We start from the raw sequence: 111,778 nt of genomic DNA on the forward strand, positions 1-111,778 counted from the left end.
CCGCGACGGCGCCTGAGCCCTCGCCTGACCGCAGAATTCTCCCACCCGGATCGTCGCCAGGGCGACGATCCGGGTGGTCGAATTCAGGGTGGTGGCGCCGGTAGGGTGAGGGCGTGGCAGACGCGTCCGAGGGGCCCGAGCACGAGCTGCTCCTGCTGCTGGAGGACCGTGACCGGATCGCCCGAGACCTGCACGACCTGGTCATCCAGCGGCTCTTCGCCCTCGGCCTGGGCCTGCAGTCCACCGCGCGTCGCTCGGACGACACCGCGGTGCGAGCGGCCCTGGAGGACGCGGCCCAGGAGCTGGACCAGACCATCCGCGACATCCGGGCCACCATCTTCGAGCTGCGGCACCAGCCGGGCCGCACCTCGTTCCGGGCCGACCTGCGCGCGCTCGCCGAGTCCTACGCGCCGACCCTCGGGTATGCCCCCACGGTGCGGCTGCACGGGCCCCTGGACTCGGTCGGCGACGACGACCTGCACACCCAGACCCTCATGGTGGTGCGCGAGGCGCTCTCCAACGTCGCTCGGCACGCCCGGGCGACCGCGGTGCAGGTGACGGCGGAGGCCCGGTCGGGCGTGCTGTCGCTCAGCGTGCGTGACGACGGCGTCGGGATCGAGCCCGACGCCGTCGAGAGCGGCCTGGCCAACGTCCGGGCCCGGGCCGCCGAGCGCGGCGGCGCGGTCACGCTGCGCCGCACCACTCCGCACGGAACCTGCCTGCACTGGCAGGTGCCGCTGCCCGGGTGACCCGGGCGGCGGCACCTGCGGTGAAGGTGGCTGCTCCCGTCAGCGCAGCACCTCGGGGGCGACCCGGCGCCACATCTCGCCGAGACCCAGGTAGCTCCACGCGGCGGGGATCGTCGCGATGACCAGCATGACGAGGGCCCCGGTGAGGTGGTCGTCCAGGAACGGGTTGGTCGTCGTGGGGATCGCCGCACCGTACATGAACAGGTACATGAGCGCGCCGCAGAGGGCTCCGACGCGGGCGCCCATCCCCGTCATGAGGGTGAGGCCGATGCCGAGCAGACCCAGCATGAAGAGCCAGTCGATGAAGACGTTGCCGGCCATGCCCTGGTAGAAGCCCGCCAGCGGACCCTCGACACCGGACAGGTAGCCCGTGGTCGGGCTGCCGCCGGAGATCCAGGCGCGGTCCGAGGGGGTGGCGTAGCCCAGGCCGAAGGTCTTGTCGAGGAAGGCCCAGAGGAAGTAGAAACCGAAGGCCAGGCGCATCAGACCGAGCATGAACCCGCCGAGGCGGGGCAGCCTGGTCTCCTGCGCCGTGCTGGCGACCGGCGCGGTGTCGTGGACGGGAACGGCAGTCATCGAAAGCGTCTCCTTCGAGAGGTGCTCGGTTTTTCGGACACCTTCAGGATGGCAAACTACGACGCCGCGTGGTAGAGCCACGAGTCCCGGATCAGGAGGGACCTTGGTCCCGCCCGCCCCGGTCGTCGAGCAGGCGCGCCCCGAGCACCGCGGCCTGGGTGCGCCGCTCCAGCCCCAGCTTGGCCAGCACCGAGGAGACGTAGTTCTTCACCGTCTTCTCCGCCAGCGACATCGCCTGGCCGATCTGCCGGTTGGTCATGCCCTCGGCGATGTGGAGCAGGATGCGGCGCTCCTGGTCGGTGAGTCGGCCCAGCGCGCTCACCCGTGCCTCACCCTCGCGGACGCGCTGCATGACGCGGCTCACGAGGGAGGGGTCCAGCAGCGAGCGCCCTGCAGCCACCGCACGGATCCCGTCGACCAGGTCGGTGCCGGTGATCTGCTTGAGGACGTAGCCGTCCGCCCCGGCCATGATGGCGGCGAAGAGCGCCTGGTCGTCGTCGTAGCTGGTGAGGATGAGGGCACGGATGGCGGGATCGGTGGCCCGGATCTCACGGCACACCTCGATGCCCGACCCGTCCGGGAGGCGCCCGTCGAGCACCGCCACGTGCGGTCGGATGCGCAGGATCTGCTCCACCGCGGACGCGGCCGACCCGCTCTCGCCGACGACCCTGATGTCCGGCTCGGCCGAGAGCAGGTCGCGCAGTCCTCGACGCACCAGCTCGTGGTCGTCCAGCAGGTAGACGTCGATGCAGGTCGGTGGCGACGGCTCTGCCGACCCCTGCGCGTCGCCCGCCTCCGTCATCGCCGACACTCAGGCGGAACGCTGGGCGACCTCGTCGACCAGCGCCCGCAGGGCGTCGACCGCCGCCGACGGGGTCAGGTCGTCCAGCAGCGCCCGCGCCTCGTCGGCCACTCGCGCCGTGTGCTCCCGCGCCTGGCGCATGGCCGGGTGGGCGCGGAGCAGGTCCAGCGCCTCCTCGAGCTCGTCCGGGTCCTCGAGCGGCCCGTCCGTCAGCGCCATCAGGCGGGCGTCGGCCGGGTCGTGGCTGGCCCGGGCGTAGAGCACGGGCAGGGTCGTCTTGCCCTCCCGGAGGTCGGCCCCGGGCGTCTTCCCGGACTCCAGGGCCTCCGAGGCCACGTCGAGCAGGTCGTCCGCGAGCTGGAAGACGATCCCGAGCTTCTCGCCGTAGGCGGTCAGCGTGCGCACGGTCGCCTCGTCGCAGTCACCGAACATGGCGCCATAGCGCGCCGCCGTGCCGATGAGCGACCCGGTCTTGTCGGCCAGGATGGACAGGTAGGCCTCGACCGCCTCCCCGCGGGGCAGCTCGGCCTGGCGGTCGTCCCTGATCTGCCCCGCGCAGAGCCGCACAAAGGTGTCCGCCTGGATCTTCACCGCCTCGGCGCCCAGCCCGGCCACCACCGACGAGGCGGTGCCGAAGAGCAGGTCGCCCACAAGGATCGCGGTCGAGTTGCCGTAGCGCGCGTTGGCGCTGGGCGCCCCCCGGCGCAGCTGCGCCTCGTCCATCACGTCGTCGTGGTAGAGCGAGGCCTGGTGGGTCAGCTCGACGCCGACGGCGGCGTCGACCACCCGCGCGTCCCAGCCGGTGCCCACCTCGCTGGTGAGCAGGGTCAGCAACGGGCGGAAGCGCTTGCCGCCGGCCCGCGTCAGGTGCAGGTTGGCCTCGGCGATGAACGGGTCCTCGTGGTCGACGACCTCCTCCAGGCGCGCCTCGACCTGCGTCATACCCGCCCCCACGCGGGCGGTGAGCTGCTCGTCGGCACCGGGGATGGTCGTGGCGCTCACCGCAGGAAGGCCGCTGTGCTCTGCGCCAGGTCGAGCACCGGTGACGGCATGACGCCGAGGGCGAGGGTGACGGCGACACCCACGAGGATCGCGGCCGAGGTCATCCACGACGGGCGGGCGACCAGGGTGTCGGCGGTGGAGTCACCGAGCCACATCAGGACGACCAGCTTGAAGTAGATGTAGGCCGTCACGGCACTGGCGAGGACGCCGATCACCGCCAGCCAGGCCCATCCCTGGCTGACCGCGGCCGAGAACACCGCGAACTTGCCGGTGAAGCCCGAGGTCAGCGGGATCCCCGCGAAGGCCATGAGCAGGAAGGTGAAGCACGCGGCCACCCACGGCGAGCGCCGGCCCAGGCCGGACCACTGGTCGACCATGGTGGCCTCGGTGCCCGAGGAGCGGACCAGGGCGACGATGGCGAAGGCGGGGATCGTCATGAAGCCGTAGGTCGCGAGGTAGAAGACGGTGCTGGAGATCCCGGCGACGTCCAGCGCGACGACACCGGTGAGGATGAACCCGGCGTGCGCGATCGAGGAGTAGGCCAGGATCCGCTTGACGTCGGTCTGCACGATCGCGAGCAGGGCACCCACGACCATCGACAGCGCGGCGACGACCGCGATGACCGGCTGCCACTCCAGCCGCGCGCCCTCGACCGCGACGTAGAGGACCCGCAGCATCGCCCCGAAGGCCGCCACCTTGGTGCAGGCCGCCATGAAACCGGTCACCGGGGTGGGAGCGCCCTGGTAGACGTCCGGGGTCCAGGCGTGGAAGGGCACGGCGCCGACCTTGAAGAGCAGCCCGACCGCAACGAGCAGCACGCCCGGCACGAGCAGGCCGTCCATCCCGACGTTGGTGCCGATCGCCGCGGCGATGTCGCCGAAGCGCATCGATCCGGCGTAGCCGTAGAGCAGGACCGCGCCGAAGAGGTAGAAGGCCGAGGAGAAGCTCCCGAGCAGGAAGTACTTCAGCGACGCCTCCTGCGACAGCAGCCGCCGACGCCGGGCCAGGCCGCACAGGATGTAGAGCGGCAGCGACAGGATCTCCAGCGCCACGAAGAGCAGCAGCAGGTCGTTGGCGGCGACGAAGAGCATCATGCCGCCGACCGAGAACAGCGTGAGCGGGTAGACCTCGGTCGTCGTGGCGCCGACCTTGGCCGCCAGGGTCTCCTCCGCCGAACCGGGCGTGGAGACGCCGGACTGGGTGAAGGCGTCCGGCTGCTGGCCGCCGAAGCGCTCGCTCATGACGAGCAGCCCGAGGATGGACAACAGCAGCACCAGCCCCTGGAGGACCAGCGCCACGCCGTCGAGAGCGAGGGTGCCGGCACCGGTGACGCCCTGGTTGTCCTGCCCGAGCAGCACGAGCGCGAGCAACGCCAGCGCCAGGGTGGCCACCGAGAGGGGCACCTGCACGGCATACCGGGTGCGGCGGGAGGCGAAACCCTCCACCGTGACGCCGACCAGACCACCGACGAAGACGATGATCATCGGCAGCAGGGCCGTGTAGTTGAGGTCCGGCGCGACGAACATGGAGCCACCCATCAGTGGTCACTCCCTTCGGTCGAGTGGTCAGCGGTGGTGTCAACCACGGGGGCGGGGTCGGCGACACCGACCGACTGCATGGTCTGCTCCACGGCGGGCTCCAGCAGGTCGAGGACCGGCTTGGGATAGAACCCGAGGACGAGGAAGGCGGCGATGAGCGGCGCGACCACCCACTTCTCCCGCCCGGTCATGTCGGCGATGCCCTCGACCTCGGGGCCCTCGGGCTTCGGCCCGGTGGCGACCTTCTGGTACATCACCAGGATGTAGACCGCGGCGAGGATCACGCCGATCGCGGAGATGACCGCCAGCCAGGGGTGGCGACCGAACGTCCCGACGATGACGAGGAACTCGCTCACGAAGCTGTTGAGGCCCGGCAGCGCCAGCCCGGACAGGCCCGCCACGAGCAGCGACCCGGCCACCAGCGGGGTGACCCGCTGCCAGCCGCCGAAGTCCCGCAGGTCGCGCGAGCCCCGGCGGGCGATGAACATCCCGGCGACGAGGAACAACCCGGCGGTGGTGAATCCGTGGTTGACCATGTAGAGGGTCGCGCCGGTCTGGCTGACCGTGGTGAAGGCGAAGATCCCCAGCACGATGAAGCCGAAGTGGCTGATCGAGGTGTAGGAGATGAGCCGGAGCATGTCGGTCTGCCCGATCGCCAGGAAGGCTCCGACGAAGAGCGAGATGAGGGCCAGCGCCAGGATGGCGGGGGTGGCCCACTGGCTCGCCTCGGGGAAGAGGGTCAGGCAGAACCGGATCATGCCGTAGGTGCCGACCTTGTCGAGCACGCCGACCAGAAGCACCGACGTGGCGGGCCGGGCCTGCTCGGCGGCGAGCGGCAGCCAGGTGTGCACCGGCCACATCGGGGCCTTGATCGCGAAGGCGATGAAGAAGCCGAGGAAGAGCCAGCGGCCCGCCTCCACCGACAGGTCCGTGCCCGCCAGGTTGGTGAGCAGGAAGCCGTCGGTGCCGCGGGGACCGGCGAGGTAGACGCCGATGACCGCCACGAGCATGATCAGCCCGCCGGCCAGGGAGTAGAGCAGGAAGGTGGTGGCCGCCTTCGCCCGGCGGGTGCCGCCGAAGACCCCGATGAGGAAGTACACCGGGATGAGCATGGCCTCGAAGAAGACGTAGAAGAGGAAGACGTCGATGGCGGCGAAGACGCCGACCATCATCGAGGCGAGGGCCAGCATGAGCGCGAAGTAGGCGTTCTGCCGGCGTCCCACGGCGGGCACGTCGTCCCACGCGGCGACGATGCAGATCGGCACCAGGACCAGGCCGAGCAGGATCATCGACAGCGAGATGCCGTCGACGCCGAGGGCGTAGGAGACGCCGAACTGCGGGATCCAGGAGTAGACCTCGGTGAGCTGGTACGGCTCGGCCGCGGTGCCGCCGCCGAGCTGGTACTGCGTCGCTGCTCCGATGCCCACCGCGAGGGTCAGCAGGGCGGTGCCGAGCGCGACCGGGCGCACCAGGCCGCTCTCCTTGGGCAGCAGGGACACCACGAGCGCGCCGACCAGCGGCAGCACGAGGAGGGTGGTCAACCAGGGAAAACTCATCACATCACCCACACGGCACCGAGGATGGCGACGACGCCCAGGAGCATCGTCAGGGCATACGAGCGGACGAAGCCGTTCTGGGCGCGCCGCAGCAGACCGGACACCCCGGTCAGGGTCGAGGTCGTGCCGCCGGTGACGGCACCCTCGACCAGGGTCTTGTCACCGTCGACCATCGTGTCGACCAGGGCCATCGTCGGCCCGGTGACGAGCGCGTCGTTGACGTCGTCCTGGAAGAGGTCGCGGCGCGCGGCCGTCGTGAGCAGACCGGCCTCGGGCGCGGTCTGCGGCACGTCCGCGCGCGGGCCGTACTGCATCCAGGCAAGACCGACACCCGCGAGCATGAGCACGAAGACCAGGATCTGGATCCCGAGCAGCGGGATGAGTGGCTCACCGTGCTCGGCGTGGCCGAAGACCGGCTCCAGCCAGTCGGTGATGATCCCGGTCGGGTAGAGCACCGCACCGAGGACGAGCGAGCCCAGCGCCAGCACCATCATCGGCACGGTCATCACCAGGGGCGACTCGTGCGGGTGGTCGTCCTCGTGCCAGCGGGCCTTGCCGAAGAAGGTCATGAAGAACAGCCGGGACATGTAGTAGGCGGTGATCCCCGCGCCGATCAGCGCCACGCCGCCGAAGACCCAGCCGCGCCAGCCGGGCTCGGCCAGGGCGGTCTCGATGATGTGGTCCTTGGAGTACCACCCGGCCGTGAACGGGAAGCCGATGATGGCCAGCCAGCCCGCCGCGAAGGTGAGGAAGGTGATCTTGATGTCGGTGCGCAGCGCGCCGAAGCGGCGCATGTCGACCCGGTTGTTCATGGCGTGCATGACCGAGCCGGCACCGAGGAACATGTTGGCCTTGAAGAAGCCGTGCGTCACGAGGTGGAAGATCGCGTAGAGATAACCCACCGGCCCCAGACCGACGGCCAGCATCATGTAGCCGATCTGGCTCATCGTGGAGGCGGCGAGGGCCTTCTTGATGTCGTCCTTGGCGCAGCCGACGATCGCACCGTAGAGCAGCGTGATCGCGCCGACGACGGCGACCACCAACCGCGCGTCCGGGGTGAGGTCGTAGATCGCCTGGCTCCGCGCGATGAGGTAGACGCCCGCCGTGACCATGGTGGCCGCGTGGATAAGGGCGGACACCGGCGTGGGGCCGGCCATCGCGTCGCCGAGCCAGCTCTGCAGCGGGAACTGCGCCGACTTGCCGCAGGCGCCGAGCAGCAGGGCCAGGCCGATGAGGGTCAGCGTGAGGTCGCTGGCTCCCGCGGCGTTGCCGTGGACGGTCGCGAAGTCGAGCGCCCCGAAGGTGGCGAGCATGAGCGCCATCGCGGTGATGAGCCCGACGTCACCGACACGGTTGACCACGAAGGCCTTGTTGGCGGCGGAGGCATACTCCGGGTTCCAGTTCCAGAAGCCGATGAGCAGGTATGACGCCAGGCCCACGCCCTCCCAGCCGACGAAGAGCAGCAGGTAGGAGTCGGCGAGCACCAGGATGAGCATCGCCGCCACGAAGAGGTTGAGGTAGGCGAAGAACCGGCGCTTGTCCGGGTCGTGGCTCATGTAGCCCAGGGAGTAGACGTGGATCAGGCTGCCGACGAAGGTGATGAGCATGACGAAGGCCAGCGACAGCGGGTCCAGCAGCAGACCGGCGGAGAGCGACAGGTCGCCGACGCTCACCCAGTCCCAGAGCGGGACGGACAGGGCCCGCTCCTCGGCGGGCATCCCGGCCAGCTGGACGATGATCGCGACACCGACGGCGAAGCTGCCCCAGGACAGCGCGGTGGCCAGGGCCGGCCCGAAGCTGTCGGTGCGGCGGCCGCCGAGCAGCAGCAGGGCTGCGCCGACGAGCGGCAGGGCGACGAGCAGCCAGCCGACCCCGGCGATGCCGCCGGCCTCGGTGGCGCGCACGGCGCTGGGGTCGGCGAGCGCCAGACTGGCCGAAGCCAGCCCGTGACTCAGGTCGAGCACAGACACGAGGGGCGCTCCTTTACAGCTTCAGCAGGTTGGCGTCGTCGACCGAGGCCGACCGACGCGCACGGAAGATGGACATGATGATCGCCAGCCCGACCACGACCTCGGCCGCCGCCACGACCATGACGAACAGGGCGTAGACCTGACCGTCGAGGGAGCCGTGGATCCGGGCGAAGGTGATGAGCGCCAGGTTGCAGGCGTTGAGCATGAGCTCGATGCCCATGAAGACGATGATCGTGTTGCGCCGGGTCAGCACCGTGATGGCGCCGATCGCGAAGAGCACCACCGACAGGTAGATGTAGGCCTCGAGCCCCATCACCGCTCACCCCTCTCGTCGTCGTGGTCGACGCTCGACTCCTGGTCCGAACCCCGCCCGGGCGCGTGGGCGTCCACGGCGGCATTGGTGCCGGTCGGGAGATCCGTGCCGACGCCCGCGCCCTGGTCGGCGGCAGGCTCGCCCGAGGCGGTCCCGCCCTGGAGGCGGTACTCTGCCGGGTTGGTCACCTGACCGCGGGCGACCAGGACGCGCGGGACCGAGTCCTCGACCGGAGTGCCGTCGGGCGCCAGCGCCGGGGTGTCCGCCGCGTTGTGCCGGGCGTAGACACCGGGGTTCGGCTTGCCGGCCAGCCACTGACCGGAGCGCAGCCTCTCGTCCGACAGCTCCCGCTGGGTGCGGCGCGGCACGAGCCGCTCCCGGTGCGCCAGCACCATGGCACCCATGACCGCGATGACCAGCAGCGCACCCAGGGTCTCGAAGGTGAGGACCTGGCGCTCGAAGATCTCCCGCGCCAGGGCCGTGACGCTGCCCTCGGCCTGCGCCGCCTCGAGCCCGACCGCCGTCGGCCAGGACACTCGCGTCAGGCCGTAGACCGCGGCGGCGACGAAGAGCGCGCCCAGACCGAAGGCCCACAGCCGCTGTCCGCGCAGCGTCTCCACCGTCGAGTCCGAGGCGTCGACGCCGACGAGCATGACGACGAACAGGAAGAGCATCATCACCGCGCCGGAGTAGACGAAGACCTGGATGATGCCGACGAATTCGGCCCGCTGGACGATGTAGATGATGCCCAGGCTGATCATGGTCGTCGCCATCGCCATGGCCGCGTGCACGGCCTTGCGCGCGAAGAGCAGCCCGAGGGCGCCGAGCACGCACAGGGCGGACAGCAGCCAGAAGAGCCCCACCTCCATGCCGTTGATGGCGTCGCCGGTCACGAGCTCACCTCCGTCGCGCCCCGGTCGGCGGCCTCGTCGCGCTCGGCGACGTGGTCACGCTGGTTGCCCGTCGGGCCGGTGACCTGCCCGCGGTAGTAGTCGCGCTCCTCCATGCCCTCGGCCATGGGGAACGGCGGCGCCAGCATGTCGGGGCGCAGCGGGGCGAGCAGCTGGTGCTTCTCGTAGATGAGCGGAGCGCGCTCGGAGTCGGCGAGCTCGTACTCGTTGGTCATGGTCAGCGCCCGGGTCGGGCAGGCCTCGATGCACAGGCCGCAGAAGATGCAGCGCAGGTAGTTGATCTGGTAGACGCGGCCGTAGCGCTCGCCGGGGCTGAAGCGAGCCTCGTCGGTGTTGTCGGCACCCTCGACGTAGATCGCGTCGGCCGGGCAGGCCCAGGCGCACAGCTCGCAGCCCACGCACTTCTCCAGCCCGTCCGGGTGGCGGTTGAGCTGGTGCCGTCCATGGAAGCGCTTAGCCGTGGGCCGCTTCTCCTCGGGATACTCCTGCGTCGGCACCTTGCGGAACATCGTCCCGAAGGTCACGCCGAAGCCAGCGACGGGCGCGAAGAACTGCGCCAGCAGCCCGGGCTCGGACCGCTCGGGAGCAGCCTGCGTGCGGCCCTCGGGGGCCGGTGCCTGCGGGGTCTCCCGGCGGACCGGCTCGCCGCCCGAGGCGCTGGTCGAGGTCGGGTCGGTCTGGTCAGCCACGGTGCTCCTCCGGGTCGTGGTCGTCGGTGCTGCTCGTGCTCGTCGTCGACACTGTCACCGGGTCGGCGCGCTCTACCGCCGGGCGGGACTCGACCAGGCGCTGGCCGGGCAGCGGCGGCACGGGGTAGCCGTCGGCGAACGGATCGACCTCCTCGGGGATCTCGCGCTCGAGCTCCTTGGCCGCGGCCCGATGCTGGGCATACCGGTCCCAGAGCAGGATGCCGGCCAGGACGAAGAGGCCGATGAGGCCGAGCGTGATCACGGTGACCCAGCGGCCCTCACCGAAGTAGCCCTCCTGGGCGGAGCGGATGAGCATGACCGCGATGACCCAGACGAGCGAGAGCGGGATGAGGATCTTCCACCCGAGCGCCATGAACTGGTCGTAGCGCACGCGGGGCAGGGAGCCACGCACCCAGACGTAGAAGAAGATGAAGCCCCACATCTTGAGGGTGAACCACAGCAGGCCCCACCAGCCGGAGTCGAGCGCCCCGTCGAAGACCGTGTTGAGCGGCCATGGCGCGTGCCAGCCGCCCAGGAAGAGCGTGGTCGCCAGCGCGGACACGGTGAACATGTTGATGTACTCACCGAGGAAGAACATGCCGAACTTCATCGAGGAGTACTCGGTGTGGAAGCCACCACCGAGCTCCCCCTCGCCCTCGGCGAGGTCGAACGGCAGCCGGTTGGTCTCGCCGATCATCGTGATGACGTAGACGACGAAGCTGAAGAAGAGCGGCACGACATACCACAGCGGGATGCCGAGCACCGTGGTCTGCTGCTGGGCCTCCACGATCTGGCTGGTCGACATCGAGCCGGCGTAGAGGAAGACCGCGACCAGCGACAGGCCCATCGCGATCTCGTAGGAGATGACCTGCGCGGTAGAGCGCAGGCCACCGAGCAGCGGATAGGTCGAGCCCGAGGACCAGCCGGCGAGCACGAAGCCGTAGGCCGAGACGCCGGCGACGGCCAGCACGAGCAGCACGGCGACCGGGGTGTCGGTCAGCTGCAGCGGCGTCGTGTGGCCGAACATCCGCACGTCACCACCCATGGGGATGATGGCGAAGGAGACGAAGGCCAGCGAGGCGACGATGAGCGGCGCGGCGTAGAACATCAGCTTGTCCGCGCCCTTGGGCGTGACGTCTTCCTTGAAGAACAGCTTGATGCCGTCGGCCGCGGTCTGCAGCAGGCCGAGCGGGCCGAACCGGTTGGGGCCCGGCCGCTGCTGCATCTGACCGATGACGCGTCGTTCGAACCAGATGACGACGACGACCGAGAGCATGACGTAGACGAACAGCAGCGCGGCCTTGATCAGCGACAGCCACCAGGGGGTGTCGCTGAAGTCCGCCGCGGGGAGGTCCTCCACGAGCAGGGGCGTGCTCGCGACGATCTGGGGGTAGGCCGTCAGGAGGGTCATGCCTCACCTCGCTGGGTGTCGCCGGAGGGACGGGTGGACGAGCCGGCCGGACCGGCGGAGAGACGGACCACCGCGCCGGCGTCGACGCCGAGCGTGGCCCGCACCGGCGCACCGACCGAGTTGGTGGGCACCCACACGACCGCGTCGTGCATGGGGGTCATCTGCACCGGCAGCTCCAGCGCGCCCCGATCGGTCGCGATCGTCAGCAGCTCGCCGTCGCCCAGGCCGAGACCGGCGGCCGTCGCGGCCGATACCCGGGCCACCGGTGCCGGGGCGGTGCCGGCGAGGAACGGTTCACCGTCCTGGAGCCGACCTGCGTCGAGCAGGTGGTGCCAGGTGGCCAGGACCGCCTCGCCGTCGCCGGGCGAGCCCGGCGCGGCCGGCGTGACCTGCGGAGCGCCCGGCCGCGGGCCGGTCCACTCCTCCAGGCCGGACAGGTCGCGGCGGACCTGGGTGAGCGTCTCGGTGCCGAGGGCCACCCCCATCGCGGCCGCGAGCCGGTCGAGGATGACGTGGTCGGAGCTGGCCTGGCTGTCGATCGCCCGGTCGAAGGGACGCAGGCGACCCTCCCAGGTGACGTAGGCGCCGGCCTTCTCCTGCTGCGGCGCCACCGGCAGGATGACGTCGGCGAACTCGTGCACCCCGCTCTCGCGGACCTCCAGCGAGACCACGAAGGCACGCTCCAGGGCCTGCCGGGCCAGCTCCGGATCCGGCAGGTCGTCGATCTCGACCCCGCCGACGACCAGCCCGGCCAGCTCCCCGGAGGCGGCGGCCCGCAGCATCTGCGTGGCGTCGCGCCCTGGCGTCGTCGGCAGCAACGCTGCGTCGGCGCCCCAGAGGGCGGCGATCTCGTCACGGGCGTCGGCATCGGTGACGGGGCGGCCACCGGGCAGCAGGTTGGGCAGGGTGCCGACGTCGATCGCGCCGCGCTCACCGGCCCGCCGGGGCACCCACGCGAGGGCGGCACCGGTCGCTTCCGCTAGCGCCAGGGCCGCGGACAGCGCGCCGGGGACGCCGGCCAGGCGCTCCCCGACGAGGATGACCGAGGACTCGCCCAGGGCGTCTGACGCGGTCCGGTAGGAGCTGCCGGCCACGGGTTCGGCAGCGCCGTCGAGCGGCTCTCCCGGCCCCTCGGTGCGACGCTCGGTCAAGGCGTGCAGCACCTCGGCCTCGGTGCCCGGGGCCGCCGCCACCAGGGTGCCGCCGAGCTTCTCCAGCCCCCTCGTCTCGAAGGGCGCCACCGAGAAGACCTGGGTCGCGCTCTTGCGGGTCGCCTTGCGCAGCCGCAGGAAGACGATCGGGCTCTCCTCCTCCGGCTCGAGGCCGACGAGCAGGACCGAGGGCGCGCTTTCGAGCTCGGCGTAGCTCACCTCGCGGCGACCTGCGACCGCAGCCGCCAGGAAGTCGCTCTCCTCAGCGCTGAGCGGACGGGCCCGGTGGTCCACGTCGTGGCTGCCGAAGGCGGTACGCGCCAGCTTGGCGTAGGCGTAGGCGTCCTCGACACCGACCCGGCCGCCGGGGAGGACCCCGACACCGCCAGTCTCACGGGCCGCCAGGAGCCCGGCTGCTGCGGCGGCGTAGGCGTCGCGCCAGGAGGTGACGGCATACTCCCCGTCGGCGCCTCGCACCACCGGGTCGTGCAACCGGTCGGGCAGCGTGGCGTAGGTGAACGCCCAGCGCCCCTTGTCGCAGTTCCACTCCTCGTTGACCTCCGGGTCGCGCAGCGCCATCCGGCGCAGCACGGTGCCCCGCCGGTGGTCGGTGCGGATCGAGCAGCCGGACGCGCAGTGCTCGCACACGCTCTCGGTGGAGACGAGGTCGAACGGCCGGGAGCGGAAGCGGTAGGCCGCGCCGGTCAGCGCCCCCACCGGGCAGATCTGCACGGTGTTGCCCGAGAAGTAGCTCTGGAACGGCTTCTCCTCGTAGATGCCGACCTGCTGCAGCGCTCCCCGCTCGATCAGCGCGATGAAGGGGTCCCCGGCGATCTGGTCGGAGAACCGGGTGCAGCGGGCGCACAGCACGCACCGCTCCCGGTCGAGCAACACCTGGCTGGAGATGTTGACCGGCTTGGGGAAGGTCCGCTTGACGTCCTCGAAACGTGAGGTCGGTCGACCGTCGGACATGGCCTGGTTCTGGAGCGGGCACTCCCCGCCCTTGTCGCAGACGGGGCAGTCGAGGGGGTGGTTGACCAGGAGCAGCTCCATGACCCCGGTCTGCGCCTTGTCGGCGACCTGCGAGGTGTGCTGCGTCTTGACCACCATGCCGGGCGAGACCGCGATCGTGCACGAGGCCTGCGGCTTGGGCATGGGCTTGAGGTTGCCCTCGCGGTCCGGGGTCGCCACGTCGACCAGGCACTGCCGACAAGCGCCGACCGGCTCCAGCAGCGGGTGGTCGCAGAACCGCGGGATGTGCACGCCGACCTGCTCGGCGGCGCGGATGACCAGGGTCCCCTCAGGCACCGAGACGGGGACGTCGTCGATCGTGACGTCCACCGTCTTCACCTCGGGCTCGACCTCGGGGCTCGCGTCGGTGTCAAGACTCATGCCGGCTGGCTCTCCTTCGCGAAGAGGGTGTTGCGCTCGGGCGGGAAGAGCTCGTGCCAGGGGGTGTGCATGCCCTGCTCGAACTCCTCGCGGAAGTACTTGATGCCCGAGGTCACCGGGCTCGTCGCTCCGTCACCCAGGGCGCAGAAGCTGCGGCCCAGGATGTTGTCGCAGATGTCGTCGAGCTTCTCGATGTCGCCCTCGCGGCCCTGACCGGCCTCGAGCCGCGCCAGGATCTGCTTGAGCCAGAACGTACCCTCGCGGCACGGGGTGCACTTGCCGCACGACTCGTGGGCGTAGAAGTCGATCCAGCGGGAGACGGCCCGCACGACCGAGACGTCCTCGTCGAAGATCTGCAGCGCGCGGGTGCCCAGCATCGACCCCTCGGCCGCGACCGACTCGAAGTCGAGCGGGACGTCGAGGTGCTCGTCGGTGAAGATCGGGGTCGACGACCCACCGGGGGTCCAGAACTTCAGCTTCTTGCCGCCGCGCATGCCGCCGGCCATCTCGATGAGCTCGCGCAGCGTGATCCCCAGCGGCGCTTCATACTGCCCGGGGCGCTCGACGTGGCCGGAGAGGCTGAACAGACCGAAACCCTGCGACTTCTCGGTGCCCATCCCGGAGAACCAGTCGGCCCCGTGCAGGACGATCGGCGGGACGCTGGCGATCGACTCGACGTTGTTGACGACCGTGGGGCGGGCGTAGAGGCCAGCGACCGCGGGGAAGGGCGGCTTGAGCCGCGGCTGACCGCGACGCCCCTCGAGGGAGTCCAGCAGCGCGGTCTCCTCGCCGCAGATGTAGGCGCCCGCACCCGCGTGCACCGTGATGTCGAGATCGAAGCCCGAGCCGAGGATGTCCTTGCCGAGGTAGCCGGCCTCGTAGGCCTCCTCCACGGCGCGCAGCAGCCGCCGGTAGACGTGGACGACCTCGCCACGCAGGTAGATGAAGGCGTGGTGGCAACCGATCGCGAACGAGGTGATGATCATCCCCTCGATGAGGAAGTGCGGCGCCGCCATCATGAGCGGGGTGTCCTTGCAGGTGCCCGGCTCGGACTCGTCGGCGTTGACGACGAGATAGCGGGGGCCACCGTCCGGTGGGGGGAGGAACCCCCACTTCATCCCGGTCGGGAAGCCGGCGCCACCACGGCCCCGCAGACCGGAGTCCTTGGCGGCGGAGACCAGGTCGGCGGGATCCATCTGCAGCGCGGCACGGAGGCCGTCGTAGCCCTCGTGCTGCTCGTAGGTCTCCAGCGTCCAGGACCGCTCGGCGTCCCAGAACGCCGACAGGATCGGGGTCAGCTGCGTGCTCACGAGTCCTCTCCCTCCGTCGTGGTGTCTCCGTCGACGTCCTTGACGCCCTCGGAGGTGGGTACCTCGTCGGCCTCGTTGGCGCCGGTGTTGACCGAGTCGTGCGCGCCGGCCGCCTGGCCACCGCTGGCCCCGGCCTCGGTCGCCTCGGTGTCGGTCTCGGGCTCGGGCCGCGGGGCGGTCCAACCCCGCTCCTTGGCGAGCAGGGTGCCGCGCAACGAGGGCTCTCCCGCTCCCGGCCCCTCGTCGGCGAGGCCGTCGGGGAAGCCGGCGAGGACGCGCGACACCTGCTTGAAGGTGCAGACGCGGGAGGGGCCGCGGGTCGGGGTGACCGGCTCACCGGCGCGCAGCCGGTCGGTCAACTCCTTGGTGCTCTCCGGGGTCTGGTCGTCGAAGAACTCCCAGTTGACCATGACCACGGGGGCGTAGTCGCAGGCCGCGTTGCACTCGACCCGCTCCAGCGTGATCTTGCCGTCCGCGGTCGTCTCGTCGTGCCCGACGCCGAGGTGCTCGCTGACCTCGTCGAAGATCTGGTCGCCGCCCATGATCGCGCAGAGCGTGTTGGTGCAGACACCGACGGTGTAGTCACCGTTGGGGTGCCGCTTGTACTGCGTGTAGAAGGTGGCCACGCCGCTGACCTCGGCGGTGGTGAGGTCGAGCAGCTCGGCGCACAGCTGCACCCCGCGACCGGTGATGTAGCCGTCGACGGACTGCACGAGGTGCAGCATCGGCAGCAGGGCCGACCGCTTCTGCGGGTAGCGGGCGATGATGACCTCGCTGTCGGCGACGAGCTGGGCCAGGACCTCGTCGGTGTAGGGCTCGTCGGAGGCGTGCAGGGGCGTGTGGTGGTGCAGGGGCCCGTGCGAGCTGTGCCCCGGCACCTCGTGGTGCACGCGCCGCTGGGTGGCCTCCTCCAGCTGGCTGCGCATGTCCTCAGGAGTCATCGGTCCACGCCTCCCATCACGGGGTCGATCGAGGCGACCGCGACGATCACGTCCGCGACGAGACCGCCCTCGGACAGCGTCGAGGCGGCCTGCAGGTTGTTGAAGCTCGGGTCCCGGAAGTGCACGCGGTAGGGCCGCGTGCCCCCGTCGGAGACCGCGTGCACGCCGAGCTCGCCCTTGGGCGACTCGACCGCGGCGTAGACCTGCCCCGGCGGGACCCGGAAGCCCTCGGTGACCAGCTTGAAGTGGTGGATCAGGGCCTCCATCGACTCGCCCATGATCTCCCGGATGTGGTCCAGGCTGTTGCCCTGGCCGTCGGCGCCCACGGACATCTGGGCAGGCCAGGCGATCTTCTTGTCCGCGACCATGACGGGCTCGCCCTGGGTCGCGCGCAGCCGGGTGATCGCCTGGTCGGCGATGCGCAGCGACTGCCAGATCTCGTCGAGCCTGATCCGGACGCGGCTGTAGGCGTCCATGTCACGGCGGGTGATGACCTCGAAGTCGTAGTTCTCGTATCCGCAGTAGGGCTGGGACTTGCGCAGGTCGTGCGGCAGCCCGGTCGAGCGCAGCAGCGGACCGGTGATCCCCAGCGCCATGCAGCTGGCCAGCGAGAGGTAGCCGACGCCGACGGTGCGGCCCTTGAAGACCGGGCTCTCCAGCAGCAGACTCTCGAGCTCGCCGATGCCCCGGCGCAGCTGCGGGAGCTCCTCCTCCAGCTCGTCGAGGTGCTCGGGCAGGACGTCCTGGGCCACGCCGCCCGGGCGGACGTAGGCGTTGTTCATCCGCAGCCCGCTGACCGCCTCGAAGAAGCGTAGGATCCGCTCCCGCTCGCGGAAGCCGATCGTCATGACGGTGGTGGCGCCGAGCTCCATCCCTCCGGTCGCCAGGGCGATGAGGTGGGAGCCGATCCGGTTGAGCTCCATCATGAGCACCCGGATGTCGCTGGCCCGCGACGGGATGTCATCGGTGATGCCGAGCAGCTTCTCCACCGCGAGGCAGTAGGCCGTCTCGTTGAAGATCGGCGTGAGGTAGTCCATCCGGGTGCAGAAGGTGGTGCCCTGCACCCAGGTGCGGAACTCCATGTTCTTCTCGATGCCGGTGTGGAGGTAACCGATGCCGGCCCGGGCCTCCCGGACGGTCTCGCCGTCGAGCTCGAGGATGAGCCGGAGCACCCCGTGCGTCGACGGGTGCTGCGGGCCCATGTTGACCACGATGCGCTCGGCGCCGAGGGTCGCGACGTCCTTGGCGATCTCGTCCCAGTCGCCGCCACCGGCGGTGTAGACCGCGCCGCCGTCGACCGAGTCGGCCGTCGGGCCGCCGTCGGCGTAGAGGTCGGTCGGGGTGCTGTCGAGGTAGTCCGCGCCCGCCTCGTTGTGGGGGCGCCCGTGGGTCTCGTCGTGCGTGGTCGCCATCAGGAGTAGCTCCTCCGCTGGTCGGGTGCCGGGATGGTGGCCCCCTTGTACTCGACCGGGATGCCGCCGAGCGGGTAGTCCTTGCGCTGCGGGTGGCCGGGCCAGTCGTCCGGCATGAGGATCCGGGTGAGGCCGGGGTGGCCCTCGAAGACGATCCCGAACATGTCCCAGGTTTCGCGCTCGTGCCAGTCGTTGGCCGGATAGACCGAGACGATCGACGGGATGCGCGGGTCGTCGTCGGGGCAGCTCACGTCGAGTCGCACCCGGCGCACACCGTGGGTCAGGGACTGGAAGTGGTATGCCGCGTGCAGCTCGGCGCCGGTCTGCTCGGGCCAGTGCACCCCGGAGACGCCGGTGCAGATCTCGAAGCGCAGCCGGGCGTCGTCGCGCAGCGGGCGCACCAGGGCCAGCAGGTGATCACGGTGCACGTGGAGGGTCAGCTCGCCCCGGTCGACGACGACGCGCTCGACCCCGGCCGCGAAGGCCTCCGGCGCCGCCGCCTCGAGAGCGTCGACGACCTCGTCGAAGTAGGAGCCGTACGGGCGCTGCGCCGCACCGGGGAAGAGCACCGGCACGTCGAGGCCGCCGTAGCCGGAGGTGTCGCCCCCGAGCGAGGCGCCGAACATCCCGCGCTTGCGCGCGACCTGCACCGGCTCCCCCGGGTCGGCCTGGGCCGCCGGCACCGAGCCGCCACCGGTCTCGTGCGCACGCGTCGTGTCGACCTTCTGGTCCTCCTGGCGCTCGGGCGCGCTACGGCGGTCCTCGGTCGTCTCCTGCGCCACCGGCTCCTTGTCCGGCGTCTCCGGTCCGGTGCTGCTCACGCCAGCAACCCCTTCATCTCGCTCCGGGGCATCTCCTGCATCGCCGCGGCCTCGGCGGCGCGGGCGGCCTCCTCGCGGTTGACGGAGAACTTGAACTCGCGGATCTGCTTGTGCAGCTCGAGGACCGCGTTGAGCAGCATCTCGGGGCGCGGCGGACAGCCGGGCAGATAGACGTCGACGGGGACGATGTGGTCAACGCCCTGCACGATCGCGTAGTTGTTGAACATGCCGCCCGAGCTGGCGCAGACACCCATCGAGATGACCCACTTCGGGTTGGGCATCTGGTCGTAGACCTGGCGCACGACCGGCGCCATCTTCTGCGACACCCGACCGGCGACGATCATGAGGTCAGCCTGCCTCGGAGTGGCGGCGAAGCGCTCCATACCGAACCGGGCGATGTCGTAGTCCGGGGTGCCGACCGCCATCATTTCGATGGCGCAGCACGCCAGGCCGAAGGTGGCGGGCCACACGGAGTACTGCCGCAGCTGACCGGCCAGACCTTCGACCGTCGTCAGCATGATCCCGCCGGGAATCTTGTCCTCAAGTCCCATCGCTACTCACCACACTCTTTCCAGATCAGTCCCACTCCAGGCCGCCCCGGCTCCATTCGTACACGAAGGGCACCGAGACCACGGCGAGGAAGAGCAGCATCGCCAGGACGGAGAAGAGCCCCACCTGGTCGAAGGCCACCGCAAAGGGATAGAGGAACAGCACCTCGACGTCGAAGACGATGAAGAGCATCGCCGTGAGGTAGTACTTGACCGGCACCCGGCCGCCCTCGTGCGCCTGGGGCGTGGGCTGGATGCCGCACTCATAGGCCTCGGCCTTGGCCCGGTTGTAGGTGTTGCGACCCAGCAGCCCACCGCCGAAGACGGATCCGAAGGCGAAGAGGAGGCCGAAGAAGAGGAAGAAGACGACCGGCAGATACGGGTGGTAGTCCATCAGTGCCAGCACTCCTTTCGTGACGGGCCCGGCGTCGGGCTCGCCAGGGTCGCGCGCAACCCAATCCTAGGGTGAACAGTCTCGATCATGCCGCAGGGGTCATCCTGCTGAGCGCGTTGATCACGCGGTCGTCCAGTCCGCCCCCGCGTTCCTGCGGGAGGTTGGCCATGATCTTGAGCAACAGCCGCATCAACGATCGTCGCGGAAGACCGTACTTCACCGCCAGCCGCATGACCTCAGGCTTGCCGATGAGCGTGGCGAAATGCCGACCCAGCGTGTAGTAGCCGCCCAGGGCGTCCTTCATCGCCGTCGTGTAGGAGCGCAGGACGGCCTCCCGCTCCCCCGGCGTCGCGCGGGCCAACGCCGCGGCGATGACCTCGGCGGCGTGCCGGCCGGCCTCCATGGACTCGGCGATGCCCTCGCCGTTGAACGGGTTGACCATGCCGCCGGCGTCACCCACGAGCAGCAGTCCCCGGTCGTAGAGCGGCTGCCGGTTGAAGCACATGGGCAGGGCGGCGCCCCGGATCGGGCCCTGCTGGGTCTCCTCGGAGAAGCCCCACCCCTCCGGCATCGTCGCGATCCACCGGCGCATGACGTCACGGTAATCGAAGGTGCCGAACGCGTCAGAGGTATCGAGGATGCCCAGCCCGACGTTGGAGGTGCCGTCGCCGACGGGGAAGATCCAGCCGTAGCCCGGCATGAGCACGTCGCGCTCACCGTCGTCGCCCTTCGCCCACAGCTCAAGCCAGGACTCGAGATAGGCGTCGTCGTGGCGCGGGCTCTCGTAGTAGGCGCGGACGGCGACCCCCATCGGCCGGTCGTCGCGCTTGGGCCGGTCCATCGCCAGGGAAAGCCGGCTGGAGTTGCCGTCGGCGGCCACGACGACCTGGGCGCGGTACTCACGGACCTGGCCGGTCGCGCGGCCGTCGTCGCCCATGACCTTGGCGCGGACGCCGCAGATGTGCCCGCGACCATCGAGGACCGGCTCCTGCACGTTGGTGCGCTCGAGCAGCCGGGCGCCGCGCGCCTGGGCGTGCCGCGCGAGGATCTCGTCGAGGTCGTTCCGGGTGCGCACCAGGCCGTAGGGCGGGTAGGTCTCGTTGCCCGGCCAGTCCAGCTCCAGCCGCATGCCGCCGCCGAGGATGCGCAGCCCGCGGGTGCGGTGCCAGCCGTCGGCCTCGTCGATCGACACGCCGAGCTGGATCAGCTCGCGCACCGCCCGGGGCGTGAGTCCGTCTCCGCAGATCTTGTCGCGGGGGAAGGTGCCCTTCTCCAGGAGCAGGACGTCCAGGCCGTGTCCGGCGAGGTAGGCGGCGGTAGCGGACCCTCCCGGCCCGGCTCCGACGACGATGACGTCGGCGGTCTCGACCTGCTCACTCACGTGTCTTCGCGCCTCGCTTGTGACAACTTTCACGAACTCCTCAGAGTCTAGGCCGGACACCCTGGCGGGCCAGCGCAGGGATGCCTCAGAGGGATTACGGGAGGCATCGATGTGCTAAACCACGGGCGACGTCGGTGGGGGTGAGGGCAACCATTCGCGACGCTCGGTGGGGGCAGGGGCAATCATTCGCGACGCCCGGTGGGGGTGGGGGGCGGTGGGGATGGGGGCGGGGGGTCAGGGGCGGCGGCGTTCCAGGACGTCGCCGAGGAGAAGGGGGTGGTCGCGGCGCTGCGCGAGGTCGCCCTGCTGGGCGAGGAAGAGCTCGGCGCAGGCGAGGGCGTCGGTGACGGCGGAGTGGGCGCGGTAGCGGGGCAGTCGATAGGCACGGCGGCAGGCGGCCAGCCGCAGCCGGCCGGCGGGGACCTCCTCGGGGCGCAGCCGCAGCAGCCGCCGCGCCATCTCGAGCGTGTCGACGACCGGCCACGTCACGGTCGTGCCGTAGTGCTCGCGGCAGGCCGCGTCGAGGAAGTCGGTCTCGATCCGGGCGAAGTGGGCGAGGAGCACGCGACGGTGGCCGCCGTGCGCGCCGGCGAGCGCCTCCAGCACATGCGGCAGCACCTCGGCCAGCGGCGGGGCGGCACGGAGCGCGTCGTCGGTCAGGCCGTGCAGCACCGCGGACTCCCCCACCTCGCCGCGGGGCCGGACCAGGTGCTGCCCCGCCCCGGACAGGTCGATCTCGTCGCCCCGCACCGGTACCCACCCCACGGCGAGCACCTCGTGCCGCCGCGGGTCGAGGCCGGTGGTCTCCAGGTCGAGCGCCAGCAGCTCCACCTCCGCCAGGGGCGTGTCGTCCGGTGCCACGGGCGCCGCAGCGAGGTCGGCGAGCGGCCCGGGCGGCGGCGGCCCGTCCGGCCCGGCCCGGCGTGCGCCCCGGCGCAGGAGGTCGCCCAGCCCCATCAGCGCACCTGCGGGAGGCGGGCGGCCAGCCCCTGCTGGGCGGTGCGCACGATCTGGAAGGCGTCGCGCAGGTGGCGGCGTTCGAGGCTGCCGAGGCCGCGCGGGTCGAGATGGTTGTCGGGCCGCTCGCCATCGCGCACCTGGGCGGCCTGGTGCCGGAGGCGCAGGTAGGACAGCAGCTCCAGCGCGTCGGCGAGGTCGGTGGCGCTCTCCGCCGGCAGCACGCCCCGCTCGGCGGCCGCCGCGAGCCGAGCCCCGGTCGACAGGGCGGTCGACCCCGCGCGCAGCGCCTGCACCCGCGCCAGCTGCACGATCGCCGCGATGCCTCGCTTGAGGTCGAGCGTGTCCCGGTGCTCCCCCTGGTCCTCCAGGACGAACCCGCGGAAGAACCCGATGGGCGGGCGCATCCGGGCCGACTGCGCGGTGAGGTAGGCCAGCAGCAGGTCGGAGCGCCCGCCCAGGGGGACCACCTCCTCCCGCAGCGTCCGGACGAGGTCGCCGTCGCCGTGCACGGCCCTCATGTCGTAGAAGATCGCCGCCCACAGGACCGCCTCCGGCTGCGGCTCACGGGTCCACCGCCCGAACTGCGCGCGCCAGTCGGACGCGCGCATCCGCCAGCGCGGGTTGCTCGCCATGACGTCGCCGTCGCACCGGGGGAAGCCGCATACCTCGAGCCCGTCGGTGACGAACCCGGCCAGTGCCGCCCACCACGGATCGTCGGGGTCGGCGTCGTCGGCGAGGACCAGGGCGTGGTCCTGGTCGCCGCCGAGGCCCTGCTCCTCCCGCGCGGCCGACCCCAGCGCGGCCCAGGCGTAGGGCGCGGGCGGGGGGCCGAGCTCGGCCTCGGCGAGGGCGATGAGCCGGGCGGTGAGGGCGTCCGTGAGGGCGGTGACGACCCGGCCGATGTCCGCGGCGGTCGCATCCTCGGCCACGAGCTGCTCGACGACCTGGGGTATGCGGCGGGCCTGGGCGGCCAGCCCGTCGACGTCCTCCTGCCGTTGAACGTCGGCGACGAGGTAGACGGGGTTGGAGCGCTCCAGCCGGACGAGGTCGGTGGTCGTCACCAGCCCGAGGACCGCCCCGGACGCGTCCACCACGGGAAGGTGGTGGATGTTGCGGCCGGTCATCTCCAGCATCGCCTCCAGGGCCAGCGCCTCGGCACCGACGGTGACCGGCCGCGTCGTCATGACCGTGTGGACCGGGTGGCCCGGGTCCACCCCGGCGGCCAGCACCCGGCGGCGCAGGTCGCGATCGGTGACGATGCCGGCGAGCCCGCCCTCAGCCATGACGAGCAGCGAGGAGACGCCGGCCTCCGTCATGATCCGCGCCGCCTCGGCCACCGGCGTCTCCGGGTCGGCGGTCACGGGCTCGCCCCGCAGGAGGTCGCGCACCGCGGTCTTGAGGACGGCCGAGCCGCGGGTCGGGGTCTGCAGCTGCCGGAGGGCGGCGCGGATCCGCCCGTGGTGCGCCGCGGCGAAGTGGACCCCCACCACCGGGTGCGCCGCGGCCAGCGCGTCGAACTCCTCCCGCGGCAGCGTCAGCAGCAGCGTGTCCTCCCGGGCAGTGGCGTCATACCGGCTGGGCGCATGCTCGACGACGCCGGACAGGCCGAAGCCGCTGCCGGCGCCCACGCGGTCCACGAGCTGGCCGTCGTCGGTGATGTCGACGGCCCCCGCCCGCACGACGTAGAGGCGGTCGTCGCGGTGTCCCGCGCGCAGCACGGTGGAGCCGCGCCGGACGTAGCGGACCGTGCACCGCGAGGGCAGTCGGTCCAGCACCTCCGGCGGCAGGTCCGCGAAGGGCGGGTGCGCCGCGAGGAAGTCGCGGATCTCCGCCAGCTCGACGTCCATCCCCTACTTCTACACCGGGGCGAGGGCATCCGCACGCGTGCAGGCGTGACCAGCGCCCCTCAGGGGCGCGACGCCAGGATCAGGCGATCGGGCCCGGCGTGGAGGGGGCGACCGCGTGGTGCAGCGCCACGACGCCGCCGGTGAGGTTGCGCCACCGCACCTGGGTCCACCCGGCGGCCCGCACCTGCTCGGCCAGCTCCCGCTGCGCCGGCCAGGCGCGGATGGACTCGGCGAGGTAGACGTAGGACTCGGGGTTGGAGCTGACCCGGCGGGCGATCTGCGGCAGCGCCCGCATGAGGTAGTTGCGGTAGAACGTAGAGAAGACCGGCACCACCGGCTGGCTGAACTCGCACACGACGAGACGACCACCGGGTCGGACCACCCGGAGGAACTCCCGCAGGGCGGCGTCCACGTCACTCACGTTGCGCAACCCGAAGCTCATCGTGACGACGTCGAAGGACCCGTCGGCGAAGGGGAGCGCCATCGCGTCTGCCGCGGTGAAGGGAAGGTCCGGGCGACGCCGACGGCCCTCCCCCAGCATCCCCGTGGAGAAGTCCGCGGGCACGACGTCGATGCCGCGATCGGCATACGGCTCGCTCGAGGTGCCCGTGCCCGCGGCGATGTCGAGGACGCGCTCCCCCGGGCGCGCGTCGACCGACGCGACCACGGCGCGACGCCAGAGGTGGTCCATCCCCCCGGACAGCACGGTGTTGGTCAGGTCGTAGCGGCGAGCCACGCCGTCGAACATCTCGGCGACCTCGCGTGGCTGCTTGTCGAGCTGGGCGCGCGTCGGGTTCATGCCAGCCATCCTCGCACCACGCCCTACAGTGGACGGCTGTGGCTCCACCCCCTGTGCTCCCCCGACTGCGCGCCCGGACCGTCGCGGTCGACGCCCCCGGCGACCTGCTGACCCGCGTGCCGGACGAGGTCGACCCGCGCGAGGCGGTGGCCTGGCTGCGTGAGGGCGACGGCCTGGTCGGCTGGGGCCGGGTCGCCCACCTGGAGTGCACGGGGCCGGAGCGTTTCGCCACGGCCGAGCAGTGGTGGACCTCCCTCCACGCGGTGGCTGAGGTCGAGGACGAGGTGCGCCTACCCGGCACGGGCCTGGTCGCCTTCGGGTCGTTCGCGTTCTCGCCGGGGTCGGCGGACGCCAGCGTGCTCACCGTGCCCCGGGTGGTCATCGGCCGCCGGGACGGCCTCGCCTGGGTGACGACCGTGGTGCGGGACGACGAGCCCTGGCCCACCGCCCACCCGGCCGAGCTGCTGGGTCGCAGCAACCCGGATCTCGCGGTCCTGGACCCGGTCGTCGAGAGCGACGGCTCCATCCCCGCCGCGCAGTGGCCCGAGGTGATCGCGGCGGCGGTCTCCCGGATCGCCGAGGGCGAGGTGGACAAGGTCGTCCTCGCCCGCGACGTCGCCGTGCGCCACCGCGACGGGCAGGCGGTGCGCCTCGCCCCGGTGCTGGAGCGCCTGGAGAAGCGGTATGCCGCCACCTGGACCTTCGCGGTCGACGGCCTGGTCGGCGCCACGCCGGAGATGTTGGTCCGGCTGCAGGGCGGGCGCGCCCGGTCGCGGGTGCTGGCGGGCACGATCCGCCGGCCGAACGGCATACCCGTGGCGCGGGCCGGGGACCCGGCGCTGGCCGCGGCGGGTGCCGACCACCCCGCCGACCCGCGGCTGCGACTCGTGAGCAGCGCCAAGGACCTGGACGAGCACGCCTTCGCCGTGCGCTCGGTCGCCGAGGCGCTCGCGCCGCACTGCTCGGAGATGATGGTGCCGGAGGCGCCCTACGTCCTGGAGCTGCCCGACGTCTACCACCTCGCCAGCGACATCAGCGGCATGATGCGCAGCGGGGCGACCTCGCTGCGGCTGGCGGCGGCGCTGCACCCGTCGGCGGCCGTGTGCGGCACCCCGACCGAGCCGGCGGCCCGGCTCATCGACGAGCTCGAGGGGATGGACCGTGGCCGGTATGCCGGACCCGTCGGCTGGATGGACGCCTCCGGCGACGGCGACTGGGGCATCGCGCTGCGCTGCGGTGAGCTCTCCGACGACCGGCACTCGATGCGACTCTTCGCCGGCGGTGGGATCGTCGCCGCCTCCGACCCGCAGGCCGAGCTCGCTGAGACCGAGGTCAAGCTCACCGCGATGCGGCACGCCCTGGGCCTGGGCTGACGCGCCACGTTCTGGACATAGCTTTTGGGGGAACGGGCCCCAGAATCCTCTGTCCAGAACGAACGGCCCCCTTTCGTACATGAGCAGTCGAAGGGTCCTCGATACAGGGCGCAGGCCGCTGCGTGAGGGCCCTTCGACTGCTCATCCGGCGAGACCACGCGCGTCAGCCCGCTGCGCGCGGGGGGTTCCGCGTCTCCGACCCACCCGACGCCCTCGGCGGTCGCGACGGCTCCGGGCGCCGCGGGGACCTCGGCGGCCTCGGCGGACTCGGGGGCGTCGGCGGACCCGATGGCCTCGGCGGACCCGACGACCCCGACAGCCTCTTCGGACTCGGGCACGAAGCGGGCCGCACCCCATACCCCTGCTGCGGCCGCCAGCAGCGCGAGCACCGGCAGCTGCACCAGGCCGATGCCCCACCAGGCGGCCAGGGCACCAGCTCCGGCACCGAGCACCGCGCCGCCGGAGAAGGCGGCGTGGAAGAAGGGCATGAGCGAGCGGGCCCGCACCTGCTCGACGTGCGTGCCCTGGATGTTCATGGCGACGTCCCAGACGCCGATGTTCATGCCTGTCACGAGCAGCGCCACCAGCAGCAGCGGCACGAAGGGGACGACGGACACCGCGGCCCAGCCGAGGCAGCCCAGCAGCACCGACACGAGGACGACGCTCCGACTGCCGAACCGGTCCACCAGCCGCCCGGTGAACGGCATCGCCAGGAGCGAGCCGAGCCCTATACCCATGAGCGCCAGCCCCAGCTGCGCCTTGTCGGCGCCGAGGTGGTCACGGACCGCGGGCACGCGCGCGAGCGCCTGTCCCATGACGAAGCCGGCGCTGGCGAAGACCACCAGCACCGCCGTGACCGATCCGCGCGGGTCCCGACTCACGACATACCCCCTCCGACATGGAAATTCGACCATGGTTCTTCGCGCCATGGCAGAAGAAGCAGTGGTCGAAAACGTCTCGCCCCACCGGCGTAGGGCTTGCCACACTGTGCCCATGACGACGCCAGCCACGAGCGCCCCCGCACCGCTGATCGACCTGGGCCGCGACGACCTCCCCCGGATCGAGGCACTGCTCGAGAAGGTGTGGTTCTCGGTCACCCCCGGGGCGACGCTCGACCACCTCGCCGACGAGCTGGATCTCGCGCACGCCCGAGCCGTCGAGCGCGCCGGTGACCCGTTGCCCGGCGAGGCACCGGACGCCGACCGCCCACTCAGCGGCGTCTACAGCGCCTTCGAGATGGCGGTCACGGTGCCAGGAGCCGCGGGCTCGCTGACGCGGGTCCCGATGGACGGCCTGACCTTCGTCAGCGTCGACCCTGACGCCCGGCGTCGCGGCGTGCTGCGCCGGATGATGAGCGACCACCTGCACCGCCTCCACGACCGGGGCGAGGTGGCGGTCGCCGGCCTGCACGCGTCGGAGAACGCGATCTACGGCCGCTTCGGCTACGGCTGCGCCAGCGTCGACACCCAGCTCACCCTCGGGCGCGGCACCGAGCTGCGTGCCGCGCCCGAGGTCGTCGCATCGGCGGACGAGGTCAGCACGCACGTGGTCCGGGTCGACACCGACGAGGCGCGGGCCACGCTGCACGCTGCGCACCTGGCCTGCGCCGAGGTCACGCTGGGCACGGTGACCCGGCCGGACGCGCTCGCCCCCACCTGGTACGCCTTCCGCGACCACCCGAAGGCCCGCGGCAGCAAGGAGCCGAGGCGGCTCATGCTCGCGCGGCGCGGTGAGGAGATCACGGGGTATGCCGTCTTCCGGCGGGACAGCAAGTGGGACGACGCGACTCCTGCCGGCGAGGTCGGCGTGGCTGAGCTGGCGACCCGCGACCACGGCACGCTGCTGGCGCTGGCCCGGCGGCTGGTCGACCTCGACCTGACGACGAAGACGACCTTCTGGGACCGCCCGGTGGACGATCCCCTCGCCTGGTGGACCGGCAGCCCGCGGTCCGCGGGGATGAAGGTCTTCGACTCGCTCTGGATCCGGCCGGTCGACCTGCCGCGGGCGCTGACCGACCGGGGGTATGCCGAGGGCGCGCCGCTGGATCTCGTGGTCGAGGTCGCGGACGAGCTGTGCCCGTGGAACGCCGGTCGGTGGAGGGTCCAGATCGACGCCGACGGCGCCGCGCAGGTGAACAGCAGCGACCGGGACGCGGACCTCGCGACGCCCGTGGCGGCGCTGGGCGCGGCCTACCTCGGCGGCCGAACGCTGCTCGCCCAGGTGCCGACGCTCGGCGTGCGCGAGATCACGCCGGGCGCGGTGCGGGCGCTCTCTCGCGCGATGCGCGCCGACACCGAGCCGATGCCGGCGATCGGCTTCTGAGCGCGCCGGCCTAGGACTCGGCGGCCTGCTGGGTGACGGCGGTGTGCTGCTGGGCCAGCTTGCGCAGCGCGGACAGCACCGGGTCGACCAGGACGGTTCCGACGACCACCTGGCGCACAGCCGAGACGGGGTCGGCCGGCACCGAGGCCACGTCGACGGCGGCGATCTGCTCGGCGGCGTCGGCGTAGAGGTCCATCCGGCTCTCGTCGAGACCGATCCCGGCCTCCCCGCACGCCTGCCACGCCCGCTCCAGCGGAGCGACCGCGGGGTCGTCGGGGGCGACCTGCCACCCGCGGTCGCGGAGCCAGCGCTGGGCCCGGGAGCCACGCTGGTCAGCCGCGACGTCGGAGGGGCCCGCCCCGGAACCGTCGGCGCCACCCGAGGCGACCGACGAGTCAGAGGCGCGCGGGCGGCATACCGGATCATCGGGCGAGCCTGAGGCCTCCGGAGCGGCGCCGAACAGCGCCTGCTGCGCCACCGCGAGCACCCCCAGTCGCTCGACGTCGGGGCTCTCCATCGTCGCCAGCACCCGCCCGACCGTGGCGAGGTCGAGGCCGCCCACCTCCATGAGCGCCCGCACGAGGCGGACCCGCTCGGCATGGCTGTCGTCGTAGTCGGACTGCGTGCGCGACCGCGCCCACCCCGGATGGAGCACACCCTCGCGTAGGTAGAACTTCAACGTCGGCACGCTCACGCCGGTCGCCGCCGCGAGCTCGGAGATCCGCATGACCCCACCCCTTGCCTTGGATAGTGCAACTATCTATATTGGACAGTGGAACTATCCAATAGTACCGGAGGGGACTCCGCTGCAGTCACGCACCCACGCCTACGACGCCGAGGACGGGCTCGTCGTCTTCCACATCGGCATCACCATCGCCAAGCCGCTACGCATCGACCAGTGGGGGCCGGTGGTCCGGGCGATGCCGCGGATGATCGCGGAGCTGGAGCGCAACCGGGACGAGGCGGCCCGTGGCGAGGCCGAGGACCTCGGCTTCCTGGGCAGTAGCTACCTGGTCGGGGGCAAGGGGCCCTGGCTCGTGCAGTACTGGCGCTCGGTCGACCAGCTCTACGCCTACGCCTCCGACCGGACCCGCGAGCACTTCCCGGCGTGGCGCGCGTTCACCGGAGCGGCGAGCAGGGCCCCGGGAGCGGTCGGCATCTGGCACGAGACGTATGTCGTGCCCGCCGGGGGGATCGAGACGCTCTACGGCAACGGGGCGCGGGTCGGGCTGGGGGCCGTCGCCGGAACGGTGCCGGTCGGGCGGCGGGGCCGCCGCGCGAAGGAGCGGCTGGCGGGGTCGTTGACGCCCTGAGGGGGTCGTCAGTGCGCCGAGGTGGCGGCGCGGCTCTCACTCCGACCACAGCTGCGCGTCTGCCTGCGACACAGGCGTGGGCGGAGGAACGCCTGTGTCACGAGGAGACGCGCAAGGCCGCGAGGTCGTCGCGCACCCGGCGGTGACCGCTCCGGTCGAGCGGCACCTCCACGACGCGGATGCCGGGCGAGAGGGCGCCCTCGCCCTCGGGCCGTGCCGGTGCCGCGGGTGCCGCCAGGGTGTCGGCCAGGTGCGCGAGCGACGTCACCCGCCGGTGCGCCACCCGGTATGCCGTGCACAGCGCCGCGAGGTCGGTGCGGTGCGGCGTGCCGAAGACGCGCTCCGCGGTGGCGGCTTTCTCCTCGGAGGTCGTCCGGGAGGGATGGCCGTACTCCAGCGTCGAGAAGATCCCGCCGCCGTCGTCGTTGACGACGACGATCGTGAGGTCGGGTCGGGGCTCCTCCGGGCCGATGACCAGGCCGCCCGCGTCGTGCAGGAAGGTCAGGTCGCCCATGAGCGCCACGGTGCGGCCGGACTGCTGCGCGAGCGCGGCGCCGACCGCGGTCGAGACGGTCCCGTCGATGCCGGCCAGCCCGCGGTTGGCGACGACCCGGGCGGGGGCCTGCGAGCCGTCCAGGGCCAGGGCCAGGTCGCGCGGCACGGTGGAGGACCCGAGGACCAGCTGGTCGCCCGGTGCGAGAGCCGCCGCCACGGTCGCGGCCACGCCGGGGCCGGTCATCCGGGACGGGTCCGGACCTGCGTCCGGCGCGGCCACCTGCCGCGCGCGCTCGGACAGCCCGGTGCTGGCGCCCGCGTCCAGTCCGGCCGCCTGCCGCACCCCCGCGGACAGGCCGTCCCCCGCGCTCACCCACGCCCCCACCCAGGCGGCGGCGCCGGGCGCCGGTGCTGGTGGCGCGGCGAGGACGGCCACCGGGTGGACGCGCGAGACGACGTGCGAGGGATCGGTCCACCGGTGGGTCGCCGAGACCTGTTCGACCCGCATCCCCGGGAGCCGCAGCAGAGCACCGAGCTCGCGGAAGAGCGTCAGCCGTCCTACCACGACCACCCGCTCCGGCAGCAGCGCGTCGGACCCGCCACGCGCCACCGCTCCGGCCACCAGCGGCCCGTGCGGCACCAGTGACGCCCTGGTCGCCAGCAGCCCGAAGGGCTCGGCCACGACCGGCCAGCCGGCGCCCTCCGCCCACGCGAGCGCCCGGCGGGTCAGCTCCGGGTAGGGCAGGTCACCCAGCAGGACGAGGGTGCGCTCCCCCGCCTCGACACCCGGCGCGGTCCGCTGGGTGCCCGCAGGTCCGCCGTCCACCGGTCGCCGTCCGTCTGCGTCGTCGTGCTCGCCGCCCTCGGCGCCGCCCGCGGACCCCACGACGGTCCAGGGGACGCCGCCTGAGCGCCCTGCCAGCACCTCCGGCAGGCCGTCGGCCTCCGGCGCGCCCGCACCGTCAGCCGCGGGTACCCCCGCACCGGGCGGTTCCGGCGCCAACGGGTCCCGCAAGGACACGTTGAGGTGCACCGGCCCGCCGTCCGCCCACGTCACCGGACCACCGCTGGCGCCCGCCGCCGCCCCCACCGCACCGTGCCCGGTCGCGGCGAGCGCGCGGCATACCGTCGAGCGCCAGTGGGCAGCGGAGGCAGCGGTGACGGACTCCGGCGCCGGGAGGTCGCACTCCCAGCGCACGACGCCCGCGAAGATCCCCGGCTGCACCGTGGTCTGGTTGGCCCCCGTGCCGCGCAGCTCGGCCGGGCGGTCGGCCGACAGCACGACGAGGGGTATGCCGCTGTGGTGCGCCTCGAGCACGGCCGGGTGCAGGTTCGCGACCGCCGTGCCGGACGTCGTGACCACCGGCACCGGACGCCCGCCGACCCGCGCGAGACCGAGCGCGAGGAAGCCGGCCGAGCGCTCGTCGATCCGCACGTGGAGCCGCAGCCGCCCGGCGCGGTCGGCCGCCTCCAACGCATACGCGAAGGGCGCCGAGCGGGAGCCGGGGGCGAGGACGGCCTCGCGCACACCGCCGCGCACGAGCTCGTCGACGACGACGGTGGCGAGAGCGGTGGACGGGTGCACGCCACGATGGTGCCACGCCCCGGCCCGACGCCCGCTCCCCTCCGATGCACGGCACTGCCCGGATCGCGCCTAGAGTGAGGTTTCATGGCCTCGAACTTCGACATCGAGCTCAAGGACGCCGTCGCGCCGCTGGTCCTCGCGCTCGACGTGGGGTCCACCGCCAGCCGGGGCATGATCTATGACGCCGCCGGACGCCCGGTCGGCAAGCGCGCCAAGACGCCGCACAGCTTCACCGTCGCCGCGGACGGCACCTCCGAGATCGACCCCGAGCAGGTGGTCACCGAGGTCAAGGGGCTCATCGACGAGCTGCTCGGCTCGCTGAAGAAGGAGCAGATCGCCGGGGTCGCGCTCGACACCTTCGCCTCCAGCCTCGTCGTCGTCGACGCCGACGGTGCGCCGCTGACCCCCTGCTTCACGTATGCCGACGGTCGCTGCTCGAGGCAGGTCACCGAGCTGCGCGAGGAGCTGTCGGAGGAGAACCTCCAGCAGCGCACCGGGACCCGGGTGCACTCGAGCTACTGGCCGGCACGGCTGCGCTGGCTGGCTGCGGAGCGCCCCGACGTGGTCAAGCAGGCCGCGACCTACCTGTCCCTCGGCGACTACGTGATGGGCCGGCTCACCGGCACCTTCGCGACCGGGACGTCGACCGCCTCGTGGACCGGCCTGATCGACCGGCACACGGCCGAGTGGTATCCCGAGCTGGTCGAGATCAGCGGCATCGGTATGGACCAGCTGCCGCCGATCCACCACCTCGACGAGCCGGTGCCGGTGGCCGAGAAGGAGGCCGCGAAGATCGCGAAGAAGTGGCCGGCCCTCGCGGAGGCCAGCTGGTTCGCGCCCATCACCGACGGGTTGGCCGCCAACGTCGGCCTCGGCGCCCACGACGAGACCGCGATCGGCGCCTCGTGCGCCACCTCCGGCGCGCTGCGGGTGCTCGTGCGGGAGATGCCCGAGACGCTGCCGCCGGGCCTGTGGTGCTACCGCGTCTCCCACGATCGAGCGCTGCTCGGCGGGGCGCTCAACGACGTGGGCCGGGCGCTGGCCTGGGCCGACGTCACGCTGGCCGTGGACCAGGTGGGGCCGGAGGCGCTCTCGGACGCGCTCACCGCGGAGCCGCACGAGACCACGCCCCTGGTGCTGCCCTTCTTCAGCGGCGAGCGCAGCACCGGCTGGGCCGCCGACGCCCGCGCCGTGGTGACAGGCGTGACCGCCGCCTCGGCGCCGGCCGAGGTCTACCGCGGGGTCGTGGAGGGCATCGCGCTGTCCTACGCCCGGATCGCCAGCCAGCTGCGCGAGGTGGCCCCGCAGCCGGAGAAGCTCTACGCCGGAGGCGGCATCGCCGCCGACCGGCCCGAGCTCATGCAGATCATGGCCGATGCCATGCGCACCCCGGTCACCCCGGTGACGATCAAGCGCTCCACGCTGCACGGCACCGCCCTGCTGGCCCTGGAGACGCTCGCCCCCGACGTGCGGCGGGCCAAGCCGGATCGCGGCCCCACGCTGACGCCGGACTACGCCCGGCGCCCGTACTACACCGAGCGCTTCGGGCGCTTCCAGCAGGTCTACGAGGCACTCTTTGGCTGAGGCCACGGCCCGGTCGCTGGCCGACGACCTGCGCGGGCGCGACGACGCGGCGCTCGCCGCGCTGCTGCGGGCCCGCCCCGACCTGGCCCGCCCCGCTCCCGCCGACCTGAGCGCCCTCGCCGCCCGGGCCACCACCCGGGCCAGCGTGCAGCGCGCCCTGGACTCGCTCGACCTGGCTCACCTGCAGGCCCTGGAGGCGCTCGTCGTGGCCGCACCGGCGGGCGACCAGCAGGTGGCCACCCTGCTCGGATGCTCCGACGACACCGCGGCGCTGCTGCTGGACGACCTGCACGACCTCGCGCTCGCCTGGCGCTCGCCGGAGGGTATGCGGCCCGCGCGCGCGGTGGCCGAGGTCGTCGGCTCCCCCGGTGGGCTGGGGCCCGAAGGCGCCGACGTGCCGGAGGGCACGGACCTGGGTAGGGCCCTCTCGGGCCTGGAGGATCGGCACCGCAGCCTGCTCGACGCGCTCACGTGGGGGCCTGCCCGCGGCGCGGTGGCGAGCCCGACGGGCGGCGCCGGTGGCTCTGCGGTCGGTCGCGCCGCCGAGGAGCTCGTCGCGGCCGGGTTGCTGCTGCGTGAGGACGAGGCGCACGTGGTCCTCCCCCGTCAGGTGGCGCTGGAGCTGCGCGGTGGTCGGCTGCATCGCCAGAGCGCGGTCGAGCCGCCCGAGATCGAGCATGCCGACGTGGACCAGGAGGTGGTCGACGCGGCGGCCGGCGGACGGGCGGGCGACCTGCTCGTGCTCGTGACCGAGGTCGTCGACACCTGGGGCGTCCGCCCGCCCCGCGTGCTGCGGGCCGGTGGCCTCGCTGCCCGCGACCTCACCCGGCTCGCGGCACACCTGGAGACCGGCGAGGAGGAGACCGCCTGGCTGCTCGAGGTCGCCCACGCGGCCGGGCTGCTGGCCGTCGACGACGGCGGGCACCGGGCCGACGCCCAGCCGGTCTGGGCGCCGACGACCACGGCCGACGCCTGGCTGGAGGACGACGCCGGCGCCCGGTGGGCGGTGCTCGCCACCGCGTGGTGGGGGATGTCCGCGGCCCCCGCCCTCGTGGGTTCGACCGAGCAGGGTCGCGTCAACGCGCTGTCGACCGCGACGTCATACCCCCTGGGGCGGCAGCGGCGCCACGACACGCTGCGTGCGCTGGCCAGCCTGACCCCCGGCGCCGCCGCGACGGCCGAGGCGCTGGGCGGGCTACTGCGCTGGCGCCACCCGCTGCGAGCGGCGCGCGCGCAGGGAGACCACGGCGTGGGCGCACCCACCGCGCTGCGGGAGGCCGAGTGGGCCGGCGTGACCGGCCGCGGCGCGCTGTCCACACCCGGCCGGGCCGTGGTCGAGGACCGGGAGCACGCCGAGGGAGTCGGGACGCCAGCGACGCTCATGGAGCCGCTGGTGCCACCGGCGGTGGACCACGTGCTGCTGCAGGCCGACCTCACCGCGATCGCCCCGGGGCGGCTCGACGGCGCCGCGCGCAGCCTCATGCGCCTGGTCAGCGATGTCGAGTCACGCGGCGGGGCGACCGTGCACCGCTTCTCCGAGGAGAGCGTGCGGCGGGCGCTGGACCTGGGCTGGACGGCCGACCGGGTGCTGGAGGAGCTGGCGGCGGTCTCGCGGACGGGTGTGCCGCAGCCGCTGGACTACCTCGTGCGCGACGTCTCGCGACGTCACGGCCTGGCGCGCGTGGGGGCGTGCGCGGCCTATCTGCGCTGCGACGATGCGGCGCTGCTGGACCGGATCGAGCGGGATCGGGCGCTCGGCATGCTGCAGTGGCGCCGGATCGCACCGACCGTCCTGGTCACGCCGGTGCCCGCGCCGACGGTGCTGGACCTGCTGCGCGAGGAGCAGTACGGCCCGGTCGCCGACGGCGGCGACGGCGGCCTGGAGCTCGCGACCGCGAGCCAGCGTCGCGCGCCGCGGCCCAGCTCACCCCCGGTCCGCGTCAGCGGGGTGGACGAGGTGGTGGCCGCCCAGGTCGTCGCGGTCATGCGCCGCGGCGACGGCGGGCGCCCGGCGGACGGCCAGGGAGAGGGCCTGACCGACCCGGTCGTCATCAGCGCGGCCGTGCGCGAGGCGGCGGCCGACGGGCAGGCGCTCTGGATCGGGTATGCCGACGACGCCGGTGGCGTCGCCACCCACCTGTTGCACCCGCTGGCGGTCGAGGGTGGGCGGGTCCGCGCGACCGTCGGTGACGCCGACCTCGCTCGGACCTTCCTGCTGCACCGGATCACCCGGGTGCGGCCGGCGGACTGACCGGCCGATTCCCTGCCGCTGCTCCCCGAATTCGACCACGGGTTGTCGCGCCAGGGCACAACAAGCCATGGTCGAATTCTGGGACGGCGACCTGAGGAGGCAGTCCTCAGAAGACGCGCACGCGGTCCTCCGGCGCGAGCCAGAGGGCGTCGCCCTTCTCCGTGCCGAAGGCCTCGTGGAAGGCGTCGACGTTGCGCACCGTGTTGGCCCGCAGGTCGGCCGGGGCGTGCGGGTCGATCGACAGCAGCCGCCGGGCCTCCTCCTCGCGGGCGACCGTGCGCCATACCGAGCTCCAGCCGAGGAAGAAGCGCTGCTCGCCGGTCCAGCCGTCCAGCTCGGGCGCCTCCCCGCCGGTGGCGATGGCGTAGGCGAGGTGCGCCAGCTCGAGCCCGCACAGGTCGCCGATGTTCTCGCCGACCGTGAGCCCGCCGTTGACCGTGGCCTCCTCGCCGGGGATGTCGCGCGGCGACAGCGTGTCGAACTGCGCGATGAGCTGCTGGCTGCGCGCGTCGAAGGCCTCCCGGTCGGCCTCGGTCCACCAGTCGGTGAGCGAGCCGTCACCGGCGTAGCGGCTGCCCTGGTCGTCGAAGCCGTGCCCGATCTCGTGCGCGATGACCGCGCCGATGCCGCCGTAGTTGACCGCGTCGTCCGCCTCGACGTCGAAGAACGGCGGCTGCAGGATCGCGGCCGGGAAGACGATCTCGTTGAGCATCGGGTGGTAGTAGGCGTTGACCGTCTGCGGCGTCATGAGCCACTCGTCCCGGTCGATGGGGCCGCCGATCTTACCCAGCTCGCGGTCGGTCTCGAAGGCCGCGCCGCGCCGCACGTTGCCGACGAGGTCCTCCGGATCCAACTGGTATGCCGTGTAGTCGCGGAAGGTGGGCGGGTGCCCGATCTTGGGGCGGAAGGCCTCGAGCTTGTCCAGCGCGCGCTCGCGCGTCTGCTCGCCCATCCACTCCAGCTCGCCGATGCGGCGGCGGAAGGCCTCGGTGACGTGGCCGACCAGCTCGGTCATCCGCTCGCGCGCCGCCGGCGGGAAGTGCGCCTCGACGTAGAGCTGGCCGGCGGCCTCCCCCAGCAGGCCCTCGACCAGGCCGACGCCGCGCTTCCACCGCGGCTTGTTGGCGGGCGTGCCGGACAGCGCCGTGCCGTGGAAGGCGAAGTGCGCGGCGACGAGGTCGGCGCCGAGGTAGGGCGCCAGCCCGTCGAGCAGCCGCACCGTCAGCCAGGCCTGCCAGTCGGCGAGCGGCACCTCGGTCAGCGCTGCAGCGACGGCGGTGAGCACCTCCGGCTGACGCGCGACGACGGCGTCGAGGGCCCCCTCGGGCACGCCCAGCCCTTCCACCCAGGCGTCCCAGTCCCAGCCCGGCGTGCGCTCGGCGAGCTCGGCCCGGGTGAGGCGGGTGTAGGACTTCACGGCGTCGCGGGCCGCGACGCGGTCCCAGTGGGCGGCGGCGATCCGCTCCTCCAGCGCGTAGACCCGCTCGACCGCGTCGTCCCCGAGCACCTCGTCGAGACCGGCATCGGCGAGCGCGGGCGCGGCGAGCTCCAGCAGCCGGCCGAGGTAGCTGCGGTAGGCCTCCCGGACCGCCTCGTGCTCGTCGGCGGTGTAGTAGGCCTCGTCGGGCAGGCCGATGGCGCCCTGGTGGAGGTAGACGATGTAGCTGTCGGGGTCACCGGCGTCGGCGGTGACGAAGGCGTGCACCAGGCCCTCCACACCCTCGCGCTGCAGGCGGCCGGAGAGCCGGGTCAGCTCGCCCACCCCGCTCACCGCAGCGATGTCCGCGAGCGGCTCGGCGAGCGGGGACAGGCCCAACTGCTCGACCCGCCCCTCGTCCATGAAGCTGGCGTAGAGCGCGCCGACCTTGCCCGCCGGGGTGTCGAGGGCGGGCTGCTTCTCGGCCGCCCGCTCGATGAGCTCGCGGACGGCGTCCTCGGCGTTCTCCCGGAGCATGTCGAAGGAGCCGTAGCGCGAGCGGTCCTCCGGGATCTGCGCGGTGGCGAGCCACCCTCCGTTGACGTGCTCGAAGAGGTCGTCCTGGGGGCGGACGTCGGGGTTCATCGTCGCCCGGTCGATGCCGGAGCTGCGCGGTGCATGCATGCGCCCTACGGTATGCGGCGCCTCACCGGGCCCTCATCCTCCCCCGGGACGATCGCGCGGCGGGCGCTCCCCCGGGGGCGAGGGGCACGGCATACCGCCGCGGTCAGGGCAGTTCCCCCAGGACGCGAAGGGCGACGCGCACGGGCAGGCCGAGCAGTCGCCCGGCGTCGACGAGCAGCGACAGCCCGTCGAGGGCGTCCCCGATCCCGCCGAGAACGTCGCCGGCGTCGGTGCGGGTGCGCCGGGCGTCGCGGCTCAGCGTGGTCGGGAAGTAGTGCTCGTCGCGGCGCAGCTGGGCCTCGACCGCCGCCGCCCGCTCCACCAGCGCCGGCACGTCCTCGTCGGGGAAGAGCCGCGGGAGGAGGTTGAGCTCGTAGGTCAGGGCGACGAGCAGCGCGGTAGGCCGATCCGCCAGCCGGTCCTCGCGCAGCACCCTGAGCAGCCGGTCGCGCACGCTTCCCTCCCGGGAGGCGGGACCGGGCAGGTGGCGGCCCCGCCGGACCCTCCCGCGCCGCAGGGCCCCCTGGTCGCGCAGCCGGGACAGGACCTCGCGGACCTCCCGGCGAGGCGGCCGCCGCAGCTGCTGCGGACGCTGCCCCACGACCGCTGCGGCCACCCGCTCCAGCAGCGGGTCGCCACCCGTCGTGGCCGGCAGGTCTGACGACAGCTCGCCGCTCTCCTCCAGGGCGAGTCGGCGACGACCCAGGAGCTCGACGACCAACGCGATCCGCACCCCGCGCCGCACCGCAGCCGGGTGCACCAGCCAGTCCCCCGTGTCGTCGTCGAGGAGCAGCAGGGCCAGTTCCTCCGCGAGCAGCATCCCGTCATCCTAGGAAGTCCGGCGGGGTCGGGCGCGGCAAGCTGCACGTCGACCTCCGTGAGGTGGCCGAGCCTCGTGAGGCGTCGGCCCGCGCCGACACCCGCCGCACCGGCTAGCGATGGGCTCCAGCGTTGCCGCGAACGCTCTGGCAAGCCAGGCCCAGCGTGCGCCCGACTCGCACCGGACGTGACGAACGCGCGTCCGGTGCGGGGGCGACTGGCACCGGACGTCACGGCATACCTGAAGAGTCCCGACGACGCGCCGCACGGAAGCGGCTGCAGCGTTCACGTGAACGCTCCGGCCGATCGGGTCGGGCGCGCCACCGGCTGCAGCGTTCGCGTGAGCGCTCTGGCCGCTCGGGTCGGGCGCAACCCGCGGCCAGGTCTCAGCTGCCGGCGAGCGCGCGCACGACCCGCGAGGGCGCGGGGCGGCCGAGCTGCTCGGCCATCCAGGTGCTGGTCTCGACGAGCGCGTCGAGGTCGGCGCCGTGCTCGATGCCGAGGCCGTCCAGCGCCCAGACGAGGTCCTCGGTCGCGAGGTTGCCGGTCGCCGACCTGGCGTAGGGGCAGCCGCCCAGACCACCGGTCGAGGCATCGACGACGCGGACCCCGCCCCGGATCGCCGTCATGGTGTTGGCGAGCGCCTGGCCATAGGTGTCGTGGAAGTGCACGGCGGTCTGGTCGGCGCCGATCCCCGCGTCGTCGAGGGCGCCGAGCAGCCGGGCGACGTGGCCCGGCGTGCCGACCCCGATCGTGTCTCCGAGGGAGAGCTGGTCGCAGCCGAGATCCATGAGCCGCAGGCAGACGTCGACGACCTGCTCGACCGGGACCGGGCCCTCCCACGGGTCGCCGAAGCACATCGAGACGTAGGCCCGCACCCAGGCGTTGCCGTCGAGCGCCCGCTTCACGACGGGGGCGAACATCTCGACCGACTCGGCGACGGAGCGGTTGAGGTTCTTCTGCGCGAAGGTCTCGGTGGCGCTGCCGAAGATCGCGATCGAGGTCACCCCGCGCTCCAGCGCACGGTCCAGGCCGCGCTCGTTGGGCACGAGCACGGGCCGCTTCTCCCCCAGACCTTCGGGCCCAAGCAGCTCCAGCAGCTCCTCGGCGTCGCCGAGCTGCGGCACCCATGTCTGCGGCACGAAGCTGGTGAGCTCGACCGTGCTCATCCCCGCGGTGAGCAGCCGCCGCACGAACTCCGCCTTCACCTCGACGGGCACGACGGTTTTCTCGTTCTGCAGCCCGTCGCGCGGGCCGACCTCGTAGATCGTGACCCGATCGGGCAAGCCCGGAGCTGGCTCGACCATCGGCAGAGATCGCGGCTGCGGATCCGTCATAGGCTCACTGTCTCAGATGCCGTCGCGGCAGCCGGGCCTCACGATCGCGTGAGACGGAAGACTGGAGGCGTGACGGTGCACATCCTCGGCCACCCGGACTCGACCCGCGTCGAGCGCCGCCCCACGGCCTATCGCTGCGACATGCTGGGCTACGGCGGCTCGATGACCGACCGGGGCGACGTCTCGCTGGACACCCAGGGGCGTGTCCTCGCGGCTCTCCTCGAGCACTAGCGTGAGGAGTGGGTATACCGCACATCCAGCTCGACGCACCCGAGGCGCGGGAGCGCGTCGTACGCGCCTGGCTCGGCGCGCAGGGACGGAATGCGGGGCGGGCGGCATACCGTTAAGACCACGATGAATGGCCCGCTGATCGTCCAGTCCGACAAGACCCTGCTGCTCGAGGTCGACCACGAGAACGCCGAGGCGGCGCGGCGCGACATCGCGCCCTTCGCCGAGCTCGAGCGCGCCCCCGAGCACGTCCACACCTACCGCGTCACCCCGCTCGGCCTGTGGAACGCCCGCGCCGCCGGGCACGACGCCGAGCAGGTGGTGCACGCCCTCATCGAGCACAGCCGCTTCCCCGTGCCGCAGTCGCTGCTCGTCGACGTCGCCGAGACGATGGCGCGGTATGGCCGGCTCACCCTCACCAAGGAGGTCGTCGGCTCCGGCGAGGGGTCCGACGAGCCGCGTCTCGTGCTGCGCACTACCGACCGGGCGGTGCTCGCAGAAGTGTTGCGGCACAGAAAGATCAAGCCGCTTGTCGGCGACCGGATCGACGACGACACCGTGCTCGTCCACCCGTCCGAGCGCGGCCACCTCAAGCAGGAGCTGCTCAAGGTCGGCTGGCCCGCCGAGGACCTCGCGGGCTACGTCGACGGCGAGGCGCACCCGATCGAGCTGGACACGAGCGACTGGAGCCTGCGGCCCTACCAGCAGCAGGCGGTCGACGGGTTCTGGGACGGCGGCTCGGGTGTGGTCGTGCTCCCCTGCGGCGCGGGCAAGACCCTCGTCGGTGCGGGCGCGATGGCGAAGTCGGCGACGACCACCCTCATCCTCGTCACCAACACGGTGAGCGCGCGGCAGTGGCGTGAGGAGCTGCTGCGGCGGACCTCGCTGACCGAGGACGAGATCGGGGAGTACTCCGGGTCGCGCAAGGAGATCCGCCCCGTGACGATCGCGACCTACCAGGTGCTGACCCTCAAGCGGAAGGGTGTCTTCCCGCACCTGGACCTGCTGGACGCGCGCGACTGGGGGCTCATCGTCTACGACGAGGTGCACCTGCTCCCCGCGCCGATCTTCCGGATGACCGCCGACCTGCAGGCGCGGCGCCGGCTCGGGCTGACCGCCACTTTGGTGCGCGAGGACGGGCGCGAGTCCGACGTCTTCTCGCTCATCGGGCCCAAGCGGTATGACGCGCCGTGGAAGGACATCGAGGCGCAGGGCTACATCGCGCCCGCCGACTGCGTCGAGGTGCGGGTGACGATGTCGGAGTCGATGCGGATGGCGTATGCCGTCGCGGAGCCGGACGAGCGCTACCGGTTCGCGGCGTGCGCCCCGGCGAAGGACGCCGTGGTCGACGAGCTGGTGCGACGGCATACCGGAGCCCCGACGCTGGTCATCGGGCAGTATCTGGACCAGCTCGAGCAGCTCGCCGGGCGGCTGGACGCGCCGCTCATCACCGGCGAGACGACGGTGCCGCAGCGCCAGGAGCTCTTCCGGCAGTTTCGCGAAGGTGAGATCAGCCTGCTCGTGGTGAGCAAGGTGGCGAACTTCTCGATCGACCTGCCCGAGGCGAGCGTGGCGATCCAGGTGTCGGGGACCTTCGGGTCGCGGCAGGAGGAGGCGCAGCGGCTCGGCCGGGTGCTACGGCCCAAGGGCGACGGGCGGACCGCGCACTTCTACACGATCGTCGCGCGGGACACGGTGGACGCGGAGTTCGCCGCTCACCGCCAGCGCTTCCTCGCCGAGCAGGGGTATGCCTACCGGATCGTGGACGCCGACGACTTGGCCGGGTTCTGCGAGACGTCGGACTGACCAACGTCGATCACAACGTCGGCATCTTCGATCAACTGTTCGTCATGAGTAGCCACGACAACAGTGGCACCACGTTCGGACTGAAGCCTCAGTAACTCGTGCACCATCAGCCGGTTCTCCTGATCCAGCGAAGCGGTCGGCTCGTCAGCGAAGACAACAGCGGACTCCTTGGCTATCGCCCTGGCCAGACTTACTCGCTGCTTCTCTCCCCCACTCAGCGCGGCCACTCGCTCGGTTTCGCGACCCTCCAGTCCCACGCGCCCCAAGGCACGGCACGCTCGCTGCGCCCGGTCGCGGCGCGGATACCCCAACAGAGCGATTTCAACGTTCGCCTGGACGGTGTCCTCGTGAATGAGGCCATAGTCCTGGAACACGAAGGTGGCCGAATCTCGCCAGAAGCGGAGTCTGCGCCGTGATGACCACCCCCCGGCGTCCTCACCATCCACCAGCATCGTGCCGGTCGAGGGACGCAACAGGAGGCCCATCACGTGCAAAGCGGTCGTCTTGCCGCTTCCGCTTGGCCCGGCGAGCGCAAGGATCTCACCTGGGCTTGCCAGGATCGAGACCTCTCGCAGTGCGACGTGCCCTCCGACGGACATGGCAACGGAGTCTGCAGACAGTTTCATGACGTCCCTTCCTAGCTGGATGCTCGCGTGAGAACGGAGATGACCTGGGCCTGCGCTGCCGCACGATGAGCCGCGGCAGACACCATGCCTGCAATGAAGGGCAGTAGCGACGCGGTGACCAGAACAACCGGTGTGTGGTCCTGGAACAGCAGCAGTATGGCGCTCGCCGCGAGGGCGATCCCCACGTCAACAATGATGGGGGTTCGGAGTAGGGCAAGCCACGGCCGTCCGGCTGTCCGGTTCACCGTGAGCCTGGTCGCGCGAACGGCCCAGTAGACACGCGCACCCAGCGAGGCGGCGACAAGCCACGCCGTGACGAGCATCCCAACCGCAACGGTGCGAAGGAGAGCCGCGCGCTCTGCCTGCTGTGCTTGTAGCAGTGCGACATCAGCAACGCGTTCGATCGACAACAATGAACTTCCCAATCCCTCATCAGCGATATGCGTCGCCAACGAACCGGCGTCTTCGAAGAGGATGTTGCCCGTAGACATTGCCGAGAGGACAAACGCTGGCTTCATCACCTCGACGTCGGGCACGACGAGAACTAGTGGGCGCTCCAGATTGCTGAACTCCTGGGCACCTGCGCCGCCCAAGAAGCGGGAATCAGCTTCGGCCGTCTGCATCGTGGGCAATGGTCGCTCGGACCAGAGATCCCAGGATGCTTGCAACTGTGAGCGAGTGACGTCACTGACACCCTCAAGAGCGGACACGTCACCTTCGAGATTCATAAGTTCAAGGTAGGTCTGGTCCACGATCACCAGACCATCGAAGTTGTCGCCTCGCCAGAAACCGTGATCCTCTTCGAAGAGCACGTAACTGAGGGCCGAATCCTCGGCCGGAGTTCTGGCAATTACCTCACCTGCGGCGTGCTCAAGCTTCTGGGTTTCCATAGATAATCCGCCCAGCCTCGTCACGACGTGGGACGACAGCGGCTCCCAGGTCTCTAGGCCGCGCGCCTGTTGCCGCTGCACGTGGACCGAGACCACCAGTGCAGGCAGTGCAAGAGCGACCGTCACAATGGTCAAGGATCGGAGGACGTCCGCTGCCCTTTTGTGCCCTCGCCGCGGGACACTGCGTTCGGCCAGGTGCTGGGCCCGGGGAAGGTTGAGCAGTGTGCTCAGCGACGCTGATAAGACCCCCCCAACTACTGTCAACGGCCAGTTGGAAGTCCCCGGTTTTGGCCAGGTGGAAGTCCCCACCCTCTGCGGGTTGATCAGGGGGTGGGCAGCTCACCTCCTCGGCGTGCGTGTGCTTGGCGCATGCGGTAGGACTGGCCGTTGGTGAGCACGGTGGTGGCGTGGTGCAGGAGGCGGTCGAGCATGGACACTGCGGTGGTGTGCTCGGGCAGGAACCGTCCCCAGTCCTCGAAGGAGTGGTGGGAGGCGATGCCGAGGGATCGGCGTTCGTAGGCGGCGGCGATGAACCGGAACAGCAGCTGGGCGCCGGTGTCGTCCAGGGGCGCGAAGCCGATCTCGTCGACGAGGACGACGTCGTTGCGTAGCAGGGTCTCGATGGTCTTGCCGACGGTGTTGTCGGCCAGGCCGCGGTAGAGCGTCTCGACCAGGTCGGCCGCGGTCAGGTACCGCACCCGGTGGCCGGCGAGGACGGCGGCGTGACCCAGGGCGATGAGGGTGTGCGACTTCCCTGTGCCGGCGGGCCCGATGAGCGTGACGTTCTCCCTGGCCCGGACCCACTCCAGGGACGTCAGGTACGCCCAGGTCGGGGCCGGGATCGAGGAGGCGGCCAGGTCGAAGTCCTCGATCGTCTTGAGCACCGGGAACGCCGCGGCCTTGAGGCGTGCTCGCTCGTTGGAGGCGTCCCGGGCGGCGATCTCGGCCTCGACCAGTGCCCGTAGCACTTCCTCGGGCGACCACCGTTGGGTCTTGGCCGTGACGAGCAGCTCGGGGGCGAGCTGTCGCATCGCGGCCAGCTTGAGCCGGCGCAGCCCCGCGGTCAGGTCCGCATCCAGCACCGGCACGGTTGAGGCGCTCACGAGGACACCGCCTTCGGTGCCGGGGCGTACTCGGCCAGCGACCGTCCCGCAGTCGTGGGCAGGTCGAGGACGAGAGCGTCCCCGGCCGGGCGCGGGGTCGGGAGCCCGGTGCCGGCGGCCAGGATCGAGCGGACGTCGGCCGCTTTCCACCGCCCGAACGCGGTCGCTCGCTCGAGCGCGGCGACCATCGTGGCCTCGCCGTGGGCGGCGGTCAGGGTGTTGAGCTCGGCCAGCTCGGGACCCAGGCGGGTGTGCCCGGCCCCGGCGGCACCGGCGATGAACGCCTGCGCGGCCGGGCCGAGCGCGCAGAACTCTTTCTCCGCCGCGGACCGCGGGCGGATCGCCCGCACCGGTGCCGCGGGGCGGGCACCGCCGTAGTGCTCGTCCAGGACCGAGGCATCACCGGGCGCCACGAGGGGGTGCTCGGCGTGGACCTCACCGGTGCCGGGGTCCAGGACGAGCACCCGGGTGCCATCGACGAGCACGCCCACCTGGGTGCCGATCAGCGCGGTCGGAACCGAGTACCGGGCCGAGCTGAGGCGGATCGTGGACAGCTTGTCGACCTTGCGGGTGACCGGCGCCGGGCCGATGACCGGGCGCAGCGAGGGCAGCTCGGTGAGCAGGTCGACCTCGGTGGCCAACCGGTCGGACGGGACCGCGCAGGTCTCGGAATGGACCGCGGCGTTGACCTCCTGGCACCATGCCGCTGCCCGCTCGTTCGCGGCACCGAGGTCGGCCAGGACCCGCGCGGCGCCGGCGGCCAGGCCACCGGCGCCGGCGTGCTCGAGCAGCAGCGGCAGGGCCAGGTCGTCCTTGCCGTACCGGACCAGGTTCTCCACGATGCCCTTGGACTCCGGGTCGGCCGCCTCGCAGAAGTCGGGCCGGAACCGGTAGTGCGTGGCGAAGCGGACGTACTCAGCCGTGGGGACGACCCGGTTGGCGACCACGCCACCCTTCAGGCAGCCCATCCGGTCGGCGAGCACCACTCTTGGTGTGCCGCCGAGGACCTCGAAGCACTCGGCCAGCATGGCCATCGTCGTGGCCGCCTTCTCGTCGGCGGCGAGGCGGACGAACCGGAACCGCGACCAGGCCAGCACCGCGGCGAAGACGTGCACGCCGCCGATCACGCCCCAGTCGATGACCAGGTGCTCACCCGGGGACCACGACGCCGGCCGGTGCCGGCGTCCGTGCTCGCTGCGGTACCGCGTCTTCTCCTGGGCGACGAGGCGGCGGAAGTTGCGCGCCGAGCCCGTGAACCCCGCCGCGCGGGCCCTGGGCAGCAGCCGCTTGGCACTGATCCGGCCCCGGGTGTCTTTCACGTCCCCGGCCACGAGCGCGCGCACGGCCTCGTAGTTCGCCGGCCGCGGCGCCCTGACCGGGCGGCCCTGACCGGCGGTGTGACGTTCCACGACCCGCTTGACGGTCTTGTGCGTGGTGCCGCAGATGTCGGCGGCCCCGCGGTAGGTGCCCACCTTCTGGTAGGCGGTGATGATGTCCAACTCTTCCCTCATGTTCTTCAATGGAGCTCCCTGGGCGGTGCGGTGACTGGCTAGACACCGCCACCGTTCACCGTCCAGGGGCTCAGCTCATGGACGACACGAGCAGAGGGTGGGGACTCCTACTTGGCCACCAGCGGGGACCTCACGTGGCCACCAGTGGGGACTTTGCCACGGCCATGGACACAACTACCAGCGCCCCTACCAACGTCGATGAGATGACGAGGTAGCCAGGCAGGTGCTCTGGTCCGCGCCGCACGAGCAGGAGTGCCCAGGCGCAGACCGAGACCAGCAGACCGGCCGGCGCTGCAAGACGCAGGAAGGCACGTCCCTCGTAGAGGACCACACGGGTCAGCGGCTCACCGTGAAGGACCAACAGCGCCCTGCGGCGGGCGCGACTCGCGGACCAGGCCGCAACGGTAAGAACCAGGAGTAGCAAGCCCGCTAAGCTGGCCGGACCCGCCCCGGTGTCGAGCAGCACGGTCGCCCATACCGTGGGGGTTGAGACGCTATAGCTGGTGGCTGCCACGCCGATGCCGCCGAGGGCATCCTCAACCTCCGAGAGATCCGCATCGCTCGCCCCGACCAGGTAGATCTTCCCCGCCATGGAACTGCTGCCCAGGTCTGTCAGTGGGACTAGATCCCCCCGGAGGCGTCCGTCATACCAAGAGAATGCCCTGCGCTCTTCAGGTGCCTCCGGTCCAGCTACGAACAGGTCCCTAGCTCTGGCCGGCGACTCCGCCCCCACAACGGGCTTGACGATGAACAGGCCGCGGTCCGCGGCCACCCTCTCCAGAGTCGCAACAAACTCGCGCTTGGCAGGTGGCGGATCACCAACATCCACGCTGATGCTGACAGTCGCCCCCAGGGGTCGCAACTGCTCGTCAATGGCCATGAAAGTCGCTGCCACGTAGCATAGAAGTGCTGCTACAGCAGCAACGGCCGCTATCACGAGTTTGTTCACGATCTCCCTCTCCGACCGGCACGGTGCGGGCGACCCTTTTTCGCCCGCACCGCGCACCCCGCTCAGTTGGTGTTGCTGAACCAGCAGAGCCAGTAATAGTAACTCCTATTCCAGCTCCACCAGAGGCCCGCCTCCGAGAAATTACCTGCAGCCGTCTGGATGCTCCTGCTCTCGGCACCATTCGGGTCTGTGACAGTAGACCCGTGACACTGCGACGGATGGTTGTACCGAGACACGGCTTTCTGCCAACTGTAACCGCAACATAGCCCCCCCGGGGGGAACGGCACAACCATGTGCCTCAGAGTTGACGCAACCACGACAAAGCGTCCAGGTCCTTGTTCCGCAACACCCAGATTACTCCCAGTATATTCTCAGCCAACATGACCACTGTGTTCACCATGAGTGCCACTGCGACCGAACCGGAGGCCACCCTGCTGGTGGTCGAGGACGAGACCAACATCCGGGAGCTGCTCACCACGAGCCTGCGCTTCGCCGGCTTCGCAGTGCACGCCGCCCCGGACGGCCGTAGCGCACTGCAGCTCTCCGGGGAGCACGACTTCGACCTCGCCGTCCTGGACATCATGCTCCCGGACATGGACGGCTTCACCGTCACCCGCACCCTGCGCGACCGGGGCCTGGACCTGCCGATCGTCTTCCTCACCGCCAAGGACGCCCTCGACGACAAGATCAAGGGCCTGACGGTCGGTGGCGACGACTACGTCACCAAGCCGTTCAGCCTCGAAGAGGTCGTCGCCCGCATCCGCGCCGTCCTGCGCCGCACCCGGGTCGTCGAGGACGAGGACGACCACCTGCTGCGGGTCGCCGACCTCGAGCTCGACGAGGACAGCCACGAGGTGCGCCGCGGGGGCAAGGTCATCGAGGTCTCCCCCACCGAGTTCAAGCTGCTGCGCTATCTCATGCTCAACCCCGGCCGGGTCCTGTCCAAGAGCCAGATCCTCGACCACGTCTGGGACTACGACTTCCGCGGCGAGATGAACATCGTGGAGTCCTACATCTCCTACCTGCGCCGCAAGATCGACGTCGTCGGCGAGCCGCTCATCCACACCAAGCGCGGCGTCGGCTACGTCCTGCGCGCACCGCGCTGACCCGACCCTTCGCCCTCTCCCTCGTGATCGACCAGCTCCGCCGGGCGGCCTACCACAAGCTCCACCAGCTCTCCCTGACCCGACGCCTGGTGACGGTGCTCGTGCTGCTCATGCTCGCGGCATACCTGCTCACCACATCAGTGACGATCACCATGCTGCGCGGCTATCTGGTGGACCGGGTCGACGCCGACCTGCGCGCCTACATCGACCCGGTCGCCGAGCAGTTCTCCGAGCAGCTGATCGAGGACCCGGACGCCGACCTGTGGCTGGCGCCCAACTCCTACATCAACTACATCCTCGTCACGCCGCTCGACCCGAGGGCGCGGCCGGTCGACATCACCGCCCGCGACATGACGGACTCTCCGGCCCTCGTCCGGGTGGACCTCGACGACGACCGTCTCGGCACCCCCTTCACCATCGGCAGCGCCGAGGGCGCGGGGAGCTGGCGAATCCTGGCCAAGCCGTTGCGCAACGACCAGGGCCTGATCACCGGCACCTTCGCGCTCGCCGTGCCGCTCGACGGCGTCGAGAGCACCACCCGGCAGCTCGCCTTCCTCACCATCGTCATCGGCCTGGTCACCATGCTCGTCGTGGGGATCCTCGGCTGGTTCGCGGTGCGCCGCGCCTTCCGCCCGCTGACCCGGATCGAGGACACCGCGGCCGCCATCGCCGCCGGCGACCTCACCCGACGCCTGCCGCCGCACGGCGCCCAGGACGAGGTCGGGTCGCTCTCGGAGTCGCTCAACCAGATGCTCGCCCGCATCGAGCACTCCTTCGCGGTGCGCGAGGCGTCCGAGCAGCGGATGCGCGACTTCGTCGCGGACGCCTCGCACGAGCTGCGCACGCCGCTCGCCACCGTCAAGGGGTATGCCGAGCTCCACCGGTTCGGCGCGATGACCGATCCCGACGACGTCTCGGGGGCGATGCGCCGCATCGAGGACGAGGCGACCCGGATGACCCGGCTGGTCGAGGACCTGCTCACCCTCACCCGGTGGGACTCCCAGCCCGAGATGTCGCCCACCCGGGTCGACCTCACGGTGCTGGCCTCGGACGTCGTGCAGGACGCGAGCGTGCGCGCCCCGGACCGGTCGGTCGAGCTGGTGCCCTGGGACGGCTCGGACGGTGGCGCCCCGGTCGTCGTCGGTGAGGACGGTGCGCTGCGCCAGGTGCTCACCAACCTCGTGGCCAACGCGCTGGCGCACACCCCGCCGGCCACGCCGGTCGAGGTGGCGCTGGGCCGGCGCGGCGACACGGTCGTGGTCAAGGTGCGCGACCACGGCACCGGGCTCGACCCCGACGTGGCCGAGCGGGTCTTCGAGCGCTTCTACCGCGCCGACAAGTCGCGCAGCCGGGCCTCGGGCGGCACCGGCCTGGGCCTGGCCATCGTCGCCGCCATCGTCGGACGGCACCAGGGCACGGTGCGGCACGCCACGACGCCGGGCGGCGGCGCGACCTTCCGGGTCGAGCTCCCCGCCGCACGTCCAGGAAACTCATAGCCAGGACCCAGGCTGCACCGACCTGGGCCTGGTGTCCTAGGACCATGACGACGCCGCACCACGACCCCGACCGCGACCCCGCTGCCCCTGACCCCGGCCGCGCCGACCTCGACGGGTATGCGGCCGGCCCCGACACGTGGGCGGCCGACCCGGACGCGGGGGCGGCCGACCCGGACGCGGGGGCGGCCGACCCGGACGCCACCGGCCCGATCCACGACGACCGGACCACCCGGTTGCATCGAGGCCAGCCGGACCAGCCCGAGGCGGTCTCCACGCCCTCAGCCGCCGGTGCCACGGCACCGGGGGGCGACACGGCATACGGCACCGGCGACACCGCACCGCCGGACGACACGGCATACGGCGCCGCTGATCTCGGCGATGCCAGGGGACCGCAGCGGCCCGAGCGGCCGCGTCGGCGGGTGGGCGACATCGCGGTGGCCAGCGTGCTGTCGGCGCTGCTGGCCGCGGGCGGCACCTACGCGGCCTTCGAGCTGACCCACGACCAGGCGACGGCCGGGACCGAGGACACCGCAGCCGGGGATTCCGCGTCCGACGAGGCGTCCGCCGACGCGTCGGGCGACGTCGAGGGCACCCCGGTGTCGCTGCAGGGCGAGCAGGACTGGGCCTCGGTCGCCGAGGCGGTGGGCCCGAGCACGGTCTCCATCGCGGTCGCGGCGATGGGCGGCGAGGGCTCCGGATCGGGCGTGGTGTGGGACAGCGAAGGGCACATCGTCACCAACGCGCACGTCGTCGAGGGCGCCGATCAGGTGCAGGTCACGCTGCCGGACGGGCGCTCCTACGAGGCGAGCGTCGTCGGGTCGGACGTCTCCAGCGACCTCGCGGTGCTCCAGCTCAGCACGGTCCCGGAGGACCTGACGCCGATCGCGGTCGGCGACGACTCCGCGCTGGGCGTCGGTGACCCCGTCATGGCCGTCGGCAACCCGCTGGGCCTGTCCGGCACGGTCACCACCGGCATCGTCAGCGCCCTGGACCGCCCGGTCACGACCCAGAGCAGCTCGACGACCCCGGGTGCCCAGGCCTCCGCCGTCGTCACCAACGCCATCCAGACCTCGGCCGCCATCAACCCGGGCAACTCCGGCGGCGCGCTGGTCAACGCCGCCGGCGAGCTCGTGGGCATCAACTCCTCGATCGCCTCGCTCTCCTCGGGCATGGGCGGTCAGAGCGGCTCGATCGGCATCGGCTTCGCCATCCCGTCGAGCAAGGTCGAGCTCATCGCCGACCAGCTCATCGAGTCGGGCACCGCGACGCACGCCTTCCTCGGCGTGGGCCTCGACGACGCCCAGGCCGAGGTCGAGGGCGCGGTGCGCTCCGGCGCGACGATCACCCAGGTGGAGGCCGACTCCCCCGCCGAGGCCGCCGGCCTGCAGGCGGGCGACCTCATCGTCAGCATCGACGGCGAGCCGGTCTCGAGCGCGACGGCCCTCGTCGGCCAGGTCCGCGAGCGCGGCGCCGGCGACGAGGCGGTCATCGGCTACATCCGCGGCGGCGAGGAGACCGAGGTCACGGTCACCCTGACTACCCGCCCGGACGAGCTGGGCTGAGGGGTCCTGACCGGACCGTCGGTCCTGACCTCAGGGCCGCATCCCCCGCGTGCGGCCGACCTGAGCAAAGAAGTCTGCGGTGCGCAGGGCATATACCCCTGGTGCACGGCGGGCGTCTTGGCTCAGGTTGGTTGGGGTGGATCGGCCAGGTGGTTGAGGCGGATCGGTCAGCGGGCCCGGGCGACGCGGCCCTCGTCCCAGACCGGCTCGTCGCTCTCCCGCACCGTCCCGTCGGCACCGAAGACGACGAACCGGTCGAAGGAGTCGGCGAACCACCGGTCGTGCGTCACCGCGACGACCGTGCCGTCGAAGGCCTCCAGCCCGGCCTGGAGCGCCTCGGCGGAGTGCAGGTCGAGGTTGTCGGTCGGCTCGTCGAGCAGCAGCAGCGTCGCGCCGGAGAGCTCCAGCAGCAGGATCTGCAGCCGGGCCTGCTGCCCGCCGGAGAGCGACTCGAAGGTCTGCTCCCCCGCCCGCGCCAGCTCGTAGCGGTCCAGCGCCCGCGCGGCCTCCTCCTGCGGCATACCGCGGCGGTGCTCGTCGCCCCGGTGCAGGATCTCCAGCAGCGTCCGCCCGACCAGCGCCGGGTGGTCGTGCGTCTGCGCGAACCACCCCGGCCGCACGCGGGCACCGAGCCGCGCGATCCCGGTATGCCGCACCTCGCCCGGCACCATGCCGCCGACCGGGCGGTGCTCGGGCTCGGGGTCGGAGCCCCCGCGCGCGAGGAGCCGCAGGAAGTGGGACTTGCCCGAGCCGTTGGAGCCGAGCACGGCCACCCGGTCGCCGAACCAGACCTCGAGGTCGACCGGGCGCATGAGCCCGGTCAGCTCCAATCGCTCGCAGATCACGGCGCGCTTGGCGGTGCGGCCGCCGCGCAGCCGCATCCGCACCCGCTGCCCGTGGGCCACGGCCTCGGGCGGCCCGGCCTCCTCGAAGCGGCGCAGCCGGGTCTGGGCGGCGTGGTACTGGCTGGCCATGTCGGAGTTGTAGGCGGCCTTGGCCTTGTAGCGCAGCATGAGGGCGCGCAGCTTGGCGTGCTCCTCGTCCCAGCGGCGCCGCGCCTCCTCCAGCCCGGCGTTGCGCTCCTCGCGCGCCTGATGCCAGGTCGCGAAGCTGCCCGGGTGGACCCACAGGATGCTGCCTGCGGAGCCCGGCTCCAGCGTGGCCACCCGGGTGGCGACCTGGGCCAGCAGCTCGCGGTCGTGGCTCACGAGCAGCACCGTCTTGGCGCTCGCCCGCAGCTGCTCCTCGAGCCAGCGCTTGGCCGGCACGTCGAGGTAGTTGTCCGGCTCGTCAAGCAGGAGTACCTCATCCGGTCCGCGCAGCAACGCCTCCAGCGCCAGCCGTTTCTGCTCACCCCCGGACAGGGTCTCGGTGCTGCGCCACTGGGCGCGCTCGAACGGCATACCGAGCGCCGCCACCGTGCAGACGTCCCACAGCGTCTCCTGGTCGTAGCCGCCGACGTCGGCCCAGTCGGCGAGCGCCTGGGCGTAGGCCAGCTGGGACGGCTCGTCGTCGACGGTCATGATCGCCAGCTCGGCGCGCTCCAGCGCCTCGGCGGCGGTCCGGATCCGCGGGGGCGCGACGGAGACGAGCAGGTCGCGCACCGTCGGCGGCTCCTGCCCGGCCGCGACGTCCCGGCCCATGGTGCCGATGAACTGCGGCATCACCCCCAGTCCGCCGGCGCGCGAGATCGACCCCTCGTGCGGGCGCAGCTCGCCGGCCACCATCCGCACCAGCGTCGTCTTGCCGCTCCCGTTGGGCCCCACCAGCGCCACCCGGGCACCCTCGCCCACCCGCAGCCCGATGTCGCGCAGCAGCGGCCGCCCGTCGGGAAGGGTGAAGCCGACACCGGAGACGTCGACGTGGCCCATGCCTCCTAGTGTCGCGGGCCAGTGCGCCGAAGCCCAAGCGTATTTCGGTCCACCGACAGACCTCGGTCATGCGGCATTGATACCTTGACCCCGGACGCCCCGGACGCCCGTCCCTGGCGTCCACCCGACGGCAAGGAGTCCCCGTGAAGATCGCTGTGCTCGGCGGTGACGGCTTCTGCGGCTGGCCCGCAGCGCTGCACCTGTCCGACCTCGGCCACGACGTGGTGATCGTCGACAACCTCATCCGTCGACGCATCGACGAGGAGCTGGGGGCCTCCTCGCTCACCCCGATCGCGTCGGTGCAGGAGCGGCTCGCGGCCTGGGAGGAGGTCGGCGGGCGCCCGATCCGCTTCGTCGAGCTCGACGTCGCGCAGGACTACGACGGGCTGGTCGGCCTATTGCGCGAGGAGGAGCCCGCGGCGATCGTGCACTTCGCCGAGCAGCGGTCCGCGCCCTACTCGATGAAGTCGCCGGCGCACAAGCGCTACACCGTCGACAACAACACCAACGCCACGCACAACCTGCTCTGCGCGCTGGTCGAGACCGAGCTCGACGCGCACCTCGTGCATCTCGGCACCATGGGCGTCTACGGCTACGGCACGGCAGGTATGGCGATTCCCGAGGGCTACCTCGACGTCCAGATCGTGGGTGAGGACGGCTCGCGGGTGGACCAGAAGATCCTCTACCCCACCAACCCGGGCTCGGTCTACCACATGACCAAGTGCCTGGACCAGCAGCTCTTCGCCTACTACGCCAAGAACGACGCCCTGCGGATCACCGACCTGCACCAGGGCATCATCTGGGGGACCCACACCGAGCAGACGCTGCGCGACGAGCGGCTCATCAACCGCTTCGACTACGACGGCGACTACGGCACGGTGCTCAACCGCTTCCTCATGCAGGCGGCGGTCGGCTATCCGCTCACCGTGCACGGCACCGGCGGCCAGACCCGCGCCTTCATCCACCTGCGCGACATGGCCCGCTGCGTGCAGATCGCGCTGGAGAACCCGCCCGCCCGCGGCGACCAGGTCAAGATCTTCAACCAGATGACCCAGACGCACCGGGTCCGCGACCTCGCCGAGCTGGTCGCCCGGATCAGCGACGCGCAGGTCGAGCTGGTGCCCAACCCGCGGCACGAGGCGGCGGAGAACGAGCTGCACGTCCGCAACGAGACCTTCCTCGACCTGGGCCTGGAGCCCACGCTGCTCGAGGAGGGGCTGCTCATGGAGGTCGAGGACGTCGCCCGGCGCTACGCGCACCGCGCCGACCTGGACACCATCCCGTGCACCTCGACCTGGACCCGCGAGCAGCAGCCGGGCGTGCCGGCCTCGCGGGAGGCCGCCTCGGGGACTGCGCCGGAGCCCGCCTCGGGGGTGGCGTCAGTCTCTGCTCCGGGACGCGAGTCGGAGGCACCCACGGACTCCGCGCCGGAGCCCGCCGACACCCGGGCCGAGCGGAGCGCCTGAGCGCGAGCGACGGCATACCCCACGATGCGCATCGCGCTCTTCACCGAGGTCTTCCTCCCCAAGGTCGACGGCGTCGTCACCCGCGTGACCCGCACCCTCGACCAGCTGGCGGACCTCGGGCATACCGCCCTGGTCTTCGCGCCCGGGCAGCCGCCGACGCACTACGGCCCGCACCGGGTGGTGACGGTGCGGTCGGTGTCGTTCCAGCCGTGGTATCCCGAGATCAAGGTCGGCCTCCCCACCGCGCGGATCGCCCGCGAGATGCAGGCCTTCTCACCCGACATCGTGCACGCGGTCAACCCGGTGTGGCTCGCGGCGTACGGCGTGCTCTCGGCGCGGCGGCGCAACCTGCCGCTGCTCGCGAGCTTCCACACCGACGTGCCGTCGTACACGACCAGGCTGGGCAACGGGCTCTGGCTGCTGCGCGCGCCGAGCCAAGCCTGGATCACCGGGATGCACAACCTCGCCGAGGTCAACCTGTGCACGTCGCAGCAGATGGTCGAGCGGGCCCGCGAGGTCGGCATCCGCGACGTCGACCTGTGGCCGAAGGCGGTCGACACGGACGGCTACTGCCCCTCCCGCCGGACCCAGGAGATGCGCGAGCGGCTCACCGACGGGCACCCGGACGCGCCGCTCGTGCTCTATGTCGGGCGGCTGTCGCGGGAGAAGGATCTCGACCAGCTGCTGGAGCCGATCCGGGCGCTCGCGCCCGAGGGGGTGCGGATGGCCTTCGTCGGCTCCGGGCCGGGGAGGCGCGAGCTGGAGGAGCTCTTCGCCGGGACGCCGACGGTCTTCACCGGCTATCTCGCGGGCGAGGAGCTGGCGGCGGCCTACGCCTCGGCGGACGTCTTCGCCTTCCCCTCGACCACCGAGACGCTCGGGCTGGTCGCGCTGGAGTCGATGGCCAGCGGGGTGCCGGTCGTCGGCGCCCGCGCCGGCGGGATCCCGTTCGTCATCGACGATGGCGTCACCGGCTTCCTCGTCGAGCCCGGCGACACGCAGGGGTATGCCGACCGGTTGCGCCGGGTGCTCCTGGAGCCCGGGTTGGCGACGCGCCTCGGGGAGGCCGCACGCGCCGACGCCGAGCGGCACAGCTGGCGCGCGTCGACGGAGTCGCTCGTGACGTCATACCACCTGGCAGTGGAACGGCACGTGGGGCGCGCGCCGATGGTCAAGGCGCTGCGCGCCCGCCAGCACCGCGACCTCTGAGCCCCCACCGACCTGTGCACGCCAGATTGACCTGTGCAAGCCACCAACTGCTGGTCCCCACCGACCTGTGCACGCCAGATTGACCTGTGCACACCGCATAGCTTATGCACCGGTCATCGGAGCGTGCACAGGTCTGGGTGAAGGCCGCGATCTCTGAGTCGGGCGGCCTGTCAGCCGGTGGTGCTAGCGTCAGCGACATGGTCATCGAGGGGGATGCACAGGCACCGACACGATCGACGTGGGGCGGGCGGTGGGCGGCGCTCGGGCCGGGGCTGCTCGCCGCCTCCGCCGCGATCGGCGCCTCCCACCTCATCTCCTCCACCCAGGCGGGTGCGCTGTTCGGCTGGCAGTTGGCCTGGCTCATCGTGCTCGCCAACGTGCTGAAGTACCCCTTCTTCCGGTTCGGGCCGCAGTATGCCGCCGAGACCGGCCGCAGCCTGGTCGAGGGCTACGCGCGGCGCGGGAAGGCATACCTCTGGGTGTTCTTCGTGCTCGCCGCGGTGAGCTCGGTCATCTCGACCGCGGGCGTGCTGCTGCTGTGCACCGTGATCCTGAGCTTCCTGCTGCCCGCGTCGTGGGGTGTGGGCGTGCCGGTGCTGGCGGCGATCGTGCTGGGCGTGACCTGGGTGCTGCTGGTGGGGGGTCACTACACGGCGCTCGACGGTGTCACCAAGATCATCATGGTGACCTTGGCGCTCTCGACCGTGGCGGCGGTGATCATGGCCGCGAGCCAGGGGCCGGTGCGGCAGCCGGGCTTCGAGGACCCGTCACCCTGGACCCTGGCGACCCTGCCCTTCCTCGTCGCCGTCATCGGCTGGATGCCCGCCCCGATCGAGATCAGCGCGCTCAACTCGCTGTGGGTCAAGGCCAAGGCGCAGGGGCGCCGGCTCGCGGTCAAGGATGTGCTCTTCGACTTCAACACCGGGTATGTCGTGTCCACCGTGCTCGCGGTCTTCTTCATCGGGCTGGGGGTGCTGGTCCAGTACGGCAGCGGCCAGGAGCTGGAGATGGCCGGCGGCGCCTACATCCCGCAGCTCATGAGCATGTATGGCGCGGCGATCGGGCAGTGGGCGGTGCCGCTCATGGGGATCATCGCCTTCGCCTGCATGTTCGGCACCGTCATCTCGGTGGTCGACGGGTACGCCCGGGCCGCCGCCGAGTCGCTGCGGCTGATCCGCGGGCAGCAGGAGATGAGCCGAAGGAACAAGGACCTGTGGATCACGGGGATCTCGGTGGTCGCGCTGGTCATCGTCATCTTCATGAGCGCCGAGCTGGCCGGGATGCTGCGCTTCGCGATGATCAGCGCCTTCCTCACCGCGCCCGTCTTCGCCTGGCTCAACTTCTCGATCATCCGCAGCGAGAAGCAGCTGTCCGGGGCGATGCGGGTGCTGTCCTACCTCGGCCTAGCGTTCCTGGCCGGCTTCGCGGTGCTCTTCTTGGCCTCGCTCACCGGCTTCCTCTGAGGTGCTCTGACCGACGTTCCCTGACTGACCGACGTTGTCGACCATGGGTTGTCGTGCCATGGCGCGAAAACCCATCGTCGAAAAGCTCTGATGGCCGGGGGCTCGGCGGACGGCGGGGCCGGTGATCAATCGGCGTCGAGGTGGGCGTTGACCCGCTCGACCTTCTCGGTGAGCTGACCGGCATACCCCGGACGCAGGTCGGCCTTGACCACGAGCGAGACGCGGGGCGCGTGCGCCGCGACGGCGTCGCAGGCCGCCTTGATGACCGGCATCACCTCGTCCCACTCCCCTTCGATCGTGGTGAACATCGAGGTCAGCTCGTAGGGCAGACCGGAGTCGCGGACCACCCGGATGGCGTCGGCCACAGCGGCGCTGACCGACCCCGACTCGTCGGCGGCCGTGGGGGCGACAGAGAAGGCGAAGAGCATGGGCCCACGCTAGCGCCGTGAGATCCCGTCACATCAGGGGCCTGCCGATGGCGTGACGTCGCCAGATCGGCTGTCCGGGCGTAGACTCACGCCTCCTCCTCCTTCCTTCGCCCGCAGAGGTATGCCGCCATGCCTGTTCGCCGCTCCACCGACCCCGCCGCCGAGCTCGCCGCCGAGCAGGCGCACCTCGCGCGCGCCCGCACCGAGCTGGGCCGGATGCGTGAGCACACGCTGTCGCTGACCGCGGACGGCGGCGACGCTCTGGCGGGTGAGGCGCTGGCCCAGACGCTGTGGCTGCGGGCCAAGGCACTGCAGGACGACCCGGGCACGACCCTCTTCTTCGGCCGCCTGGACATGGCACCCACCGGTGGCGACGCGGCCCCCGGCGAGCGGCTCTACATCGGCCGCCGCCACGTCTCGGACGCCGAGGGCGAACCGGTCGTCATCGACTGGCGCGCCGGGGTGTCGACCCCGTTCTACCGCGCCAGCACCGCCGACCCGATGGGCGTCGAGCTGCGGCGGCGCTTCGGGATCGAGGACGGACAGATCACCGCGCTGGAGGACGAGCGCCTCAGCGGCGACGCGGCCGAGGCTGGGGCGGACAGGCACGGTGACGCGGCGACGGACCCAGAAGCGAGCAGCATTCTGACCCGCGAGATCGAGCGCCCCCGGATCGGCCCGATGCGCGACATCGTCGCCACCATCCAACCCGAGCAGGACGAGATCGTCCGCGCCGACGTCACCACCACGCTATGCGTCCAGGGTGCGCCGGGCACCGGGAAGACCGCGGTGGGGCTGCACCGCGCCGCCTGGCTCCTCTACGCCTTCCGCGACCGGCTGGCCCGCTCCGGCGTCCTGGTCATCGGGCCCAACCGGGCCTTCCTCGAGCACGTCGGCGCGGTGCTGCCCTCGCTCGGGGAGGTCAGCGTCCGGCACACCACGGTGGAGGATCTCGTCGCCGGGCACGGCCGGGTCCGCGCGGTGGACAGCTCCGAGGTGGCGCGACTCAAGGGCCAGGCCCGGATGGCCGACGTGCTCCGCGACGCGCTCTGGGCGCAGGTCCGGCCCGCGACCGAGGCGCTCGTGGTGCCGCGCGGGTCACGCAAGTGGCGGGTGCCGGCCTACGAGGTGCAGGACATGCTCGACGAGTTGCGCTCCCGCGGCGTGGGGTATGCCGCTGCCCGGGCGATGCTGCACCAGCGCCTCGCGCACGCGGTCATGGTGGCGATGGAGCGCTCCGGCGACTCCCCGGACGACCGGGTGCAGGACACGGTGGCCCGCTCGGCGCCCGTGAAGGCCTACGTCAAGCAGGTCTGGCCCGAGGCCAAGCCGACTGCGGTCCTCGCGCACCTGCTGTCGACCGGCGAGCACCTGGCCGACGACCAGCAGGCGATGGTCTGGGGCACCCCGCCGCGCACGGCCGGCAGCGCCCGGTGGAGCGTCGCCGACCTGGTCCTGCTCGATGAGCTCACCGACCTGGTCGAGCGGACCCCGAGCCTGGGCCACGTCGTGCTCGACGAGGCGCAGGACCTCTCCCCCATGCAGCTGCGTGCCGTTGGCCGCCGCGCCTCCACCGGCTCGCTCACCGTGCTCGGCGACCTGGCGCAGGGCACGACGCCGTGGTCGACGGCGAGCTGGGAGGAGTCGCTGCAGCACCTCGGCAAGGACCTCGCGGCGACCAGCACCCACCTGGAGGAGCTCGTGCGCGGCTTCCGCGTGCCCTCCTCGGTCATCGAGTATGCCGCGCGTCTCCTCCCGGCGATCGCCCCCGACCTGGCGCCGCCGGAGTCGGTGCGCTCGCACCCCGGGCGACTGGACGTCATACCCGTGGAGGAAGCAGTCGCCGGAGCGGTCGAGGCGACGAGATCTGCTGCGGCACAGGAGGGCTCGGTCGGTGTCATCGTGCCGGACGCACGTCTCGACGACGTCTCCCGGGCACTGCGCGGAGCCGACGTGGAGCACGAGGTGCTCGACGGCGCGCACGCTGCCGAGGGTGGGGTCCGAGTCCGCGTCTTCCTCATCCCGGCGACCGTCGCCAAGGGGCTGGAGTTCGACCAGGTCGTCGTGGTCGAGCCGGCCGCGATCGCCGCGGCCGAGCCGGACGAACGCACCGGGCTGCGGCGGCTCTACGTCGTCCTCACCCGCGCCGTCAGCGGCCTCACCGTGGTCCACGCCCAGCCGCTGCCGGGACCTCTGGCCTGACCCGGTCTTCGGAGCTTTCGGCCTGCCCCGCCAGGAGTGAGCATGGGATAGCACGACCTTCATCGGCACACGTCCCGATGATGGTCCTGCTATCCCGTGGTCACTCTGGTGGGGAGGGAGCCGGCGGCTCGGACGCCTGCTCCTGAGCCAGACTGTCGTGCGCCACGTAGTAGGTCGGCCGGTCCAGCTGCATCGTGTAGGTCCGGCCGACGTACTCCCCCAGGATCCCGAGGCACAGCAGCTGCACCCCGCCGACCGCCGTCACCACCATGAAGGTGGAGGTCCAGCCGGGGACGTTGAGCCCGACGGCATACCCGACCAGGGCGTAGACGAGCAGCCCCAGCGCCACGGCCGCACCGACGAACCCCAGCCAGGTCGCGAGCCGCAGCGGCGCGATGCTCGCCCCCGTGATCGAGTCGACGGCGAGCCGGACCATGCGCGAGAGCGGGTACTTCGACGCGCCGGCAGCCCGCGCATCGCGCCGGTAGGTCAGCACCCCCGACGGGAACCCCAGCGACGGCACGACCAACCGCAGCACCCGGTGGTGCTCCGGCAGAGCCGTGACCGCATCGACCGTCGCCCGCGACATGAGCCGGAAGTCGCCCGCCTGCGCCGGGCCGTGGTCGGCGCCCAGCCGCCGCATCGTGTCGTAGTAGCCACTGGCCGTGACCCGTTTGAAGCGCGTGTCGGTCGAGCGGTCGTCGCGCACGGCGTAGACGACGTCCAGCCCCTGCTCCCGCGCCAGCCGCACCATGTCGGCCACGAGCTCGGGCGGGTCCTGCAGGTCGGCGTCGATGGTGACGACCAGCTCTCCGCGCGCCCGCTCCAGCCCGGCCGAGATCGCGGCCTGGTGCCCGGCGTTGGCACGCAGCCGCACCACCCGCAGCTGCGGCCAGGTATGCCGTTCGCGTTGCAGCAGAACGGGTGTCGCGTCGGTGCTGCCGTCGTCGACCACGAGGACCTCGTAGTCCAGCCCGTCCGCCGCCACCGCGTCCAGCACCGGACGCAGCCGCTGCACGAAGAGCGGCAGGACGTCCTGCTCGTCGTACATCGGCACGACGACGGAGAGCGCCAGGGCGCTCTGCTCGGCTGCGGTCATGGTGCTCCAGCTCGGGGGTGGGCGGTGCGCCGATCCTAACCGGGCGCGCGCCCAGCGGGCGGCGGTCGGCACCGGCTCCGCACCGACCCCTCGCGCCCCGTGCCCCTCCGGGGTCGCACCACCTGGGGCGACGTCATACCGTAGGGCGAAGCACCGTTCCCCATCCATGAGGAGAGAGCATGCACCCCACCCACGTCCCCCTGCGCGTCGCGACCGGCGCCTTCATCCTCAACTCCGGCATCGGCAAGCTCAAGGCCACCGAGGAGGAGCAGGAGCAAACGCACGGCTGGGCCTCCAGCGTCTACCCGATCTTCAAGGACATGAAGGCGGGCGACTTCACCAAGGCCCTGGCCTACGGCGAGATCGGGCTCGGCGCGATGCTGCTGCTGCCCACCGTCCCGTCGGCGGTCGCCGGCGGCGCGCTCGCGGCGTTCGGGGCCGGGCTCACCGGCCTCTACCTCAACACGCCGGGCATGACCAAGGAGGACGGCATCCGGCCCACGCCGGACGGCATCGGGCTGGCCAAGGACGTGTGGCTGGTCGGTGCCGGCGTCACCCTGGCGATGCAGTCCTTCCTCTCGGGCACCAAGCACGCGGCGGAGTCCGTGGCCGACGGCGTGAGCAACGCCGCGGGCGCAGTGGCCGGCGGCGTGACCGGCGCGGCCAGCTCGGTCGGCCACGGCCTGAGCAGCGCGGTCGGCGCCGGCGGCGCGAAGGGCAGCGGCGCGGTCTCCGGCCTTGCCGACAAGGCGCACGACGCGCGCGAGGAGCTCGCCGACGCGCTCTCCGACCTGGCGGAGTCGGTGCTCGGCAGGCGCTGAGTCACCGACGGACCTCAGGACGGCTCGTCGAGGGCGAGCACCTGGACGGTCTCGACCGGCGCATCCCGCCCCTTGAGCCGCAGCTGGCCCAGGGGGCGGGTGCGTGCGCCGTCCAGGCGCTCGAGCGTGGACCGGCTCACGGCCACGCCGCCCGTCGGCGCCTGCCCCTCGATCCGGGAGGCGGTGTTGACCGTGTCGCCGATGACGGTGCGAGTCCGACCACCTGAGGTCCCGAGCAGGCTCAGCGAGACCGGGCCGCTGTTGACGCCGACGCGGAAGCGCGGCCAGTCGGGGTGAGCCGCCGCCAGCGGTGCCGTCGCCTCCTGCAGGGACAGGCCGGCCCGGGCCGCCCGCACCGCGTGGTCGGGCTGGTCGCCACGGGTGTTGAACGTCACCATGAGCGCGTCCCCGATGATCTGCTCCACCTCGCCGCCGTGCCGCACGACGGCGGGGACTGCGGCCCCCAGCTGCACGTCGAGCATCGCCGAGACCTCGTCGGGCGGATGCACCTCGGAGTAGGTCGTGAAGGCCTGCAGATCCGCGAATAGCACGCTGATGTCGCGTCGGCCCGCGCGGGTGTCCTCCAGATAGAGGGCGCCGAAGCGCTCGTCGCGCCAGCTGCGCCGCGCCCCCACCGCGACCAGCGCGAAGGCCGTGAGCAGCAGCACGTGCCACTCCCACCACGACAGGTGCCAGCTGCGGGCCAGCGCCATCGCCACCAGGGCCTCGGCGAGGAGCAGGTATGCCGCCAGCACCGCGAGGAGCATCGGGTCCCGTCGGTGGCGCCACCGACGCGCGTAGGACGCCGCTGCGGCGAGGTAGAGCACCACACCCCCCAGGGCGACCACGCCGGGCAGCGACTCCGCACCCGTGGGCGCCCTCCCCAGGGGCGGCAGCCCGGCCAGCGACACCCCCAGCCAGACCAGCATGAGCACGAGCAGGGCCACCCGGAGCCGGCGGCCCAGGATGACCTCGCGCGCGACGGCCTCGTCACTGGGCTCGGCGGTGGAGCGCAGCGCGAAGATCGACCCGATCGCCACACCGATCGGCGTGGCGAGCGCGAAGCCGAGGTTGGAGCCGGCCAGCAGCACCCCTGGGGTGGCCAGGGCGTGCAGCAGCAGGAAGCCGGCCGAGGAGAGGAAGGCCAGCGAGACGTGCAGGAGCCGGGCGTCGCCGCGGCGGGCCGCCGCCTCACCGGTGGCCCAGGCGAGGACGGCCGACAGTGCGGCGGCCGCCATCACGAGCCAGAAGTGCGCCGGATGGTGCTGCCAGCGCAGATCCAGCGTCGGCCTGACGACCAGCAGCACCAGACCCGCGAACGGCAGCAGCAACGCCGCTGCCACGCCGAGCAGCGGTCCGGACCGCTGCCCGGCACGCACGGTGGGCACCGCGGAGGGCACCGGTCACCTGCCGGTCTCGAGCAGGGTGGGCGCCGGCATACCGCTCACCCCGACGCGGCGGCGAGGTGCTCATGCACCTCGGAGACGACGACCGACCCCTCCCCCACCGCGGAGGCGACCCGCTTGACCGACCCGCTGCGCACGTCGCCGACGGCGAACACCCCCGGCACCGAGGTCTCGTGCGGACGTGGGAGCGCACCGGCGCCCGGATCGACGGCATCGGACCCGGTGAGCACGAAGCCCCTCGGGTCGCGCCGCAGGTCGTCGGGCAGCCACTGCGTGTGCGGCTCCGCGCCGATCATGACGAAGAGCCCGTCCATGTCGACCGGGGTGCTGACGCCGGTGGCGCGGTCGGTGACCAGGACGCGTTCCAGCCGGCCCTCGCCCTCGGCCGCGGTGATCTCGGCGCCCAGGTGGACCGTGATCACCGGCTCGCCGGCGAGAGCCTCGATCAGGTAGGCCGACATGGTGTCCTCCAGCCGGGGCGACCGCACGACGAGGTGGACGGCGCTGCTGTAGCGCGCGAGCTGCAGCACCGCCTGCCCGGCGGAGTTGCCACCCCCGACGACCCCGGCGACCAGGCCGTCCAGGGCGTGGGCCGCCGAGACGCTGGCACCGTAGTAGACGCCCTGCCCGGTGCGCTCCTCGACGGACGGGACGCCCAGCCGCCGGTAGGCCACCCCGCACGCGAGCACGACCGAGTGCGCCACGACCTCGCCCTGACCCGAGACCGTGGCCCGGAAGGCACCGCCCTCCCGCTGCAGCCGCTGGACCTCGCGGCTCAGCACGAAGCGCGCCCCGAAGATCCAGGCCTGCTGGTAGCCCCGCTGGGCGAGCTCGGACCCGCTGATACCGCGCGCGAACCCGAGGTAGTTGCGGATGAGCGAGCTGGTGCCGGCCTGACCGCCGATCGCGACCCGCTCCACCACCAGGGTGCTCAGCCCCTCCGAGGCTCCGTAGACCGCGGCCGCGATCCCCGAGGGTCCGGCACCCACCACCAGCAGGTCGACCTCGCGCTGGGAGTCGGCGACGGTGGTGGGGATGCCCCAGGCCGCCAGCACCTCTTCGTCGGTCGGGTCCACCAGGGTCGGCCCACCCAGCGCCGCCATCCACACGACGACCTCGCCGTCGTGCTCCGGCCGCGCGGCCGCGAGGGCCTGGCGCCCCCGCTCGGTGTCGATCGCGCGGAAGGCGTAGGGAATGCGGTTGCGGTGCAGGAGGTCGCTCAGCTCGAAGGCGCGTGGTGCGTGCCGGTCGCCGACGAGCACCACCTCCCGCTTCGTCCGCGGGTCGGTCCGCGACCAGTCCTGCAGGACCTCGGCGACGGTCCGCTGGAAGAGCTCGTCGCCGGCCGTCCACGGTCGGAGCACGTAGGCGTGCAGGTCCCCGACCGCGGTGCCGCGCAGGATGAGCCCGGCCACCGCCGGATCCGACCAGGCACCCCAGTCCACGAGCAGGCACCGTCTGGCCTCCGGATGGTGGTGCCGCGCGGCGGCCAGGACGGCATCACGGTCGTCGTCCGGGAGTCCGTCGCCCACGAAGAGCAGGGCGACCTGCTCGTCACGTCGGGCGGCCCCGTGGAGCAGGTGGACGGTGTCGGCGGCACTCACCTCGCCGCGCACCCGGTAGCTCGTGCCGAAGCCACGCGCGAGCTCGGTCTCGACACGACCCAGTCGTGGGGCGTCAGCGTCCACGACCAGGACCACGGGGCGTACGCCCCAGCCCTGGGCGACCATAGGTCGATGGTAGTCCTTCCCACGCCAGGAGGACAGCGGATTCTGGGCGGGGTCAGCCGATCCACCGCTCGAGGCCGTCGTGCAGCTGCGCGGCGGCCTCGCGGTAGGTCGTGCGCGTCCCCTCGTCGGTCGCGAGGGTCGCGACCCGGTGCAGGTGCGGCTGGATGAAGAATGTCTCGTGCACCAGCGAGGCCGCCCGGCGGGCCAGCAGCGGCTCCAGGTCGACCGGCGCCCCGAGCGTGTCGCGCTCGGCCGCATAGATCTCGGCCTGGCTGCGCACCTGCTGCTCGGTCATGGGGGCGTACCACGGGTGGGCGTGGACCGCGCCGCCGGCGAAGGCCAGGTCGTGCGCGGGGTCGCCGATCCCGCCCCACTCCCAGTCGATGAGCCGGGGCACGCCGTCGGCGACGACCACGTTGGTGAGGCACGCGTCGCCGTGCACCAGCCGTTGCTCGGCGGCGGCGAAGGCGGGGCGCGCGCGGTCCTGGTGCCGGAGCACGGCGGGCCAGAGCGGCTCGAGCGCCGCGGCGTGCTCGGGCTGGTGCTCGCGCCACCAGCCCCGCGCCGACTCCGCGGCCCGCAGCGGGTCCGGGTCGTCGGCGGGCGGGAGCCCGTCGATGCGACCCTCGACGTGCAGCCGGGCCAGCTGGCGCGCCAGCGCCGCGAGGAGATCCTGGGTCCAGGCCTCCGGGGCGAGCACCTCTCCCTCGACCGCCGTCGTCACGAGGTATGCCGTGTCGTCGCCGTCGGTGGGCACGTGCACGGCGACCGGTCGCGCGCCGAGTCCGTCGGGCACCCGGGTGAGCAGGTCCAGCTCCGGCTCGAGACCGAGCGGCAGCTCGTGCAGCGGGCGGTGCGGCACCCGCACCGCGAGGCCGGGCTCCACGCGCCACGCCACGAACGACTCACCGCGGCCGAGCAGCGACACGACCGGCGCACCGGCGGGGACGGCATACCCCGCCGCCTCCCACCACTGCGGGTGGGCGGCGACCAGACGCCCGATGTCGGTGGCGTCGAGCTGGGGCGGGATCACGAGGCCATGTTCTCAGGCGCCGCCGCTGCGGCCCGGGCGCGCCGGGCCGTGCCACGATGGCTGCGTGCGAGAGCTCGAGAGCAGCGAGGTGCTGGTCCCCGGCGGACGGTGGGGCTGGCTCGGCGTGGTGCCACCCTTCCTCATGACGATGCTGGCGGTGGTCCAGGCCGTCGGCGCGCAGGGTGACGCCATCTTCTGGTGGGTCCTCGCCGCGATGGGGCTCGTCTTCTCGCTCACCCTCCTGGCGGCGACGCTGGTCCGGCTCTCCCGCCGCCCCGAGACGGCGGTCCGCGTGGACGACTACGGGCTGACGCTGCCCGGCCACGGGCCGGTCCCGTGGAGCCAGGTCGAGGACGTCACCACCGTGTGGGGCGACAAGCAGCGCAAGGTCTGGTGGGTCCTGCTGCGCGACGGCACCCGGGTCCGCACCGCATTCACGCAGCAGGACCGGCAGCTGCGGCGGCGCTGGGACCAGGTCCGCGACCAGCGGGCGCCGCGCTCATGACGCATCCCGCCGAGGCCCTGCTCGACCGGTGGCTCGTCGACGCCTCCCTGCTCGCGCCGGACGCCGGACGTGACCTCTGGCTGGCCGAGGGCTCGCTGCTGCTGCGCGGCTGGGCCGAGCCGCAGCGGCGCTACCACACCAGCGAGCACCTCACCGAGGTGCTGACCGCGCTCGACGAGCTCGCGCGGGCCGGGGCGATGGGCGCGGACGACGCGCTGCTGGCTCGCACGATCGCGTGGTATCACGACCTCGCCTACGACCCGCGCGCGGCGCCCGGGAGCAACGAGCACCGCAGCGCCACCCTCGCCCGCGACCACCTGCACCGGCTCGGCGTCGACGACGCCGTTGTCGACGAGGTCGAGTGCGGGGTCCTCATGACGCTGGACCACGAAGGGTCCGCAGGACGCCCCGCCCTCGACGCCATGCACGACGCCGACCTGTGGATCCTCTCCGCGTCGCCGCAGCGCTACGCGACCTACGGCGAGCAGGTCCGCGCGGAGTACGCCCACGTCCCCGACGACGCCTTCCGCACCGGCCGGCTCGCGATCATGGCGCCCTTCGCCCAGCGCGAGCGGCTCTACCGCACCGACCACGCGCATACCCACTGGTCCGAGCGCGCCCGCACCAACCTGACGCGGGAGATCGAGGACCTGCGTGGGGGATGACGTCGCGCTCGTCGAGCGGATCCGCACCGGCCTGGCGTCGGCCGGCGACGCCGAGCGCGCGGTCGGCCAGCAGGCCTACATGAAATCCAGCCTGCCCTTCTACGGCCTCACCTCCCCGGAGCTGCGGCGGATCGTCGACCCGCTCGTGCGCCAGCATGCCCCCGCCGACCGACAGACCTGGGAGGCAGGTCTCCGCGCACTCTGGGACGGCGCCACGCACCGGGAGGAGGGCATACACCGGGAGGAACTGCGGCACCATGATCGCGGTCATCGTCACAGCGCCCAGGAGCACGGTCGTGGAGGAGAGCAGGGGGTGGGTGAGCTGCTGCAACATGAGCTCGACGTTCTCCACGTCCCGCACCAGCTTGGTCTGGACCACCGAGGAGCTGACCCTGCTGTGATAGCCGATCGACAGCCGCTGCAGGTGGGTCACCATGGCCCGGCGCAGCTCCATCCCGGTGTCGCGCACCACGGTCATGAAGTTGCGGACGTAGACGAGGTGGTTCGGGTAGCTGGACCAGCAGCGCCAGGGCGAGCGCGAACCATCCGAGCACCTCCCGCACCTCGCCGCCCTCGGCGACGACGTCGATGACCCGCGCGGTGATGACCGGCAGGACCCACACCGGCGTCTCCTTGAGCACGAAGGCTCCCAGCGCGAGCGTCAGTCGGCGGGGTCGACGCAGCAGGAGCCGGATCACGGTGCCGCCCGGCTGGCGGGCGCCGGAGTCCTGGAGCACCTCGGTAAACGCTTGCCTGGGCACGGGTTCAGCCGAACGGGTGGGTGAGCGAGCGGGTCAGGCGGTCGACCACCGTCCGTGCGCCCACCACCATTGCGCCAGCGGCCACCAGGGCGCCTCCCCGCACCGCTGCCGGGCGACGGACTCGGTCACCCACTCGGCCTCGAGCACCTCGACCAGGTCCGGGGTGAGCGTGAGTGGGCCCGGGAGCCGTGCGGTGTAGACCTGCAGGTAGTTGTCTCCCACCTCCAGCGTCCCAACAGTCCGCTCGGTGGACACCCTGATCCGCTCGTAGCCGACCGGCTCCAGGGCCTCGCGGTCGAGCATCACCCCGATCTCCTCGGCGACCTCGCGGACGGCCGTATCGCGCGCGGTCACGTCACCCGGCTCCCCCTTGCCGCCGGGCACGTCCCACCCCTCGCGCGAGGCGTTGCGCACCAGCACCACGCGCGGCTCGTCCCCGCCGGATCGGATCAGCACGACGGCCGCGCCGGCCCGCTCGCGCTCGATCGGGGAGGCCACCACATCCAGCACATGCGGCACCGGCACCGCGGGGAGTCCGTCGACGACCCGGGCCAGCGGGCGCTCGCCCTTGCGCTTGCGGAAGCGCAGCCCGCTGGCTGCCAGTCTGCGCGCCAGCTCGGTGCCGCTCACCGGGGTCGCGCCGGCGGCGACGACATCGGCATACCGCTCCTCGGGTATGTCGTAGTGGTCCCCCTCGAAGGAGCGTCGCGGGATCCCGGCGCGGGTGGCGAAGGCGTGCAGCTCGACCAAGGAGGTGTCGCTCGCGACGTGCGACCAGAGCCGGCCGTGGGCCGGCCACAGCGGCGGGTCGACGAGGACGGTCATGGTTGCCGACCCTACCTGTGGACAACTTCTGCGGGCGGGAGCCGATCCGGCCTAGCGTCGGGGCTACGAGGTGGCCGACCGGCCGCCGTCACCAGGGAGGGGAACCCATGAGCAACACCTTCGCCGTCGACACCGCGCGGATCGCGGCGGCCTCGGGCGACATCGAGCGGATCGGCGCGAGCATCGAGGCCGAGGTCCGGTCGATGATGGCCAAGCTCAACGCCCTGCAGGACTGCTGGCGCGGGTCGGCGGCCGGCAACTTCCACGCCGTGACCCAGGACTGGAGCGCGACCCAGGAGCGGGTCCGGGCCTCGCTGCAGCAGATCTCGACGACGCTGCGGACCGCCGGCCAGGACTACGAGCTGGTCGAGCAGACCAACCGGATGCGCTTCACACCGCAGTAGGACGCGTCGACATTCCGTGACCGGCCGCGCGACATGCCGTGACCGGCCGCGCGGTGTGCGACTCCGATCGGGACATTCGACCACCGCTCGGCGCGCCATGGCGCGAGAACCCGTGGTCGAATTCGGCGACAGTCGCAGCGCAGCACAGCAGGGCGGCCCCTCCGAGTGGAGGGGCCGCCCTGTGCGTGGTCCGCCCGCGAGAAACGCGGGCGCGCCTAGCGTCTGATCACGGGAGGGATCAGAAGTCCATGCCACCCATGCCGCCGTCGGCACCGGCCGGCATCGCCGGAGCGGGCTCCGGCTTGTCGGCGATGACCGCCTCGGTGGTGAGGAAGAGCGCGGCGATGGACGCGGCGTTCTGCAGCGCCGAACGGGTCACCTTGACCGGGTCGGCGACACCGAAGCCGAGCATGTCGCCATACTCACCGGTCGCGGCGTTGAGGCCCTCGCCCGGGGTCAGCCCGCGCACCTTCTCCGCCACGACGCCGCCCTCGAGACCGGCGTTGATGGCGATCTGCTTGAGCGGGGCCTCGATGGCCACCTTGACGATGTTGGCGCCGGTGGCCTCGTCACCCTCGACCGTCAGCTTGTCGAAGGCGGTCGAGGCCTGGATGAGCGCGACGCCACCGCCGGCGACGATGCCCTCCTCGACCGCAGCCTTGGCGTTGCGGACGGCGTCCTCGATGCGGTGCTTGCGCTCCTTGAGCTCGACCTCGGTCGCCGCGCCCGCCTTGATGACGGCCACGCCGCCGGCCAGCTTGGCCAGCCGCTCCTGCAGCTTCTCGCGGTCGTAGTCGGAGTCGGAGTTGTCGATCTCGGTGCGGATCTGGGAGACCCGACCGGCGATCTGGTCGGCGTCGCCACCGCCCTCGACGATGGTGGTCTCGTCCTTGGTGACAACGACCTTGCGGGCGGTGCCCAGCAGGTCGAGCTCGGCGGTCTCGAGCTTGAGGCCGACCTCCTCGGAGATGACCTGACCACCGGTGAGGATGGCGATGTCGGCCAGCATGGCCTTGCGGCGGTCGCCGAAACCCGGGGCCTTGACGGCCACGGACTTGAAGTTGCCGCGGATCTTGTTGACCACCAGGGTCGCCAGGGCCTCGCCCTCGACGTCCTCGGAGATGATCATGAGCGGCTTGCCGGACTGCATGACCTTCTCCAGCAGCGGCAGCAGGTCCTTGACCGAGGAGATCTTGGAGTTGACGACGAGCACGTAGGCGTCCTCCAGGACGGCCTCCATGCGCTCGGTGTCGGTGACGAAGTAGGGGCTGATGTAGCCCTTGTCGAAGCGCATGCCCTCGGTGAGCTCGAGCTCCAGGCCGAAGGTGTTGGACTCCTCGACGGTGATGACACCCTCGTTGCCGACCTTGTCCATCGCCTCGGCGATCATCTGGCCGATCTCGGTGTCCGCCGCGGAGATGCTCGCGGACTGGGCGATCTGCTCCTTGGTCTCGACCGGCTTGGCCATCGCCAGCAGGTCGTCGTTGACCGCGGTGACCGCGGTCTCGATGCCCCGCTTGAGGGCCATCGGGTTGGCGCCGGCCGCGACGTTGCGCAGGCCCTCGCGAACCATGGCCTGGGCCAGGACGGTCGCGGTGGTGGTGCCGTCACCCGCGACGTCGTCGGTCTTCTTGGCGACCTCCTTGACCAGCTCGGCGCCGATCTTCTCGTAGGGGTCCTCGAGCTCGATCTCCTTGGCGATGCTCACACCATCGTTGGTGATGGTGGGGGCGCCCCACTTCTTCTCGAGCACGACGTTGCGGCCCTTGGGGCCGAGGGTCACCTTGACGGCGTCGGCAAGGGTGTTCATACCCTTCTCGAGCCCGCGGCGAGCCTCCTCGTCGAAAGCAATGGTCTTGGCCATCGTCGCTGCATCCTCCACACGTGGACGAACATGGGTGACCGGGTGCCGCCCGCGACGGACGAGCCGTGGCGCCGGGGCTCACGTCGCCTCGGCACCCGACCCTCGGCAAGGCCGGTCGGTTTATCACTCTCACCATGAGAGTGCTAGGACCATGATTAGCACTCGGCACCCCTGAGTGCAAATGCCCACAGCCTCCACTCCCCCGACCGGCCCGCGCCACATGCCGTGACTGGCCGCGCGAGATGTCGCGACCGAACGCGCGATATGTCGTGACCGGCCGCGCGAGATGCGGGCATACCGCGCGGCCAGTCCGCGCATACCGTGCTGCCAGTCCGTGCATATCGCGCGTCCGGTGCGGGCATACCGCGCGCTCGGTCCGCGCATACCGGGCGTCCGGTGCGGGCATACCGCGCGGCCAGTCACGGCATTTCGCGCGGTCGGTCGGTATGCCGTCAGCCGCGCACCTCGAGCGCGCGCACCGCGGCGAGGCGCAGGGTGTGGTCCTCGAGGCCGAGGCCACGGCCGGAGCTGACGAGGGCATCGACGCCGGCGACCCCGGTCTGGAGCACCTCGTCGAAGCGCTCGGCCAAGGTGGCCAGCTGCTCGGACTGCGCCTCGACGAACCGTCGGTCGACGACCTTGCCGTGACCGGGCACCCAGGTGTCGGACAGCTCGGCGCCCGGCTTGTCCATGAGCGTGTCGAGGGTCGGCGCCCACTCCAGCGGGAAGGCGTCCTCCATCGCCGGGTCGGCGCCCTCCTCGACCAGGTCGCCGGCGAAGACGACACCGGCGTCGGGCACCGCCACCGCCAGGTCGTGGTTGGTGTGGCCTCGACCGGCATACAGCAGCTCGACCGAGCGACCGCCGAGGTCGAGCGGGGTGTCGTCCTCGATCAGATAGAACGGGAGCACGATCTCGGTCGCCTCGACGTCGTCTGCGAGGTGCCCCCGCTCGCTCCCTCGCAGGTGCTCCACCACCTGGCGGCGCTGGTGCTCACCGGTGCGGCGCAGGTCGTCGGCCGCGCCGGAGTGGGCATAGATCTGGGAGTCGCGGAAGGCCGCGTTGCCGAAGCAGTGGTCGAAGTGGGCGTGCGTGTTGACGACGACCAGTTCCAGGTCGGTGACCTCGCGGACCGCGTCGAGCAGCTCGCGCCCCTGAGCGTGGAAGCTGCGGGTGTCGACGACGAGGGCCCGCTCCTGCCCCACCACGAGACCGCAGTTGAGGTTGAGCTCCTCGTGGCGGCGGACGTGGACGCCCGGAGCCACCTCGCGCCAGGTCACCTCGGTCATGCCCAAGCAGTCTAGGCGCACCCACCCGGCGCCTCGTCAGCCCACCGAGCGTCGCGCCTGGTTGCCGCAGCGACCCACCCAGCGTCGCCTGTGGTTGCCGCAGCGTCACTTCGACGGGCGAGCCGACCCGATCTGCCGCAGAGTGAAGGCGCGCCATGTCGACACCGTTCTGGAGGGGCCCGATGACGTTCCCGACCCGCATTCTCTACGCCACCGACGGATCACCCAGCGCCGCACTGGCGCGAGATCGCCTGGTCGACCTGGTGCGGCATACCGACGCCGAGGTCCACGTCGTGCACGTGGCCCTCGTGTCGCCATGGACCAACCCGACCCCGCTCAGCCCCGCGTTGCGCCAGCGCATAGAGGAGGACGCGCGCCCGGTGCTCGACGAGGCGGTCACGGCGCTGGGCGCGGAGGGCGTGACCGCGACGGGGAGCTACCTGCGCACCGGCCGCGCCACCGACGAGATCCTGCGGCTGCGCGACGAGATCGACGCCGACCTCATCGTCCTCGGCAGCCGCGGGCAGAACGCCTTCGTCCGGGTGCTCCTGGGCAACGACGCGGAGGGGGTCGTCCGGCACGCGCCGTGCGCCGTCCTCGTGGTCCGCAGCGAGGAGGAGACCCGATGAGCACCGACCTCATGCTTCCCCTGTCGGAGTCCGGCGGAGGTATGCCGGACTTCACCGTCCGCGCGCTCGACCTGTGGGTGATCATCGGCTACCTCGTGCTCAGCCGGATCATCCCGCTCGTCGCCGGGTCCCGTATACAGAAGAAGGCGCACGCGGAGGCCAAGGCGAGCGGCAAGGAGAGCGACGCGTCCGAGGACTACTTCCTCGGCGGCCGCAACTTCATCTGGCCCTTCGTCGGACTGTCCCTGGTCGCCACCAACATGTCCGGAGCGACCTTCGTCGGCCTCGCCGGTGGCGCCTACGAGCAGGGCATCTCGATCTTCGCCTACGAGTGGATGTCGGCGGTCATCCTTGTCGTCTTCATCTTCTTCATCCTGCCGTTCTATCTGCGCTCCAAGGTCTTCACGCTGCCCGAGTTCCTCGAGCAGCGCTACGACCGGCGCTCCCGGATGGCCTTCGCCGGCTTCAACCTCTTCGCCAACATGTTCATCGACATGGCGGCCGCCCTCTTCGCCGGCGCGGTCGTGGTCAAGGTGCTCTACCCCGACATCCCGATGATCGTCTCGGTCGCGGTCCTGGCGATCCTGGCGGCGATCTACACCGTCATCGGCGGCCTCGGCGCGGTCATGATCAGCGACTCCATCCAGGCGACCGTGACCCTCATCGGTGGCGTCATCGTGCTCATCGCCACCTTCAACGCGATCGAGTCGTGGGACTCCATGGCGCAGGTCGCGGGCGAGGAGAAGATGAGCCTCATCCTCCCGGCGGACAACGCCAGTCTGCCGTGGCCAGGCCTGCTCACCGGCGTGCTGATCGTCGGGCTCTACTACTGGACCACCAACCAGCTCGTCGTGCAGCGCACGCTGGGCGCCAAGTCGCTCGACCACGGCCGCTGGGGCTCGCTGCTCGCCGGCTTCATCAAGCTGGCCTTCCTCTTCCTCTTCATCTTCCCGGGCGTCATGGCGCTCTCGCTCTACCCCAACCTCGAGAGCCCCGACACGGTCTTCCCGACGCTCGTCTTCGACCTCTTGCCGGTGGGCCTGCGCGGCCTCATCCTGGCAGCGGTCATCGCGGCGATCACCTCGACCGTCGACTCGATCCTCAACTCGGCGTCAACGATCGTGACGATGGACTTCGTCAAGACGCTGCGCCCCAACACCTCGCAGCGCGGCCTGGTGCTCACCGGTCGGGTCGCCACCGTCGTCGCGCTGGTCGTGGCGATCATCTGGGCCCCGTTCATCGCCCAGTTCGACACGCTCTACAACTACCTGCAGTCGGTGCTGTCGTTCCTCGTGCCGCCGGTCGTCGCGGTCTTCCTCGCGGGCATCGCGTCCAAGCGGATCAGCGGCACCGCGGCCTTCCTGACGCTGATCATCATGCAGCCGCTCGGTCTGCTGCTCTTCATCCTCACCCAGGTGCTGCCCGAGGAACCCACGATCCAGTTCCTGTATGCCGCTGGCATCAGCACCGCGCTCTCGGTCCTGCTGCTCGTGGTGATCAGTCTGCTCGGTCCGTCACCGGATGAGTCCAAGACGGCCGAGCTCACCTGGAAGCGGGAGTACTGGACCCAGGAGACCAAGGAGCTCCAGGGCACGCCGTTCTGGGCGAACTACCGGGTGCTCTCGGTCGTGCTGCTCGTCACCACCGCGGTCATCGTGGTGATCTGGGCCTGATTCCCCACGTTCTGGACAGAGGATTCTGGGGAACGGGCCCCAGAATCCTCTGTCCAGAACGTCACATCACGGGCGACGGCGACGCGACCGCGAGGGGTGCGCGACGGCATACCTGGGCTGCGGTCAGCTCAGGCCCGTGATCGTCCCGTCGTCGGCGATGTCCATCCCGTTGGCGGCCGGCACCTTCGGCAGCCCGGGCATCCGCAGGATGTCGCCGGTGAGGGCGACCACGAAGCCGGCCCCGGCGTTGACCACGAGCTCGCGCACCGTGATGCGGAAGCCCCGCGGCGCGCCGAGCAGCGAGGGATCGTCAGAGAAGGACGACTGGGTCTTGGCCATGCATACCGGCAGCTGGCCATACCCCTCCTCGGTCAGCTGCTGCAGCTGGGTGCGGGCCGTGGGGGCGTAGTCCACCCCGTCGGCCCTATAGATCTGCGTGGCCACGGTCTCGATCTTGTCCTGGATCGAGCAGTCCCGCGCATAGATCGGGGCGTAGTCGCTCTGGCCCTCGCACAGCGCCACGACCTTGCGCGCGAGGTCCTCGCCGCCGGCGCCACCGTGCGCGAAGACCTCCGAGAGGGCGACGTCGGCACCGAGCTGGACGCAGCGCTCGCGCACCAGGTCGAGCTCGGCGTCGGTGTCGCTCGGGAAACGGTTGAGGGCGACGACGACGGGCACGCCGAACTTCTGGAGGTTCTCCAGGTGCTGCTCGAGGTTGGCGACACCGGTCGACAGGGCGTCGAGGTCCTCGGTGCCGAGGGCTCCCTTGTCCGCGCCCCCGTTGAGCTTGAGCGCGCGCACGGTGGCCACGAGCACCGCCGCGTTCGGGCGCAGATCCGCTGTGGGACAGACGATGTCGAAGAACTTCTCGGCACCCAGGTCGGCGCCGAAACCGGCCTCGGTGACGACGTAGTCGGCGAGCTTGAGCGCCGTGCGGGTGGCCAGGATCGAGTTGTTGCCATGCGCGATGTTGGCGAACGGGCCACCGTGAATGATCGCCGGAGTGTTCTCCAGCGTCTGCACCAGGTTGGGCATGACCGCGTCCTTCATGAGCATCGCCATCGCGCCGGGAGCGTCGAGCTGGGCGGCGGTGACCGGCTCCTTGTCGACGGTGTAGCCCACGACGATGCGGCCGAAGCGCTCCTTGAGGTCATCCAGGCCGGTCGCGAGGCACAGGGCCGCCATGATCTCGCTGGCCACCGTGATCTCGAAGCCGGACTCCCGGACCACGCCGTCGCCCTTCTTGCCCATGCCGACGACGATGTTGCGCAGCGCGCGGTCGTTCATGTCCAGGACGCGCTTCCACGTGATCCGTTTCGGGTCGAGCCGCAGCGGGTTCCCGTGGTGCAGCGAGTTGTCGAGGAGCGCCGCGAGCAGGTTGTGCGCCGAGGTGATCGCGTGGAAGTCGCCGGTGAAGTGCAGGTTGATGTCGTCCATCGGTACGACCTGCGCATAGCCACCGCCGGCCGCGCCGCCCTTCATGCCGAAGCACGGGCCGAGCGACGGCTCACGCAGGGTGGTCATCGCCTGGGCGCCGATCCGGTTGAGCGCCATCGACAGACCGACGTTCGTCGTCGTCTTGCCCTCCCCCGCCGCGGTCGGGTTGATGGCGGTGACGAGCACGAGCTTGCCGTCCGGCCGGTCCTTCAGGCGATCGAGGACATCGAGCGAGATCTTCGCCTTCGTCCGCCCGTAGGGCTCGACCTCCTCCTCGTGCAGACCGAGCCGCGCGGCGATCTCGGTGATGGGCTCGAGGGTCGCCTCCTGGGCGATCTGCACATCGGTCAACATGCGTGCCGGCCTCCTTGCCAACGGCGCTGGTCAGCACAAACTACAAGTTGACCCCGGCCCCCGGACAAGACCTAGTGGGCGTGGCGTATGCCACTTTTTCGGCGCTTCTCCCGGCCCCACTCTGCACGGGCGCCCGACCGCGGGCGGAAGGAACGGCATACCGGCTCCGGACGCGCGGACGCCCGCCGGTCGCGAGGGGATCCGGCGGGCGTGAGCTCAGGTATGGCGTCGGTCAGCTCTCGATGCCGAGGCGCCGCATCGAGCGCGCGCGCTGGCGGCGGGACCGGTCACGGCGCAGGCGCTTGATGAGCAGCGGCTTGTAGGCGAGCGCGGCCTCGCTGTCGATGAGCTGGTTGAGGATCTGGTAGTAGCGCGTCGAGCTGAGATCGAACAGATCCTTGATGCCCTGCTCCTTGGAGCCGGCGTAGGTCCAGTGGCGGTTCTCGAAGTCGAGGATCTCCTGGTCCCGCTCGGACAGGCCGGCAGGAGGGTCGACCTGCTGCAGGCGTGAAGCAGCGCCCATGGATGATGTCCTCTCGTCGCACGTCGACCTGGCCCGGTGGAGCCAGTCTAGAGCACCGGACTTACACGCGTGTCATTTGTCGGCGCGCGTCTCTCGCCACGGGCCCGCGCGTGAGCAAGAGCTCGATCGAAGGCTGCGCGTTCCTTCTTGACCAGTTCACGGGACATCAGGCTGGCCGAGTTCACGATCAGTCCGCGCCAGGCTGGCCGGAGTCGGGACGGACAGAGTGTCGCGATCGTGGCCTGGGCGATGAGAATCGGCGTCAGCACGATCGGCCATCGAGCCATGAGCGTCGCCAGGCCAAAGTCTTCGGGGTGCACGACAAGTGTCCAAGCGAGCAGCGCCAGCATTGACAGCCCAGATGACGCTGCAGCCACCCAACACGTTACGGCGATGAGTTGGAGCAACCGATTCTCTACCCATCCCCAGAACCACGTCAGGCTAGCGAGCCACACCAGGAGGAGCGTGGACACCATCCCGATCAGGAGGCCTTGCCGCGTCGGCATGAGAAGAGCCAGAAAGAGGATTGCGTAGAGCTCAATCACAGCAGCGTCCATCAGATGACCGGGACGGCCCCACAGTGCGCGCCGCACCGCGCGGGCCCGCACGTAGGCACGTTTGCGAGTGAAGAGTCGCCACTGCTCGCGCACCTCCCCCAGCACTGGCGGACTGTCCGCGCCCAGGGCGAAGATCGCAGCCGTTGTCGCGGCGAGCGTGAAGTGTCCCCATGAGAGCCCCTCCTGCACGCCGCGGACGATCACCGCCATGCCCAGCCACAGGGCCAGCGCCCCTAGCCCGATGGCCAGATGGTCTCTGAGCAGCAGCCGCTCCTGGTCGTCATCCAGCCGAAGAGAGGAGGAGGCGCCAACTCCGGTCTGTGCGATTCGACCCGCCTCGGCCACTCTCCGCGCCATCGCCCACCGATCGATGTTCACCGCGATAAAGACCGCGACGATGGCCGCCAGCACGCTTGCCGCTTCTCCCGGGCGCAGTCCCGGGTCCATCCTCGGCTCCCAGCCATCCGGCGACGGTGGCATCACTTCGAGCGCCGCCCAGACGGCGAAGAACAGCACACCGCCGCTGGCGAACTTCTCCCACATCCGCGGCTCCTGCACACGACCGCCTCGGGCTCTTCCTCCTGTTCGGGCCGCCACAATCCCCTCCCCTTCCTGAGCGATCCCTGCCGACGCCACGACGCTACGGGCAAGGACCGACATACCCTGTGCTCGTGACCCCCACTCCCCTACGCGGCCTCGTCCACCCGACCTGGGCCGACGCGCTGGCCCCGGCGGAGGAGACGGTGGCGCAGGTGGGCGAGTTCCTGCGCGAGGAGGTCGCGGCGGGTCGCGGCTACCTGCCGGGAGGGCCGCACGTGCTGCGGGTCTTCGAGCAGCCGCTGGATGCGGTGCGGGTGCTCGTCGTGGGGCAGGACCCCTACCCCACCCCCGGACACGCGATCGGGCTCAGCTTCGCCGTGGCACCCGACGTGCGGCCGATCCCCCGGAGCCTGCAGAACATCTACACCGAGCTCGTCGACGACCTCGGCGTGCCCCGCCCCAGCACCGGTGACCTCACGCCGTGGGCCGAGCACGGCGTGATGCTGCTCAACCGGGTGCTCACGGTCCGCCCGGGCGCCCCGGCCAGCCACCGCGGCAAGGGTTGGGAGCAGGTCACCGAGCTGGCGATCGACGCGCTGACCCGCCGCGGCGGGCCGCTCGTCGCGATCCTGTGGGGTCGCGACGCGCGCAACCTCGCGCCCCGGCTCGGCGACGTGCCCCGCATCGAGAGCGCCCACCCCTCGCCGCTGTCCGCGCGCAGCGGGTTCTTCGGCAGCCGGCCGTTCAGCCGGGCCGACGAGCTGCTGCGCCAGCAGGGCGGCGACCCGATCGACTGGAGGCTGCCGTGACCGACCGGCCCGACCCGACCGCCCCGACACGGCAGGCCCCGCCCAGCGGGCAGGCCGCGACCCCGCTGCGCCTCGTGCATGGAGACGCGGGGCCCACGGTGCACGGTCACGCCGGGAGCATCCGCCCGGAGCCGCGGGCGTGGAGCCGCTACGTCGCGATCGGCGACTCCTTCACCGAGGGCATGAGCGACCCTGACCCAACCGTGCCGGACGCCTACGTCGGGTGGGCCGACCGCCTCGCCGCCCTGCTCTCGACGCACACCGACGACTTCTCCTACGCCAACCTCGCGGTCCGCGGCCGCAAGCTCGCCGACGTCGCGGGGCCGCAGCGCGAGGCCGCGCTCGCGCTGCAGCCCGACCTCGTGAGCATCGTCGGCGGCGGCAACGACATCCTGCGCCCCAAGGCCGACATCGACGACCTCGCCGTGCAGCTCGACGAGGCGGTGGCTCAGATCCGTGCCACCGGCGCTGACGTGCTCATGGCGACCCCCACCGACCCGGCCGGCGCGCCGATCATCGGCCGCACGCGGGGGCGAGCTGCGACATACATCGCGCACATCTGGTCGATCGCGCAGCGGCACGGGTGCTTCGTGCTCAACCAGTGGGCGTGCGACTTCCTCAAGGACTGGCGGATGTGGGCGCAGGACCGAATCCACATGACGCCGGAGGGACACCGCCGGATCGCGCTGACCGCCTACGTCGCGCTCGGGCACACCGCCGACGAGGCCGACTGGCAGGTGCCGCTGCCGCCGCAGGCGCCGGCCGGCACCGTCGAGACGCTGCGCGGGCACGCCCAGTGGGCTCGGGAGTATGCCGGTCCCTGGGTGCACCGGCGCCTCACCGGTCGCTCCTCGGGCGACGCGATCACGGCCAAGCGGCCGGAGCTGCGCCCCCTCGGGGAGTGACCACGGGCTAGCACGAGCCTCATCGGGAACTGTGCCGATGACGGTCGTGCTATCCCGACGTTGGTCCCGCCCGGGGGCGGTCCGCCGCTGAGCCAGGGCCGCGACTACCGGTTGTGAGGCCGCAGATGCGGCCATAGAGTCTCATCCATGACGCAAATGCGAGTCTCCGAGGCAGCCGAGCTGCTGGGAGTCTCGCCCGACACCGTCCGCCGCGCCATCGACGCCGGGCGCCTGCCCAGCACCAAGGACGGCTCCGGGCGGACGGTCGTGGCAGGCGGCGACGTCGCGGCGCTGGCCCAGGAGCAGGCGCACCCCGCCGAGATCGGCGCGGTCGGCGCGACGTCCCAGCGCAACCAGCTCCGCGGCGTCGTGACCCGCATCGTCAGCGACCCGGTGATGTCGCAGGTCGACATCCAGGCCGGACCGTTCCGGCTCGTCTCGCTGCTCTCGACCGAGGCCGTCCGCGAGATGGGCCTCGAGGTCGGCTCGGTCGCCATCGCCTCGGTCAAGGCCACCAACGTCAACGTCGCGGTGCCGGCATGAGGGACGGTATGCCGCTCCTCCCGGCACCCCCCGCGCGTCCCGGACGGCGCGCCATCCCGTCCGCGATGGGCGCCACGCCCGCCGCGAGGCCCACCTCCACGCCCACCGCGACCGGCTCCGCCCGCCCCCGATACACCCCCCTGGTCGCCGCCGCGTCGGCGCTGCTGCTGGCCGCCTGCGCCGCCGGGGAGGACAGCGCCGGCGACCCGGCGGAGGCGCTCACCCTCACGGTCGTCGCGGCCTCGTCGCTCACCGACGTCTTCGAGCCGATCGCCGACGGCTTCGAGGGCGACCACCCGGGTCTGACCGTCGAGATGAGCTTCGCCGCGAGCTCGACCGTGGTGCAGCAGGTCAACGAGGGCGCCGGCGCCGACGTCGTCGCGCTCGCCGGTGAGAGCTCCCTGGAGCCGCTGGAGGCCGAGCACCGGCACGGCGCCGCCACGATCTTCGCCACCAACCAGCTCGAGATCGCGATCCCCCTCGACAACCCCGGCGACGTCGCCGGCCTCGACGACCTCACCCGCGACGGGCTCACCCTTGTGGCCTGCGCCGAGCAGGTGCCGTGCGGCCAGGCCGCCGCGGCCCTCTTCGCCCAGGAGGGCATCTCCCCGGCCATCGCGTCCTACGAGAGCGACGTCCGTGCCACGCTGACGAAGGTCGAGCTGAGCGAGGCCGACGCCGGGTTGGTCTATCGCACCGACATCGCCGCCGCCGAGGACCGCGTCGCCGGCATCGAGATCCCCAGCGAGCGCAACGTCGTCAACCGCTATCCCGCCATCGCGGTCTCCGAGCAGGAACTCGCGACAGCCTTCGTGGAGCATCTGCGCTCCGAGCGGGTCCAGACCATCCTCACCGACGCCGGCTTCGGCGCCGCGCCCGAGACGGGGCGATGACCGCCCGCCTCTCCCCCGCCCGCGCCACCGCGCAGAGCTCCGGTGCGCGGCGACATACCTCGGCGTGGTCGTTGCGGATCCCCGCGCTCGTCGGCCTCACCTTCATCCTCGTGCCACTGCTGGCGCTGCTGCTGCGCGTCGAGTGGGGCGAGTTGGCAACGCACCTGTCGCGCCCCGTCGTCGGCCAGTCGCTGCGGCTGTCGGCAGTCACGACGAGCGTCACGATGGTGCTGGTGTGGCTGCTGGGGACCCCGCTCGCATGGCTGCTGGCCCGCTCGGAGTCGCGGCTCACCGCGTGGGCACGCGCGCTGGTGACGGTGCCGCTGGTGCTGCCGCCGGTGGTCGGAGGCGTCGCGCTGCTCATGGCGTGGGGGCGGCGCGGGGTGGTCGGCGGGCCGCTGGAGGCGTGGTTCGGGATAACCGTGCCGTTCACGACCGTCGCGGTGGTCATGGCCGAGCTCTACGTGGCGCTGCCGTTCTACGTCGTCGCCGTCGAGGGGGCGATGCGCGGGCTGGACCGGCGCTACGACGACGTCGCCGCGACCCTGGGCAGCGGGCCGGTGCGCACCTTCGCGACCGTGGTCGTGCCGATGGTGCTGCCCGGCATCGCGGCCGGGTCGGCGCTGGCGTGGGCGCGGGCGCTGGGCGAGTTCGGGGCGACGATCACCTTCGCGGGCAGCTTCCCCGGGCGCACGCAGACGGCACCGCTCGGGGTGTATGCCGCGCTCGAGCGGGACCCGCAGGCGGCGCTCGCGATGTCGGTCGTGATGCTCGCGGTGAGCGTCCTCGTGCTCGGCGCGCTGCGGACGCGGTGGCTGCGGTGAGCGGCGCGCGGGGTGATGGCGCGGCGGCGGCCGGGGTGGATCGGCGCTCGCCGGTAGACGAGGCGGCCGGGCGGGGCGCGGTGCTGCTCGACGCCGACCTCGTCATCGACCGCGGTGGCTTCCGGCTGGAGGCGGGGCTGACGGCATACCGCGGCGTGATGGCGTTGCTCGGGCCCAACGGCTCGGGCAAGACGACCGCGCTCATGGGCCTGGCCGGGTTGCAGCGGTCCGCGGGAGGGCGGGTGCGGATGGGGGCGACGGTGTGGGCTGGCGACGGGGTGGACCTCGCGCCCGAGCGGCGCAGCGTGGGGCTCGTGCTGGCCGAGCCAATGCTCTTCCCGCACCTGAGCCTGCTCGACAACGTGGCCTTCGGCCCCCGCTCCCGAGGTATGCCGCGCCGCGCCGCCCGCGACCGCGCCCGGGAGGAGCTGAGCCGGGTGGGGCTGGCCGAGCTGGCCGGGAGGCGACCGGGCGAGGTCTCGAGCGGGCAGGCGCAGCGGGCGGCGCTGGCGCGTGCCCTGGCGACCGACCCGGCCCTGCTGCTGCTCGACGAGCCGCTCTCGGCGCTGGACCCGCAGACCCGGTCGCGGACCCGGGCCGACCTGGCCGCACGGCTGCGCGACTACGACGGCGTGACCGTGCTCACGACGCACGACCCGCTGGACGCGCTGACGCTCGCCGACCGGCTGGTGTTCCTCGAGGAGGGGCGGGTGACGCAGGAGGGGACGCCTGAGGAGGTGGTCGCGCGGCCCCGGACGGCCTATGTCGCCTCGCTCGTCGGGCTCAACCTGCTCACCGGCACGCTGATGCGTGATGCTCGTGACACAGGCGTTGCCCCGGGCACGCCTGTGTCACAGGGGGGCGCGACGAGGGGCGTCGCGGGCAGCGCGGCGAGCAGCGGCAGCGCGGCGAGCAGCGGCGGCGCGGCGAGCAGCGGCGGCAGCGCGGCGAGCGGCGGCAGCGCGGCGAGCGGCGGCGGCGCGGCTGGCGACCCGGCGAGCGGCGCCTGGACTGTGCGCCTCCAGACCGCCGACCGCGGCGCATCGGGCACGTTGGTGCTCGCCGACCCGCCCGAGGGTGCCGGCGAGGGGGGTCGGGTGTGGGCGACCGTCAACCCCGAAGCGGTCTCACTCTTCACCGAACGGCCCCAGACGTCGGCGCGCAACCTGTGGGAGGTCTCGGTCGACTCGGTCACGGTGACCGGCCAGCGCGCCCGGGTGCACCTGGACGGCGCGGTACCGCTCGTCGCCGACGTGACTCTCGGCGCCGTCGCCGCCTTGTCGATCGCCGAGGGCCGCGACCTCTGGGCCGCGGTCAAGGCGACCGAGATCACGGCATACCTCGCCTGAGACCCGCACCGAGAGCCTCGGGTGCTCGATCCGGCGGCCTCGTCTGCACCGGACGCGCGTTCGTCACGCACGGATCACAGGTATGCGGTCGGGCCCGGAGGCATCCCCCGGGGCCGCCCGCCCGGTGCGTGACGAGCGCGCGACCAGTCACAGCACACCGCGCGGCCAGTCACAGCACACCGCGCGGCCAGTCACAGCACACCGCGCGGCCAGTCACGGCACACCGCGCGGCCCAGTCACGGCATACCGCGCGGCCAGTCGGTTAGGTGGTGACGCGACGTCCACAACTATCGTGCGCGGCATGGCGTCCATACCCCGAGTGCTCCCCACCGACGAGGCGCACGACCTGCTCGCCCTGGTCCGTGAGATCGCCGACGAGCAGCTGCTGCCGAAGGTCGACGAGGCCGAGGCGCAGGCCCGGTTCCCGCGCGAGGTCTTCGCGATGCTCGGGCAGTCCGGGCTGCTGTCGCTGCCCTACCCCGAGGAGTTGACCGGCGGCGCGCAACCCTACGAGGTCTACCTCCAGGCGGTCGAGGAGATCGCGCGCGGGTGGATGTCGGTCGCGGTCGGCGTCTCGGTCCACGCGCTGACCGCCTTCCCGATGGCCACCTTCGGCACGCCCGAGCAGCAGGAGCGGTGGCTGCACGGCATGCTCTCCGGCGACCAGCTCGGCGCCTACTGCCTCTCCGAGCCGCAGGCGGGCTCCGACGTGGCCTCGATCCGCACCCGCGCGGTGCGCGACGGCGACGACTACGTCATCACCGGCACCAAGGCCTGGATCAGTCACGCGGGTCACGCCGACTACTACACGCTCTTCGCCCGCACCTCCGACAAGGGCAGCCGGGGCCTGTCCTGCTTCCACGTGCCCGCCGACGCCGAGGGGCTGACCTTCGCCGAGCCGGAGCGCAAGATGGGGCTGCACTGCGACACGGTGGGCGAGGTGATCTTCGACCAGGTCCGCCTGCCCGTCGAGCACCGCATCGGTGAGGAAGGTCAGGGTATGCCGATCGCGCTCGCCGCGCTCGACGCCGGGCGCCTGGGCATCGCCGCCGCGGCAACCGGCCTGGCCCAGCGCGCCCTGGAGGTCTCGACGGCCTACGCACAGGAGCGCGAGCAGTTCGGCCGACCCATCGGCGACAACCAGGGCCTGGCCTTCCTGCTCGCCGACATGGCCGCCGCCGTGGGATCGGCCCGCGCGACCTACCTGCACGCGGCCCGCCTCAAGGACGCCGCGCAGCCCCACTCCCAGGAGTGCTCGGTCGCCAAGCTCGTCGCCACGGACGCCGCGATGAAGGTCACGACCGATGCGGTGCAGGTGCTCGGCGGCTATGGCTACACCTCCGACTTCCCGGTCGAGCGCTTCATGCGTGAGGCCAAGGTGACCCAGATCTTCGAGGGCACCAACCAGATCCAGCGCGTCGTCATCTCGCGCCACCTGCTCACCGACCGTCGCTGACCGGGCTCCCCGCCGCGCCGACGGACTCTCCGACACACTGGGGGCACGCCCCCGAAAGGAACACCCATGCAGATCACCGACAGCACCGTCGCCCTCGTCACCGGAGCCGCCAGCGGCCTGGGTGAGCAGAGCGCCCGCCGCCTCATCGACGCGGGCGCCACGGTCCTGCTCGTCGACCTGCCGGGTGGCCGCGGCGAGGAGCTGGCGGGCGAGCTCGACGGCGGCTCGGGCCGCGTCGCCTTCGCCGCCGCGGACGTCCGCGACCCCGGGCAGGTCGCAGCCGCCGTCCGCGCCGCCACCGAGATGGGTGAGCTGCGGATCGTCGTGAACTGCGCCGGCGTCGCCACGCCCGGACGCATCCTGTCGCGCCGCGGCGTGCTGGACCTCGAGGCATACCGCACCGTCGTCGAGATCAACCTCATCGGCACCTTCAACGTGCTGCGCCTCGCCGCCGAGGCGATGGCGGCCAACGAGCCCGATCTCGCCGAGCACGGCGATCGCGGCGTCATCGTCATGACCGCCAGCGTCGCGGCCTTCGACGGGCAGATCGGGCAGGCGGCCTACGCCAGCTCCAAGGCCGGCGTCGTCGGGCTGACCCTCACCGCCGCGCGCGACCTTGCCGACAAGGGCATCCGCGTCATGACGATCGCGCCGGGCGTCTTCGAGACCCCGATGATGGCCGGCCTCGGCGACGACGTGAAGGACTCGCTCGAGGCGCTCGTGCCCCACCCCTCGCGCCTGGGCAAGCCGGAGGAGTATGCCGCGCTCGTCGCCCACATCGTCGAGAACCCCATGCTCAACGGCGAGGTGATCCGGCTCGACGGGGCGCTGCGCATGCCTCCGCGCTGAGGTCGCAGCCCGGCCCGGGCATACCCCGTCAGCCGTTCTTGCGCCCCTGCCTCCACGTCTTCCACGCCTCGGTCGACCAGAGCGCCCAGGCGACGAGCACCGGCTGGAAGAACAACCGGGTGAGCCGGGCCTGGTCGGTGTCGAGGCCGAAGCCGTCCTTGCCCTCGACATACTGCGCGATGTTGCCGGGGAAGATCGCGACGAAGAATGCCCCCGTCGCCCAGCCGATCGGCACCTTCCACCGCGGCAGCGCCACCAGCGCCGCGCCCAGCCCGATCTCGGCCACCCCCGAGCCCAGCACGACCAGATCCGGGTCGACCGGCATCCACGAGGGCACCTGCGCCTGGAACTCCTCTCGCGCGACAGTGAGGTGCGAGATCCCGGTGAACAGCAGCGTCCCGCCCAGGGCGATCCTGCCCACGGTCCGCAATGCCTTGCCGATCTTCATGCGTGGCTCTCCTTCGTCGGTGGTCGCAGGTGCCAACGCCGCAACCTCTCGAGCTCTTCCGGTGGCACCGCGAGCAGCGTCACCAACCTCCCCCTGGAGTCGATCGCCTGGACCCGCCAGGCCCGCTCGCCCGGCTGGTCCGTGCGCAGGTCGAGGATGTCGGCACGCGTCAGTCGCGTGACCTCGCTGCCGGACGTGACGACGATCGCGTCGTCCTCCAGCCGGGTGCCGCTGCGCTCGCGCCGACTAGCCCAGACGAGGAACACGCCATACCCGCACCAGAGCGCACCGAGCACGACCTCGATCACGCGCCAGGGCCAAGCGAGAGCCAGCGCCGCGATGGCGCTGAGCACGATCGCGACGCCGAGCGCGGCCCGCAGCGCGGGCAACCAGCGCGGCTGCATGAGCCACTCGCGCGCAGGATCGGTGCCGGTCACCTCACCAGGGTAGGAAGCGTGCCCCGTCGTTGTCCCTCCGAGGAGTCAGCCCCGCTCGACCTCGCTGCGCAGCTTGAGCACCACGGTGCCGTCGTCCTGCTCGATGACGTAGGCCGGGTCGTCCTCGGAGCCGTCGCGCGACACCTCCTGCCCCTTCGTGGTGCGGGTGACCCGGTCGCGGTGGATCTCGCTGACCGTGCCCTCCGCCCAGGAGTCACCCCACTTCCATCGCACCGTCGTGCCTTCGCGGATCGCCATCGTCGTGCCCTTCCTGTCGGTGACGCGTGCTGCGCCCACCGGGCGGAGGGCGCAGCACGCAGGTGGTCTGGTCTCAGCGGACGGTGACGGACTCCTCGAGCTTCAGGGCGACGCCGAGGGCGAAGAAGGTCGGAGCCCACTCCCCCACGAAGAGCCCCCACCGGTCGGCCTGGGCCTTGCTGTCGTCCTTCTTCCCGCGGGAGACGAAGTGGGTGACGAACGACAACCCGATCGAGGCGAATCCCGCGGTATAGCAGTGCTCGGAGCGGAGTCCGTAGGACGCCAGGGTGGTGATCATGTGTTTCCTCTCAATGGTGGTCCGGGGCTGGGACCTTCCATCGTGCGCGAGCCGCGCGCGGACCGCAGAGTGAAGCGGCAGGTATGCCGTCACCGCCCCTTCAGCGCCCGCCTCACCTGACGCAGGTCGTCGGCGGGCACGCCGGGCAGCTCCACGCCGCGTCCGGTCGTGAGCACGGCCACGACCCCGCCACGACGGGAATCTTCCTGGACCTTCGTGATGCTCGCGCCCGGGATCTGCGCCGCGCGGATGCCGTTGTGCAAGAGCAGCCCCTCGGACGAGGCGGTCGTGCTGCCGCCGATACGCAGATAGGCCAGCACGATGAGCACCAGCACCGCCACCCGCAGCACCAACCCGACGACGTCCTCGCCGACAGTCACCCCGCCGCCGGTGTAGCGCTGGATGGTGAAGCCGACGACCAGCACGAAGGCCAGCAGCAGCGCCCACGACAGCGCCTTGGGCCGGTGGCGGGTCCAGGTCATGCCGACTCCCCCGGTCGCAGGTGCGAGGCCAGGAAGTCGATCGCCTCGTCCAGCCGCGGCTCGAGCGGTCGCCCGACCCAGCAGTGGTCGGCGCCCTCGACGATCGACAGGGTCGAGTCAGCGCCGGCCGCGACGAGCGCGTCGTGGATCCGGTGGGCGTCGCTGACCGGCACGACCGAGTCCTCCGTGCCGTGCACGACCAGCGTCGGCGGCGCCCAGCGGCTGGCCTGCGAGCTCGGCAGCAGCGCGTGGACGATCTCGGGCGGCGCGCCCGGCTCCGGCCCGTCCCAGCCGGCGAGGAAGTCGTGGAACTGGTCGTCGGGGGTGTACCACGCCACCAGCGCCGTCGGCACCGGCTGCGGCCCCTCGACCCCGATGCTCCCGATGAGGTCCACCCCGTCGACGACCTCGCCCTGCGCCGCGCGGGCCGGCGCGAAACCCGCCATGCAGGTCAGGTGACCGCCGGCCGACTCACCCCACACCCCGAGGCGCGAGGCGTCGACGCCGAGCTCGTCGGCATACCTCACGAGGTAGCGGATCGCGGCGTGCACGTCGTGCACGCAGGCGGGGAATCGCGCCTCGTGCAGGTGCCGGTAGTCGATCGTCGCGACCGCCATCCCGGCGGCGACGACGCGCTCGAAGAGCTGCTGCTGCGGCCAGAAGAGCGGCAGGTAGCGCCGGTCGCCCTCGTTCCACCCGCCGCCGTGGATCCACACGACCAGCGGCGGGCGCTCGACACCCTCCGGCACGTGCAGGTCGAGCGCGAGGTAGCGGTAGCCGTACTGGATCGCGTAGGCCAGCCCCGTCCAGCTGCGCGCGCCGGCGACCTGCTGCCCCGTCAGCGGCGGGAGGTGGGTCGGTGGAGGCGAGAAGTCCTCCGGCCCGGTCGGGCGCAGCTCGCGGATGTCCATGCACCCACTGTATGGAGTCAGCCGAGCACCCGGCCGGCGGCCTGCTTGGCGGCGTAGACGTTGGTGACGACCCGCCCGGCGAGCCAGTCGGTGAGGCGCCGCGCCTCGGCGGCGAGCACCTCCGTCGCATCGGCTCGAGCTCCCCGAGCGGGAGCACGCGGACCGCCCCGTCGTCGTCCTGCACCCAGGTCCCGACGACACGGCCGCACCACCAGGCGGTCTGCGTGGCGTTGCCGGCGCTGTCGACGACGTAGGGCCGGGCGACGGGGTCGAGGTAGAAACCGCGCCCCTTTCACCCCATGACCGTCGGGTCGAGCGTCGGCAGCAGCGCCGCCCACGGGCCGGGGTCGGGCGTCGGTCCGGTGTCGCCGGGGAGCACCCAGCCGGTGCCGTCGTCGAGGTCGACCTGCTCCGCCTCGGCGGTCGTGAGGGCAACGCGCACGGAGGCCTTGGTCGCGCCGAGCCACCAGACGACGTCGTCCTCGGTGGCGGGGCCGAAGGCGCGCAGGTAGCGCTGCACCAGGTGCGCGTAGCCCTCCTCCGCGCTCAGGGCTGGCTCGTCCGCGCCGAGCCAGCGCCCCGGCGTGGACCAGCGCGGCGGACCCGACCACGGGGTATGCGCCCGCACCACGTCGCCACGGGCGCCGAGCCAGGTGAGCACCCGGGTGGCGGCGGGCGCCTCGAGACCCAGGCGCCGCTGCCCTGGGCGACTCGCCGGTCCAGCTCGGGGACATGGGGGCGCAGCTCGGTGGAGGTCAGCGGGTCCTGCCGGTCCCGGGTGGAGCCCGTGGCGGACGGCGATCCGGCGCCGCCGCTCCTCGTCCCCGAGGTAATCACCTACTCACCAGCAGAGGCAGAACGGGTGGCCCGCGGGGTCGGCATACACCTGGAAGCCGTGCTCGGCGTCGGGCTTGTCGGCCGCCTGGAGCAGCGTCGCTCCAGCGGCCATGGCCTCGTCGTGCGCGGGGCCGAGCGCAGGGACAACGAGATCGAGGTGGACCTGCTGCGGCAGGCCGTCAGGCCACTGCGGCGGCTGGTGGTCCGGGGCGAGCTGGACGCAGACGGGTTCGTCGTCTCCGACGCGGACCGAGCACCAGTCGTCCTCCTCGTGGTCGACGGTGCTGCCCAGCAGGGTGGCCCAGAACGTGGCCTCGGTCTCCGGGTCCGCCGCGTCGAAGACGACCACCCGCATGGTGATGTCCATGGCGCCAGTCTGCGACCGCGAGTCGTGCATGTCGAGATCCAGGCGCGGGGGTGGTGCGCCGGTCGACAGCGGGACATTGACGGCCTCGGTAAACAGGTGTGCCCTGCCAGGCCAGGCCTGGCAGGGCACACTCGAGCGGGCCCCGAGGCGTCGCCTCGGTGCCCGACGTGGCGTCAGAGGACGGTCGTCGACTCCTCGAGCTTGAGGGCGACCCCGAGCGCGAAGAAGGTCGGCGCCCACTCCCCGACGAAGAGGCCCCACCGGTCGGCCTGGGCCTTGCTGTCGTCGGCCTTGCCGCGCGAGATGAAGTGGCTCACGAAGGACAGGCCGATCGAGGCGAAGCCGGCGACGTAACAGTGGTCCGAGCGGACCCCGTAGGACGAGAGGGTGCTGAGCATGGTGCTTCTCCTTGGGTAGGGGTCGCGGGGTTGGGAGTCTCCATCGTCACCCGGGGTGTGGCGGGGCGCAGCGTGAGACGGCTGGCACTGGTCTGCCCGTGGAGCGCTCCGCCGGGCGAGACGCACCGGGCGGTCCTACCGTGGAGCGATGAGCTATCCGCTGACCAAGGCCATGGCGCTGGGCACCGCGGGGTATGCCGTCTTCGCCGCCCTCCGCCCCCGTCACCTCTCTCACGCGCTGGAAGAGAGCGGCGAAGCCGCCCGTGCGACGGACCGGCTCGCGTGGACGTATGCCGTGCGCGACCTGAGCACCTCGGCGCTGGCCTTCGTGCCCGGTATGGCGCCCGTCGCCGCCGTGCTGCGCATCAGTGGGGACGTGGGTGACGCGGCGATCCTGAGCTCCACCGGGCCGGAGTCGGCGCGCGGCAAGCTTGCGGGCGTGCCGCTGGCATGGGGTGCCCTGAATACTGCGGCGTTGATGCTAGACCGTCGAGGTCGCTGACTCTCGTTGCACACCCGTCTCTGCCTAGGTGCTGGAGCGGCGTGGGGAAATCGTCCCTCAACCTGTTGAAAAGACTTCCCACTGCAGCGCGCCGACCTGCACAAACAGCCCAATAAGAGACGTCCAGACCGTTTCGTGCATCATACGTGCATCCTGGCTGGCGCCTCATGACTCGTCTTGACCACCGCGCATGCCGCTCTCCTGCGGGAGGAGAGTCTCACGACACGGCAAGGCGACATGGCGCGGGCGACCTCTCCTTCAGCGGTTACAACTGGCTGCGCCGCACCTGGCCGGGTGCACCGCACTACAACGGCCAGTGGTCCGGCGACAATGTCGGGCTCAACGGCGACGGCACGGTGACGCCGCGGCTCACCAACCCAGGTGGGTCAGCGGTGGCGGCCGAGCTGCTGTCGACGCGCACCGGCTGGGGCTATGGCAGCTACCGCTCGACTTCCGGGCCGACTTCGACGTGGTGTCGCAGTCGGTGGTGTGGGGCAACCTGTTCACCTACGACTCGACCCAGCCGTGGGACGCGAGTCACAACGAGATCGACGCCGGCGAGATCTCGGCCTGGGGCGTCCCGGGCATCGCCCCGCGGCTGACGGCCGGCTACTGGCCGCCGGGACCGACCAACGTGCTCAGCCACCACGAGTCCCTGCCCAGGGGCCTGCGGGTCGTCTTCAGGTCGACGATGACGTTGGGGGGGCCGGGCTCGGTGTCCTTCGCGACGTATGCCGGTGCCACCGCCGCGACCACGCTCATCGCCTCCTCCCGCGTGGACAGCTCGGCCCTGCCGGTCCCCGCTGCCGAGCGCGTGCACGTGAACCTGTGGGTGACCTCGGCCAACGAGGACGACGAGACCGCGACCACGCCCTTCGAGGTCACCGTCACCGGCTTCGGGTTCACCCCGGCCTGAGCGTCGGCCGGCCCGTCCGGGCGCGGTGGCGCTAGGTGCTCGAAGGGCTGGGTCCGTGTGCGGTGGTCGCCCTTGAGGGGCCACGACCGCACACAGGCCAAGGACGACGACGCTCCGAGGTGGGCGAACCCTCCTCGACCGGGCGAACCAGGGGCGGACCGGACCGGGTCACGACCGGTGCCCACCGTGGCTCAGCCTGCGGCCGAACTGTCCGCCCTGAACGCCTCACGCGTGAGCCGGCGGTGGGCGGCCACGACGTCGTCCAGCTGCCGGTAGGCCCGCTTCTCCAGACTCCTGAACTCCTCGGCGTCCAAGCCCAGGCTGTCGGCATGGGCGGTGAGCGAGCGCCACAACCCGGACTTGCCGCTGATGCCCGACTGGACCAGCTCGAGCTCCAGAAGGGGCGTCAGCGGTGAGCGACGCCGGAGGCGGCCGTTCGTCTTGAGCCGCCCGGCAAGCTCCCCGGTGCGGGCCAGCAGCAGCTTGGCGCCGCTGCGCTCCAGGCCCAACGACCTGATGACCTCCACGAGCCGGCTGCGGTCCTCGCTCACCTCCTGCAGCAGCTGGGCGATCTCCCCGGCGACCGGCAGGTCACCGTAGTTCTGGTGCATCATCGTGAGCCGCTGGACCATCCCCGTGGCACCCGTCAGGTGGTCCTCCAGGTAGATCTGCAGCAGCTCCCGCTCGGGCGGGTCCTCTGCCCGCTGTCCTGACGACGTCATGGCCGCCCCTCCTGTCGCACTGGGCCCCGCGGGCTGAGCCCACGCGCACGGCCGGACCGATGCTCTCCCCGCTGTGTCCTCACCCCTCGACCCTAGGCAGCCGGCCGGGTCTGGCAACCCGAGCCGCCACCGTCAGGGGTGCATGCCGTGCCGTCCCGGAGGGTGCGGCATGCAGCGCGTGGGCAGAATGGACCGGATGCGACGGGGACAGCGGGCGTGACGGCGACGGCGGAGAGCGGCCTCGGCATCAGGCACCCGCGGACGGTCATGGTCGCCGTCGCGGTGATCCTTATGACGCTCGGTTGCGGCCTCGGGTGGTGGACGTCCGTGCAGGGTGGCCCCCTGCCCGTGGACCTCTGGTGGAACAGCGTGGTCACCGATGCGCGACTACCGCTGTTGCTCGACGCAACGCTCGTGCTGGACCGGCTGGGCGCCGGGGTCGTCGGGGTCTACGTCATACCCCTCGGCGCGGCCGTGGCCCTGGCCGTCTCCGGCCGACGCTGGTCCGCGGCATACCTCCTCGTCGCGCTCATCGTGAGCGCCCTCCTGGTGCAGGCCCTCAAGCACGCCTTCGACAGGGCACGGCCCGACGGCCTGCTCGTCCCCGTCGACGAGGGGTCCTTCGCCTCGGGCCACACCGCCAACGCGGCCACCCTCGCCGTCGTGGCGCTGCTGCTGTACCCGGCGTTCTGGGTGCGGGTCGTGGGCGTCGTCACCGTCACCCTCATGGCCCCTCGCCGACCACGCGATCCGCCGCCACCACCCCGAGGCCGCCGCGGCCGAGAATCCCTACCTCGCGCTCTTCGAGGCGGTCGTCGCCGGCCAGGCGCAGCTCGTCGCCCGGTGGATGCTGGTCGGGTTCGTCCACGGGGTGATGAACACGGACAACATGACGATCTCCGGGGAGACCATCGACTACGGACCGTGCGCGTTCATGGAGGCCGTCGACCCGGCGACGGTCTACAGCTCGATCGACACCGGCGGACGGTATACCTACGGCAACCAGCCCGGCGTCGCCCAGTGGAACCTCGCTCGCCTCGCCGAGGCGCTGCTCCCCCTCCTGCACACCGAGGAGGAGCAGGCGGTCGATCTGGCGATGGGCTGCCTCGGCACGTTCTCCGCGCAGTTCGCATCGGCCTGGTCGAGCGGCATGAGGGCCAAGCTCGGCCTGGCGGACTCGGTGAGCGCCGAGGTCGTCGAGCCCCTGGTCGCCGACCTGCTGAGCCTCCTGCAGGCTAACCACGTGGACCACACCTCCTTCTACCGCCAGCTCAGCGACGCGGTCCGCGGCGACGCCGAGCCGGCCCGCAGCCTCTTCGTGGATCTGGCGGGTTTCACGCCTGGGCCGAGCGGTGGCTCGACCTCGATCCGCGCGCCGAGCAGATGGACCGGGTCAACCCCGTCTACATCCCCCGCAACCACCTGGTCGAGGAAGCTCTCGCAGCCGGCAGCGACGGCGACCTCGGGCCGATGGTCCGGCTCCTGGGCGCCGTCACCGACCCCTACCGGGAGCGCCCCGGCCTCGAGCGGTATGCCGAGCCTGCGCCGGCGGACTTCGGTCGCTACCGGACGTACTGCGGCACCTGACTCACCGCATACCGGGACTGCAGCACCGAAGGCGGCTATCGGCAGATGGAGCGCATCACTGTTCCCAGGGAGCACCCCGCCGGTATGTCCCGATGCTCCACTCATGGCCCTCTGGGTCGAGGACCCGCGCACGTCGGGTCCCCCACTCGGTCTCCTCGGGAGCGAACACCTGGGTGCCACCTGCTTGCAGCGCACGGGCATACCACTCGTCGACCTGGCTCGGGTCGGAGAGCCAGAGGTACAGGCCACCGCCTGTGCTGCGACCCCGGAGACGGGGAACGTCGTAGTCGTCGTCAGCACTGGCGACCATCGGCACCACGTCTCCCCAGCGCACCTCCGCGTGGAGCACCGCACCGCCGTCGCCGTCCTGACGCGCGACGACGCTGACCCCCACCTGCTCCAGCCATCTCAGCCCGGCCTGGGCGTCCGAGTAGCTGAGATCGGCGTGCAGTGCCGGATCACCGTCCTCGAGCCCGATCATGGCGCTGCCGCACGCCACCGTCACTGCCTGATCAGGTCGACACAGGCCCGTGGGTCCAGGAAGGACTGCGGCGCTGGGTGCTGCCGGTCCCCCCCGGGTCACCCCTGCAGCAGCGACTGCGCCCCGTCGACCCACACCTCGGTGCCGCTGATGTGGCCGGCCGCGTCCGAGGCGAGGAAGGTCACCAGCTCGGCCACCTGCTGCGCAGAGCCCGGGGTTCCTGCGGTGAGCGGGATCTCCCCCTGCGGGAAATCGACCGGGATCTTGACGTCCTCGTTCGCGGCCCGCGTGTTGTCGTCGATCTCGGTGTCGATCGCCCCGGGGCACACCACGTTGAGGCGGATCCCGCGGGGCCCGAGCTCGACGGCCAGCATCTTGGTCATGGCGACCTGGCCTGCCTTGCTGGCGGAGTATGCCGTGGCGCCGGAGTTGGAGAACATCCGCGTGCCGTTGACCGAGGAGACCACGACGACCGAGCCGCCGCCGTCGGCCAGGTGCGGCACCGCGTGCTTGATGGTGAGGAACGTCCCGACCAGGTTGATGTCGATGGTGGACCGGAAGTCCTCGACTTCGAGGTCCTCGATGCCTGCCCAGGTGCCGTTGACCCCGGCGTTGGCGACGACGACGTCGAGCCTGCCGAAGCGCTTGATGGTCTCCGACACCATCCGACGCGCGTCGTCCTCATCGCTGACGTCCCCGGTCACCACCAGGGCCTGAACGCCGCTGGCCTCGAGATCGGCCGCGACCTCCTCCAGCTCCTCCCGGGTGCGACTGACCAGGGTCACGTCCGCTCCCTGCGCAGCCAGTGCCCGTGCACTCGCCTCACCGATGCCGGACCCCGCACCAGTCACCAGTGCGACCTTGCCCTTCAGCATGCTGTGCTCCTCTCCTGCCGTCGCTCGTGATGAGACGGCCCGACCCAACCTACGAGGTGGGCCAGGGATCGGCAGTGCTCCGACATCACCGAGTTCGAGCACCGAGAAGTCATGCAGTGTCGCTGAGTCCTGCCGCCCTTCGCGCTGCCCGCGCTTCCGCGACCTTCGCAGCTCGGGCCCGCTCCATCCGAATCTGAGGATCCTGGCGAGGATCCAGGCGGGGCGGGCCGAAGAAGATCAGCAACGTGTACTTGACCCTCCAGGTGAAGCGATACCACAGCGACAGGCCGTCACGCTCGAACCGTGCACTCATGGAGTCTCCATATTATTAGTGGACGAAGAGTTCGTATGCAGTGTAACGGTGCTCGTCGGCTACGGTGTCACGCATGACGCCCGCTCAGCAGCCGACTCCCGAGCCGACGCGTCAGGATCCGCTGGAGCTAGATCAGCAAGTCTGCTTCGCCCTGGCCGTGGCCTCTCGCAACGTCATCGCGCTCTACCGGCCGTTCCTCGACCCCCTGGGCATCACGCACCCGCAGTACCTGGTCATGCTCGCGCTGTGGGAGGAAACGCCAGTGAGCCTGGGTCGACTGAGCCGACGCCTCTGCCTGGAGCCGGCCACCGTGTCACCGTTGCTCAAACGACTTCAAGCGCGAGGTCTGATCACACGCGAGCGCCGCCCCGAAGACGAGCGTGCGTTGGACATCTGCCTCACCCCCCGGGGTCGCGAGATGCGAGCAGAAGCCGAACGCATCCCCCCAGGGATCCTCGCCACGCTCGAGATGAGTCTCGAGGAGCTGGAAAACCTACGTGACGTGCTCCACCGCCTGATAGACGCCACCACCGGGGCTGCGGCGGACTGACACGGGCTCGCTCACCCCGGCGCTTGCACACGATTGCGGGACCCCACGCTGCTCGCCGAGGCCAAGAGGTTCACGCATCTGTTGACAACACACCCGTGCTCAACGGGCTGACCGGGACTGCCACCAGACCGGGGGCAGTCCCTCGCGGTGATCGACTTGAGCAGCCCGTCCGGGCCGGTCAGGTCCTCACCGCGGGCCCAGGCGGCCTTGACCAGCTCTCGGACCGCGGCCTGCTCGGCCTCGCTGCGCGAGGCCGTCTTCTTCACCTTCTCGGGCATCGAGCTCACGCTCGTGATCTTCTCGGTCATCGCATGACCTTCCCCGCCAGCCGTGCCCGCGTGACGCTCCTATGGTCTGTCAAGCGTCGGCGGGGGCAGGGTTGTGCTCGAGGAGCCGGTAGAGGTCTCGGGCGATGTAGCGCTTAAGGCAGCGTTTGATCTCTCGCGGTGTCTTGCCCTCAGTGGTGCGGCGGGCGACGTAGGCGGCTGTGTCGTGGTGGTAGCGGATCCGGGAGAGCACGATGGTGTGCAGGGCGCGGTTCAGTTGTCGGTCGCCGTAGCGGTTGAGCCGGTGGCGGGTGGTGACCTGGCCGCTGGTGGCGGGGATCGGAGCGACGCCGGCGAGCATCGCGAAGGCCGCCTCGGAGTGGATGCGGCCGGGGTGGGACCAGGAGCACAGCACCGTGGCGGCCACGATCGGGCCGACGCCGGGCTGTGCGAGCAGGTCGGGTCGTCAGGAGCGGACGATGGCCAGGATGGCCTTCTCGTGCTCGGCGGCCTCCACGGTCAGCGCCTGGACACGGCGGGCGAGTGAGCGCAGCGCGGTGACCGTGCTGAGGCTCTCTACGTCCCAGCCGGCCTGGACGCGTAACCGTGAGGCGATGCGGATCATGGCGGGCAGCCTCTGTCCGCGGAACCGGTCCCGGATGTGCTCCGGGGCCGCGATGACCAGGCTGAACGCCTGACGTTGGGCGTCGGCGGAGGCCTTCACCGCCGAGCGCCGCGCGGCCAGCAGCACCGACAACGCCTGCCGGTCACCGCCAGCACGTGGGGTGCCCAGCCGTGCCCGTGACAGGGCCTCCCGGGCAGCTCGGACCGCGTCCAGCGGGTCCGACTTGGCTCCGTTGCGCCGGTGCGCGCGCTCGGGACGGTCCAGCTCGACCACTAGCTCCTCGCGATCGGCCAGATGGCGAGCCAGGCCGGCGCCGTGCCCGCCGGTGCCTTCGATCGCCCACGCCCGCAACATCGCGTGCTCGTCGGCGAACTCGACCAGCTGGGCGTAGCCGTCCGCGGTGGCCTCGACGGTGACCTCATCGAGCACCCCACCAGTGTCGGTCTCGACCACGGCGGCCGAGTGGGTGTGGACGTGGGTGTCGACGCCGATGATGACGTCGACGACCTCGCGTAGATCGGTCAGACTGGGCATTGCGTTCTCCTCCTTGCCGAACGGGGACGTGGTTCCGGTCCGGGGCGGAGACTCGGCAGGACTGTGATGAGACACGTCCGGGCGCCGTTAACGCCAGGACGGTCAAGCTCCTGATCAGGCCAGCTGCTCCGACCGGGCCGGGGCCGGCGACCGCGAGCGGACAAGTCACGACGAAGGCACGAAGCCAGTCAGGCCAAGGGTCACGCTCGCAGTCACCAACCCACAGCCCATCACCATCAGGCTGCGAAGGGAATCCTCACAGTCAGGCCAGAAACACCATTCAGCCGACAGTCCCTGCCTTCACCGCAGTAGGCCGGAGTCGCGTGCAGAAGCGACGGCGGCGGTGCGGGAGGAGACGCCGAGCTTGGTGTAGATGTGCACGAGGTGTGATTTCACGGTCGCGTCGCTGATATGCAGTCGTGCCGCGATGTCGTTGTTCGTCGCGCCGTCTGCGACGAGTCGCAGCACTTCGGTCTCGCGGGCGCTGAGGTTGGGTTGCGGGGAACGCATCCGGGCGAGCAGTCGTCCCGCGATCGCGGGGGCGAGGGCGGTCTCGCCTGCGGCTGCGGCGCGGATTGCAGCGATGAGCTCCTCGAGTGGGGCGTCTTTGAGGAGGTAGCCGCTGGCTCCGGCTTCGACGGCGCCGAGGATGTCGCTGTCGGTGTCGTAGTTCGTGAGCACCAGCACGGCAGGCGGATGGTTGAGTGCGCGAATGCGGCGGGTCGCGTCGGCTCCGGTCTGGTCGGTGCCGAACTGCAAGTCCATGAGCACCACGTCCGGTACCAGATCGCTCGCGAGGGCGACGACATCGTCAGGGGTTGCCGCTTCCCCGATCACGTCGAGGTCGGGGTCGCCTGAGAGCATCGCCCGCAAGCCCGTGCGGACGACGGGGTGGTCATCGGCAAGCACGATCCGGATCACGATGCCGCCTCGCTTCCGGTGAGAAGCGGCAGTCGCGCGGTGACCGTGGTGCCCTGTTGAGGGGCCGAGGCAATGGTGAGGGTGCCGTCGAGTTGTTCGAGGCGCTCACGCATGGCGTGCAACCCGAAGGAGTCAGCCTCGTGCGAGTCAGCGACCGCGGAGGACACCTCAAAGCCGCGGCCGTCATCGCGGACCACCAGAGATACCGTGGCGTTGTCTCGGGTGAGTTCGGCGGTGATGCGGGTGGCATTCGCGTGGCGGATCGTGTTCGAAAGCGCGCCCTGAAAGATTCGCAGCAGCGCGATCTGGGTTCCCATCGGCAAGTCGAGTTCCTCGGCACTCACCTCGACAGGGATGGACGCGCGGTCGGACTGTTCCTGACCGAGGCGGTGCAGGGCGGGGGCGAGTCCGTCGCCGAGGCGGGTCGGGGTGAGCTCGCGGATGATCTGCCTCGTGTCCGCGAGGCTGTCGGCCGCGGTCTCACGGGCGAGCCGCACGTACCCGGCACCGGGTTCGGGGGTGTCGCGTTCAGCGGCACGCAACAGCATCTGGATCGAGGACAGGCCCTGGGCGACGGTGTCATGAATTTCACGAGCGAGCCGGGCGCGCTCCGCCAGTGCGCCCTGTTCGCGTTCGGTCTGGGCGAGTTGCTGCCGAGTGCGGATCAGCTCGGCAACGAGCCGTTCGCGCTCTTCGGCTTCACCCCGAAGCGCACGGTAGGCGAGCCCGATCAGTAGGGCGACGCCGGCGCCCACCAGTGGGCCGATCACCCCGCCGACGCTGAACCCGAGATGGAGGCCGAGGGCGAGGATCGCGAACGCGGTCGTGACCACGATCGCCGCGACCCCTCCACGTCCGGGCAGGACGTGGAGGTAGAGGAAGAACAGCGGGAAGACGAGGTACGCCCCATCGGGGCTCAGCCACATCAGCACCGCCCACAACAGCGTGAGCGCGGCGATCCAGCCGACGGCGGCACCGCGCCGGGAGACTCCTGACTCGCCTTGTGTCCGCGCCGCCCATGCACCGGCGAGATACACCGCGACGAACGCGATCCCCATGACCAGTGTCCATGTCGCAGCCGGCGAGGAGACGACGTATGCGCGCACAACCGTGAAGCCCGCGAGCCCGATCAGGAGGGTGTGCAGGCCGAACCGGAGACCGGTGAACACCGGGGCAAGGGTCGAATGCGACATGAGGCTCCAAGCCTATGCGAGCGGTGTTGCCCGGCCATCAACCGAAAGTTTGACCGTGAATCCCGTGGTTTGGGCGATGTCCGGCCCTGCCTGCGCGAAGGAGGGTTGAAGGGTAGCTCGGGCAGAGTGCGCGAGCGGAAAGGCATCATTGTGTTCGTCGCGTGGAGAGAGTTGCGGTTCGCCCGCGGCCGGTTTCTCCTCATCGGGGCCGTCGTCGCCCTGATCACCCTGCTCGTCGGCTTCCTCTCCGGCCTCACCGGGGGTCTGGCCGCACAGAACATCTCCTCAGTGCTGCAGTTGCCCGGGGACCGGCTCGTGCTGCAGCAGCCCGAGAACGGCGACCCGAGCTACGCAACCTCCTCCCTCGACGAGAACACAGTCACGGCATGGGAACAGGCGGACGGGGTCGAGTCGGTGACACCCATCGGGATCGTCCAATCGCGGGCCTCGGCCAGCGGCACCGACGACCCGACCGGGGTTGCGCTCTACGGGCTGCCGCAGCATGCCCCCGGTACCCAGTCGAACCCCCTGTTCGACCTCGCCCCGGTTCACGACGACCAGGTCGGTGTCTCCTCCGGGGCCGCCGATGGTCTCGGCGTCGAGACTGGTGACACGATCTCGATCACCGGCACTGATTTCACCGTCAGCGTCGTCGGCGATGATCTTTGGTACAGCCACACCCCGGTCATCGCCTTGACCCCGGAGGCGTGGAGCGAGGCAAGTCAGCGCGTCGGCGGCACAGGCGAAGCGACGGTGCTCGCCGTCACCGGAAACGCAGAATGGGAGACCATAGGTGCAGCAACCGGCACGGTCGCCGAAACACCGCTGGCGAGCTTGACCGCCCTGGAAGCGTTCCGATCCGAGATCGGGTCGCTCGGGCTGATGATCGCGATGCTGTTCGGGATCTCCGCCCTCGTCGTAGGCGCGTTCTTTACGGTCTGGACGATGCAGCGTGCCAGCGACATGGCCGTGCTCAAAGCCCTCGGTGCGACCACCGGGTCGCTCGTGCGCGACTCACTCGGCCAGGCGTCCATCGTTCTGGTCGCCGGGATCGGTGTCGGCCTCGCCGCCGTGATCGGGCTCGGCACCCTCGCGGGGCAGGCGCTCCCGTTCATCATCAGCCCGATCACCACTCTCGCCCCAGCCGTCGTGATGGCGGTCCTCGGCCTCGCAGGAGCCGCGTTCGCGCTGCGCTCCGTCACCAAAGCCGACCCCCTCACCGCCCTTGGGAGCAACCGATGATCCAACTACAGAACGTCACCCTCACCTTCCCCGACGGGGAGAACCGCATCACCGCCGTTGACAACGTCACCCTCCGCGGGACCAACGGCACCGTCACCGGCATCACCGGCCCCTCCGGGTCGGGCAAGTCCAGCATCCTCGCCGTCGCCGCGACCCTCCATCGCCCCGACTCTGGCGGAGTTCTCATCGGCAACAGCAGCGACATGATCGACGCCGCCCAGCTCTCGAAGCACGAGGCCACGCAACTGCGCCGTGAGCGCATCGGCATCGTGTTCCAGCAGTCCAACCTGCTGCCCGCGCTCACGGCGCGCGAGCAGTTGCAGGTCATGGCCAGGCTCGGCGGCGGCACCAGCCGGAACAAGCGAGCGAAGATCGACGCCCGTGTCGACGAACTCCTCGACGCCGTCGGCCTCACCGAGCACGCAGGCAAGCGCACGCACCAGCTCTCCGGCGGGGAACGGCAACGGGTCGCGATCGCCCGCGGCCTCGTCCACGAACCCGAAGTCCTCCTCGTTGATGAGCCGACCAGCGCCCTGGATCAAGAACGCGGAGCGAAGATCATGGAACTCATCTCCCGCCTCACCCACGAACGCGACACCGCCACCCTGCTCGTCACCCACGACCTCGGGCACCGCGACACCCTGGATGATCTCGTCACGGTCGTCGACGGGCGTATCACTACCCCAATCGCTGGGGGCGCGCCTACACGCTGAAATGGACCGCTGAGCAGTGAGAAAATAGGAACATCGGGTAATTCGGGACCGCTGCAGACCGAGCCCCGCTGAGTGGTGGGCTTTGAGGTGATGCTCGTTGCCTACCGGTCGCCTTCTTGGAGGGCGACGGTCTCAGTATCGCTGGTGGGGTAGAGCTTGGCCATGGAGCCTTCGGAGAGGTAGCGGCGTTCGTCGACCTGCCACTCGTCGTGGGTGTCGGCCAGGACGGCCCCGATCAGGCGGATGACGGCGGCCACGCCCGAGGGAAGATCCCGACGACGCGGGAGCGTCGCTTGATCTCCTTGTTGACCCGCGAGGGGGTTGGTGGACCAGATCTTGCGCCAGTGCTCGCGCGGGAAGGTCGCGAACGCGAGGACCTCGGACTTGGCGTCGTCCATCAGCGGGCCAGCCAAGGAGACGATGACAACCGGCTCATGGCCCGCGCGCGTGACGACGACCTCCTCGCGGTCGTTGGTGACCCCGTCGAGAACCTCTGCCAACGGGCTCGCGACTCGGTGTAGCTCATGGGTCTCGTTATCCCGCCCGGGCCCCGACAAGAAGCAGGGCGTGCTTCTGGACTCGCCGATGCAGCCGCGGATTACCTACTTCATGTCCGGAAGCGCAGCTGGTTCTGCTGTCCTGGACGACCTGACCTCGAACGTGCAGTTCTCAATCCGCGCATCCGCGAATGAGCCTGGTGAGAGCATCAGGGCGGCCCGGCGGTGTGCCGCCTCATGCCCAGGAACGCACGCGTCAGCCCCACCCCGAGTGGGATAGGGCCGACGCGGGTGGGGTGTGGGTCAGTGGTTGCGGTGCTGGTCGGGCAGGTCGGTGTCGATCTGCTCCTTGCGGACCTCGTCGCTGACCTGCTGCTCCTCGGTGACGGTGTCGGTGTCGAGACGGACCTCTTCGACGGGAACGGTCTCCTTGTCGACGACAACCTGGTCCTCTGTGAGGGTGACTTCCTGCTCGTCCTCGCCGATGTCGGCCCCGGACAGGCGGTCCCGGTCCTGCTTGTCGAGGGGCTCGCGTTCGATGCGGACCTCCTCACGCTGGACGGGGACGGTCTTGGTGACGTGCTCGGTGACGACGTACTTGCGCAGGCGAGCCTTGCCGGTGGTGACCTTCTCGGTGCCGACGTTCAGCTGCTCCTCGGAGCGGACCATGCTGGCGTCCGAGTCGGTGTCGTAGGTGCCGCGCCCAGTGCCGTCGGCGCCTGCGGCGGTATCCGTCCTGTCGGTCATGCCCGTTCCGGTGTCGGTTCGGCTGGTGGTGCCGGTGCGGGTGTCTTCCTGGTCACGCGCGGCTGGTGCGCCGTTGTTCGCGTTCTTCTGGCCGTCCCGGCCGCCGTAGTGGGAGTACAGCTCGCGCTCTTCCTCCACGGAGATGTGACCGTCTTCCTCGACCCGGGGGGCGTCCTTGACCTGGTCCTTGGTGTACGGCACCCGGACCTCCTGGTCCCGCACGGTGGCACCCTGCAGGGGCACGAAGGACTCCGAGGTGCCGAAGAGCCCGGTCTTGACCGTCACCCATGCGGGCTCACCGGTCGAGTCCTCCAGGTAGATCTGGCCGACCTTGCCGACCTTCTCCCCATCCTGGTCGACGACCACACCGCCGTTGTGCAGGGACTGGATCTGTTCCTCGTTCCACATGCGGAAACCTCCTGTGATGGTGGCCGGCGCCCTGATGCACCGTCCGTTTACACCGTAAACGTAAGCCCCCGACGATGACCCCGCAACCCAGACGGGCACCGTGCTACCGCTCGGCTCGAGGACGACGTGACCACCGCATGGCGGTTGGCGGCGGCCTAGGACCCTGCCACCGCGATCCGCTCGCAGCGTTCTTGCGGCTTGCCTTCCGGTAGGCGCAGCACCCCCCGGGAGTACCGGGTGTCGGCACATCGGGGGTGTTGGCGGTAGAGCACCGCGTCGTCAGGGATGTGGACGTGCGAACCGCCTACGGACCTCGTCGCGTCGATCAGGGAGGGCACGGGGTGCGGCTCACGTGAGCTTGATATTGCGGTGGGCTGCTCCTGGGCCGGTGACCTCCTGGCGGCCCACGCCTTGCGCACGACCGCCCAGTCGCTGGCCCGGACAGCGAACGACTCGGCCCACGGCATCGCCGGTCCCGTCGTCGGGCTCGGGTGGGTGAGGACCGGTGTTGATGTGATGAGGGACCCCAGCCCGCCCGAGACGGGATACACGGTCCCCGGTGGTACGTCGAGCTGCACGGCCTCGGCGGCGCTCCACAGGACTGGGGTTGTCTGGGTGCTGTTGGTGGCGTGCTCGGCGTAGGTCTGCAGCAGGCGCCGGCCTGGCAGGCACCGGACCTCGACGAACACGAGCACTTCAGCATGAGCGTTCATTGCCACGTCGCAGGCATGCATCACCGAGGACCGGAAGGCGGCCCTGGGAGCTCGTCGCAGGTCCCTGCCGGAGAAGATGAAGGTCTCCCACCGGTCGGACCGTATCGGCAGCTTGTTGCGGTTCAGCTCTCGATCCGCGACCGCGAGGATGACCACCCGCCCTCCTACCCCTGCCTGGCGCAGCCGAATCAACGAACTGCTTACGCTGTAAACATCGACAGGTTTGACCGCAACCTCGGCGGTGGTAAAGACCCGAGGCATCGGGGCGGGTTCAGGGCCGTACAGACGGCCGCCTGACCCGCGGATGGCCCGATGCGCCCATCGCGGGCACCCCAGCCGGACCGGGGGCTAGTGCGAGACGGTGTTCTCGATGCGGTTGAGCAGGCTCTCGAGGCCGGTCTCGAACTCGGCCTCGCTGTGGTCCTGGCTGAGGCGGTCGCGCATCCGCACCACGTGCGGCGCCTGCCCGAGGTCGACATCTTCCCTCGTGTCTTGCTCTGGGATGTCGGCGCTGCCCTCGTTCATCGGTTCGTCCATGGCGGCAACATTCTCGACCTGGGTGGAAACCTCCAAGAGCAGGGACCCGACGAGGAAGCTGGTGAAGGCCTTGTAGGTGTCCACCGCTTGGTCGTCGCTGAAGCCTCGCTCGCACAGGGTGGCCAGGAGGTGCTCGACCATGGCGATATCGCGCAAGGGCGGTCGCAGCCAGGGCGCCGCTGGGTGCCGTGAGACCACCAGGGGGAACGCCGTGGGGTTGGCCAGGGCCATCTGGCGGATCTCGTGCGCGACGTGCTGCAGGTATTCCTGCCAGCTGGTGGTCTGCGCGGCCTCCACGCGCTCGATGAGCCCGTCCAGGAGGCTCTTCACGACCGCCTCCAGCAGATCCTCCCGCCCGGAGACGTACCGGTACAGGGCCATCGCCTCAACCCCGAGGTCGCGGCCCAGGCTGCGCATGGTCATCTGGTCCACACCATGAGCCTCGATACTGGCCAGGCCAGCTTCGACGATGCGCTGACGGCTGAGGCGTGGCGGCCGCGTGGACCGCGCCTCGTCCGGCTCCTTTGGGCTCATCGGCACGCCTCCTGGAAGTCCACCCTGACACACGCCCCGCGTGTCGGCTCGTCGTCCCCGTCGCGGTCAACTCGCGACTGACTCGGGCAGGCGTCCCTTGCGCTTGGCGAACGCCTGCGTGGACTTGTGGTTGATGCTGACCCGCACCAGCTGCACGATCGCCCCCGAGACCAGCGCGAAGGCCATGGCCTCCCCCCAGCCCACCTCCGGGTCCTCGGGGTTGCTCGGGGAGTTGCTGCCGGTGACGAACTTCCACGTCGTCTCGATGACGTTCTTGGCCATCACCCCACCACCGATCGCCGCCGCCGTCGTCGCCAGACTCCACATCTTGTCGCCCACTGGAACTCACCACTTCCTGGTCTTGGCCCGGACCCCCGAGGCCACGCTTGCACGGCTTCCGATGACGCCGTACGTTTACACTGTATTCGCATGCTGGGCACCACAGCAAGGCGACGCGGCCCCAGTCCGGGGTCCGCGCGACACCTCCTCTGCAGTCAGGAGCAGACGATGAGCAAGATCATGATGGCGACCGCCTTCGGGGCCGGGTACGTCCTGGGCGCCAGGGCGGGCCGGGAGAGGTATGAGCAGCTCAGCGCCAAGGCGCAGGAGCTGTGGGGGCACCCGAAGGTGCAGGAGCAGGCGGACAAGGCCAAGCAGCAGGCCGGGAGGGTGACCGAGCAGGCCAAGGGCCGGCTGAGCGACGCCCAGGACGGCGACCGGGACAGCATGGATGGCCCGTGGGAGGTCGACACCGACACCGCCCTCGCGGGTGATGACCAGGAGGGGCCTCGTGGCTGAGCGGTTCACGCCGGACACCGATCATGCGTCAACGGGTGAGCTGATCGGGCGGTTGAGCGAGCAGACGAGCACGCTCATCCGGGACGAGATGCGCCTGGCGCAGGCTGAGCTGAGCGCCAAGGCTAAGAACACGGGCGTGGGTATCGGCATGTTCGGCGCCGGTGGCCTGCTCGCCTTCTTCGGCATCGCCGCCCTGATCACGACGGCCATCCTGGCCCTCGCCCTGGTGCTGCCCCCGTGGGCCGCCGCCGGCATCGTGACACTGCTGCTGTTCGCGGCGGCGGCGGTGGTGTCGCTGGTGGGCAAGAAGCGCGTGCAGGAGGCCACCCCGGCCAAGCCCGAACGTGCCATGGACAACGTCAAGCAGGACATCGCCGAGGTCAAGGGGGCAGCCCAGTCATGAGCACCACACCGCACGAGAACCCCGACAGCGACAACACCCAGGACGAGGCCAGCAACGACCCGGCACAGATCGAGGCCGACATCGCCCGGCACCGCGCCGAGCTCGGCGACACCGTCGACGAGCTCACCGAACGCCTGGACGTGAAGAAGCAGGCCCGGGGCAAGGTCGAGTCGATCAAGACCCGCGCCAACGCCGGGCTAGGTGAGGTTAAGACCAGGTTGAACAGTGATGACCACCGGGACGTGCTCAGCGTGCTGGCCCCCGCGCTCGGTGCCGTGGCCGCAGTGGTGCTGATCATCGGGGTCGCCCGGCGGGTGCGGCGGTGAGCTCCAGGGCAGCAGAACGCAGGGCCGCGCAGGCGGACGCCCCGGAGCCCGAGCGGGAGGACAAGCCGGACACGCCCGCGGAGATGACCGGGCCGGCGTGGAAGTACACCGCGGTTAAGGCGTTCCGGGAGTTCCTGGACGACGAGTGCACCGACCTCGCGGCCGCGCTGACGTACTACGCCGTGCTGGCCATCTTCCCGGCGCTCATCGCGATCTTCTCGCTGCTGGGGCTGGTCGGGCAGAGCCAGCAGGTGGTCAGCGCGGTGATGCCCGTGCTGAGCAGCGTGCTGGGCGAGTCCGGGTCGTCCACCCTCGAGCCGGTGGTGCAGTCGTTGGCCACCTCCCCGGGTGCCGGGCTCGCCCTGGTCATCGGTCTGGCGACCGCGCTGTGGTCGGCCTCGGGGTACGTCACCGCGTTCAGCCGGGCGATGAACCGGGTCTATGAGATCGAGGAGGGTCGGCCGGTGTGGAAGCTGCGCCCGGTCATGCTCCTGATCACCCTGGTCATGGTGCTCATGGTGGTGCTCATAGCCCTCATGCTCATCGTGTCCGGTCCGGTGGCGACGGGGCTCGGCGAGGCGATCGGCCTGGGGTCGACCGTGGTCACCGTGTGGCAGGTCGCCAAGTGGCCGGTCGTGCTGGTCCTGGTCATGCTGCTCGTGGCGCTGCTGTACTACAGCACGCCTAACGTGAAGCAGCCGAAGTTCCGGTGGCTGAGCATCGGGGCCGCGTTCGCGATCCTGGTCTGGGTCCTCATCTCGGTCGCGTTCGGCTTCTACATCGCCAACTTCTCCAGCTACGGAGCCACCTACGGCTCGTTCGCCGGGGTGATCATCTTCCTGCTCTACCTGTGGATCACCAACCTCGCGCTGCTGCTCGGGGCGGAGGTCGACGCCGAGCTGGAGCGCTCACGCCAGCTCATCGCCGGCATCGAGGCCGAGGAGGACATCCAGCTGCCTCCTCGCGACGACGCAAAGATCGTCGCGAGCGAGGAGAAGGAGCAGGCGGACCAGGACAAGGCCCGCGCGCTGCGCCGCAGCGGCGGGGACACCACCGACCCCGACCAGACCCGCTGATATACGTGCTCAGGTGAGGTAGCGCAAGGCAGGGGAGGACGTGAGTCGTGACGCAGGCAGTGACTTTCGGTCTGCTCGGGTCCAGCGCGCTCGTGCTGGGTGCCGTGGTCGGGGGACGGTTTCAGATCCCCAAGCGGGTGCTGGCCGCGATGCTGGCCTTCGCCTCCGGGGCGCTCATCACGGCGCTGGCGTTCGAGCTCTTCGAGGACGCGCATGAGCAGGGCGGCCTGTGGCGAGCCGGACTAGGCCTGATCGTGGGGGCGGTGGTCTTCACCCTCCTCAGCGCGTGGCTGGACTGGGCCGCCGCCGCCGGAACGGGTGATGACACCGACCGCGGCAGCGACAAGCTGGACAAGCAAGCTGCCACGGAAGGACAACGTGCCGCGGCACCCTCAGTGAAAGGGGCTGCCGGGATGGCGCTGCTCGCCGCGGTCACCCTCGACGGCGTACCCGAGAATGTCGCTCTGGGCGTATCCCTGGGCGAAGGGACAGGTGGCCTGGCGCTGCTCGGTGCGATCTTCGTATCGAACTTCCCGGAGGCCCTCGTGGGCAGCGCCTCCATGCGCGCCCAAGGGCGAACACATACCTTCGTCCTGGTGACCTGGACCATCTGTGCGTTGTTGCTCACGGCCGCTGTCGTCCTGGGTGCGGGTCCGCTGGCCAGCGCCACACCCGAGACCATCTCCTTGCCCCTCGCCTTCGCCGCCGGCGCGGTCCTCGCCTCCTTGGCTGACACGCTGATGCCCGAAGCATACGAAGAAGGAGGTCCCACGGTGGCCCTCGCGACCGCAGCCGGCTTCGTCCTGTCATATCTCCTGGCGACCCTCTGACCGAACACGCGCCACGCACTCTGGACCCGAAAGCACTTAAGTGGCTCTTCGACTTTGAGCGTGGTGGGGCCCTGACGTAGGGCTCGCGGCCCTGCGCCAGCATGGGTGTTGTCTAGGCATCCAAGAGCGAGGACCGCGAGCGTGCACCAGCGTACGTTCGACGTCGATGCGGCGTCGATCTTGTTCAATCTGTCCGGGTACCGAGTCGTGAGCGCCGGCCCTGCTGTCGGCGACCAACCGAGGCAGGTGGTGATCGAGACCGTCGTCTGCGAGCGTGCCTGCCCGTCCTGCGGGGTGCTGTCCTCGCGGGTCCAGGCACGCCCGACCCAACACGTGAAGGACGTGACCTGCGGCGGGCAGCCGCTGGATGTGGTCGTGCGCAAGCGGCGGTACGTCTGCCGTGAGGCGCTGTGCCCGCGGCGCTCGTTCACCGAGGAGACCGAGCAGCTGCCGGCGCGGGCACGGGTGACGACGCGGCTGGCCGAGCAGGTGATCTCCGCCTGCCGGGCCGAGCCCCGCGCGGTGTCCCGCGTCGCGGACGAAGCGGCCTTGTCGTGGCCGACGGTGATGCGGATGCTGACCACCACCGTGGACCTGGACACCGGCGTGGACCGCCGGCACGTGGCGCGCCTGGGGATCGATGAGCACCGGTTCCGCACCGTGCGCTACCTGCGCGACCCCGACACCCAGACGGTGAAGCGGGTCGAGCCGTGGTCGATCGTGTTCACCGACCTCGATGACGGCGCGATCTTGGACGTCGTCGACGGCCGCCGCGGCGCGACGGTCAAGGCGTGGTTGGGTGCCCGGCCCCGGTGGTGGCGCCGGCGGATGCAGGTCGTCGCACTGGACATGTCCAGCGAGTTCCGTGCCGCCGTCCGCAAGGCCCTGCCCAAGGCGAGGGTCAGCGTCGACCACTGGCACGTGGTGCGCCTGGCCAACGAGATGGTCACCAAGGTCCGACGGCGGCGGGTGTGGGAGTTGCACGAGCGCCGTGGCAGGGCGTGCGATACCCCGTGGAAGTACCGCAAGCTGCTCACCTGCGCTGGCGACCGGCTCACCGTCCGTCAGCGGACGAAGCTGCAGCAGATCCTGGCCGAGGACGTCGAGCTTGCCGTCGCGTGGGGCATCAAGGAGCACGTCCGCCAGGTCCTCACCGCCCGGGACACTCCCTCGTTCCAGCGGCATTGGGCCGCCCTCGAACGCGCCGTCCGAGCCACCCACCTGCCCGAGCCGGTCGCACTGTTCCGCACCCTGAAGGCCTGGCGTCGCGAGCTCCTCACCTTCTGCCGGACCAGGATCACGAACGCGAGAACGGAGGCGGCGAACCTGACCGCCAAGACGATCAAGAGAGTCGGCCGCGGCTACCGCAACCACGACAACTACCGATGCCGCATCATTGGCTACGCGCCCCGACCCATCGCGGCGTGAACACCCGGCACCACGCTCAAAGTTGAAGAGCCACTTAAGTGGCTGAACGCGACGGGGCTGCTGCAGATGCCGGCGGAACTGTGATGCTGACGGATGCGCAGCGCGCCCAACCGCCGCAGCTGGGCGCCGAGCGGAGCAATCACACCTGCTCCCCACCCGTCGAGCGGGCAGCATACGTGCATCAGGGACTCGGATGACCACAGCACCCTCAACCTGCCCTGCACCACAAAACCGCAGGTCAGTGACTCTGCGCAGGCCGACTTACCTGTTTTCTGAACAGCAGACTGAAATGGAGACGGCAGATCCCAGATCGCCTGCGGTCACAAGCGATTTCAGAGCTGGCGAAGGGACTCGAACCCTCAACCACCTGTTTACAAGTCACCCGGGGAAAACTCGCTGACCTGGGGATATCGCACGTAACAGTGTCGTTCGGGCCGTTCCGTGCAACATACGGGCTCTTCACAATCCAGGGTGTAGTCGTGGCCTGAATCCGCCGGCCTCGAGCAGCGCTCGGGCGATGTAGTTGGTGAGGTTGCGGAAGCCGAGGGCCAGTCCGCGCAGGTGCTCGAGTCGTCCGTTCACGGCTTCGGTGGGGCCGTTGCTGGTGCGGGGCCGTTCGAAGTAGGCCAGGACGTCGCAGACCCGCCGGGCCAGGGTGCGGCCGAGCGTGCGCAGCTCGACCAGCGGTCTGGGTACGCCGTCGGTGAGGGCGTCGACGACCGAGCGCATCTCGACACGGCCGCTCGCGCGGTCGGGGTCCCGGTAGGCGGAGATCATGCGCTGGTAGATCCCCCAGGTGCACTCGACCTGCACGTGCCGGTCTCCGGCGAAGAGGGTGTCGAGGCGGGCCTGCTGCTTCTCGGTGAGCAGGTCTGCGCCGGTGTGCAGGGTCCGCCGGGCGGAGTAGAGGGGGTCGCCCTTGCGGCCGCGGTGTCCGTGCAGCTCCTGCTGGACCCGGCGGCGGCACCCGTCGAGGGCGTCGCCGGCCAGCCGGATGACGTGGAACGGATCCATGACCGTGACGGCGTCGGGGAGCTCCTCGGTGGTAGCGGTCTTGAACCCGGCGAACCCGTCCATGGCCACGACCTCGATCCCGTCGCGCCAGGCCTGGTCACGGTTGGCCAGCCAGTCCTTGAATGCCTTCTTCGAGCGGCCCTCGACCACGTCCAGCAGCCGGGAGGGACCGGTGCGGTCGCGGACCGGGGTGAGGTCGATGATGACGGTGACGTACTTGTCGCCGCGCCTCGTGTGCCGCCAGGCATGCTCGTCGACGCCGACGACGCGGACGCCGTCGAGGCGGGCCGGGTCGGCGATCAGCAGGCGCCTGCCTTCGGCCAGGACGGCGTCGTTGGCGGTGTTCCAGGAGACGGCGAGCCCTTCGGCGACACGGGACATGGACAGGTGCTGGACCACGATGGCGACCAGGCCCCAGCGCAGCCCGGCTCGGGAGATCTTGGCCCGTGGTGCGGCGGCGGCGGTGGTGTCCTGACGCCACACGTGGCCGCAGTCGGCGCACCTGTACCGGCGCACGGTGAGCAGCAGGGTCGTGGGGCGCCACCCGAACGGCTCGTGCGCCAGCTCCCGGGTCACCGTGTCGCGCGGGACGCCCTGGCACCCGCACCGCCGGCACCAGTCGTCCGGCTCCACGACCCGGCAGGCCAGCACCGCACGGTCGGGCTTGAGCAATTGCCCGGTGACCTCCAGGCCGAGGTCGTCCAGGCGGGTGAAGGTGGTCAGGTCAGCGCGCGTGAAGGTAGCGTCGGGCACGTCGAGGTCTTCCAGATGGGTGGTGTGAGAACTTCCATCTTCGGAAGGCCTCGACACCTACCCCCGGACCGACGCGCCAGCGCCCTCTACACCCTCATCTGCGAAGAGCCAACATACGTGCATCAGGGGTGTCGGTTTGTGCCATCTCCTGCCCGCCTGCCCAAGCACGCTCACATCCCGCGAAGGGTGGTGGTGGTGGTCGAGACTCGGGGGCCCAAGGGAGCGCTCGGCTCCGGGACCGCGCCGCTCCGACGCCTGGTTGCGCTGTCACCAGCGTGCTTGCGGGCTCGCCGGCGAGGTCGGCGAATTGCTGCCCGCCGACGGTTGTGACCGCACGACTCCCGAAGATCGGACGGTCGTCTTCGGCTTTTGGGATCCGCCACGCCAGGCCTACGGCGGAAGGCGCCTCACCACGAGCTCAGGCACCTCCGCGAGCTCAAGCACCTCCGCGAGGGCACAAAGCCGCCCTTCGTAGCGTTGTCGATGCGGAGCGGGCCCACCATGCCGCCAGGGGTTGCCGCTGTGC

109 protein-coding genes and 5 pseudogenes (1 of these 114 only partly in view) are annotated in these 111,778 nt (G+C 71.3%); 45 read left to right on the forward strand and 69 right to left on the reverse strand.

Going from position 1 to position 111,778, the window contains the following annotated elements; all coding sequences use genetic code 11:
• Both AC5PYY_RS00600 and AC5PYY_RS00605 read left to right on the forward strand, forming a co-directional pair.
• Window positions 1-16, forward strand: the final stretch of a protein-coding gene (locus tag AC5PYY_RS00600) for a PhoX family protein (RefSeq protein ID WP_493899300.1). The gene continues 530 nt to the left of window position 1, outside the view; 16 of the gene's 546 nt are visible here — the last part of the coding sequence; the start codon falls outside the window, past its left edge; the stop codon is at window positions 14-16.
• A gap of 97 nt (window positions 17-113) precedes the next feature.
• Complete coding sequence (locus AC5PYY_RS00605) at window positions 114-749, forward strand: sensor histidine kinase (RefSeq protein WP_493897908.1); 636 nt, start codon at window positions 114-116, stop codon at window positions 747-749.
• A 39-nt stretch (window positions 750-788) separates the two neighbouring features.
• Here the strand turns inward: AC5PYY_RS00605 and AC5PYY_RS00610 are convergent, their stop codons facing one another.
• The 21 genes from AC5PYY_RS00610 to AC5PYY_RS00710 all read right to left on the reverse strand — a co-directional run bounded on the left by AC5PYY_RS00610 (window position 789) and on the right by AC5PYY_RS00710 (window position 24,473).
• Window positions 789-1,325, reverse strand: coding sequence for a hypothetical protein (locus AC5PYY_RS00610; RefSeq protein WP_493897909.1), 537 nt, complete (start codon window positions 1,323-1,325; stop codon window positions 789-791).
• 91 nt (window positions 1,326-1,416) lie between these two features.
• Entirely contained in the window at window positions 1,417-2,127 is a 711-nt protein-coding gene (locus AC5PYY_RS00615) for a response regulator (protein ID WP_493897910.1), read from the reverse strand.
• Between the two features lie 9 nt (window positions 2,128-2,136).
• Entirely contained in the window at window positions 2,137-3,129 is a 993-nt protein-coding gene (locus tag AC5PYY_RS00620) for a polyprenyl synthetase family protein (protein WP_493897911.1), read from the reverse strand.
• Window positions 3,126-4,655, reverse strand: coding sequence for an NADH-quinone oxidoreductase subunit NuoN (nuoN, locus tag AC5PYY_RS00625; RefSeq protein WP_493897912.1), 1,530 nt, complete (start codon window positions 4,653-4,655; stop codon window positions 3,126-3,128). The genes AC5PYY_RS00620 and nuoN overlap by 4 nt, the downstream gene beginning before the upstream one ends.
• An 11-nt stretch (window positions 4,656-4,666) precedes the next feature.
• Window positions 4,667-6,223 carry an NADH-quinone oxidoreductase subunit M gene (locus AC5PYY_RS00630; RefSeq protein ID WP_493897913.1) on the reverse strand — a complete coding sequence of 519 codons (1,557 nt, stop codon included), beginning with the start codon at window positions 6,221-6,223 and terminating at the stop codon, window positions 4,667-4,669.
• Complete coding sequence (nuoL, locus tag AC5PYY_RS00635; RefSeq protein ID WP_493899301.1) at window positions 6,223-8,187, reverse strand: NADH-quinone oxidoreductase subunit L; 1,965 nt, start codon at window positions 8,185-8,187, stop codon at window positions 6,223-6,225. The genes AC5PYY_RS00630 and nuoL overlap by 1 nt, the downstream gene beginning before the upstream one ends.
• Window positions 8,188-8,206: 19 nt before the next feature.
• Window positions 8,207-8,506 carry an NADH-quinone oxidoreductase subunit NuoK gene (gene nuoK / locus AC5PYY_RS00640; protein WP_493899302.1) on the reverse strand — a complete coding sequence of 100 codons (300 nt, stop codon included), beginning with the start codon at window positions 8,504-8,506 and terminating at the stop codon, window positions 8,207-8,209.
• A complete protein-coding gene (locus AC5PYY_RS00645) occupies window positions 8,506-9,399 on the reverse strand; it encodes an NADH-quinone oxidoreductase subunit J (protein ID WP_493897914.1) in 894 nt (297 codons plus the stop codon). Before AC5PYY_RS00645 ends, nuoK begins: the two co-directional genes overlap by 1 nt.
• Window positions 9,396-10,106, reverse strand: coding sequence for an NADH-quinone oxidoreductase subunit NuoI (nuoI, locus tag AC5PYY_RS00650; protein WP_493897915.1), 711 nt, complete (start codon window positions 10,104-10,106; stop codon window positions 9,396-9,398). Before nuoI ends, AC5PYY_RS00645 begins: the two co-directional genes overlap by 4 nt.
• The gene (gene nuoH, locus AC5PYY_RS00655) at window positions 10,099-11,517 is read right to left on the reverse strand and encodes an NADH-quinone oxidoreductase subunit NuoH (protein ID WP_493897916.1); all 1,419 of its coding nucleotides are present in this window, start codon (window positions 11,515-11,517) and stop codon (window positions 10,099-10,101) included. The genes nuoI and nuoH overlap by 8 nt, the downstream gene beginning before the upstream one ends.
• On the reverse strand, window positions 11,514-14,060 hold the full coding sequence (locus AC5PYY_RS00660; RefSeq protein WP_493897917.1) for an NADH-quinone oxidoreductase subunit G: 2,547 nt from the start codon (window positions 14,058-14,060) through the stop codon (window positions 11,514-11,516). The genes nuoH and AC5PYY_RS00660 overlap by 4 nt, the downstream gene beginning before the upstream one ends.
• Window positions 14,057-15,370 carry an NADH-quinone oxidoreductase subunit NuoF gene (nuoF, locus tag AC5PYY_RS00665; RefSeq protein ID WP_493897918.1) on the reverse strand — a complete coding sequence of 438 codons (1,314 nt, stop codon included), beginning with the start codon at window positions 15,368-15,370 and terminating at the stop codon, window positions 14,057-14,059. Before nuoF ends, AC5PYY_RS00660 begins: the two co-directional genes overlap by 4 nt.
• Window positions 15,367-16,311 (reverse strand): NADH-quinone oxidoreductase subunit NuoE, encoded by a 945-nt coding sequence (nuoE, locus tag AC5PYY_RS00670; RefSeq protein ID WP_493897919.1) that lies wholly within the window; start codon window positions 16,309-16,311, stop codon window positions 15,367-15,369. The genes nuoF and nuoE overlap by 4 nt, the downstream gene beginning before the upstream one ends.
• Window positions 16,308-17,723: an NADH-quinone oxidoreductase subunit D gene (locus AC5PYY_RS00675; RefSeq protein ID WP_493897920.1), complete on the reverse strand. Its 1,416-nt coding sequence runs from the start codon at window positions 17,721-17,723 to the stop codon at window positions 16,308-16,310. The genes nuoE and AC5PYY_RS00675 overlap by 4 nt, the downstream gene beginning before the upstream one ends.
• A complete protein-coding gene (locus tag AC5PYY_RS00680) occupies window positions 17,723-18,544 on the reverse strand; it encodes an NADH-quinone oxidoreductase subunit C (RefSeq protein ID WP_493897921.1) in 822 nt (273 codons plus the stop codon). Before AC5PYY_RS00680 ends, AC5PYY_RS00675 begins: the two co-directional genes overlap by 1 nt.
• A complete protein-coding gene (locus AC5PYY_RS00685) occupies window positions 18,541-19,095 on the reverse strand; it encodes an NADH-quinone oxidoreductase subunit B (protein WP_493897922.1) in 555 nt (184 codons plus the stop codon). The genes AC5PYY_RS00680 and AC5PYY_RS00685 overlap by 4 nt, the downstream gene beginning before the upstream one ends.
• 25 nt (window positions 19,096-19,120) lie before the next feature.
• On the reverse strand, window positions 19,121-19,486 hold the full coding sequence (locus tag AC5PYY_RS00690; protein WP_493897923.1) for an NADH-quinone oxidoreductase subunit A: 366 nt from the start codon (window positions 19,484-19,486) through the stop codon (window positions 19,121-19,123).
• 85 nt (window positions 19,487-19,571) lie between these two features.
• Window positions 19,572-20,867 (reverse strand): geranylgeranyl reductase family protein, encoded by a 1,296-nt coding sequence (locus AC5PYY_RS00695; RefSeq protein ID WP_493897924.1) that lies wholly within the window; start codon window positions 20,865-20,867, stop codon window positions 19,572-19,574.
• Window positions 20,868-21,101: 234 nt separating this feature from the next.
• On the reverse strand, window positions 21,102-21,824 hold the full coding sequence (locus AC5PYY_RS00700; RefSeq protein ID WP_493897925.1) for an exonuclease domain-containing protein: 723 nt from the start codon (window positions 21,822-21,824) through the stop codon (window positions 21,102-21,104).
• On the reverse strand, window positions 21,824-23,674 hold the full coding sequence (locus AC5PYY_RS00705; RefSeq protein ID WP_493897926.1) for a DUF294 nucleotidyltransferase-like domain-containing protein: 1,851 nt from the start codon (window positions 23,672-23,674) through the stop codon (window positions 21,824-21,826). The genes AC5PYY_RS00700 and AC5PYY_RS00705 overlap by 1 nt, the downstream gene beginning before the upstream one ends.
• Window positions 23,675-23,753: 79 nt before the next feature.
• A complete protein-coding gene (locus AC5PYY_RS00710) occupies window positions 23,754-24,473 on the reverse strand; it encodes a demethylmenaquinone methyltransferase (RefSeq protein WP_493897927.1) in 720 nt (239 codons plus the stop codon).
• A gap of 38 nt (window positions 24,474-24,511) precedes the next feature.
• On the opposite strand from AC5PYY_RS00710, the gene AC5PYY_RS00715 reads away from it, so the two are divergent.
• Complete coding sequence (locus tag AC5PYY_RS00715) at window positions 24,512-25,846, forward strand: isochorismate synthase (RefSeq protein ID WP_493897928.1); 1,335 nt, start codon at window positions 24,512-24,514, stop codon at window positions 25,844-25,846.
• A 320-nt stretch (window positions 25,847-26,166) separates the two neighbouring features.
• Here the strand turns inward: AC5PYY_RS00715 and AC5PYY_RS00720 are convergent.
• Window positions 26,167-26,841: pseudogene (locus AC5PYY_RS00720) on the reverse strand (MFS transporter); the annotation flags it as partial.
• On the opposite strand from AC5PYY_RS00720, the gene AC5PYY_RS00725 reads away from it, so the two are divergent.
• Window positions 26,840-28,168, forward strand: a complete 1,329-nt coding sequence (locus AC5PYY_RS00725; RefSeq protein ID WP_493897929.1) for a GNAT family N-acetyltransferase — start codon at window positions 26,840-26,842, stop codon at window positions 28,166-28,168. The pseudogene AC5PYY_RS00720 and the gene AC5PYY_RS00725 overlap by 2 nt on opposite strands.
• 10 nt (window positions 28,169-28,178) lie before the next feature.
• Here AC5PYY_RS00725 and AC5PYY_RS00730 read toward each other — a convergent pair whose 3' ends face one another.
• Window positions 28,179-28,895, reverse strand: coding sequence for a MerR family transcriptional regulator (locus AC5PYY_RS00730; RefSeq protein WP_493897930.1), 717 nt, complete (start codon window positions 28,893-28,895; stop codon window positions 28,179-28,181).
• A gap of 16 nt (window positions 28,896-28,911) precedes the next feature.
• On the opposite strand from AC5PYY_RS00730, the gene AC5PYY_RS00735 reads away from it, so the two are divergent.
• A complete protein-coding gene (locus AC5PYY_RS00735; RefSeq protein ID WP_493897931.1) occupies window positions 28,912-29,481 on the forward strand; it encodes a DUF4188 domain-containing protein in 570 nt (189 codons plus the stop codon).
• Window positions 29,482-29,578: 97 nt separating this feature from the next.
• Here AC5PYY_RS00735 and menD read toward each other — a convergent pair whose 3' ends face one another.
• Complete coding sequence (gene menD, locus AC5PYY_RS00740; RefSeq protein ID WP_493897932.1) at window positions 29,579-31,561, reverse strand: 2-succinyl-5-enolpyruvyl-6-hydroxy-3-cyclohexene-1-carboxylic-acid synthase; 1,983 nt, start codon at window positions 31,559-31,561, stop codon at window positions 29,579-29,581.
• Between the two features lie 84 nt (window positions 31,562-31,645).
• On the opposite strand from menD, the gene AC5PYY_RS00745 reads away from it, so the two are divergent.
• Both AC5PYY_RS00745 and AC5PYY_RS00750 read left to right on the forward strand, forming a co-directional pair.
• Window positions 31,646-33,145, forward strand: coding sequence for a gluconokinase (locus AC5PYY_RS00745; protein WP_493897933.1), 1,500 nt, complete (start codon window positions 31,646-31,648; stop codon window positions 33,143-33,145).
• Window positions 33,138-35,396 (forward strand): helicase-associated domain-containing protein, encoded by a 2,259-nt coding sequence (locus tag AC5PYY_RS00750; protein ID WP_493897934.1) that lies wholly within the window; start codon window positions 33,138-33,140, stop codon window positions 35,394-35,396. Before AC5PYY_RS00745 ends, AC5PYY_RS00750 begins: the two co-directional genes overlap by 8 nt.
• A gap of 106 nt (window positions 35,397-35,502) precedes the next feature.
• Here the strand turns inward: AC5PYY_RS00750 and AC5PYY_RS00755 are convergent, their stop codons facing one another.
• The 3 genes from AC5PYY_RS00755 to AC5PYY_RS00765 form a co-directional block, all read right to left on the reverse strand.
• On the reverse strand, window positions 35,503-37,497 hold the full coding sequence (locus tag AC5PYY_RS00755) for a M13 family metallopeptidase (protein WP_493897935.1): 1,995 nt from the start codon (window positions 37,495-37,497) through the stop codon (window positions 35,503-35,505).
• A gap of 103 nt (window positions 37,498-37,600) precedes the next feature.
• Window positions 37,601-38,317 carry a GPP34 family phosphoprotein gene (locus tag AC5PYY_RS00760; protein ID WP_493897936.1) on the reverse strand — a complete coding sequence of 239 codons (717 nt, stop codon included), beginning with the start codon at window positions 38,315-38,317 and terminating at the stop codon, window positions 37,601-37,603.
• A gap of 385 nt (window positions 38,318-38,702) precedes the next feature.
• A complete protein-coding gene (locus AC5PYY_RS00765) occupies window positions 38,703-39,653 on the reverse strand; it encodes a hydroxymethylglutaryl-CoA lyase (RefSeq protein ID WP_493897937.1) in 951 nt (316 codons plus the stop codon).
• 69 nt (window positions 39,654-39,722) lie between these two features.
• On the opposite strand from AC5PYY_RS00765, the gene AC5PYY_RS00770 reads away from it, so the two are divergent.
• The gene (locus AC5PYY_RS00770; RefSeq protein ID WP_493897938.1) at window positions 39,723-39,884 is read left to right on the forward strand and encodes a hypothetical protein; all 162 of its coding nucleotides are present in this window, start codon (window positions 39,723-39,725) and stop codon (window positions 39,882-39,884) included.
• Between the two features lie 123 nt (window positions 39,885-40,007).
• A complete protein-coding gene (locus tag AC5PYY_RS00775) occupies window positions 40,008-41,687 on the forward strand; it encodes a DNA repair helicase XPB (RefSeq protein ID WP_493897939.1) in 1,680 nt (559 codons plus the stop codon).
• Here AC5PYY_RS00775 and AC5PYY_RS00780 read toward each other — a convergent pair.
• The 6 genes from AC5PYY_RS00780 to AC5PYY_RS00805 all read right to left on the reverse strand — a co-directional run bounded on the left by AC5PYY_RS00780 (window position 41,633) and on the right by AC5PYY_RS00805 (window position 47,059).
• On the reverse strand, window positions 41,633-42,313 hold the full coding sequence (locus AC5PYY_RS00780) for an ABC transporter ATP-binding protein (RefSeq protein ID WP_493897940.1): 681 nt from the start codon (window positions 42,311-42,313) through the stop codon (window positions 41,633-41,635). The two genes, AC5PYY_RS00775 and AC5PYY_RS00780, sit on opposite strands and share 55 nt — an antisense overlap.
• Before the next feature lie 11 nt (window positions 42,314-42,324).
• Window positions 42,325-43,338 carry a hypothetical protein gene (locus AC5PYY_RS00785; RefSeq protein WP_493897941.1) on the reverse strand — a complete coding sequence of 338 codons (1,014 nt, stop codon included), beginning with the start codon at window positions 43,336-43,338 and terminating at the stop codon, window positions 42,325-42,327.
• Window positions 43,339-43,526: 188 nt separating this feature from the next.
• Window positions 43,527-44,306, reverse strand: coding sequence for an IS21-like element helper ATPase IstB (gene istB / locus AC5PYY_RS00790; protein ID WP_493896384.1), 780 nt, complete (start codon window positions 44,304-44,306; stop codon window positions 43,527-43,529).
• Entirely contained in the window at window positions 44,303-45,826 is a 1,524-nt protein-coding gene (istA, locus tag AC5PYY_RS00795; protein WP_493896385.1) for an IS21 family transposase, read from the reverse strand. The genes istB and istA overlap by 4 nt, the downstream gene beginning before the upstream one ends.
• 121 nt (window positions 45,827-45,947) lie before the next feature.
• A complete protein-coding gene (locus AC5PYY_RS00800) occupies window positions 45,948-46,766 on the reverse strand; it encodes a hypothetical protein (RefSeq protein ID WP_493897942.1) in 819 nt (272 codons plus the stop codon).
• 62 nt (window positions 46,767-46,828) lie between these two features.
• A complete protein-coding gene (locus AC5PYY_RS00805; RefSeq protein ID WP_493897943.1) occupies window positions 46,829-47,059 on the reverse strand; it encodes a lactococcin 972 family bacteriocin in 231 nt (76 codons plus the stop codon).
• Window positions 47,060-47,164: 105 nt separating this feature from the next.
• Here AC5PYY_RS00805 and AC5PYY_RS00810 point away from each other — a divergent pair, with 105 nt between their 5' ends.
• Genes AC5PYY_RS00810 through AC5PYY_RS00820 form a run of 3 tightly spaced genes read left to right on the forward strand, consistent with a single transcriptional unit; the run spans window position 47,165 to window position 50,930 of the window.
• The gene (locus AC5PYY_RS00810) at window positions 47,165-47,872 is read left to right on the forward strand and encodes a response regulator transcription factor (protein ID WP_493897944.1); all 708 of its coding nucleotides are present in this window, start codon (window positions 47,165-47,167) and stop codon (window positions 47,870-47,872) included.
• 23 nt (window positions 47,873-47,895) lie between these two features.
• Complete coding sequence (locus AC5PYY_RS00815; protein WP_493897945.1) at window positions 47,896-49,368, forward strand: sensor histidine kinase; 1,473 nt, start codon at window positions 47,896-47,898, stop codon at window positions 49,366-49,368.
• A gap of 44 nt (window positions 49,369-49,412) precedes the next feature.
• Entirely contained in the window at window positions 49,413-50,930 is a 1,518-nt protein-coding gene (locus tag AC5PYY_RS00820; RefSeq protein ID WP_493897946.1) for a S1C family serine protease, read from the forward strand.
• Between the two features lie 167 nt (window positions 50,931-51,097).
• Here the strand turns inward: AC5PYY_RS00820 and AC5PYY_RS00825 are convergent, their stop codons facing one another.
• The gene (locus AC5PYY_RS00825) at window positions 51,098-52,801 is read right to left on the reverse strand and encodes an ABC-F family ATP-binding cassette domain-containing protein (protein WP_493897947.1); all 1,704 of its coding nucleotides are present in this window, start codon (window positions 52,799-52,801) and stop codon (window positions 51,098-51,100) included.
• Between the two features lie 143 nt (window positions 52,802-52,944).
• Between AC5PYY_RS00825 and AC5PYY_RS00830 the strand changes: the two genes are divergently transcribed.
• From AC5PYY_RS00830 to AC5PYY_RS00840, 3 genes are all read left to right on the forward strand, one after another.
• A complete protein-coding gene (locus AC5PYY_RS00830; RefSeq protein ID WP_493897948.1) occupies window positions 52,945-54,267 on the forward strand; it encodes an NAD-dependent epimerase/dehydratase family protein in 1,323 nt (440 codons plus the stop codon).
• 24 nt (window positions 54,268-54,291) lie between these two features.
• The gene (locus AC5PYY_RS00835) at window positions 54,292-55,476 is read left to right on the forward strand and encodes a glycosyltransferase family 4 protein (protein ID WP_493897949.1); all 1,185 of its coding nucleotides are present in this window, start codon (window positions 54,292-54,294) and stop codon (window positions 55,474-55,476) included.
• 197 nt (window positions 55,477-55,673) lie between these two features.
• On the forward strand, window positions 55,674-56,939 hold the full coding sequence (locus AC5PYY_RS00840; RefSeq protein ID WP_493897950.1) for an NRAMP family divalent metal transporter: 1,266 nt from the start codon (window positions 55,674-55,676) through the stop codon (window positions 56,937-56,939).
• 125 nt (window positions 56,940-57,064) lie between these two features.
• Here AC5PYY_RS00840 and AC5PYY_RS00845 read toward each other — a convergent pair whose 3' ends face one another.
• Window positions 57,065-57,367, reverse strand: a complete 303-nt coding sequence (locus AC5PYY_RS00845) for an MTH1187 family thiamine-binding protein (protein ID WP_493897951.1) — start codon at window positions 57,365-57,367, stop codon at window positions 57,065-57,067.
• Window positions 57,368-57,496: 129 nt separating this feature from the next.
• Here AC5PYY_RS00845 and AC5PYY_RS00850 point away from each other — a divergent pair, with 129 nt between their 5' ends.
• Window positions 57,497-59,569: a HelD family protein gene (locus tag AC5PYY_RS00850; protein ID WP_493897952.1), complete on the forward strand. Its 2,073-nt coding sequence runs from the start codon at window positions 57,497-57,499 to the stop codon at window positions 59,567-59,569.
• A gap of 100 nt (window positions 59,570-59,669) precedes the next feature.
• Here AC5PYY_RS00850 and AC5PYY_RS00855 read toward each other — a convergent pair whose 3' ends face one another.
• On the reverse strand, window positions 59,670-60,668 hold the full coding sequence (locus AC5PYY_RS00855) for a glycosyltransferase family 2 protein (protein WP_493897953.1): 999 nt from the start codon (window positions 60,666-60,668) through the stop codon (window positions 59,670-59,672).
• Between the two features lie 179 nt (window positions 60,669-60,847).
• Here AC5PYY_RS00855 and AC5PYY_RS00860 point away from each other — a divergent pair, with 179 nt between their 5' ends.
• Window positions 60,848-61,489 carry a hypothetical protein gene (locus AC5PYY_RS00860; RefSeq protein WP_493897954.1) on the forward strand — a complete coding sequence of 214 codons (642 nt, stop codon included), beginning with the start codon at window positions 60,848-60,850 and terminating at the stop codon, window positions 61,487-61,489.
• 14 nt (window positions 61,490-61,503) lie between these two features.
• Here the strand turns inward: AC5PYY_RS00860 and AC5PYY_RS00865 are convergent, their stop codons facing one another.
• Genes AC5PYY_RS00865 through AC5PYY_RS00875 form a run of 3 tightly spaced genes read right to left on the reverse strand, consistent with a single transcriptional unit; the run spans window position 61,504 to window position 65,658 of the window.
• Window positions 61,504-62,889, reverse strand: a complete 1,386-nt coding sequence (locus AC5PYY_RS00865; protein WP_493897955.1) for an adenylate/guanylate cyclase domain-containing protein — start codon at window positions 62,887-62,889, stop codon at window positions 61,504-61,506.
• 44 nt (window positions 62,890-62,933) lie between these two features.
• Window positions 62,934-64,625 (reverse strand): NAD(P)/FAD-dependent oxidoreductase, encoded by a 1,692-nt coding sequence (locus AC5PYY_RS00870; protein ID WP_493897956.1) that lies wholly within the window; start codon window positions 64,623-64,625, stop codon window positions 62,934-62,936.
• Between the two features lie 52 nt (window positions 64,626-64,677).
• Window positions 64,678-65,658, reverse strand: coding sequence for a phosphotransferase family protein (locus AC5PYY_RS00875; protein ID WP_493897957.1), 981 nt, complete (start codon window positions 65,656-65,658; stop codon window positions 64,678-64,680).
• A gap of 64 nt (window positions 65,659-65,722) precedes the next feature.
• On the opposite strand from AC5PYY_RS00875, the gene AC5PYY_RS00880 reads away from it, so the two are divergent.
• From AC5PYY_RS00880 to AC5PYY_RS00895, 4 genes and pseudogenes are all read left to right on the forward strand, one after another.
• Entirely contained in the window at window positions 65,723-66,163 is a 441-nt protein-coding gene (locus AC5PYY_RS00880; RefSeq protein WP_493897958.1) for a hypothetical protein, read from the forward strand.
• Window positions 66,160-66,828, forward strand: coding sequence for an HD domain-containing protein (locus AC5PYY_RS00885; protein WP_493897959.1), 669 nt, complete (start codon window positions 66,160-66,162; stop codon window positions 66,826-66,828). Before AC5PYY_RS00880 ends, AC5PYY_RS00885 begins: the two co-directional genes overlap by 4 nt.
• 79 nt (window positions 66,829-66,907) lie before the next feature.
• A pseudogene (locus AC5PYY_RS00890) lies at window positions 66,908-66,994 on the forward strand (DNA alkylation repair protein); the annotation flags it as partial.
• Between the two features lie 91 nt (window positions 66,995-67,085).
• Entirely contained in the window at window positions 67,086-67,229 is a 144-nt protein-coding gene (locus tag AC5PYY_RS00895) for a hypothetical protein (protein ID WP_493899405.1), read from the forward strand.
• Window positions 67,230-67,622: 393 nt separating this feature from the next.
• On the opposite strand, the gene AC5PYY_RS00900 is transcribed toward AC5PYY_RS00895, so the two are convergent.
• Window positions 67,623-68,414: a DUF4031 domain-containing protein gene (locus AC5PYY_RS00900; RefSeq protein WP_493897960.1), complete on the reverse strand. Its 792-nt coding sequence runs from the start codon at window positions 68,412-68,414 to the stop codon at window positions 67,623-67,625.
• A 107-nt stretch (window positions 68,415-68,521) separates the two neighbouring features.
• On the opposite strand from AC5PYY_RS00900, the gene AC5PYY_RS00905 reads away from it, so the two are divergent.
• Window positions 68,522-68,818, forward strand: coding sequence for a WXG100 family type VII secretion target (locus tag AC5PYY_RS00905; protein WP_493897961.1), 297 nt, complete (start codon window positions 68,522-68,524; stop codon window positions 68,816-68,818).
• Between the two features lie 238 nt (window positions 68,819-69,056).
• On the opposite strand, the gene groL is transcribed toward AC5PYY_RS00905, so the two are convergent.
• Window positions 69,057-70,682, reverse strand: a complete 1,626-nt coding sequence (gene groL, locus AC5PYY_RS00910; protein ID WP_493897962.1) for a chaperonin GroEL — start codon at window positions 70,680-70,682, stop codon at window positions 69,057-69,059.
• 452 nt (window positions 70,683-71,134) lie between these two features.
• Entirely contained in the window at window positions 71,135-71,971 is an 837-nt protein-coding gene (locus AC5PYY_RS00915) for an MBL fold metallo-hydrolase (protein WP_493897963.1), read from the reverse strand.
• Window positions 71,972-72,153: 182 nt separating this feature from the next.
• On the opposite strand from AC5PYY_RS00915, the gene AC5PYY_RS00920 reads away from it, so the two are divergent.
• Together AC5PYY_RS00920 and AC5PYY_RS00925 are read left to right on the forward strand one after the other, a co-directional pair.
• The gene (locus AC5PYY_RS00920; protein ID WP_493897964.1) at window positions 72,154-72,600 is read left to right on the forward strand and encodes a universal stress protein; all 447 of its coding nucleotides are present in this window, start codon (window positions 72,154-72,156) and stop codon (window positions 72,598-72,600) included.
• Window positions 72,597-74,273, forward strand: a complete 1,677-nt coding sequence (locus AC5PYY_RS00925; RefSeq protein WP_493897965.1) for a sodium:solute symporter family transporter — start codon at window positions 72,597-72,599, stop codon at window positions 74,271-74,273. Before AC5PYY_RS00920 ends, AC5PYY_RS00925 begins: the two co-directional genes overlap by 4 nt.
• A gap of 123 nt (window positions 74,274-74,396) precedes the next feature.
• Here AC5PYY_RS00925 and AC5PYY_RS00930 read toward each other — a convergent pair whose 3' ends face one another.
• The 3 genes from AC5PYY_RS00930 to AC5PYY_RS00940 all read right to left on the reverse strand — a co-directional run bounded on the left by AC5PYY_RS00930 (window position 74,397) and on the right by AC5PYY_RS00940 (window position 77,687).
• Window positions 74,397-76,064 (reverse strand): formate--tetrahydrofolate ligase, encoded by a 1,668-nt coding sequence (locus AC5PYY_RS00930; RefSeq protein ID WP_493897966.1) that lies wholly within the window; start codon window positions 76,062-76,064, stop codon window positions 74,397-74,399.
• Between the two features lie 232 nt (window positions 76,065-76,296).
• On the reverse strand, window positions 76,297-76,587 hold the full coding sequence (locus AC5PYY_RS00935; protein ID WP_493897967.1) for a DUF3263 domain-containing protein: 291 nt from the start codon (window positions 76,585-76,587) through the stop codon (window positions 76,297-76,299).
• A gap of 47 nt (window positions 76,588-76,634) precedes the next feature.
• Window positions 76,635-77,687 carry a hypothetical protein gene (locus AC5PYY_RS00940; protein WP_493897968.1) on the reverse strand — a complete coding sequence of 351 codons (1,053 nt, stop codon included), beginning with the start codon at window positions 77,685-77,687 and terminating at the stop codon, window positions 76,635-76,637.
• A 128-nt stretch (window positions 77,688-77,815) separates the two neighbouring features.
• Here AC5PYY_RS00940 and AC5PYY_RS00945 point away from each other — a divergent pair, with 128 nt between their 5' ends.
• The 8 genes from AC5PYY_RS00945 (at window position 77,816) to AC5PYY_RS00980 (ending at window position 85,312) form a co-directional block, all read left to right on the forward strand.
• Entirely contained in the window at window positions 77,816-78,493 is a 678-nt protein-coding gene (locus AC5PYY_RS00945) for a uracil-DNA glycosylase (RefSeq protein ID WP_493897969.1), read from the forward strand.
• Entirely contained in the window at window positions 78,490-79,398 is a 909-nt protein-coding gene (locus AC5PYY_RS00950; RefSeq protein ID WP_493897970.1) for an SGNH/GDSL hydrolase family protein, read from the forward strand. Before AC5PYY_RS00945 ends, AC5PYY_RS00950 begins: the two co-directional genes overlap by 4 nt.
• Before the next feature lie 147 nt (window positions 79,399-79,545).
• Window positions 79,546-79,941 carry a TOBE domain-containing protein gene (locus AC5PYY_RS00955; RefSeq protein ID WP_493897971.1) on the forward strand — a complete coding sequence of 132 codons (396 nt, stop codon included), beginning with the start codon at window positions 79,546-79,548 and terminating at the stop codon, window positions 79,939-79,941.
• An 8-nt stretch (window positions 79,942-79,949) separates the two neighbouring features.
• Window positions 79,950-80,834, forward strand: coding sequence for a molybdate ABC transporter substrate-binding protein (gene modA, locus AC5PYY_RS00960; RefSeq protein ID WP_493897972.1), 885 nt, complete (start codon window positions 79,950-79,952; stop codon window positions 80,832-80,834).
• Window positions 80,831-81,658 (forward strand): ABC transporter permease, encoded by an 828-nt coding sequence (locus tag AC5PYY_RS00965; protein ID WP_493897973.1) that lies wholly within the window; start codon window positions 80,831-80,833, stop codon window positions 81,656-81,658. The genes modA and AC5PYY_RS00965 overlap by 4 nt, the downstream gene beginning before the upstream one ends.
• Entirely contained in the window at window positions 81,655-83,007 is a 1,353-nt protein-coding gene (locus tag AC5PYY_RS00970) for an ABC transporter ATP-binding protein (RefSeq protein ID WP_493897974.1), read from the forward strand. The genes AC5PYY_RS00965 and AC5PYY_RS00970 overlap by 4 nt, the downstream gene beginning before the upstream one ends.
• A gap of 301 nt (window positions 83,008-83,308) precedes the next feature.
• Window positions 83,309-84,463, forward strand: a complete 1,155-nt coding sequence (locus AC5PYY_RS00975; RefSeq protein ID WP_493897975.1) for an acyl-CoA dehydrogenase family protein — start codon at window positions 83,309-83,311, stop codon at window positions 84,461-84,463.
• 66 nt (window positions 84,464-84,529) lie between these two features.
• Window positions 84,530-85,312, forward strand: a complete 783-nt coding sequence (locus AC5PYY_RS00980) for an SDR family NAD(P)-dependent oxidoreductase (protein ID WP_493897976.1) — start codon at window positions 84,530-84,532, stop codon at window positions 85,310-85,312.
• Between the two features lie 28 nt (window positions 85,313-85,340).
• Here the strand turns inward: AC5PYY_RS00980 and AC5PYY_RS00985 are convergent, their stop codons facing one another.
• From AC5PYY_RS00985 to AC5PYY_RS01025, 9 genes are all read right to left on the reverse strand, one after another.
• Window positions 85,341-85,760, reverse strand: a complete 420-nt coding sequence (locus tag AC5PYY_RS00985) for a DoxX family protein (RefSeq protein ID WP_493897977.1) — start codon at window positions 85,758-85,760, stop codon at window positions 85,341-85,343.
• A complete protein-coding gene (locus tag AC5PYY_RS00990) occupies window positions 85,757-86,197 on the reverse strand; it encodes a hypothetical protein (protein WP_493897978.1) in 441 nt (146 codons plus the stop codon). The genes AC5PYY_RS00985 and AC5PYY_RS00990 overlap by 4 nt, the downstream gene beginning before the upstream one ends.
• Before the next feature lie 45 nt (window positions 86,198-86,242).
• Window positions 86,243-86,455, reverse strand: a complete 213-nt coding sequence (locus AC5PYY_RS00995) for a hypervirulence associated TUDOR domain-containing protein (protein WP_493897979.1) — start codon at window positions 86,453-86,455, stop codon at window positions 86,243-86,245.
• 73 nt (window positions 86,456-86,528) lie between these two features.
• Window positions 86,529-86,753: a hypothetical protein gene (locus tag AC5PYY_RS01000; RefSeq protein ID WP_493897980.1), complete on the reverse strand. Its 225-nt coding sequence runs from the start codon at window positions 86,751-86,753 to the stop codon at window positions 86,529-86,531.
• 89 nt (window positions 86,754-86,842) lie between these two features.
• Window positions 86,843-87,235 carry a hypothetical protein gene (locus tag AC5PYY_RS01005; protein ID WP_493897981.1) on the reverse strand — a complete coding sequence of 131 codons (393 nt, stop codon included), beginning with the start codon at window positions 87,233-87,235 and terminating at the stop codon, window positions 86,843-86,845.
• Window positions 87,232-88,146, reverse strand: a complete 915-nt coding sequence (locus AC5PYY_RS01010) for an alpha/beta hydrolase fold domain-containing protein (protein ID WP_493897982.1) — start codon at window positions 88,144-88,146, stop codon at window positions 87,232-87,234. The genes AC5PYY_RS01005 and AC5PYY_RS01010 overlap by 4 nt, the downstream gene beginning before the upstream one ends.
• A 292-nt stretch (window positions 88,147-88,438) precedes the next feature.
• The gene (locus AC5PYY_RS01015; RefSeq protein ID WP_493899303.1) at window positions 88,439-88,948 is read right to left on the reverse strand and encodes a DNA glycosylase AlkZ-like family protein; all 510 of its coding nucleotides are present in this window, start codon (window positions 88,946-88,948) and stop codon (window positions 88,439-88,441) included.
• Between the two features lie 39 nt (window positions 88,949-88,987).
• Window positions 88,988-89,350, reverse strand: coding sequence for a VOC family protein (locus tag AC5PYY_RS01020; protein ID WP_493897983.1), 363 nt, complete (start codon window positions 89,348-89,350; stop codon window positions 88,988-88,990).
• Window positions 89,351-89,523: 173 nt separating this feature from the next.
• The gene (locus AC5PYY_RS01025) at window positions 89,524-89,748 is read right to left on the reverse strand and encodes a hypothetical protein (protein ID WP_075814566.1); all 225 of its coding nucleotides are present in this window, start codon (window positions 89,746-89,748) and stop codon (window positions 89,524-89,526) included.
• Between the two features lie 148 nt (window positions 89,749-89,896).
• Between AC5PYY_RS01025 and AC5PYY_RS01030 the strand changes: the two genes are divergently transcribed.
• Both AC5PYY_RS01030 and AC5PYY_RS01035 read left to right on the forward strand, forming a co-directional pair.
• On the forward strand, window positions 89,897-90,250 hold the full coding sequence (locus tag AC5PYY_RS01030; RefSeq protein ID WP_493897984.1) for a hypothetical protein: 354 nt from the start codon (window positions 89,897-89,899) through the stop codon (window positions 90,248-90,250).
• 472 nt (window positions 90,251-90,722) lie between these two features.
• Complete coding sequence (locus AC5PYY_RS01035) at window positions 90,723-91,166, forward strand: hypothetical protein (RefSeq protein ID WP_493897985.1); 444 nt, start codon at window positions 90,723-90,725, stop codon at window positions 91,164-91,166.
• Between the two features lie 191 nt (window positions 91,167-91,357).
• On the opposite strand, the gene AC5PYY_RS01040 is transcribed toward AC5PYY_RS01035, so the two are convergent.
• The gene (locus tag AC5PYY_RS01040) at window positions 91,358-91,888 is read right to left on the reverse strand and encodes a hypothetical protein (protein WP_493897986.1); all 531 of its coding nucleotides are present in this window, start codon (window positions 91,886-91,888) and stop codon (window positions 91,358-91,360) included.
• A gap of 387 nt (window positions 91,889-92,275) precedes the next feature.
• On the reverse strand, window positions 92,276-92,455 hold the full coding sequence (locus AC5PYY_RS01045) for a hypothetical protein (protein ID WP_493899406.1): 180 nt from the start codon (window positions 92,453-92,455) through the stop codon (window positions 92,276-92,278).
• On the opposite strand from AC5PYY_RS01045, the pseudogene AC5PYY_RS01050 reads away from it, so the two are divergent.
• Both AC5PYY_RS01050 and AC5PYY_RS01055 read left to right on the forward strand, forming a co-directional pair.
• Window positions 92,438-92,548 (forward strand): annotated as a pseudogene (locus AC5PYY_RS01050) (phosphatase PAP2 family protein); the annotation flags it as partial. The gene AC5PYY_RS01045 and the pseudogene AC5PYY_RS01050 overlap by 18 nt on opposite strands.
• 73 nt (window positions 92,549-92,621) lie before the next feature.
• Window positions 92,622-93,475 (forward strand): annotated as a pseudogene (locus AC5PYY_RS01055) (protein adenylyltransferase SelO family protein); the annotation flags it as partial.
• 55 nt (window positions 93,476-93,530) lie between these two features.
• Here the strand turns inward: AC5PYY_RS01055 and AC5PYY_RS01060 are convergent.
• Window positions 93,531-93,956 carry a VOC family protein gene (locus AC5PYY_RS01060; protein ID WP_493897987.1) on the reverse strand — a complete coding sequence of 142 codons (426 nt, stop codon included), beginning with the start codon at window positions 93,954-93,956 and terminating at the stop codon, window positions 93,531-93,533.
• A gap of 98 nt (window positions 93,957-94,054) precedes the next feature.
• Window positions 94,055-94,831, reverse strand: a complete 777-nt coding sequence (locus AC5PYY_RS01065; RefSeq protein ID WP_493897988.1) for an SDR family oxidoreductase — start codon at window positions 94,829-94,831, stop codon at window positions 94,055-94,057.
• 386 nt (window positions 94,832-95,217) lie between these two features.
• Between AC5PYY_RS01065 and AC5PYY_RS01070 the strand changes: the two genes are divergently transcribed.
• Window positions 95,218-95,694: a MarR family winged helix-turn-helix transcriptional regulator gene (locus AC5PYY_RS01070; protein ID WP_493897989.1), complete on the forward strand. Its 477-nt coding sequence runs from the start codon at window positions 95,218-95,220 to the stop codon at window positions 95,692-95,694.
• Between the two features lie 143 nt (window positions 95,695-95,837).
• Here the strand turns inward: AC5PYY_RS01070 and AC5PYY_RS01075 are convergent.
• The 5 genes and pseudogenes from AC5PYY_RS01075 to AC5PYY_RS01095 form a co-directional block, all read right to left on the reverse strand.
• Window positions 95,838-96,002: pseudogene (locus AC5PYY_RS01075) on the reverse strand (IS256 family transposase); the annotation flags it as partial.
• 49 nt (window positions 96,003-96,051) lie between these two features.
• A complete protein-coding gene (locus AC5PYY_RS01080) occupies window positions 96,052-96,417 on the reverse strand; it encodes a transposase (protein ID WP_493899304.1) in 366 nt (121 codons plus the stop codon).
• A 9-nt stretch (window positions 96,418-96,426) separates the two neighbouring features.
• Window positions 96,427-97,119 (reverse strand): IS110 family transposase, encoded by a 693-nt coding sequence (locus tag AC5PYY_RS01085; RefSeq protein ID WP_493897990.1) that lies wholly within the window; start codon window positions 97,117-97,119, stop codon window positions 96,427-96,429.
• A gap of 300 nt (window positions 97,120-97,419) precedes the next feature.
• Window positions 97,420-98,040, reverse strand: a complete 621-nt coding sequence (locus AC5PYY_RS01090) for a response regulator transcription factor (RefSeq protein WP_022925119.1) — start codon at window positions 98,038-98,040, stop codon at window positions 97,420-97,422.
• On the reverse strand, window positions 98,037-99,233 hold the full coding sequence (locus AC5PYY_RS01095) for a sensor histidine kinase (protein WP_493897991.1): 1,197 nt from the start codon (window positions 99,231-99,233) through the stop codon (window positions 98,037-98,039). Before AC5PYY_RS01095 ends, AC5PYY_RS01090 begins: the two co-directional genes overlap by 4 nt.
• A gap of 150 nt (window positions 99,234-99,383) precedes the next feature.
• On the opposite strand from AC5PYY_RS01095, the gene AC5PYY_RS01100 reads away from it, so the two are divergent.
• Entirely contained in the window at window positions 99,384-100,475 is a 1,092-nt protein-coding gene (locus AC5PYY_RS01100) for an ABC transporter permease (protein WP_493899305.1), read from the forward strand.
• Window positions 100,472-101,188: an ABC transporter ATP-binding protein gene (locus tag AC5PYY_RS01105; RefSeq protein ID WP_493897992.1), complete on the forward strand. Its 717-nt coding sequence runs from the start codon at window positions 100,472-100,474 to the stop codon at window positions 101,186-101,188. The genes AC5PYY_RS01100 and AC5PYY_RS01105 overlap by 4 nt, the downstream gene beginning before the upstream one ends.
• Window positions 101,189-101,289: 101 nt before the next feature.
• On the opposite strand, the gene AC5PYY_RS01110 is transcribed toward AC5PYY_RS01105, so the two are convergent.
• The 5 genes from AC5PYY_RS01110 to AC5PYY_RS01130 all read right to left on the reverse strand — a co-directional run bounded on the left by AC5PYY_RS01110 (window position 101,290) and on the right by AC5PYY_RS01130 (window position 104,963).
• A complete protein-coding gene (locus tag AC5PYY_RS01110; protein ID WP_493897993.1) occupies window positions 101,290-101,688 on the reverse strand; it encodes a transposase in 399 nt (132 codons plus the stop codon).
• A 300-nt stretch (window positions 101,689-101,988) separates the two neighbouring features.
• Entirely contained in the window at window positions 101,989-102,840 is an 852-nt protein-coding gene (locus AC5PYY_RS01115; protein ID WP_493897994.1) for a DUF2382 domain-containing protein, read from the reverse strand.
• Window positions 102,841-102,995: 155 nt separating this feature from the next.
• Entirely contained in the window at window positions 102,996-103,709 is a 714-nt protein-coding gene (locus AC5PYY_RS01120) for a hypothetical protein (RefSeq protein ID WP_493897995.1), read from the reverse strand.
• A gap of 192 nt (window positions 103,710-103,901) precedes the next feature.
• Window positions 103,902-104,624, reverse strand: coding sequence for a TetR/AcrR family transcriptional regulator (locus tag AC5PYY_RS01125; RefSeq protein WP_493899306.1), 723 nt, complete (start codon window positions 104,622-104,624; stop codon window positions 103,902-103,904).
• A 66-nt stretch (window positions 104,625-104,690) separates the two neighbouring features.
• Window positions 104,691-104,963 (reverse strand): DUF4235 domain-containing protein, encoded by a 273-nt coding sequence (locus tag AC5PYY_RS01130; protein ID WP_493897996.1) that lies wholly within the window; start codon window positions 104,961-104,963, stop codon window positions 104,691-104,693.
• 168 nt (window positions 104,964-105,131) lie between these two features.
• Here AC5PYY_RS01130 and AC5PYY_RS01135 point away from each other — a divergent pair, with 168 nt between their 5' ends.
• From AC5PYY_RS01135 to AC5PYY_RS01160, 6 genes are all read left to right on the forward strand, one after another.
• On the forward strand, window positions 105,132-105,422 hold the full coding sequence (locus tag AC5PYY_RS01135) for a hypothetical protein (protein ID WP_493897997.1): 291 nt from the start codon (window positions 105,132-105,134) through the stop codon (window positions 105,420-105,422).
• Window positions 105,415-105,825 carry a phage holin family protein gene (locus AC5PYY_RS01140; protein WP_493897998.1) on the forward strand — a complete coding sequence of 137 codons (411 nt, stop codon included), beginning with the start codon at window positions 105,415-105,417 and terminating at the stop codon, window positions 105,823-105,825. The genes AC5PYY_RS01135 and AC5PYY_RS01140 overlap by 8 nt, the downstream gene beginning before the upstream one ends.
• Entirely contained in the window at window positions 105,822-106,151 is a 330-nt protein-coding gene (locus AC5PYY_RS01145; protein ID WP_493897999.1) for a DUF3618 domain-containing protein, read from the forward strand. Before AC5PYY_RS01140 ends, AC5PYY_RS01145 begins: the two co-directional genes overlap by 4 nt.
• Window positions 106,148-107,227, forward strand: a complete 1,080-nt coding sequence (locus tag AC5PYY_RS01150; protein WP_493898000.1) for a YihY/virulence factor BrkB family protein — start codon at window positions 106,148-106,150, stop codon at window positions 107,225-107,227. The genes AC5PYY_RS01145 and AC5PYY_RS01150 overlap by 4 nt, the downstream gene beginning before the upstream one ends.
• Before the next feature lie 47 nt (window positions 107,228-107,274).
• Complete coding sequence (locus AC5PYY_RS01155; RefSeq protein WP_202817345.1) at window positions 107,275-108,057, forward strand: ZIP family metal transporter; 783 nt, start codon at window positions 107,275-107,277, stop codon at window positions 108,055-108,057.
• A 141-nt stretch (window positions 108,058-108,198) separates the two neighbouring features.
• Window positions 108,199-109,485, forward strand: a complete 1,287-nt coding sequence (locus AC5PYY_RS01160; RefSeq protein WP_493898001.1) for an ISL3 family transposase — start codon at window positions 108,199-108,201, stop codon at window positions 109,483-109,485.
• Between the two features lie 459 nt (window positions 109,486-109,944).
• Here the strand turns inward: AC5PYY_RS01160 and AC5PYY_RS01165 are convergent, their stop codons facing one another.
• Window positions 109,945-111,252 carry an ISL3 family transposase gene (locus AC5PYY_RS01165; RefSeq protein ID WP_493898002.1) on the reverse strand — a complete coding sequence of 436 codons (1,308 nt, stop codon included), beginning with the start codon at window positions 111,250-111,252 and terminating at the stop codon, window positions 109,945-109,947.
• Window positions 111,253-111,778: the final 526 nt, after the last annotated feature.

This window comes from Serinicoccus sp. JS2-9 (assembly GCF_059025165.1).

Bases quoted from the DNA above. Each gene is read 5' to 3' on its own strand.
- AC5PYY_RS00905 (WP_493897961.1), top strand. From the start codon at position 68,522: ATGAGCAACACCTTCGCCGTCGACACCGCGCGGATCGCGGCGGCCTCG.
- AC5PYY_RS00775 (WP_493897939.1), top strand. From the start codon at position 40,008: ATGAATGGCCCGCTGATCGTCCAGTCCGACAAGACCCTGCTGCTCGAG.
- AC5PYY_RS00855 (WP_493897953.1), bottom strand. From the start codon at position 60,668: ATGACCGCAGCCGAGCAGAGCGCCCTGGCGCTCTCCGTCGTCGTGCCG.
- AC5PYY_RS00920 (WP_493897964.1), top strand. From the start codon at position 72,154: ATGACGTTCCCGACCCGCATTCTCTACGCCACCGACGGATCACCCAGC.
- nuoK (WP_493899302.1), bottom strand. From the start codon at position 8,506: ATGGGGCTCGAGGCCTACATCTACCTGTCGGTGGTGCTCTTCGCGATC.
- AC5PYY_RS01115 (WP_493897994.1), bottom strand. From the start codon at position 102,840: ATGTGGAACGAGGAACAGATCCAGTCCCTGCACAACGGCGGTGTGGTC.
- AC5PYY_RS00845 (WP_493897951.1), bottom strand. From the start codon at position 57,367: ATGCTCTTCGCCTTCTCTGTCGCCCCCACGGCCGCCGACGAGTCGGGG.
- AC5PYY_RS00730 (WP_493897930.1), bottom strand. From the start codon at position 28,895: ATGCGGATCTCCGAGCTCGCGGCGGCGACCGGCGTGAGCGTGCCGACG.
- AC5PYY_RS01000 (WP_493897980.1), bottom strand. From the start codon at position 86,753: ATGATCACCACCCTGGCGTCCTACGGACTCCGCTCCGAGCACTGCTAT.
- AC5PYY_RS00675 (WP_493897920.1), bottom strand. From the start codon at position 17,723: ATGGCGACCACGCACGACGAGACCCACGGGCGCCCCCACAACGAGGCG.
- AC5PYY_RS00930 (WP_493897966.1), bottom strand. From the start codon at position 76,064: ATGTTGACCGATGTGCAGATCGCCCAGGAGGCGACCCTCGAGCCCATC.
- nuoE (WP_493897919.1), bottom strand. From the start codon at position 16,311: ATGACTCCTGAGGACATGCGCAGCCAGCTGGAGGAGGCCACCCAGCGG.
- AC5PYY_RS00835 (WP_493897949.1), top strand. From the start codon at position 54,292: ATGCGCATCGCGCTCTTCACCGAGGTCTTCCTCCCCAAGGTCGACGGC.
- AC5PYY_RS00710 (WP_493897927.1), bottom strand. From the start codon at position 24,473: ATGAACCCGACGCGCGCCCAGCTCGACAAGCAGCCACGCGAGGTCGCC.
- AC5PYY_RS00615 (WP_493897910.1), bottom strand. From the start codon at position 2,127: ATGACGGAGGCGGGCGACGCGCAGGGGTCGGCAGAGCCGTCGCCACCG.
- AC5PYY_RS00860 (WP_493897954.1), top strand. From the start codon at position 60,848: ATGCACCCCACCCACGTCCCCCTGCGCGTCGCGACCGGCGCCTTCATC.
- AC5PYY_RS00985 (WP_493897977.1), bottom strand. From the start codon at position 85,760: ATGAAGATCGGCAAGGCATTGCGGACCGTGGGCAGGATCGCCCTGGGC.
- AC5PYY_RS00745 (WP_493897933.1), top strand. From the start codon at position 31,646: ATGGCCTCGAACTTCGACATCGAGCTCAAGGACGCCGTCGCGCCGCTG.
- modA (WP_493897972.1), top strand. From the start codon at position 79,950: ATGCCGCTCCTCCCGGCACCCCCCGCGCGTCCCGGACGGCGCGCCATC.
- AC5PYY_RS00935 (WP_493897967.1), bottom strand. From the start codon at position 76,587: ATGGGCGCTGCTTCACGCCTGCAGCAGGTCGACCCTCCTGCCGGCCTG.
- AC5PYY_RS00700 (WP_493897925.1), bottom strand. From the start codon at position 21,824: ATGGGGCTGGGCGACCTCCTGCGCCGGGGCGCACGCCGGGCCGGGCCG.
- AC5PYY_RS00915 (WP_493897963.1), bottom strand. From the start codon at position 71,971: ATGACCGAGGTGACCTGGCGCGAGGTGGCTCCGGGCGTCCACGTCCGC.
- AC5PYY_RS00825 (WP_493897947.1), bottom strand. From the start codon at position 52,801: ATGGGCCACGTCGACGTCTCCGGTGTCGGCTTCACCCTTCCCGACGGG.
- AC5PYY_RS01010 (WP_493897982.1), bottom strand. From the start codon at position 88,146: ATGGACATCCGCGAGCTGCGCCCGACCGGGCCGGAGGACTTCTCGCCT.
- AC5PYY_RS01135 (WP_493897997.1), top strand. From the start codon at position 105,132: ATGAGCAAGATCATGATGGCGACCGCCTTCGGGGCCGGGTACGTCCTG.
- AC5PYY_RS00765 (WP_493897937.1), bottom strand. From the start codon at position 39,653: ATGACGGATCCGCAGCCGCGATCTCTGCCGATGGTCGAGCCAGCTCCG.
- AC5PYY_RS00805 (WP_493897943.1), bottom strand. From the start codon at position 47,059: ATGGTTGTGCCGTTCCCCCCGGGGGGGCTATGTTGCGGTTACAGTTGG.
- AC5PYY_RS00940 (WP_493897968.1), bottom strand. From the start codon at position 77,687: ATGTGGGAGAAGTTCGCCAGCGGCGGTGTGCTGTTCTTCGCCGTCTGG.
- AC5PYY_RS00895 (WP_493899405.1), top strand. From the start codon at position 67,086: ATGATCGCGGTCATCGTCACAGCGCCCAGGAGCACGGTCGTGGAGGAG.
- AC5PYY_RS00725 (WP_493897929.1), top strand. From the start codon at position 26,840: ATGACGACGCCAGCCACGAGCGCCCCCGCACCGCTGATCGACCTGGGC.
- AC5PYY_RS00685 (WP_493897922.1), bottom strand. From the start codon at position 19,095: ATGGGACTTGAGGACAAGATTCCCGGCGGGATCATGCTGACGACGGTC.
- nuoH (WP_493897916.1), bottom strand. From the start codon at position 11,517: ATGACCCTCCTGACGGCCTACCCCCAGATCGTCGCGAGCACGCCCCTG.
- AC5PYY_RS00975 (WP_493897975.1), top strand. From the start codon at position 83,309: ATGGCGTCCATACCCCGAGTGCTCCCCACCGACGAGGCGCACGACCTG.
- AC5PYY_RS01125 (WP_493899306.1), bottom strand. From the start codon at position 104,624: ATGAGCCCAAAGGAGCCGGACGAGGCGCGGTCCACGCGGCCGCCACGC.
- AC5PYY_RS01095 (WP_493897991.1), bottom strand. From the start codon at position 99,233: ATGTCGCATTCGACCCTTGCCCCGGTGTTCACCGGTCTCCGGTTCGGC.
- AC5PYY_RS00660 (WP_493897917.1), bottom strand. From the start codon at position 14,060: ATGAGTCTTGACACCGACGCGAGCCCCGAGGTCGAGCCCGAGGTGAAG.
- AC5PYY_RS01145 (WP_493897999.1), top strand. From the start codon at position 105,822: ATGAGCACCACACCGCACGAGAACCCCGACAGCGACAACACCCAGGAC.
- AC5PYY_RS00840 (WP_493897950.1), top strand. From the start codon at position 55,674: ATGGTCATCGAGGGGGATGCACAGGCACCGACACGATCGACGTGGGGC.
- AC5PYY_RS00870 (WP_493897956.1), bottom strand. From the start codon at position 64,625: ATGGTCGCCCAGGGCTGGGGCGTACGCCCCGTGGTCCTGGTCGTGGAC.
- AC5PYY_RS00705 (WP_493897926.1), bottom strand. From the start codon at position 23,674: ATGGACGTCGAGCTGGCGGAGATCCGCGACTTCCTCGCGGCGCACCCG.
- AC5PYY_RS01005 (WP_493897981.1), bottom strand. From the start codon at position 87,235: ATGACCTGGACCCGCCACCGGCCCAAGGCGCTGTCGTGGGCGCTGCTG.
- AC5PYY_RS00610 (WP_493897909.1), bottom strand. From the start codon at position 1,325: ATGACTGCCGTTCCCGTCCACGACACCGCGCCGGTCGCCAGCACGGCG.
- AC5PYY_RS01030 (WP_493897984.1), top strand. From the start codon at position 89,897: ATGAGCTATCCGCTGACCAAGGCCATGGCGCTGGGCACCGCGGGGTAT.
- AC5PYY_RS00755 (WP_493897935.1), bottom strand. From the start codon at position 37,497: ATGCATGCACCGCGCAGCTCCGGCATCGACCGGGCGACGATGAACCCC.
- AC5PYY_RS01020 (WP_493897983.1), bottom strand. From the start codon at position 89,350: ATGGACATCACCATGCGGGTGGTCGTCTTCGACGCGGCGGACCCGGAG.
- AC5PYY_RS01040 (WP_493897986.1), bottom strand. From the start codon at position 91,888: ATGACGTCGTCAGGACAGCGGGCAGAGGACCCGCCCGAGCGGGAGCTG.
- AC5PYY_RS00810 (WP_493897944.1), top strand. From the start codon at position 47,165: ATGAGTGCCACTGCGACCGAACCGGAGGCCACCCTGCTGGTGGTCGAG.
- AC5PYY_RS01070 (WP_493897989.1), top strand. From the start codon at position 95,218: ATGACGCCCGCTCAGCAGCCGACTCCCGAGCCGACGCGTCAGGATCCG.
- AC5PYY_RS01025 (WP_075814566.1), bottom strand. From the start codon at position 89,748: ATGCTCAGCACCCTCTCGTCCTACGGGGTCCGCTCGGACCACTGTTAC.
- groL (WP_493897962.1), bottom strand. From the start codon at position 70,682: ATGGCCAAGACCATTGCTTTCGACGAGGAGGCTCGCCGCGGGCTCGAG.
- AC5PYY_RS00630 (WP_493897913.1), bottom strand. From the start codon at position 6,223: ATGAGTTTTCCCTGGTTGACCACCCTCCTCGTGCTGCCGCTGGTCGGC.
- AC5PYY_RS01065 (WP_493897988.1), bottom strand. From the start codon at position 94,831: ATGCTGAAGGGCAAGGTCGCACTGGTGACTGGTGCGGGGTCCGGCATC.
- AC5PYY_RS00885 (WP_493897959.1), top strand. From the start codon at position 66,160: ATGACGCATCCCGCCGAGGCCCTGCTCGACCGGTGGCTCGTCGACGCC.
- AC5PYY_RS01085 (WP_493897990.1), bottom strand. From the start codon at position 97,119: ATGCCCAGTCTGACCGATCTACGCGAGGTCGTCGACGTCATCATCGGC.
- AC5PYY_RS00850 (WP_493897952.1), top strand. From the start codon at position 57,497: ATGCCTGTTCGCCGCTCCACCGACCCCGCCGCCGAGCTCGCCGCCGAG.
- AC5PYY_RS00900 (WP_493897960.1), bottom strand. From the start codon at position 68,414: ATGACCGTCCTCGTCGACCCGCCGCTGTGGCCGGCCCACGGCCGGCTC.
- AC5PYY_RS00760 (WP_493897936.1), bottom strand. From the start codon at position 38,317: ATGCTGCTCGCGGAGGAACTGGCCCTGCTGCTCCTCGACGACGACACG.
- nuoN (WP_493897912.1), bottom strand. From the start codon at position 4,655: ATGTTCGTCGCGCCGGACCTCAACTACACGGCCCTGCTGCCGATGATC.
- AC5PYY_RS00980 (WP_493897976.1), top strand. From the start codon at position 84,530: ATGCAGATCACCGACAGCACCGTCGCCCTCGTCACCGGAGCCGCCAGC.
- AC5PYY_RS00925 (WP_493897965.1), top strand. From the start codon at position 72,597: ATGAGCACCGACCTCATGCTTCCCCTGTCGGAGTCCGGCGGAGGTATG.
- AC5PYY_RS00820 (WP_493897946.1), top strand. From the start codon at position 49,413: ATGACGACGCCGCACCACGACCCCGACCGCGACCCCGCTGCCCCTGAC.
- AC5PYY_RS00955 (WP_493897971.1), top strand. From the start codon at position 79,546: ATGACGCAAATGCGAGTCTCCGAGGCAGCCGAGCTGCTGGGAGTCTCG.
- AC5PYY_RS00995 (WP_493897979.1), bottom strand. From the start codon at position 86,455: ATGGCGATCCGCGAAGGCACGACGGTGCGATGGAAGTGGGGTGACTCC.
- AC5PYY_RS01105 (WP_493897992.1), top strand. From the start codon at position 100,472: ATGATCCAACTACAGAACGTCACCCTCACCTTCCCCGACGGGGAGAAC.
- AC5PYY_RS01060 (WP_493897987.1), bottom strand. From the start codon at position 93,956: ATGATCGGGCTCGAGGACGGTGATCCGGCACTGCACGCCGATCTCAGC.
- AC5PYY_RS00965 (WP_493897973.1), top strand. From the start codon at position 80,831: ATGACCGCCCGCCTCTCCCCCGCCCGCGCCACCGCGCAGAGCTCCGGT.
- AC5PYY_RS00690 (WP_493897923.1), bottom strand. From the start codon at position 19,486: ATGGACTACCACCCGTATCTGCCGGTCGTCTTCTTCCTCTTCTTCGGC.
- AC5PYY_RS00780 (WP_493897940.1), bottom strand. From the start codon at position 42,313: ATGAAACTGTCTGCAGACTCCGTTGCCATGTCCGTCGGAGGGCACGTC.